This is a genomic window from Clostridium sp. B9 (assembly GCF_050509515.1).
In the GTDB taxonomy this organism is placed as follows: Bacteria; Bacillota; Clostridia; order Clostridiales; family Clostridiaceae; genus Sarcina.
Genome location: NZ_JBNWKA010000003.1, coordinates 2,414,358 through 2,529,700, shown reverse-complemented (window position 1 = coordinate 2,529,700; position 115,343 = coordinate 2,414,358). Strand labels below are relative to the sequence as shown.

At 29.6% G+C, this 115,343-nt stretch carries 72 protein-coding genes and 1 pseudogene (2 of these 73 cut by a window edge); 63 read left to right on the top strand and 10 right to left on the bottom strand.

Annotation, left to right across the window (positions count from 1 at the left end):
• The 13 genes from ACQZHJ_RS11125 to ACQZHJ_RS11065 form a co-directional block, all read left to right on the top strand.
• Positions 1–2,752 carry the 3' portion of a DUF7507 domain-containing protein gene (locus ACQZHJ_RS11125; protein WP_430485626.1) on the top strand. 512 nt of this gene lie to the left of the window's left edge, so the window shows 2,752 of its 3,264 coding nt (coding positions 513–3,264); its start codon lies beyond the left edge, outside the window; the stop codon is at positions 2,750–2,752.
• A 35-nt stretch (positions 2,753–2,787) separates the two neighbouring features.
• Positions 2,788–3,387 carry a hypothetical protein gene (locus ACQZHJ_RS11120; protein WP_430485625.1) on the top strand — a complete coding sequence of 200 codons (600 nt, stop codon included), beginning with the start codon at positions 2,788–2,790 and terminating at the stop codon, positions 3,385–3,387.
• A 103-nt stretch (positions 3,388–3,490) separates the two neighbouring features.
• Entirely contained in the window at positions 3,491–7,156 is a 3,666-nt protein-coding gene (locus ACQZHJ_RS11115) for a DUF7507 domain-containing protein (protein WP_430485624.1), read from the top strand.
• A gap of 58 nt (positions 7,157–7,214) precedes the next feature.
• A complete protein-coding gene (locus ACQZHJ_RS11110; RefSeq protein ID WP_430485623.1) occupies positions 7,215–11,093 on the top strand; it encodes a DUF7507 domain-containing protein in 3,879 nt (1,292 codons plus the stop codon).
• A gap of 93 nt (positions 11,094–11,186) precedes the next feature.
• On the top strand, positions 11,187–17,960 hold the full coding sequence (locus ACQZHJ_RS11105; protein WP_430485622.1) for a DUF7507 domain-containing protein: 6,774 nt from the start codon (positions 11,187–11,189) through the stop codon (positions 17,958–17,960).
• 24 nt (positions 17,961–17,984) lie between these two features.
• Positions 17,985–23,216 (top strand): DUF7507 domain-containing protein, encoded by a 5,232-nt coding sequence (locus ACQZHJ_RS11100; protein ID WP_430485621.1) that lies wholly within the window; start codon positions 17,985–17,987, stop codon positions 23,214–23,216.
• A 195-nt stretch (positions 23,217–23,411) separates the two neighbouring features.
• Positions 23,412–25,517 (top strand): SdrD B-like domain-containing protein, encoded by a 2,106-nt coding sequence (locus ACQZHJ_RS11095; RefSeq protein WP_430485620.1) that lies wholly within the window; start codon positions 23,412–23,414, stop codon positions 25,515–25,517.
• A gap of 118 nt (positions 25,518–25,635) precedes the next feature.
• Positions 25,636–26,838 carry a hypothetical protein gene (locus ACQZHJ_RS11090; RefSeq protein ID WP_430485619.1) on the top strand — a complete coding sequence of 401 codons (1,203 nt, stop codon included), beginning with the start codon at positions 25,636–25,638 and terminating at the stop codon, positions 26,836–26,838.
• A 2-nt stretch (positions 26,839–26,840) separates the two neighbouring features.
• The gene (locus ACQZHJ_RS11085; protein ID WP_430485617.1) at positions 26,841–33,461 is read left to right on the top strand and encodes a DUF7507 domain-containing protein; all 6,621 of its coding nucleotides are present in this window, start codon (positions 26,841–26,843) and stop codon (positions 33,459–33,461) included.
• A 157-nt stretch (positions 33,462–33,618) separates the two neighbouring features.
• Positions 33,619–34,524, top strand: coding sequence for an HD domain-containing protein (locus ACQZHJ_RS11080; protein ID WP_430485616.1), 906 nt, complete (start codon positions 33,619–33,621; stop codon positions 34,522–34,524).
• A gap of 245 nt (positions 34,525–34,769) precedes the next feature.
• Entirely contained in the window at positions 34,770–35,132 is a 363-nt protein-coding gene (locus ACQZHJ_RS11075; protein WP_430485615.1) for a hypothetical protein, read from the top strand.
• Positions 35,133–35,350: 218 nt separating this feature from the next.
• The gene (locus tag ACQZHJ_RS11070; protein ID WP_430485614.1) at positions 35,351–35,755 is read left to right on the top strand and encodes a hypothetical protein; all 405 of its coding nucleotides are present in this window, start codon (positions 35,351–35,353) and stop codon (positions 35,753–35,755) included.
• A gap of 172 nt (positions 35,756–35,927) precedes the next feature.
• A complete protein-coding gene (locus ACQZHJ_RS11065; protein WP_430485613.1) occupies positions 35,928–36,374 on the top strand; it encodes a hypothetical protein in 447 nt (148 codons plus the stop codon).
• Positions 36,375–36,418: 44 nt separating this feature from the next.
• Here ACQZHJ_RS11065 and ACQZHJ_RS11060 read toward each other — a convergent pair whose 3' ends face one another.
• Entirely contained in the window at positions 36,419–37,312 is an 894-nt protein-coding gene (locus tag ACQZHJ_RS11060) for a carboxypeptidase-like regulatory domain-containing protein (RefSeq protein WP_430485612.1), read from the bottom strand.
• Positions 37,313–37,429: 117 nt separating this feature from the next.
• Complete coding sequence (locus ACQZHJ_RS11055; protein ID WP_430485611.1) at positions 37,430–39,379, bottom strand: FAD-binding protein; 1,950 nt, start codon at positions 39,377–39,379, stop codon at positions 37,430–37,432.
• Positions 39,380–39,578: 199 nt separating this feature from the next.
• Between ACQZHJ_RS11055 and ACQZHJ_RS11050 the strand changes: the two genes are divergently transcribed.
• The 9 genes from ACQZHJ_RS11050 to ACQZHJ_RS11010 all read left to right on the top strand — a co-directional run bounded on the left by ACQZHJ_RS11050 (position 39,579) and on the right by ACQZHJ_RS11010 (position 52,071).
• Positions 39,579–40,772, top strand: coding sequence for an HNH endonuclease (locus ACQZHJ_RS11050; protein WP_430485610.1), 1,194 nt, complete (start codon positions 39,579–39,581; stop codon positions 40,770–40,772).
• A 131-nt stretch (positions 40,773–40,903) separates the two neighbouring features.
• Positions 40,904–41,527 (top strand): hypothetical protein, encoded by a 624-nt coding sequence (locus tag ACQZHJ_RS11045; RefSeq protein ID WP_430485609.1) that lies wholly within the window; start codon positions 40,904–40,906, stop codon positions 41,525–41,527.
• A 420-nt stretch (positions 41,528–41,947) separates the two neighbouring features.
• Positions 41,948–43,273 (top strand): beta-propeller fold lactonase family protein, encoded by a 1,326-nt coding sequence (locus ACQZHJ_RS11040; RefSeq protein WP_430485608.1) that lies wholly within the window; start codon positions 41,948–41,950, stop codon positions 43,271–43,273.
• An 83-nt stretch (positions 43,274–43,356) separates the two neighbouring features.
• Entirely contained in the window at positions 43,357–43,632 is a 276-nt protein-coding gene (locus tag ACQZHJ_RS11035; RefSeq protein ID WP_430485607.1) for a hypothetical protein, read from the top strand.
• Between the two features lie 191 nt (positions 43,633–43,823).
• A complete protein-coding gene (locus tag ACQZHJ_RS11030; RefSeq protein ID WP_430485606.1) occupies positions 43,824–46,568 on the top strand; it encodes an endo-beta-N-acetylglucosaminidase in 2,745 nt (914 codons plus the stop codon).
• Between the two features lie 184 nt (positions 46,569–46,752).
• Positions 46,753–47,610 (top strand): hypothetical protein, encoded by an 858-nt coding sequence (locus ACQZHJ_RS11025; RefSeq protein ID WP_430485605.1) that lies wholly within the window; start codon positions 46,753–46,755, stop codon positions 47,608–47,610.
• A gap of 682 nt (positions 47,611–48,292) precedes the next feature.
• Positions 48,293–50,023 carry an ABC transporter ATP-binding protein gene (locus ACQZHJ_RS11020; RefSeq protein ID WP_430485604.1) on the top strand — a complete coding sequence of 577 codons (1,731 nt, stop codon included), beginning with the start codon at positions 48,293–48,295 and terminating at the stop codon, positions 50,021–50,023.
• Positions 50,024–50,065: 42 nt separating this feature from the next.
• Positions 50,066–51,835, top strand: coding sequence for an ABC transporter ATP-binding protein (locus ACQZHJ_RS11015; RefSeq protein WP_430485603.1), 1,770 nt, complete (start codon positions 50,066–50,068; stop codon positions 51,833–51,835).
• 71 nt (positions 51,836–51,906) lie between these two features.
• On the top strand, positions 51,907–52,071 hold the full coding sequence (locus ACQZHJ_RS11010) for a hypothetical protein (protein WP_430485602.1): 165 nt from the start codon (positions 51,907–51,909) through the stop codon (positions 52,069–52,071).
• A gap of 104 nt (positions 52,072–52,175) precedes the next feature.
• On the opposite strand, the gene ACQZHJ_RS11005 is transcribed toward ACQZHJ_RS11010, so the two are convergent.
• Positions 52,176–52,559, bottom strand: a complete 384-nt coding sequence (locus ACQZHJ_RS11005) for a hypothetical protein (RefSeq protein WP_430485601.1) — start codon at positions 52,557–52,559, stop codon at positions 52,176–52,178.
• Positions 52,560–52,579: 20 nt separating this feature from the next.
• Positions 52,580–53,038: a helix-turn-helix domain-containing protein gene (locus tag ACQZHJ_RS11000; protein WP_430485600.1), complete on the bottom strand. Its 459-nt coding sequence runs from the start codon at positions 53,036–53,038 to the stop codon at positions 52,580–52,582.
• A 359-nt stretch (positions 53,039–53,397) separates the two neighbouring features.
• Between ACQZHJ_RS11000 and ACQZHJ_RS10995 the strand changes: the two genes are divergently transcribed.
• The 4 genes from ACQZHJ_RS10995 (at position 53,398) to ACQZHJ_RS10980 (ending at position 61,760) form a co-directional block, all read left to right on the top strand.
• A complete protein-coding gene (locus ACQZHJ_RS10995) occupies positions 53,398–56,775 on the top strand; it encodes a beta-N-acetylglucosaminidase domain-containing protein (protein WP_430485599.1) in 3,378 nt (1,125 codons plus the stop codon).
• A gap of 464 nt (positions 56,776–57,239) precedes the next feature.
• A complete protein-coding gene (locus tag ACQZHJ_RS10990) occupies positions 57,240–60,608 on the top strand; it encodes a beta-N-acetylglucosaminidase domain-containing protein (protein WP_430485598.1) in 3,369 nt (1,122 codons plus the stop codon).
• Positions 60,609–60,777: 169 nt separating this feature from the next.
• Positions 60,778–61,320, top strand: coding sequence for a hypothetical protein (locus tag ACQZHJ_RS10985; protein WP_430485597.1), 543 nt, complete (start codon positions 60,778–60,780; stop codon positions 61,318–61,320).
• A gap of 65 nt (positions 61,321–61,385) precedes the next feature.
• Positions 61,386–61,760, top strand: coding sequence for a hypothetical protein (locus tag ACQZHJ_RS10980; RefSeq protein ID WP_430485596.1), 375 nt, complete (start codon positions 61,386–61,388; stop codon positions 61,758–61,760).
• Between the two features lie 112 nt (positions 61,761–61,872).
• Here ACQZHJ_RS10980 and ACQZHJ_RS10975 read toward each other — a convergent pair whose 3' ends face one another.
• Complete coding sequence (locus ACQZHJ_RS10975; RefSeq protein WP_430485595.1) at positions 61,873–62,898, bottom strand: branched-chain amino acid aminotransferase; 1,026 nt, start codon at positions 62,896–62,898, stop codon at positions 61,873–61,875.
• A 234-nt stretch (positions 62,899–63,132) separates the two neighbouring features.
• On the opposite strand from ACQZHJ_RS10975, the gene ACQZHJ_RS10970 reads away from it, so the two are divergent.
• The 16 genes from ACQZHJ_RS10970 to ACQZHJ_RS10895 all read left to right on the top strand — a co-directional run bounded on the left by ACQZHJ_RS10970 (position 63,133) and on the right by ACQZHJ_RS10895 (position 90,821).
• Positions 63,133–63,627 (top strand): hypothetical protein, encoded by a 495-nt coding sequence (locus ACQZHJ_RS10970; RefSeq protein WP_430485594.1) that lies wholly within the window; start codon positions 63,133–63,135, stop codon positions 63,625–63,627.
• Positions 63,628–63,782: 155 nt separating this feature from the next.
• Complete coding sequence (locus ACQZHJ_RS10965; protein WP_430485593.1) at positions 63,783–66,083, top strand: putative bifunctional diguanylate cyclase/phosphodiesterase; 2,301 nt, start codon at positions 63,783–63,785, stop codon at positions 66,081–66,083.
• An 11-nt stretch (positions 66,084–66,094) separates the two neighbouring features.
• Complete coding sequence (locus tag ACQZHJ_RS10960; RefSeq protein WP_430485592.1) at positions 66,095–68,356, top strand: putative bifunctional diguanylate cyclase/phosphodiesterase; 2,262 nt, start codon at positions 66,095–66,097, stop codon at positions 68,354–68,356.
• A 182-nt stretch (positions 68,357–68,538) separates the two neighbouring features.
• Entirely contained in the window at positions 68,539–69,885 is a 1,347-nt protein-coding gene (gene gdhA / locus ACQZHJ_RS10955; protein ID WP_430485591.1) for an NADP-specific glutamate dehydrogenase, read from the top strand.
• A 262-nt stretch (positions 69,886–70,147) separates the two neighbouring features.
• A complete protein-coding gene (locus ACQZHJ_RS10950) occupies positions 70,148–70,459 on the top strand; it encodes a hypothetical protein (RefSeq protein WP_430485590.1) in 312 nt (103 codons plus the stop codon).
• Between the two features lie 52 nt (positions 70,460–70,511).
• Entirely contained in the window at positions 70,512–71,750 is a 1,239-nt protein-coding gene (locus ACQZHJ_RS10945; RefSeq protein ID WP_430485589.1) for a DEAD/DEAH box helicase, read from the top strand.
• 309 nt (positions 71,751–72,059) lie between these two features.
• On the top strand, positions 72,060–72,560 hold the full coding sequence (locus ACQZHJ_RS10940) for a DUF4358 domain-containing protein (protein ID WP_430485588.1): 501 nt from the start codon (positions 72,060–72,062) through the stop codon (positions 72,558–72,560).
• Positions 72,561–72,694: 134 nt separating this feature from the next.
• On the top strand, positions 72,695–74,059 hold the full coding sequence (locus ACQZHJ_RS10935; RefSeq protein WP_430485587.1) for an MBOAT family O-acyltransferase: 1,365 nt from the start codon (positions 72,695–72,697) through the stop codon (positions 74,057–74,059).
• A 19-nt stretch (positions 74,060–74,078) separates the two neighbouring features.
• Entirely contained in the window at positions 74,079–75,179 is a 1,101-nt protein-coding gene (locus ACQZHJ_RS10930; RefSeq protein WP_430485586.1) for a DHHW family protein, read from the top strand.
• A gap of 80 nt (positions 75,180–75,259) precedes the next feature.
• Complete coding sequence (locus ACQZHJ_RS10925; RefSeq protein ID WP_430485585.1) at positions 75,260–78,547, top strand: two-component regulator propeller domain-containing protein; 3,288 nt, start codon at positions 75,260–75,262, stop codon at positions 78,545–78,547.
• A 361-nt stretch (positions 78,548–78,908) separates the two neighbouring features.
• Positions 78,909–79,301, top strand: coding sequence for a hypothetical protein (locus ACQZHJ_RS10920; protein ID WP_430485584.1), 393 nt, complete (start codon positions 78,909–78,911; stop codon positions 79,299–79,301).
• Between the two features lie 143 nt (positions 79,302–79,444).
• Positions 79,445–79,876, top strand: coding sequence for a PH domain-containing protein (locus ACQZHJ_RS10915; protein ID WP_430485583.1), 432 nt, complete (start codon positions 79,445–79,447; stop codon positions 79,874–79,876).
• 9 nt (positions 79,877–79,885) lie between these two features.
• Positions 79,886–81,304 (top strand): PH domain-containing protein, encoded by a 1,419-nt coding sequence (locus tag ACQZHJ_RS10910; protein WP_430485582.1) that lies wholly within the window; start codon positions 79,886–79,888, stop codon positions 81,302–81,304.
• A gap of 189 nt (positions 81,305–81,493) precedes the next feature.
• Positions 81,494–83,677, top strand: coding sequence for a DNA topoisomerase III (locus tag ACQZHJ_RS10905; RefSeq protein ID WP_430485581.1), 2,184 nt, complete (start codon positions 81,494–81,496; stop codon positions 83,675–83,677).
• 381 nt (positions 83,678–84,058) lie between these two features.
• Positions 84,059–89,560, top strand: a complete 5,502-nt coding sequence (locus ACQZHJ_RS10900; RefSeq protein ID WP_430485580.1) for a glycoside hydrolase domain-containing protein — start codon at positions 84,059–84,061, stop codon at positions 89,558–89,560.
• A 253-nt stretch (positions 89,561–89,813) separates the two neighbouring features.
• Entirely contained in the window at positions 89,814–90,821 is a 1,008-nt protein-coding gene (locus tag ACQZHJ_RS10895) for a polysaccharide deacetylase family protein (RefSeq protein ID WP_430485579.1), read from the top strand.
• Between the two features lie 56 nt (positions 90,822–90,877).
• Here the strand turns inward: ACQZHJ_RS10895 and ACQZHJ_RS10890 are convergent, their stop codons facing one another.
• A complete protein-coding gene (locus ACQZHJ_RS10890; RefSeq protein WP_430485578.1) occupies positions 90,878–92,461 on the bottom strand; it encodes an ABC-F family ATP-binding cassette domain-containing protein in 1,584 nt (527 codons plus the stop codon).
• A gap of 188 nt (positions 92,462–92,649) precedes the next feature.
• Here ACQZHJ_RS10890 and uraA point away from each other — a divergent pair, with 188 nt between their 5' ends.
• From uraA to ACQZHJ_RS10855, 7 genes are all read left to right on the top strand, one after another.
• Positions 92,650–93,951: a uracil permease gene (uraA, locus tag ACQZHJ_RS10885; protein WP_430485577.1), complete on the top strand. Its 1,302-nt coding sequence runs from the start codon at positions 92,650–92,652 to the stop codon at positions 93,949–93,951.
• Positions 93,952–94,350: 399 nt separating this feature from the next.
• The gene (locus tag ACQZHJ_RS10880; RefSeq protein WP_430485576.1) at positions 94,351–95,364 is read left to right on the top strand and encodes a 3D domain-containing protein; all 1,014 of its coding nucleotides are present in this window, start codon (positions 94,351–94,353) and stop codon (positions 95,362–95,364) included.
• Positions 95,365–95,654: 290 nt separating this feature from the next.
• Complete coding sequence (locus ACQZHJ_RS10875; RefSeq protein WP_430485575.1) at positions 95,655–96,686, top strand: N-acetylmuramoyl-L-alanine amidase; 1,032 nt, start codon at positions 95,655–95,657, stop codon at positions 96,684–96,686.
• Positions 96,687–96,831: 145 nt separating this feature from the next.
• Complete coding sequence (locus ACQZHJ_RS10870; RefSeq protein ID WP_430485574.1) at positions 96,832–97,542, top strand: LytR/AlgR family response regulator transcription factor; 711 nt, start codon at positions 96,832–96,834, stop codon at positions 97,540–97,542.
• Positions 97,536–98,849, top strand: coding sequence for a GHKL domain-containing protein (locus tag ACQZHJ_RS10865; protein WP_430485573.1), 1,314 nt, complete (start codon positions 97,536–97,538; stop codon positions 98,847–98,849). Before ACQZHJ_RS10870 ends, ACQZHJ_RS10865 begins: the two co-directional genes overlap by 7 nt.
• A gap of 283 nt (positions 98,850–99,132) precedes the next feature.
• Positions 99,133–100,005, top strand: a complete 873-nt coding sequence (locus ACQZHJ_RS10860) for a ComEC/Rec2 family competence protein (RefSeq protein ID WP_430485572.1) — start codon at positions 99,133–99,135, stop codon at positions 100,003–100,005.
• A 356-nt stretch (positions 100,006–100,361) separates the two neighbouring features.
• The gene (locus ACQZHJ_RS10855) at positions 100,362–100,865 is read left to right on the top strand and encodes a QueT transporter family protein (protein WP_430485571.1); all 504 of its coding nucleotides are present in this window, start codon (positions 100,362–100,364) and stop codon (positions 100,863–100,865) included.
• Positions 100,866–101,052: 187 nt separating this feature from the next.
• Here the strand turns inward: ACQZHJ_RS10855 and ACQZHJ_RS10850 are convergent, their stop codons facing one another.
• Positions 101,053–102,405, bottom strand: coding sequence for a PFL family protein (locus ACQZHJ_RS10850; RefSeq protein WP_430485570.1), 1,353 nt, complete (start codon positions 102,403–102,405; stop codon positions 101,053–101,055).
• Between the two features lie 17 nt (positions 102,406–102,422).
• Positions 102,423–102,692, bottom strand: coding sequence for an ACT domain-containing protein (locus ACQZHJ_RS10845; protein WP_430485569.1), 270 nt, complete (start codon positions 102,690–102,692; stop codon positions 102,423–102,425).
• 195 nt (positions 102,693–102,887) lie between these two features.
• Between ACQZHJ_RS10845 and ACQZHJ_RS10840 the strand changes: the two are divergent.
• From ACQZHJ_RS10840 to ACQZHJ_RS10830, 3 genes and pseudogenes are all read left to right on the top strand, one after another.
• Positions 102,888–103,751: pseudogene (locus tag ACQZHJ_RS10840) on the top strand (tRNA 2-thiocytidine biosynthesis TtcA family protein); the annotation flags it as partial.
• A gap of 378 nt (positions 103,752–104,129) precedes the next feature.
• A complete protein-coding gene (locus ACQZHJ_RS10835; protein ID WP_430485568.1) occupies positions 104,130–104,627 on the top strand; it encodes a DedA family protein in 498 nt (165 codons plus the stop codon).
• Positions 104,628–104,700: 73 nt separating this feature from the next.
• Complete coding sequence (locus ACQZHJ_RS10830; RefSeq protein WP_430485567.1) at positions 104,701–105,201, top strand: DedA family protein; 501 nt, start codon at positions 104,701–104,703, stop codon at positions 105,199–105,201.
• A gap of 53 nt (positions 105,202–105,254) precedes the next feature.
• On the opposite strand, the gene ACQZHJ_RS10825 is transcribed toward ACQZHJ_RS10830, so the two are convergent.
• Positions 105,255–105,674, bottom strand: coding sequence for a hypothetical protein (locus ACQZHJ_RS10825; protein ID WP_430485566.1), 420 nt, complete (start codon positions 105,672–105,674; stop codon positions 105,255–105,257).
• A 143-nt stretch (positions 105,675–105,817) separates the two neighbouring features.
• On the opposite strand from ACQZHJ_RS10825, the gene ACQZHJ_RS10820 reads away from it, so the two are divergent.
• The 11 genes from ACQZHJ_RS10820 to ACQZHJ_RS10770 all read left to right on the top strand — a co-directional run bounded on the left by ACQZHJ_RS10820 (position 105,818) and on the right by ACQZHJ_RS10770 (position 113,940).
• Positions 105,818–106,594 carry a sulfite exporter TauE/SafE family protein gene (locus ACQZHJ_RS10820; RefSeq protein WP_430485565.1) on the top strand — a complete coding sequence of 259 codons (777 nt, stop codon included), beginning with the start codon at positions 105,818–105,820 and terminating at the stop codon, positions 106,592–106,594.
• Positions 106,595–106,719: 125 nt separating this feature from the next.
• Complete coding sequence (locus ACQZHJ_RS10815) at positions 106,720–107,577, top strand: hypothetical protein (RefSeq protein ID WP_430485564.1); 858 nt, start codon at positions 106,720–106,722, stop codon at positions 107,575–107,577.
• A 207-nt stretch (positions 107,578–107,784) separates the two neighbouring features.
• Positions 107,785–107,982 (top strand): hypothetical protein, encoded by a 198-nt coding sequence (locus tag ACQZHJ_RS10810; protein ID WP_430485563.1) that lies wholly within the window; start codon positions 107,785–107,787, stop codon positions 107,980–107,982.
• Between the two features lie 77 nt (positions 107,983–108,059).
• The gene (locus ACQZHJ_RS10805; protein ID WP_430485562.1) at positions 108,060–108,245 is read left to right on the top strand and encodes a hypothetical protein; all 186 of its coding nucleotides are present in this window, start codon (positions 108,060–108,062) and stop codon (positions 108,243–108,245) included.
• A gap of 248 nt (positions 108,246–108,493) precedes the next feature.
• Positions 108,494–109,495, top strand: a complete 1,002-nt coding sequence (locus ACQZHJ_RS10800; RefSeq protein ID WP_430485561.1) for an ABC transporter substrate-binding protein — start codon at positions 108,494–108,496, stop codon at positions 109,493–109,495.
• Positions 109,470–110,225 (top strand): ABC transporter permease, encoded by a 756-nt coding sequence (locus tag ACQZHJ_RS10795; protein ID WP_430485560.1) that lies wholly within the window; start codon positions 109,470–109,472, stop codon positions 110,223–110,225. The genes ACQZHJ_RS10800 and ACQZHJ_RS10795 overlap by 26 nt, the downstream gene beginning before the upstream one ends.
• A 1-nt stretch (position 110,226) precedes the next feature.
• Positions 110,227–110,916 carry an ABC transporter ATP-binding protein gene (locus tag ACQZHJ_RS10790; RefSeq protein ID WP_430485559.1) on the top strand — a complete coding sequence of 230 codons (690 nt, stop codon included), beginning with the start codon at positions 110,227–110,229 and terminating at the stop codon, positions 110,914–110,916.
• A 13-nt stretch (positions 110,917–110,929) separates the two neighbouring features.
• Positions 110,930–112,252: an MATE family efflux transporter gene (locus tag ACQZHJ_RS10785; protein ID WP_430485558.1), complete on the top strand. Its 1,323-nt coding sequence runs from the start codon at positions 110,930–110,932 to the stop codon at positions 112,250–112,252.
• Positions 112,253–112,509: 257 nt separating this feature from the next.
• Positions 112,510–112,704, top strand: coding sequence for a DUF4250 domain-containing protein (locus tag ACQZHJ_RS10780; protein WP_430485557.1), 195 nt, complete (start codon positions 112,510–112,512; stop codon positions 112,702–112,704).
• Between the two features lie 36 nt (positions 112,705–112,740).
• Positions 112,741–113,706, top strand: coding sequence for a carbohydrate kinase family protein (locus ACQZHJ_RS10775; RefSeq protein ID WP_430485556.1), 966 nt, complete (start codon positions 112,741–112,743; stop codon positions 113,704–113,706).
• A gap of 81 nt (positions 113,707–113,787) precedes the next feature.
• Positions 113,788–113,940: a hypothetical protein gene (locus tag ACQZHJ_RS10770; RefSeq protein WP_430485555.1), complete on the top strand. Its 153-nt coding sequence runs from the start codon at positions 113,788–113,790 to the stop codon at positions 113,938–113,940.
• A gap of 108 nt (positions 113,941–114,048) precedes the next feature.
• Here ACQZHJ_RS10770 and ACQZHJ_RS10765 read toward each other — a convergent pair whose 3' ends face one another.
• Positions 114,049–115,343 carry the 3' portion of a SulP family inorganic anion transporter gene (locus ACQZHJ_RS10765; protein WP_430485554.1) on the bottom strand. Its footprint extends 358 nt past the window's final position, so 1,295 of the gene's 1,653 nt are visible here — the last part of the coding sequence; the start codon falls outside the window, past its right edge; its stop codon occupies positions 114,049–114,051.

The following is a 115,343-nucleotide window of genomic DNA, read 5'->3' as shown; positions in this document are numbered from 1 at the left end:
TCCAGCGTTAAGTATACAAAATATGAGTATATATGCTGGAATAGAACCTGTAACTGCTGGGGGTGAACCAGTAGATTTTATTATATCTGGTTTTTTGTCTCCTCCAACAGGACCAGTTGATGCGAGAATATTGGTATCAGCGATGGAAGGAGATTTGAGTGCATCTGGAGATCAATTGCTTTTTGGACCAGATTCGGGAAGTTTATTACCATTATCAGGACCTAATAATCTTGTAAATAATTTCTTCGAGTCTTATATAAATGATGGAGATTCTGAAAGTCCAACAGTCGGACAGCTAGATACTAGTGGAACCTTTGGAAATCTAAACTTACCTATATCCCCAGCAAGATATGGTTGGGATATAACTAATGTTGGATCAACAAATTTTTTAAATAGTCAGACATCAGCAACGGTAAGAGCAACTACTATAGGTGATGGATATTCAATTGGTTTTTTTGGAGTTCAACTTAATGCTGTTTTGATAGATTATGGAGATGCACCAGATACTAGTGCGGGAAATGGGGCTAATAATTATAGTACGTTATTAGCTAATAATGGGCCTAGGCATGGTATTGTAAATAATTTAACCTTGGGAACACAGGTTACTGGAGAAGATGATGCATATCAGAATGCAACAGCAACAGGAGATGATATATCACAGGGAATACAAGATGATGGACCAACGTTTCCAATAACTAATATAGCATTGAATGCTACAACCTATACATTCCCAGTTGATATTTTAAATGATACAGGATCACCTGCCAATGTATATGCATGGGTAGATTTTAATAAAGATGGGATTTTTCAAACAAATGAGGGATTTGTTACAGTAGTAGCAAGTAATCCAGCAGTTCAGAGTGTTAATTTGAATTTTACAGTTCCAGGAGCAACAACTTTAACTGTAGGTTCTACATTTGCAAGAGTACGGGTTACAACAGACTTATTAACAAATACTGGTGGTGCAACAGGTGAAGATACGAGAAGTTTAGGGCTTGCAAGTGATGGAGAGGTTGAAGATTATGAAGTAACCATAGAAGATACTATGATAAATAGTGTGAAAAGTGTTGATCCAGCTTTTGCTGACATTGGTGATGTTATAACATATACAGTTGAACTAACTAATCCAGGTACATTGCCAATAAGTGATGTTCTTTTTCAAGATTCTACTCCTACAGGAACAACTTATAATAATAATCTTTCAGTGAGTACAGCTTTTACAGGTACAAATCCTCAAAGTGGATTAACAATAACAAATATAAATCCAGGAGAAACAGTTACAATTTCGTGGGAAGTACTTGTTGATAACGCAATTCCAACACCAAATCCTATATCTAATACTGGAAATATAACAATACCTAATTTGCCACCAACGACTACTAATAGGGTTGAAACTCAGATTAACACGGCTATTTTAACACCAGTAAAAACAACAGACAAGGACTTTGCCGATATAGGAGATGAAATACTTCATACAATAACTTTTACTAATACAGGAAATGTGGATGCTGAAAATATTGTTATAACTGATCCTTTACCAAATGGAACAAGTTTAGTTCCTAATTCATTAAATGTGAATGTTCCTTATACTGGTGATTTAGAAAATGGAGTACTGCTAACTAATCCAGTAGCACCAGGTGGAACTGTAATAATAAGTTATAGACTTTTAGTAGATGAAATACCAAATCCAAATCCAATACCAAATACAGCAACAGTAGATTATGAATATCTAGTAGATCCAGCTGGTCCGCCGGTAACACAAACAGTAGATTCCAATACAGTTACAACTCAGGTTAACAATGCCACATTAACTCCACAGAAAACAAGTGATACTGAATATGCTGATATAGGAGATGAAATATTTCATACAATAACCTTTACAAACACAGGAAATGTAGATGCAGAAAATGTTGTTATAACTGACCCAATACCAAATGGAACAAGTTTAGTTCCAGGTTCTTTAAGTGTCAATGTTCCTTATAGTGGTGATTTAGATAACGGTATAGTGCTAACTAACCCAGTAGCACCAGGTGAAGCTATAATAATAAGTTATAGACTTTTAATAGAAGATATACCAAATCCAAATCCAATACCGAATACAGCAACAGTAGATTATGAATATACAGTAGATCCGGCAGAGCCACCGGTAACTAAAACTACAGATTCTAATACAACAACAACGGAAGTTAATCATGCTCAAATAGATCCACCGGTTAAAACGGGAAATCCTTCAGATATTGTGCAAGTTGGAGATACAATAGATTATTCAATAACATTTACCAATACAGGAAATGTAGATGCAGAAAATGTTGTTATAACAGATCCAATTAGAAATGGAACAAGCTTAGTTGATGGAAGTTTAACTGTAAATGTTCCTTTTACTGGAGACTTAGATAATGGGATAATCTTAACAAATCCAGTGGCACCAGGTGAAACAATAGTAGTAAATTATACATTGTTAGTGGAAGAAATACCGAATCCTAACCCAATAGTAAATACAGCAACTGTTGATTATGGGTATAGAGTAGATCCAAATGAACCACTAGTTACAAAATCAGTAGATTCAAATACTGTAAGTATATTAGTTAATCCAGTATCTATAACTAAAACATGCACACCATCAGAGGCTTCGTTGACAGAAACTATAACTTATAATTTTACCATAACTAACACAAGCACAGTTGATATAACTAATGTAACCTTCTTTGATATTTTACCAAGTGGGGTAACATTTGTTGAGGATCCTTTGTAGGGTCAACTAATCCAAATGTTATAGCTGATGATTTAATGATTGGAGTTCCATTAGGAACAATAGTAGCTGGAGGTAATGCAAAGTCATCATTTCAAGTAAGGGTTACCAATATACCATGTCCGCAAGAATTTCCTAATATTGCAACAATAACTTATGATGCTGAATTTGAAACTGGAGTTACTAGCACAGTAACTTCAACTAGTAATACATGCACAGTTGAATATAAAACACTAAGTTTTCTCCAATGTTTTAAAGATGGAATACTTGAGATACCATCTCAAAAACCAGATATAGAAAGTATAGTTTCACTTGATATAAATCTATTATTTCAAGATTATGAAATAATAGACTCACCAGTAGGAACATCAAGTTCAAAGCAGAATTTAACAGGAAAGAAGTTATTAATACACTTTAAACTTTGCATTATGGTGACATATATAGCTACAGATAGTGAGCAAAGTGTTCATAGCGCAGAGTATGAACTAGGAAAATGTGAATATATAGTTCTTCCCAATGTAGATAATTATGATTGCTTAATAAATTTAACACATGAGGTTGAAGATGTTTTTTATAGTCAATTGAATAGTAGAAATGTTTTTTACAATATAACGTATATTATAGAAAGTGGCATTTGAAAGTAAAAACTATATAAAGTTAATAGGTGGTTTTTGAAGTAATGATTTAATTTGAAATTATAGAATATAAATCAATTTTATCAGAGTAGAAAGGAGAAATATTATGCCATTTCAATGTGATCCAACCTTTTATCAGTTTGCTGGTAGTCCAAGTAATGTATATGAAATAAATCTTGTAACTGGTGAGGTAACTTTAATAACAACTCTAGCAATAGAGTTAAATGCAATTGGTTATAATCCTATAGATAATCTTATTTATGGAGTTCGTAGTAATGGTGAAGTTTATACTGTTGAATCAGATTTTTCAACTACATTGCTTCCAACACCTATTGGCTTACCAGCCGAACCATTTAATTCAGGGACCTTTGATGAAAATGGATACTATTATATTTTAAGATCTAATCAAACAGTACTTTATGTAATAGACTATAATCCAGGAAGCCCTACATTTGGAAAGTTAGTTGATCCTACAAATGGATATTCAGAACAATTAGGTCCAACTTATGGCGTTCCAATAGCTACTCCTGGAGGGAGTGCGTTAGGAACAGCTGATATCGCTTGGGATGTTGTTACAGGAAATCTTTATGGAGCTATATCGATTGGAGGCTCTGGAGTAATTAGGTGCATAGATGTTATTAATGGTATAGCTACAGATTTACCGACTACTGGTGTGCCTTCAGCTCAATATGGAGCAGCTGGATCCTTTATCGATGGAGAAATGTATTTTCCTACTAATAATACTTTTCAAGTAATTAAGGTAACAACTGATGGGGTAACTGCAACAGGTGAAGTTTTTTCAAATACTCCCGTTACATTTTCAGTAAATGATGGTACAACCTGTATAAATGCAAGGTTAGAAATTGATTTTGGAGATGCACCAGATACGGATACTTCAACTCAAGGGACTGGAAATTATAGAACTCTTTTAGCTAGTGATGGACCAAGACATGGTATTGTAAATACATTGACCCTTGGAACACAAGTTACATCAGAGAGCGATGCATATCAAAATGCAACAGCAACAGGGGATGATATATCACAAGGAATACAGGACGATGGGCCAACATTTCCAATAACTAATATTGCATTAAATGCAACAGATTATACATTATCAGTAGATGTTCTAAATGATACTGGAGTTACTGCAAATGTATATGCATGGATAGACTTTAATAAAGATGGAATTTTTCAAACTGATGAAGGGTTTACAACTACAGTTCTAAGCAATCCATTGCCTCAAAATATAGACTTAGATTTTACGGTTCCAGGTGTAACTACTTTAACTGCTGGATCGACTTTTGCAAGAGTTAGGGTTACTACAGATACATTGACAAATACAGGTGGGGCTACTGGTGAGGATACAAGAAGTTTTGGACCAGCTTCAGATGGAGAGGTTGAGGATTATGAAATAACAATAGAAGATACTATGATAAATAGTGTTAAAAGTGTTAATCCAGCATTTGCTGATTTAGGCGACGTTATAACATATACAGTTGAGCTAACCAATCCAGGAACCTTACCAATAAGCGATGTTTTTTTTCAAGATTCACCACCTTCAGGAACAATTTATAATAACAATCTTTCAGTAAGTACAGCTTTTACAGGTATAGACCCTGATAGTGGACTAACAATAACTAATATAAATCCAGGGGAGATAGTTACAATTTCGTGGGAAGTACTTGTTGATAATGCTATTCCAACACCAAATCCTATAGAAAATACAGGTAATATAACCATACCAAACTTACCACCAACAACGACTAACACTGTTGAAACACAAATTAATACAGCTACCATAACGCCACAAAAAACAGCAGATAAAGCCTTTGCTGATATAGGAGATGAAATATTTCAGACAATAACATTTACTAATACGGGAAACGTAGATGCAGAGAATATTGTTATAACTGATCCTATACCAAATGGAACAAGTTTAGTACCAGGATCGTTAAATATCAATGTTCCTTATACTGGTGATTTGAGTAGTGGAATAGTTTTGACTAACCCATTAGCACCAGGAGAAACTGTAATTATAAGTTATAGACTATTAGTTGAAGATATACCGAATCCAAACCCAATACAAAATACAGCCACAGTAGATTATGAATATACAGTAGACCCAGTAAATCCACCAGTCACGCAAACAGTAGATTCAAATACAACCACAACTGAAGTTAATAATGCTACATTAACTCCACAGAAGACAACTGATAGGGAGTATGCTGATATAGGAGATGAAATATTTAATACAATAACATTTACTAATACAGGAAATGTAGATGCAGAAAATGTTGTTATAACGGATCCTATACCAAATGGAACAAGTCTAGTTCCTGGTTCATTAAGCGTTAATGTTCCTTATACCGGTGATTTGGATAATGGAATAGCGTTAACTAACCCAGTGGCACCAAGTGAAGGAATAATAATAACTTATAGACTTTTAGTAGAATCAATACCAAATCCAAATCCAATCCCCAACACGGCAACAGTAGATTATGAATATACAGTAGATCCAGCAGAGCCTCCTGTAACTCAAACTACAAATTCAAATACAACAACAACAGAGGTTAATCATGCTCAAATAGACCCACCTGTTAAAACTGGGGATCCTTCAGATATTGTACAAGTTGGAGATACAATAGATTATTCAATAACATTTACTAACACTGGAAATGTGGATGCAGAAAATGTTGTTATAACAGATCCAATTAGAAACGGAACAAGTTTAGTTCCAGGGTCATTAAGTGTAAATGTTCCTTTTATAGGTAATTTAAATAGTGGAATAGTTCTAACAAATCCAGTGGGACCAGGGGAAACCATAGTAATAGATTACACATTGCTAGTAGAAGAAATACCAAATCCGAATCCTATAGAAAATACAGCAACTGTTGATTATGGTTATAGAGTTGATCCAAATGAACCTCTAGTTACTGAATCAGTAGATTCAAATACCGTAAGTATATTAGTTAATCCAGTTTCTATAGTAAAAACATGTACTCCATCTAAAGCTGCATTAACAGAAACTATAACTTATCATTTCACAATAACCAATACAAGTGCAGTAGATATAACTAATGTAACATTCTTTGATATTTTGCCAAGTGGAGTAACATTTGTTGATGGATCATTTGTTGGTTCAACTAATCCTAATGTTAAAGCAATAAATTTGGTTAATGGGGTTCCGTTAGGAACAATAGCTGCTGGAGAAACAGCAAGTCCATCATTTCAGGTAACAGTAACTAATATACCATGCCCACAAGAATTTCCTAATATTGCAACAATAACCTATAATGCTGAGTTTCAAACTGGAGTAACTAGTACAGTAACTTCAACTAGTAATACATGTACCGTTGAATATAGAACACTAAGTTTTCTACAATGTTTTAAGGATGGAATACTTGAAATACCATCTCAAAAACCAGATATAGAAAGCCTAATTTCTGTAGATGTAAATCTATTGTTCCAAGATTATGAAGTAATAGACTCACCAGTAGGAACCTCAAATTCAAAACAAAATTTGACAGGTAAAAAATTATTAGTGCATTTTAAACTCTGTATTATAGTGACATATATAGCAGCAGATTCTGAACAAAGTGTCCATAGTGCAGAATATGAATTAGGAAAATGTGAGTATATAGTTCTTCCTAATATAGATGACTATAATTGTTTAATAAGCTTAACTTATGAGGTTGAAGATATTTTTTATAGCCAATTGAATAATAGAAATGTTTTTTATAATATAACTTATATTATTGAAAGTGGTATTTAGAATCTATAAATTTATTTGAAACATCTTACATTAAAATACTTAATTAGGAGTTGGTTTTATGACTTTGATAAATAGGTATACTACAACTAGAAACGGTTCTATGATATTTACAGGAAATACATTGGGACTTAGTAATAACAATTCAGATATAGGGGCATTTATAACTTTAGATAATACAAGTCAAGTTCCAGGATTTCCAGCTGGCACAACACTCCTTTGGCAAGAGAATGGCTCGGAAGCACAATTTAGTTTGCCAGCAGGTAGTACTGTTTTATATGCAGAGCTGCAATGGGGTGGAAATTATAATAGTGGTATTATAAATGATTTAGATACTCCAATAACATTTAACTCACCATCTTCAACATACACAATTTCACCTGACCCAATTACATCACAAGCTGGTCCTATATTTTATTCGCGTAGTCAAAATGTTACTTCTATAATTCAAAGTGATGGAAATGGGGTTTATTCGGTAGAAGGAGTTCCTTCACAAATAAACTCTGGAGTGGCTTCAGCAGGATGGACACTTGGAATAATATATGAAAATCCAGGATTGCCAATTCAAAATATGACTATTTTTTCTGGAGTAGAAGAAATTGGTGCTGGAGCTCCACCTGTTGATTTTAATTTAAGTGGATTTTTAACACCATCTACAGGAAGCATAAATGGAAGAGTATTAATTTCTGCTATGGAGGGAGATTTAGGGCTTGGGGGAGATCAACTTTTTTTTGGACCGGATACAGGAAGTTTAGTAGCCTTAAGTGGACCTAATAATATTATTAATAATTTTTTTGCTTCGCAAATAAATGATGGAGATTCGGAAAGTGCTAATGTAGGGCAGTTAGATACTAGTGGAACATTTGGTACAATAAATGTTCCAACAGATAATCCAGCTAGATATGGGTGGGATATAACAAATGTATTTTCAAATAATTTTGTTAATAATCAGAGTGAGGCTATTGTTAGAATTACATCAACTGGAGATGGATATGCAGTACCACTATTTGGTGTACAGTTAGATTCAGTATTTTTAGATTATGGAGATGCACCAGATACTAGTGCGGGAAATGGGGCTAATAATTATAGTACGTTATTAGCTAATAATGGGCCTAGGCATGGTATTGTAAATAATTTAACCTTGGGAACACAGGTTACTGGAGAAGATGATGCATATCAGAATGCAACAGCAACAGGAGATGATATATCACAGGGAATACAAGATGATGGACCAACATTTCCAATAACTAATATAGCATTGAATGCTACAACCTATACATTCCCAGTTGATATTTTAAATGATACAGGATCACCTGCAAATGTATATGCATGGGTAGATTTTAATAAAGATGGGATTTTTCAAACAAATGAAGGATTTGTTACAGTAGTGGCAAGTAATCCAGCAGTTCAGAGTGTTAATTTGAATTTTACAGTTCCAGGAGCAACAACTTTAACTGTAGGTTCTACATTTGCAAGAGTACGGGTTACAACAGACTTATTAGCAAATACTGGTGGCGCAACAGGTGAAGATACGAGAAGTTTAGGGCTTGCAAGTGATGGAGAGGTTGAAGATTATGAAGTAACCATAGAAGATACTATGATAAATAGTGTGAAAAGTGTTGATCCAGCTTTTGCTGACATTGGTGATGTTATAACATATACAGTTGAACTAACTAATCCAGGTACATTGCCAATAAGTGATGTTCTTTTTCAAGATTCTACTCCTACAGGAACAACTTATAATAATAATCTTTCAGTGAGTACAGCTTTTACAGGTACAAATCCTCAAAGTGGATTAACAATAACAAATATAGATCCAGGAGAAACAGTTACAATTTCGTGGGAAGTACTTGTTGATAACGCAATTCCAACACCAAATCCTATATCTAATACTGGAAATATAACAATACCTAATTTACCACCAACGACTACTAATAGGGTTGAAACTCAGATTAACACGGCTATTTTAACACCAGTAAAAACAACAGACAAGGACTTTGCAGATATAGGAGATGAAATACTTCATACAATAACTTTTACTAATACAGGAAATGTGGATGCTGAAAATATTGTTATAACTGATCCTTTACCAAATGGAACAAGTTTAGTTCCTAATTCATTAAATGTGAATGTTCCTTATAGTGGTGATTTAGAAAATGGGGTAGTGCTAACTAATCCAGTAGCACTAGGTGGAACTGTAATAATAAGTTATAGACTTTTAGTAGAGGAAATACCAAATCCAAATCCAATACCAAATACAGCAACAGTAGATTATGAATATCTAGTAGATCCAGCTGGTCCGCCAGTAACACAAACAGTAGATTCCAATACAGTTACAACTCAGGTTAACAATGCCACATTAACTCCGCAGAAAACAAGTGATACTGAATATGCTGATATAGGAGATGAAATATTTCATACAATAACCTTTACAAACACAGGAAATGTAGATGCAGAAAATGTTGTTATAACTGACCCAATACCAAATGGAACAAGTTTAATTCCAGGTTCCGTAAGTGTCAATGTTCCTTATAGTGGTGATTTAGATAACGGTATAGTGCTAACTAACCCAGTAGCATCAGGTGAAGCTATAATAATAAGTTATAGACTTTTAATAGAAGATATACCAAATCCAAATCCAATACCGAATACAGCAACAGTAGATTATGAATATACAGTAGATCCGGCAGAGCCACCGGTAACTAAAACTACAGATTCTAATACAACAACAACGGAAGTTAATCATGCTCAAATAGATCCACCGGTTAAAACGGGAAATCCTTCAGATATTGTGCAAGTTGGAGATACAATAGATTATTCAATAACATTTACCAATACAGGAAATGTAGATGCAGAAAATGTTGTTATAACAGATCCAATTAGAAATGGAACAAGCTTAGTTGATGGAAGTTTAACTGTAAATGTTCCTTTTACTGGAGACTTAGATAATGGGATAATCTTAACAAATCCAGTGGTGCCAGGTGAAACAATAGTAGTAAATTATACATTGTTAGTGGAAGAAATACCGAATCCTAACCCAATAGTAAATACAGCAACTGTTGATTATGGGTATAGAGTAGATCCAAATGAACCACTAGTTACAAAATCAGTAGATTCAAATACTGTAAGTATATTAGTTAATCCAGTATCTATAACTAAAACATGCACACCATCAGAGGCTTCGTTGACAGAGACTATAACCTATAATTTTACCATAACTAATACGAGTACAGTTGATATAACCAACGTAACTTTCTTTGATATATTACCAAGTGGAGTAACATTTGTTGAGGGATCCTTTGTAGGGTCAACAAATCCCAATGTTACAGCAGATGATTTAGTTAATGGAGTTCCATTAGGAACAATAGTAGCAGGTGGGAATGCAAGTCCATCATTTCAAGTAACAGTAACTAATATACCATGTCCACAAGAATTTCCTAATATTGCAACAATAACTTACGATGCTGAATTTGAAACAGGAGTAACTAGTACAGTAACTTCAACTAGTAATACATGCACAGTTGAATATAGAACACTAAGTTTTCTTCAATGTTTTAAAGATGGAATACTTGAGATACCATCTCAAAAACCAGATATAGAAAGTATAGTTTCACTTGATATAAATCTATTATTTCAAGATTATGAAATAATAGACTCACCAGTAGGAACATCAAGTTCAAAGCAGAATTTAACAGGAAAGAAGTTATTAATACACTTTAAACTTTGCATTATGGTGACATATATAGCTACAGATAGTGAGCAAAGTGTTCATAGCGCAGAGTATGAACTAGGAAAATGTGAATATATAGTTCTTCCCAATGTAGATAATTATGATTGCTTAATAAATTTAACACATGAGGTTGAAGATGTTTTTTATAGTCAATTAAATAGTAGAAATGTTTTCTATAATATAACTTATATTATAGAAAGTGGTATTTAATGGTTGGATGAAAAGTTAAAGTAAACATTAGAATCTAACTATGCAAATTTATATTATATAGTTAATTAAATTGGAAAGAAGGGAGGCAAACAAGTGACAATTATAAACAGATTTGCAACAACCCAAAGGGGAGCGATGTTGATCACAGGAAATACACTTGGATTAAGTATTAACAATGCAGATGCTGGGGCTTTCATAACTTTGGATACATCTCAACAAGTAGCTGGATTCCCAGCGGGAAGTACTTTGCTATGGCAAAATAATAGTTCATCTGCTCAGGTTAATATACCTGCAGGAAGTACGGTTTTGTATGCCGAACTTCAATGGGGCGGAACATCTATAGATAGTAATGGGGATAATGTAACAGCTTTTCTCAATAATTCGATTACATTCACTACTCCATTAGGAAATAACACAATATCACCAGATCCAGCAACTGCACAAGAAGCAAATGCAGGTGCAGTTCAATTTTATTCAAGAAGTCAAGATGTAACATCTTTAATTCAAGCGGCTGGTAACGGAACTTATACGGTGGCTGGGGTTCCAGCATCAATAAATGGTGGAAATAGCTCAGTTGGGTGGTCGTTAGGAATAATTTATGGAAATCCAACATTTAGCATACAAAATATGAGTATTTACTCTGGTATTGAGGGAATAACAGCAGGTAGCCCACCTGTGGATTTCACAGTAAGTGGTTTTTTAGCACCTTCATCTGGCCCAGTAAGTGCTAGAATACTTGTATCTGCGATGGAAGGAGATCTTGGGAATGCAGGGGATCAAATGCTATTTGGTCCTAATACTGCAAGTTTAGTTAATTTATCAGGACCAAATAACCCATCTAATAACTTTTTTAAGTCTGCAATAAATGATGGAAGTTCAGTAAGTCCTACTGTGGGACAAGTTGATACTAGTGGAACTTTTGGGACGTTAAATCTTCCTGCATTACCAGCTAGATATGGATGGGATATAACCAATGTTCAGTCTACTAATTTTGTTAACAATCAAACTTCCGCTGTTGTAAGAATAACAACTGTAGGAGATGGTTATGCAGCAGGATTTTTTGGAGTGCAATTAGATGCAGTTGAAATAGATTATGGAGATGCACCTGATACAAATTCAGCCACACAAAGTCCAGGAAACTATAGAACAACACTAGCATCAGATGGTCCACGACATGGAATAGGTAATTCTTTGAGACTTGGATCTCAAATAACTGGTGAAGATGATGCATACCAAAATAGAACAGCTGATGGAGATGATCAAGCTAAAGGAATCCAAGATGATGGAACTACATTTCCACTAACGCCATTAGGATATAACGATAACACATATTCACTAGATGTTGTAGTTAATAATAACTTAGGAGAAGATGCTAATCTTTATGCATGGTTAGATTTTAATCAAGATGGTATATTTCAAAGTAATGAGGGAGTGGAATTAATAGTTCCATCTAATCCAGCTCCGCAGACGGTAACATTAAATTTTAATAGACCTGCTAACTCATATAGACCAATAGGTAATACTTATGTAAGAGTTAGAGTAACAACTGAAGATTTAGTTAATAGTGGTATATCAACTGCGGAGGACACACGAAGTTTTGGTTTAGCTAATGATGGTGAGGTGGAAGATTATTTTTTACCAATAACCAATGTACCTTTTACTTGCGGGCCAATAGCTTATAGGGTGGCTACTGTAGGAACTCAAAATCAACTTACAGAAGTAAATTTAATAACTGGAGATATAACAGTTGTTAATCCGAATTTTGGAGCAGCAATAAATTCAATAGGCTATAACACTTTAGATAATTTAATTTATGGAACTTTAAATTCAGATCATAGCATAGTGGTTTTAGATGCAAATGGAAATTTAGGTGTAATAGGACAGGTGCCAAATCTTCCTAATAATGGTTTTAATACTGGGGCTTTTGATGATGCTGGTCATTTATATATATATCAAAGAAATCAAGCTAGATTTTATGTAGTAGATCTAGATCAAACGTCACCTACCTATATGCAATTAGTTGACCCAACTGCTGGATTTGTTTTAGATACAGCTCCATATGGAACAGCAGTTTCTGCACCTTTAGATATAAGTGATTGGGCGTTTAGTTTGGTAGATGGAAATTTATATGGAGTTGCTGCTAGTGGTACAATTCAATGTTTAGATCCAACTACAGGGAATGTTGTGAATTTAGTTACATCAGGAGTACCAGCTGGAATATATGGTTCAATTTATAGTTATGCTAATGGAGAATTGTATGTAACAAGAAATTCAGATGGTAATATATATAGAGTTGATATAAATCCACCAAATGCAACTGGAGAGTTTTTTTCACAAGAAATTGCTAGTGGAAATAATGATGGAGCTTCATGTGTTAATGCTGATATATTAATAGATTTTGGAGACGCTCCAGATACTGGTGCTGGAAATGGACCAGGGAATTACAGTACATTGTTAGCTAATAATGGGCCAAGACATGGAATAGTAAATAATTTAACTATTGGAACACAAGTTACGGCAGAAGATGATGCTTATCAAAATGCAACAGCAACAGGAGATGATATTTCTCAAGGAATTCAAGATGATGGTCCAACTTTTCCTTTGACTAATATGGCATTAAACGCCACCAGTTATACATTGCCTATAGATGTTGTAAATGATACGGGTGAAATAGCTAATTTATATGCTTGGATAGATTTCAATAAGGATGGAATATTTCAAACTGACGAAGGCTTTATAACAACTGTTCCAAGTAGTCCTGCTACTCAAAATATAAATTTGAACTTTAATGTCCCAGCAGGAACAATATTAACTCCAGGTCAGACCTTTGTAAGAGTTAGATTAACAACAGATGATCTAATAAATACAGGAGGAGTTACAGAGGAAGATACAAGAAGTTTAGGTGCAGCTAGTGATGGAGAAGTTGAAGATTATGAATTAATAATAGAGGATACAAGATTAAATATAGCAAAAAGTGTAGATGAGAATTTTTCAGATATTGATGATGTTTTAACTTACACAGTAACAATAACAAATCCAGGAACACTTCCGATTGATGATGTATTTTTCCAAGATTCTATTCCACCAGGAACAGTATATAATAATAATCTTTTTGTAGATACTGCTTTTACTGGCTTAGACCCTCAGACGGGATTAACTATAACTACAATAAATCCAGGACAAACTGTTACAATTTCTTGGGAAGTACAAGTGGATAATGCGATTCCAGCACCTAATCCAATATTAAATACAGGAGAAGTTACAATACCAGGATTACCAACCGAAGAAACTAATACAGTTCAAACTCAGGTTAATTTCGTAGAACTCACACCAGTTAAATATGTAGATAAGAATTTTGCAGACGTTGGTGATGAATTAACTTATACAATAACATTTACACCAGAAGGAAATGTAGATGCAGAAAATGTTGTTATAACAGATACAATACCAAATGATACCACATATGTGCCAGGTTCTATAAATAGTAATGTAGCTTTTACCGGAGATCCAACAAGTCAGATAAATTTAATAAATCCAGTAGCACCAGGAGAAACTGTAACAGTAACTTTTAGAGTTTCTGTAGATGCTGTACCAATTCCAAATCCAATACCAAATACAGCTACAGTAGATTATGAATATGTAGTAGACCCAGCTGATCCTTTGGTAAGTGTAAATATAGATTCTAATACTGTAACAACTCAGATCAATCATGCCGAGCTAAATCCATTAAAATCTGTAAGTGATGTATTTGCTGATGTTGGTGATGTAATAACATATACAATAACATTTACCAATACAGGTAATGTAGATGCAGAAAATGTTTTTATTGTAGATCCAATACCAAATGATACAACCTATGTACCAGCTTCAATTTCAGTTAATGTACCTTTTACAGGAGATCCAACAACACAAATTGACCTAACCAATCCAGTAGCACCAGGAGAAACAGTAACAATAACCTTTGATGTAACTATAGATAGAATACCAAATCCAAATCCAATACCAAATACAGCAACTGTAAATTATGAACACATAGTTGACCCTGCAGATCCACCAAATGTGGAAAGTAAAGATACAAATACTGTTACAACATTGGTTAATCATGGAGAATTAGTAGCAACAAAGGCTGTTGATAAAGAGTTTGCTCAAGTAGGAGAAGAAGTAGTATATACAATAACTTTTACTAACATAGGAAATGTAGCTGTTGATAATGTGATTGTAACAGATTCAATACCAAATGGAACAAGCTATGTACCTGGTTCTATAAGTAGTAATGTGGCATTTACAGGAAATCCAACAAGTCAGATAAATATAATAAATTCAATTGCTCCAGCTGAAACTGTAGTAATATCTTATAGTGTTTTAATAAATGAAATACCAAATCCAAATCCAATACCAAATAAAGCAACAATAGATTATGAGTATATAGTAGATCCAACAGAGCCACCAGTAACAGCTACTATAGATACAAACACAGTAACAACACAGGTTAATTCTGCAATAATAAATCCAATAAAAGCTGTTAATAAGGAATTTGCTGAAGTAGGGGATGAGATAACTTATACTATAAGCTTTACTAATACAGGAAATGTAGATGCTGAAAATATCATAGTAACAGATCCAATACCAAATGGAACAAGCTATGTACCTGGTTCTATAAGTAGTAATGTGGCATTTACAGGAAATCCAACAAGTCAAATAAATATAACAAGTCCTCTTGGACCAGGAGAAACTGTAACTATTATATTTAACGTATTAATAGATGAAATACCAAATCCAAATCCAATACCAAATAAAGCTACAGTGGATTATGAATATGTGGTAGATCCTGCTGAAACACCAGTAACAGCTACTATAGATACAAATACAGTAACCACATTGGTTAATTTTTCAGAACTAAATCCTATAAAGTCTGTAGATAAGGAATATGCAAAGGTTGGAGATGAAATAAGTTATACGATAAGCTTTATCAACACTGGGAATGTAGATGCTGAAAATATCATAGTAACAGATTCAGTACCAAATGGAACAAGCTATGTAGCAGGTTCTATAACATCTAATGTAGCATTTACAGGAGACCCAACAAGTCAAATAAATATAACTAATTCACTTGCACCGGGAGAAAATGTAATAATAACATTTAGAGTATTAATAGAAGAAATTCCTAGTCCCAATCCAATACCGAATACAGCTACAATAAATTATGAATATGTAGTAGATCCAGCAGAACCATTAGTACCAGGTAGTGAAATTACTAATACAGTAACAACTGAAGTAAGAGAGGCCTTAATTAATCCATTAAAAAGTGTAGACAAGGAATATGCTGATATTGGAGATGAAATAACATACACTATAACTTTTACTAATACTGGTAATGTTGATTTGGAAAATGTTGAGGTGGTAGATCCAATACCTAATGATACAACTTATGTAAGTGGTTCAATTACAGCTAATGTTTCATTTACAGGAAATCCAACAACATCAGTTCACTTAACTAATACAGTAAGTGTTGGGGAAACAGTAGTAATAGTATTTAAAGTCATAGTTGATAATATACCTAACCCCAATCCTATTCCTAATACAGCAACAATAAATTATAGTTACGAATTGGTTCCAGGAGAACCATTAGTGGATGAGAGTATAGACACAAATACAGTTTATACTGAGGTTAGAAATGCAGATCTTGGTCCAGTTGAAAAAAGTGCTGATAAAGATTTTGTACAAGTAGGAGATACTATAAATTATAGTATTACTTTTACCAACACAGGGAATGTGGCAGCAGAAAATGTTTCTATAGTTGATGGGCTACGAAATGGGACAACACTAGTTCCAGGAACTTTATTTGTAAATGTTCCTTATACGGGTGATTTAAACACAGGATTATTACTTACAAATCCAGTTGAGCCAGGAGAAACAATAGTAATAAACTATACTTTATTAGTTAACGAAGTTCCAAACCCTAATCCTATAGAAAATACAGCAAAAGTAACCTATGAGTATACAGTTGATCCAAATAAACCACCAAAAGAAAAGGAAATTGATTCTAATACAGTAGATGTATTTGTAAATCCAGTGGAGATTATAAAAACTTGTTCTCCTAAAGAAGTAGCATTAGGAGGAGTTATAACGTACAACTTTACCATAATAAACTCCTCAGAGGTTGAAATTACAAATGTAATCTTTTTTGATAAGTTACCTAGTGGTGTTGAGTTTATAGAAGGGTCTTTTAAGGGAGCAATAAGTAATAATGTTATAGCAAGTGACTTGATAAGTGGAGTTCCTTTAGGTGATATAAATTCGAAGGAATTAAAGCTAATTTCCTTTAAGGTTAGGGTGAATAATGTTCCTTGTCCAGCAGAATTCCCTAATGTAGCTAGCTTAGACTATAGAGCTGAATTCACAACTGGAGAAATAAGCAATATAACATCACTTAGTAATGAATGTACTGTGGATTTGAAGAAACTCGGATTTAAACAAGAGTTTATAAGTGATGTACTTGAAATACCAGTAGAAAAGCCTGATATTGAGAGGATTTTATCCTTTGAAGTTAATGTAGTATTTGATGGATATGAAATTATAGAATCACCTGTAGGAATAGCTTTATCTAAAAAAAATTTAACAGGCAAAAAGGTAGTGGTAAATTACAAAATATGTGCAAAGGTAGTTTATGTAGCCAATAATGATGAGCAAAGTGTTCATAGTGCACATTATGAGATTTCTATATGTAATTATATCGTATTACCAACCAATATTGAGTTAAATTGTGTTTTGAATTTTTACTACGTAGAAGAGGATATTTATTATAATAAGTTAAATGAAAGGAAGTTTTTTTATGCTATAACTTATTTAATTGAAAGTGGAGTTTAAAAATTAAATAGAAAGGAGAAAGATATGCCTTTTCAATGTAATTCTATATTTTATCAATTTGCAGGAAGTCCTAGTACTGTTTATGAAATAAATTTAATTACAGGTGCTGTGACTCCTGTTGCTACATTAGGAGTAACTTTAAATGGAATAGGATATAATCCTATAGATAATTTGATTTATGGAAGTGCATCAGGTGGTGGAATTTATACTGTAGATTCAGATTTTTCAACAACACTGTTACCTACGCCTACAGGATTACCACCAACTACTCAATTTAACTCTGGGACCTTTGATCAAAATGGATATTATTATTTACTATCATCAGGTGGAACAACAGTATATGTAATAGATTATAATCCTGCAAGAGCAACCTATGGAAAGCTTGTTAATCCTACTACAGGTTATACTGAACAGCTTGGTCCAACCTATGGAATAACAATAACTACTCCTGGGGGAAGTGCTTTAGGAGTACCGGATGTAACATGGGATACGAGTACTAATAAGCTTTGTGGTGTTTTGAATACAGGTCAACTTAGATGTATAGATGTTGTTAATGCTATAGCTAATGACATTCCAACTACTGGTGCGCCAGCAGCATCATATGGAGCAGCTGGTTCTTTTATAGATGGGGAAATGTATTTTCCAACTAATAATACACTTCAAGTAATTAAAATAACAACAGATGGAGTAACAGCAACTGGAGAAGTATTTTCAACTACAACGAATACTTTTAGTACTAATGATGGTGCAACTTGTATTAATGCTAGTATAGAGATAGATTTTGGTGATGCACCGGACACTAATACTTCAACACAAGGTCCAGGAAACTATAGAACATTATTAGCTAGTAATGGGCCAAGACATGGATTAATAAATAACCTAACATTAGGGTTTAAGGTTACAAGTGAAAGTGATGCATACCAAAATGCTACTGCAACAGGGGATGATCTAAGTCAAGGGATACAGGATGATGCACCAACATTTCCGATTCCTAATATGAATACAATAAGCACAACATATACTTTGCCAATAACTGTAGTAAATGATAGTGGAACAACTGCCAATTTATATGCATGGGTAGATTTTAATAAGGATGGAATTTTTCAAACCAATGAAAGTTTTTCAACGACAGTTCCAAATAATATTTTAGAGCAGGTAGTTAATTTAACATTTACTGTTCCTGGAACAACAACATTAACAGCAGGTCAAACTTTTATAAGAACTAGAATAACAACAGATACACTAACTAATACGGGAGGAGCTACTGCAGAGGACACAAGAAGTTTTGGACCAGCTGGTGATGGAGAGGTAGAGGATTATGAATTAACAATAGAAGATACTATAATAACAGCTAATAAAAGAGTAGATAAAAGTTTTGTTGATATAGATGGAATTATAACCTATACAGTTGAGCTTACTAATATTGGAACTGTAGCCATCGATGATGTTTTATTTCAAGATACTATTCCAACAGGTACTATATATGCTAATAACTTAACTGTAAATGCACCTTTTACAGGAACTAATCCGCAGACAGGATTAACAATTACAAGTATTGCTGGAGGACAAACAGTAGTAATATCATGGCAAGTTCAAGTTAATAATGCAATTCCAACTCCTAATCCTATTGAAAATACAGGACAAGTAACAATACCTACGTTACCAACATTTGTAACCAATACAGTTCAGACACAGGTTAATCATGTTGAAATGACTCCAATAAAATATGTAGATTTAGCTTATGCAGATATAGGAGATGAGTTAATATATACAATAACATTTACTAATACAGGGAGTACTGATGCAGATAATGTTTTTGTAGTTGACCCGATTCCTAATGGTACATCATATATAGGGGGATCAATTGTAGCAAATGTACCTATTACAGGAGATCCAACAAGTCAGATTAATTTAATAAATCCAGTAGCACCTGGAGAAACAATAGTAATAAGTTATAGAGTTTCGGTAGACTCTATTCCATTACCCAATCCAATACCTAATACAGCAATATTGAATTATGAATATACAGTAGACCCTACTGACCCCCCAATAGCTATTACAGATATTGATTCTAATACAGTATTTACTCAAGTAAACAATGCTACTTTAAATCCCGTTAAATTTGTAAATGAAGATTATGAAGATGTTGGAGCAACATTAACATATACAATAAGTTTTACTAATATAGGAAATGTTGATGCTCAAAATGTAGTCATAACGGATCCAATACCTAATGATACTAGCTATGTTATAGGTAGTGTTAATGCTAATGTACCATTTACAGGTGATCCAACTACAACGATAAATTTAATAAATTCAGTAGCACCAGGAGAAAGTGTAATATTAAGTTTTGATGTAACAATAGACACTATACCAAACCCCAATCCAATACCAAATACAGCAGCTATAGATTATGATTATGAAGTTGATCCAGCTAATCCTTTGGTTCAAGGAAGTGAAAATACAAATACAGTGTTTACTCAAGTTAATAATGCTTTATTAAACCCATTAAAAAATGTTGATAAGGATTTTGCTGATATTGGAGAAGAGATAAATTATACTATTACATTTACTAACACGGGAAATGTTGACGCACAAAATGTATATATTGTAGATACGGTGCCTAATGGAACATCATATGTACCAGGTTCAATTAGTAGTAATGTAGCATTTACAGGAAACCCAACAAGTCAGATAGATTTAATAAATCCAGTAGCACCAGGAGAAACTGTACAAGTTACTTTTAATGTTCTAATAATAGGGGTTCCAGGAGAAAATCCAATACCAAATACAGCAACTGTTAATTATGAACATGTAGGAGATCAAACTGAACCATTAGTATCAGAAAGTGAGGATACCAATACTGTTTTCACTCAAGTTAATTTTGTGGATTTAAATCCTAGTAAAACTGTTAATTATGATTTTGCTGAAGTAGGAGATGTATTAAACTATGCTATAGCTTTTACAAATACAGGAAATGTAGATGCGGAAAATGTAGTAATAACAGATATTATACCTAATGATACAACCTATGTTCCTTTATCAGTAACAGCAAATGTAGCATTTACAGGAAATCCAACAAGTCAGATAAATTTAACAAATCCAATAGCATCAGGAGAAACTATTGTAATAAACTTTGATGTAACAATAGATGCTATACCAAATCCAAATCCAATACCAAATACAGCAACCGTAGACTATGAATATACTGTAAATCCAGCTGAACCATCTAGAGTTGGTAGCGAAAATACCAATACTGTTTTAACACAGGTTAATATTGCAGATTTAAATCCAGTTAAATTTGTAGATAAGGATTTTGCAGATGTTGGAGATGTTATAACTTATACAATAAGTTTTTTAAATGATGGAAATGTAGATGCAGAGAATGTAGTAATAACAGATATAGTTCCTAATGACACAACATATGTACCAAATTCTATAAATGTAAATGTTCCTTATACAGGAAATCCACCTAGTCAAATAAATTTAACAAATCCAGTAGCGCCTAATGAAACAATAACTATTAGTTTTAGTGTAACAATAGATGATATACCCAATCCAAACCCAATACCAAATACAGCAACAATTGACTATGAATATATAGTAGATCCAACTGAACAATTAAGGAGTGCGAGCAGAGATACTAATACTGTAACTACTTTGGTAAATAGTGTTTTATTAAATCCATTAAAAAGCGTAGACAAGGGATATGCCGATGTTGGAGAAGAAATAACTTATACTCTAAGCTTTACTAATACGGGAAATGCAGATGCGGAAAATGTGGTTATAACAGATGAGATACCAAATGGAACAAGCTATGTGGCAGGTTCTATAAATCTAAATGTACCTTTTACAGGAAATCCAACAACTCAGATAAGCTTAACAAATTCTATAGCACCAGGAGAAACTGTTATAGTGACATTTAGAGTGTTAGTTGAAGAAGTGCCTACACCTAATCCAATTCCGAACACAGGAAATATAGCATATGAATTTATTCTTGATCCAACAGAACCAAGTGAAAATAGAAATATTAATACAAATACAGTTTTCACAGAAGTTAGGAGTGCAGAACTTGGGCCAATTGTAAAAAGTGCAAATAAAGATTTTGTACAAGTTGGAGATGAAATTGAATATACAATAACATTCACTAATAGTGGAAATGTAAATGCAGAAAATGTTGGTATTAGTGATGTATTACCTAATGGAACTAGTTTTGTAGATGGTTCATTGGAGGTAAATGTTCCGTATACAGGAGATTTAATCAGTGGGTTAAGCTTAACAAATCCTGTGGAACCCGGGGAAACAATAATAATAATCTATAGGCTTTTAGTTTATGAATTTCCAAATCCAAATCCATTAAGAAATACAGCTACTGTTAATTATAACTATATAGTTAATCCTAATAAACCACCAGTAGGTAAGGAATCAGAGTCTAATGAAGTTGAAGTTTTGGTGAATCCAATTACTATTAGTAAAACATGTACTCCAAATTTAGTCGGAATTGGAGATGTTATAACATATAATTTTTTAATTGATAATACTTCTAATGTGGAAATAACTAACGTTATTTTCTTTGATGATTTACCAGAGGGTGTTGAATTTATAGAAGGATCATTTAATGGAGCAATTATTAGTAGTGTAACATCAGCAGATTTAGAAAGTGGAGTTCCAATCGGAATTGTATCACCAAGAGAAAAGAGGAGAATAAGCTTTGATGTTAGAGTCACAGCTGTACCTTGTCCATTAACATTCTTAAATTCAGCAAGAATAACTTTCCAAGGAGAATTTGTTCAAGGGACAGTAATGGATATAGAAACAACAAGTAATGAATGTGAGGTAGAATTTAGAATGATTGCTTTTAAACAAGATTATCTAAGTGGAACTTTGGAAATACCAGATGAAAAACCAGATATAGAGAGCTTGAGTGATTTAGATATAAACATTGTTTTTAGTGGATATGAGGTGTTTGATTCGCCAGTGGGAGTTTCAAATAGTAAGCAGAGTTTAAGTGGTAAAAAAATGAGTGTTAGTGGAAAGGTATGTTTAAAAATTATATATGTTGCTAATGAGGAGGCACAGAGCGTTCATAGTGCTCATTATGAAATGCCTATATGTTCTTATATTGTACTACCTGAATTAGAAGATTATGATTGTTCTATAAATTTAAGTTATGAAATAGAAGATTTTTATTTTAAGAAAATTAGTGACAGAAAATTCTTCTATTCAATAACTTATATTGTAGAAAGTGGATTATAAAAAATGATTTTAAGCTATATTTTAAATTAAGTATTGAATTATTAATCTATGCTTGATTTAGATATAGCTTATTTTAATTAATTTATTAAATTATCATTTATATAACTAAAATTAAGAAATTTCATATTATATATTATTAAGCAGTCGATGTAATGTTGAAATTAATTGTTTAAATATATAAGAAGGAGTGAGATTATGCCTTTTGATTGTTCGACTTTAGCATATCAGTTTTCGGGAAGGCCTAGTAATATATATGAAGTAAATTTGATAACTGGAGATACTACGCAAGTCGCGAGTTTAGATATTGCATTAAATGCAGTTGGATATAATACTTTAGATAATTATATATATGGTATTAGAATTGTTGGAGGGGGAGCATCAAAACTATATAGAGTTGACTCTGATTTTAGTTATGTACAATTGCCTAATCCAGTGGGGCTTCCATTAGACCCTTTTAATGTAGGGGCATTTGATGATTTAGGTTACTACTATGTAAATTCTTCGGGTTCAAATGTTTTTTATGTTATTGATTTGGGACCTAATAGGGCTACTTATGGAAAGTTAGTTGATCCTACAAATGGATATACTGAAATAACAGCACCTCCTTATGGGATAACTATAGGGAATATAGGGGCTACAGGAATGTCAGATTGGGCTTGGGATAGTGAGACAAGGCAGTTATGTGGTATGTTAAATGGAATTGGTACATTTAGATGTGTAGATCCGGTTACTGCATTAGCTACTGATTTGCCAACCATTGGCGCAGTTCCAGCTGAATATGGAGCAGCTATATCTTTTATACCAGGAGTATTTTTCTTTCCTACAAATAATACTTTTCAAATTATGAGAGTACTAATAAGTGGTGGGAATGCTGTTGTAGAAGAATTTTCCAAAACTAATGTATCTTTCATAGACAATGATGCTACAAATTGCCTAAGAGAAATATTTATAGATTTTGGAGATGCACCGGATACTAGTTCTGGAAATGGCACTGGAGATTATACGACTTTACTAGTGAATAATGGTCCAAGACATGGTATAGTCAATGAATTATTTTTAGGTGTAACAGCAACACATGAAAATGATGCCTATGAAAATCCAACTGCTACTGGTGATGATTTGATAGAAGGAATTCAAGATGATGGAGTTATAACACCGGTTAATTCAATAATATTAGGAGAAAATAAGTATTCTGTTCAGGTTTCATATGTAAATAATACTGGAGAAAATGCTGTTTTATATGGATGGGTTGATTTTAATCAAAATGGAATATTTGAATTAGAAGAAGCAATAGATTTGAAAATAATTCCTTCAACAGGTCCAACACCTCAATTTATGAATATAGAATTTGATGTTCCAAGTGGATTTTCATTATTGCCTGGTGATGAGACCTTTATGAGACTTAGATTAACTACCTATGATTTGATTAATAGAAATATACTTCCAAGTGAGGAGGATACAAGAAGCATCGGACCAGCAGCTGATGGGGAAGTTGAGGACTATTTAATAAGAGTAGTTACTTTAGAGATTAATGGTGTTGTTTGGTATGATGAAAATTGTAATGGGATAAGAGAAGGGGGAGAATTGCCAGTAGAGGGTGCAAATGTAGCTCTTTATAATTCTGATACAGATGAATTAGTAGCAACCACTACAACAGATGTAAATGGTGCTTATTCATTTACACAAATTCCTAGTGGGAATTATTATGTTTTAATAGAGTTACCTAATGGGTATCAGGAATTTACACTTCCCAATGTTGGAGGAAATGATTCTGTAGATTCGGATGTTAATCAAAGTACTGGAAAAAGTGATGAGTTTAATCTTTCAGAAGAAAATCCATTAGTAACAGTAGATGCTGGACTTTGTAAGTGTTTCAAAATATCTGGTCAAGCCTTTTATGACTGTAATAAAAATGGGATTCTAGATAATGGAGAGCCTTTTATATATGGAGTTAGTGTGATTTTATTTAATGATTTAGGGGTACAAATAGACAGTACATTTACTGACTGTGATGGATACTATGAGTTTCCATGTTTGAAACCAGGAGATTACACAGTTCAATTTATAGCTCCACCTAGTATGAATTTCTCACCACAGGTTTTAGGGCAGGATTATGGTTCAAAACCAGACTCTATAACAGGTATAGCAACAGTTATTATAACAACTGAAGATATAACTAATATATATGCAGGGTTTACAGGGAATTTAGGTATGAATATGAAGTATTGCAATAAGTGTAATAATAGTTTTGGTAGTGGATGTCCTATGAATAATTATGTTAAGGGTAGTAGTTGCTATTAAGTATTATAGTAGTTTATAAGTTTTTAATAAAGTAGATAATTATTTTATTAAAAGCTTATATTTTATTTAAAGAGATTTAATTGTTTTTTCATAAAAGGATAGTATTAGGGGGGAGATTATGAGTATTGTAAATAGGTTCTCTATTACTGCTAGGGGAGCAATAATTTTTACTGGAAATACATTAGGACTTAGTAATAATAATTCTGATGTTGGAGTGTTTACAACATTAGATTTAACAATTCAAGAAAAGGGATTTCCTAAAGGGACAACATATGATTGGAGAGAAAATAGTTCTTCAGCTCAATTAAATATTCCAGCAGGTAGTACTATACTCTATGCTGAATTACAGTGGGGTGGATCAGCATTTAGTGGTGGAGATAGTGTTAGAGAATTTATAGATAATCCTATAATATTTAATACTCCATTAGGAAGCAATAGTATAGTTTCAGATTCTTTAACATCACAGGAATTTATAAGTAGTTCTACTGAATTTTATTCTAGAAGTCAAGATGTAACAGACTTAATATCTGGAAGCGGAACTTATTCAGTTGAAGGTGTGCCGGCTACTATAAAAGGACCTAACAATACGATTGGCTGGACATTAGGAGTTATTTATGAAAATCAATCATTGCCTATAAGAAGTATGAATATTTACGCTGGTATAGAAGCTGTCAGTGCTAGCTTAGGTGATGCTGATATAAATTTAGGTGGATTTTTAGCAAATCCAATTGGAAGTATTAATGCGAGAGTATTAATAAGTGCCATGGAGGGTGAAGAGCAAATAGGTAGTGACCAAGTTTTAATAGGACCCAATAATTTTTCATTGGTAGCATTAAGTGGGCCAAATAATTTAGTAAATAATTTTTTTAGGTCCTTTATAAATGATGGGAATTCAGAAAGCTCTACAGTTGGAAATTTGGATAAAAGCGGGAGCTTTGGGGAGATGAATCCACCAGATAAACCAGCTAGATATGGATGGGATATAACAAACGTAGGAGCAAATAACTTTGTTAATAATCAAAGCTTTGCAGTTATGAGATTAAAAACTCAAGGAGATAGATATGCAGTTACATTGATAGGATTGCAATTAGATACAGTATTTGTTGATTTCGGGGATGCTCCAGATACAGATATAGCAACTCAAGGACCTAGAAATTATAGGACGTTATTTTTGAGTAATGGACCAAGACATTCATTAATAAATCAACTTATTATAGGAAATAAAGTTACTGGAGAGAATGATGCTTATGAAAACTATGATGCAACTGGGGATGATATAAAAAAGGTATACAAGATGATGGCACATCTCTTCCACTTATAAATATGGCTCTAAACGCTATAGAATATACTATTCCATTGAGTGTTTTAAACAATACAGGTTTAACTGCTAATTTGTATGCTTGGTTAGATTTTAATAGAAATGGTGTTTTTCAAACAAATGAGGGAATTACACAATTAGTATTACCTTCACCTGTAAGTCAAATTTTAAATTTGAAATTTAATCTTCCAACGGGAGTATCTTTAAATGCAGGTCCAACAATTATAAGAGCAAGATTAACTACTGAAAACTTAATTAATACAGGTGGAATAACTGCAGAAGATACAAGAAGTTTTGGGGTTGCAAATGATGGAGAAGTAGAAGATTATCAATTAATTATAGAAGATACTAGGATTAATGGAATTAAGAGCGTTGATAAAGCATTTATAGATTTAAATGGAATACTAACTTATAATGTAAGCTTAATTAATACAGGAACTTTACCAATAGATAATTTCATTTTTAAAGATCAAGTTCCAGTTGGAACAACATATGCAAATGCCTTATTTGTAAGTACTACTTATACTGGTACAAATCCTCAAAGTGGACTAACAATAACTAGAATAAATCCAGGTGAGATAGTAACTATATCTTGGCAGGTTCAAGTTGGAAGTGTAATACCTACACCTAATCCAATTTCAAATACAGGAGAGATATTAATAAATAGATTACCAGTAATTAATACTAATACGGTACGTACAAGAGTAAATAATATAGAATTAACTCCAGTAAAATCTGTAGATAAAATAATAGCTGATATTGGAGATGAGTTGTTATATACAGTAACAATAAATGCGGTAGGAAGTGTACCGGCTGATAATGTGGTTATCATTGATAACATCTCTACCGATGTAACTTATATAGTAGGTTCATTAACTTCTAATGTACCTATAACAGGCAACCCTATAGATGATATTATACTTGTAAATCCGGTCAATAATGGAGAAACTATTATTATAAACTATAAAGTTAGGGTAGATAGTTTACCTATAAGTAGATTTATAGATAATATAGCCAATATCACTTATGAGTATATACTTGAAATAACAGAGCCGCCAGTTTTAGCTACTAGAGATAGTAATGTTGTTTCAACTAGAATAAATGTTGCAGAATTTATTGGAGAAAAGAGTGTTGATAAAGCTTTTGCGCAAATTGGTGAAGAATTACTTTATACTATAAAATTCATAAATAGTGGGAATGTTGGTGCGCAAAATGTTGTTATAGTTGATTTTATACAGAATGGAACAAGTTATGTTGGGGGTTCAATAAGTGGAACTATTCCTTTCACAGGAGATCCAACTACTAAAATATATTTAATAAATCCAGTTTTGGCTGGTGAGACAGTTGAAATAAGTTATAGAGTAGTAATTGATTTTATTCCAAGTATTAATCCTATAAAGAATGTAGCAACAATAAATTATAATCATATTGTTGAGCCTACAGATCCACCAGTATCAGAAAGCAAAGATACCAACACTGTCTCCACTCAAGTTAATGATCCGCTAATACAAGTATCAAAAAGCGTTGACAAGAACTTTATAGAAACTAATGAGATTATTGAATACACAATAGATATTACCAATAATGGGGATGTAGATGCATCTAATATAGTTATAAGAGATCAATTTCCTAGTGGATTAAGTTATAATGTAGTAGATATAAATAGCAATGTATCATTCAGTGGAAATCCATCAACTCAAGTGAATATAGTTAATTCAGTCCTACCAGGTGAATCAATATTTATAAAATATAGAGTTTTAGTTGATTCACTGCCTTTAGTAAATCCAATATCAAATATTGCAAATATAGATTTTGAGTATATAGTTGATCCTTCAAGTCCTCCAAGAGTAGCTACAGAAGTAACAAATACCGTTTTTACACAGGTGAATACTGCAGCGTTAAATTCTACAAAATCTGTAGATAAATTTTTAGTCAATATAGGTGATACTATAACTTACACAATAGATATAACTAATACAGGAGATGTAGATGGACAAAATATTGAAATATTAGATACATTACCAATTGGAACAAGTTATATTCCAGGTTCAATAAGTGGAACAGTACCATTTACAGGGAATCCAACTAGTACAATAAATTTAACTAATCCTATTAGTCCAGGAAGTACAGCAAGTATAAGCTTTGATTTATTAATAGGTGCAACTGCACCGAGTGAAATTTCTAATATTGCAACTATAGATTTTGAATATTTAGTAGATCCAACAGAGCCTTTAAGAAGTGGAACAACTAATACAAATGTTGTAAGAACTCAAGTTAATATTTCTGGGGATACCACAATAAAAGGTGTTAATAAAGCTTTTGCTACAATTGGAGAAGAAATAGATTATACAATAATATTCACTAATATAAATGGGGCAAATGCAGAAAATGTGGTAATAACAGATTCGATAGAATTTGGGACTAGCTATGTAGTAGGATCAATAAGTGGAAATGTACCATTTACAGGAGACCCAACTACTCAAATATCTTTAACAAATCCAGTATTACAAAATGAAGTGGTGAGTGTAAGTTATTCTATATTAGTAAATAGTTTACCTTTGGTAGACCCCCTTCCTAATAGTGCAGATATTGATTATGATATACCACCAACTAGTATTAATGAAACAACTAATACTGTTACTACAAAAATTAATTATGCAGATTTAAGTCCAGTTATGAGTGTGGATAAGAGCTTTGTTGAGCTTAAAGGAGTGTTACTTTATACGGTAACCTTTACTAACTTAGGGAATGTTGATGCTTTAAATGTAATAATGAAAGAGTTTGTACCTAAGTACACTGAATATTTAGAGGGAACAGTAAATATAAATGTGCCTTTTACTGGATCCCCTAATACATCAATAATATTAAGCAATCCAGTATTACAAGGAGAAAGTATTTTTATAACTTATGAGGTTGAGGTAAAAGAAATACCACCTACAGATGATATAGTAAACAATATGACTATATACTATGCCCATATTGTTGATCCTTTAGATACATTCAAAAATAGAAGTAGAGTAAGCAATACAGTTGTTACAAGGGTTAATAGTGTAGAATTAGAAGTTATAAAGAATGTTGATAAAGCTTTTGCAGAAGTTTTAGAAGAAATAACTTATACGATTAATATAACTAACTTAGGAAATGTAGAGGGAAATAATGTTGAAATATTAGATCAACCACCAAATGGAACAAGTTATGTTTTAGGAACAATAACAAGCAACGTTCTTTTTAGTGGAGATCCAAATAGCACAATAACTTTAACTAATCCTATATTACCAGGAGAAAATATATTTGTTAGATATAAGGTTAGAGTAGATACGATACCAATAAGTAATCCAATAAGCAACACTGCCACTATTCAATTTGAAGAAATTGTTGATTCAATTAATCCACCTATAAGCAAGAATATAGTTACCAATACAGTACTTACTCAAATAAATAGTGCTAATTTAAATATATTAAAAGAGGTTGATAAAGCTTTTGAAGAAATAGGAGAAGAGTTAACTTATACAATAACATTTACTAATACAGGAGATGTAGTTCTTCAAAATATAGTTGTAACAGATAATATTCCAAATGGAACAAGATATATTCCTGGAACCGTGTGGAGCAATGTAGTTTTTTCAGGTAATCCAAGAACAAGTATAAATCTTTTAAATCCAGTAGGAGTAGGGGAAAGAGTGATAATAAAATTTATGGTTGTAATAGACTTTATACCATCTATAAATCCTATAGAAAATATAGGGAATATAGCATATAAGTATTTAGTTGATCCAAGTGAAGCAATTAGAAGTGGAAATAGGGATACGAATTCTGTTTTTACAAAGATTAATTCAGTTAATTTAATTGGGAGTAAATTTGTAGATAAGGGATTTGCAGAAGTGGGAGAAAACTTAAATTATACATTGATTTTTACTAACAATGGTGATGTCAATATAAGTAATATGGTTATAACAGATATTGTTCCAGAGGGGGTTTCTTATTTAGATGGTTCAATAAATAGTAATGTACCATTTACAGGAAATCCATTAACCTCAATAAATTTATTAAATTCAATAATACCTAATGAGCAGGTTATTATAAAATTTATATTTATAGTTGAAAGCATACCAATTTCAAATCCAGTTATAAATATTGCAAGTGCAACTTTTGATTATATAGTAGATCCTTCAGAGCCAATTAGAAGTAGAACATGTACTACTAATAGGGTTTTTACTAAAATCAATAGCCCAGCTATTGATACTATAAAGACTGTTGATAAAGCCTATGCTGAAGTAGGAGAAGAAATAGAATATAAAATAAAAATAACTAATAAAGGGAATATTTCACTAAGAAATGTGTTTTTATCTGATCAGATACCAGTAGGAGCAGAATATGTTTTATTTTCACTAAAAAGCACAGTACCTATAAATGTAGATAGAGAAAATTTCACAGCTACATTAATAAATCCAATCTTACCTGGAGAAGAGATTATTATTACCTATAAAGTTAGAGTTGAATTTTTTCCACCTGTAAATCCTATGCCAAATACTGTGAATATAAACTATTACTATGTTGTTGATATATCAAAGCCGCTTAGAAGTGGAACTAAAAATACAAATATAGCATTTACTCAAATAAATTTTGCATTAATAGAACCAATAGCTATAGTAGATAAGTCTTTCGTAGAACCTGGAGGAGAAGTAGAATATATATTAACATTTAAAAATATTGGGAATGCGAATGCTAATAATATATTTGTAACGAATATAATTCCGCCAGAATTAAGTTATATAAATAATACAGTTAGTGCTAATGTGAATTTTACTGGAGACCCGGTTAGTGGTATGAGTTTAGTTAATTCAGTAGTTCAAAATGAAAGAATAGAAATACGGTTTAAGGTATTATCATCAAAAATAAGTGGCTTTAGAAGTTTGAATATTATTCCACATGCTACAACGACTTTAATTATGAGTTCAGCTGTTAAATATAATTATTTTGTAGATCCGCTTGGGATTCCAAGAAATGGTGTTGTTGATTCAAATCTTGTTTTTATAACTATAAAATCAGTAGATGTTAACTTTGTAAAAGAAAGTGATAAAAGTATAGTAGGGGTTGGAGAAGAGGTTACGTATACATTAAGATTTAGAAATGATGGGGATGGAGAATTATTTAATGTAGTAATTAAAGATATTATACAAAGTGAAACAACATATATAGATAATTCATTAAGTTCAAATGTTTTATTCATGGGAAGCTACCCTTATGAAATAACCTTAATAGATTCTTTAAATCAAGGTAAGGAGGCTATAATTTATTTTAGTGTTACTGTAGATAGCATACCAGATGGAAATATAATAAACAACACTGCAAATGTTGAATATACCTTTTTCTTAGATCCAGAAGAACCTAAAATAACAGAAAATATTGATAGTAATATTGTGAGTATTACTGTAGAATCAGCCATAATTGATACAGGTGGTGGGGAAGAAAATACACCTATCCTTGAAGTTGGGGGTAAATTTTGTTTTATAGGTGAATTTGTAAATATAGGGAATGTAGATGCAGAGAATGTTGTTATAAGAGCTATAATTCCAGAGGGATTTACCTATGTGGAAGGAAGTTTAGAGGTTAATGTTGAATTTACTGGAGATCCTATTAACGGGATTTTTATAATTAATCCTGTTTCACCTGGAGAGCGTGTTGAATTTACTTTTTGTTTAGTAATAGAAGAGATACCAAATCCAAATCCAGCCGAGGTTACTTATATTGTGGAATATGAATATAGAATACTCTCTCAAGAAAATCCTATTAAAGTAGAAATTGAGGGAAATAAATTAAATGTTTTTGTTAATCCAGTAGCTTTAATAAAAGAATGTATACCAAGCGAAGTCATTATTGGAGACTCGATAATTTATAGTTTTCTTATAAGAAATACATCTGATGCAGATGTAACTGATATTTTGTTTTATGATGATTTACCAAAAGGAATTGAATTTATTGAAGGTTCTTTTAATGGAGTGGATGGTGAAAAAATAACAGGGAAAAGTTTTAATTTAGGAATTAAGATAGAAAATATACCAGCTAACACAAGTAAAAGAATTTCATTTAAAGTGCGAGTTATAGGTGTTCCTTGTTTTGAAGAATTTAAAAATATAGGTCGTGTTAAATTTCAAGTTGAATTTCAAGGGGGAATCAAGAATTTAGAAACTTTGAGTAACTTATGCATAGTTTCATATAATAAAATTGCTTTTAAACAAGATTATTTAGATGGAATTATTAGCTTAGATAGTTCTATGCCTAGTATTAAAGAAATAATAGATTTTAATGTTGATTTTATTTTAAATTCTGATAACATTGAAAGTTTGAATGAACTTACAACATTAAATAATGGAACGGTTATTGGTAAGTTACTAAACTTAAATGGAAAAGTTATTATGTCAATTACCTATATATCTAAAAATACTATAAGTGCTCATAACTTTAGTAAGGAGTTTATTTTATGTTCTCAGATTAAAATACCAGTATTAAATGAGTGCGAAAGTTATATCAATATAAATATGAGTATAGAGGATTTGTATTATAAAAATTTAGATGACAGAAGAATATTTTTTAATATTACTTACATTTTAGAAAGTGGAATTTAAATAAATATAATGTGTAGAAAAGTATATTGGGAGTATAAAATTTTATATTTTATTTAAAGAGATAACATTTATTTGTTATCTCTTTTTGAATTTAATCAATAATATATGCAAATAATATTTTTTGATAGATTATAATTTTAGAATTGGAGTTGTATTTATGAGTAAGAAAAAGCTTTTTTTAGAAGAAATTAAGTCAGGAGAAACAGTAAAGATAAGTTTAATGGTGATGAAAATACTTTTTAGAGATAGCATAAAAACTGTTTGTATATTGGCTGATAAAACAGGTGATATTAAAGCAACAATATCATTAAAAGAAAATGAGATTATAAAAGAAGGAAATGTCTTAAAAATAGAGGGACATAGAGATGGTAATCTTGAGGTTAAAAAATTTAAGATATTAAGTGAATATAATGAATCAGATTATCTTCCTCAGGTATCTAGGGATATAGATGAAATAATGCAGGATATAGAAGAATTAACTGATAAATATGTAATTTCTAATGAAGGAAAAGCATTAAATGATTATTTTTTTAAGAATGAAGAATTCCTAAAGAAGTTTAGAAGAGGTATTGGTGGGGTATCTATGCATCATAATTACATAGGCGGTTTAGCAGAACATACTTTAAATGTAATGTATTTATCATCAGTACTTTGTGAGCAATACAATTGTAGAAGGAAGGAAACTACTATTTTGGCTGCAAAGTTGCATGATATTGGGAAAATATATGAGTTATATTATGATGGACCTTTTAAATATACTTTGAGAGGGGAAATGGAAGGGCATATAGTTATTGGGGTTCAAATGATTGATGAAGCAATAAGAAGTAATCCTAATATTTATAGTGAAGACTTTATAGAAAGAATAAAAGGATGTATAACTCAACATCATGGAAAATTAGAGTATGGATCTCCAAGAGAAATGCGAACAGAAGAAGCATATATAGTAAACTATGCTGATGGAGTAGATGCAACAATGAATAAAATTACTATGTTAAAAGAAAAAACAGAAGAAAATACATGGTCAGAATATGACAGAAGGCTAGAAAGTAAATTATATTTATAAATTTTATCAATAAAAGGCTAATTAATTATATAAATAACAAGAGTAAGTAGGTGTATTAAAATTTATTTTAATATATACCTTTGCTTTATATTATCATTAGTAAGCAATGGATGCAGATTAATTTATTAATAAATCTAAGGAGAGTTATTGGAAAAAAATAAGTGGAATGATATAATTATAAATGTGTGAAACGATTTCACAAGGTAGGATTGGTCAGTAATTTAATAAAAGGGGGTAGAGTATATATGGCAGGATTTTTATCAGCAATGATCTTTTTAGTAGTACAAATAGGAATTGTATCATATTTGATATACAATCTTTACTCACAAAAAGAAGAAAATTATAAAGATATAGGAGAAAATGATATTAAAGCGGCTTTTAATTTGAGAAAGATGGTTGTTTTAGAGAATTCAGCATCTTTAATACTTTATGGGGTTCTAATAAGCAATAGAGAGATATTACACTTTGGACGAGGGGAGATACTAACAGTAAGTCTTCTTATATCAATTGGATTGATGATGGCTTATTTATATATGTTTGATAACTTTATGGAAAAGTTAAAGAAATTTCAAGAGCATAATCATAATAAAGAAAATGTAACTGTTTAGTTGAATTATAAAGTATAAAGAATTTTAAAAGTTCATTTAAAATAAATTTAAAAATAAGATGATAGAAAATATTGTAATAAGTTAAGGATGAATGTTAGAATTTATATAATGATTTTAAATGATTATTAAAAATAAATCAGTAAATTTTTTTACAAATATATAGATTCAAAAAGTATTTATATTATATTTATTTTATTTTTATTTTAAGGAGAAAGTGAATGAGAAATTTTGAGAGAAAACAGAAGTTAGCAGAAGAAGCCTTAAAACTTATTATGGAGTTTAGAGAAGAATCTAAAATATTTGGAGAAACTAGTTTCAAAAGTATTAAAATAAGTGAAGATTATAATAGTATAATTGTTGAAGACTTTTGTGATGGGAAATTTAGATTTGATTTAAGAGAAGTCACCAATATTTTCAAAGATGATATAGAGAAAAAAGGCCCTTATGGAATACATTTCTATAATGCTCTTGATGAAATACGAGAGGAGGCCACTAATAGGTTTGATAAACTAGACAAGCAGGCTTTTATGGAATGCATAGGAAGTACTTATTATGTTCAACGTAGATGTGAAGATATATATGATAGATTGAAAAATATAGAAAATGAATTTAGTGAATTATAATAAAGAGAATACCTCGATTTTTTGAGGTATTCTTTTTTGTAAATGAAAATACCTCTAGTTACAATAATGATATTAAGGAATAGTATAATAGTGATGACTATAATTAAAAGGACATATTTCGTATATTGAGTGAGGTAATTAGATTATGAGAGAGGAAGTTATTATAAATGTAATGACGAGTACTAGAAGACCTATTTATAATTGTGATGTTTTAATTACTAATGGAAAGTATTTTTATAAGGTTTTTAGTGATTTTTCTGGTTTAGCTAAATTATCTATTCCTTGGGGGAAGTATTGGATAAAAATTTCTAATCCTGGTTATAAGAGTGTTTATAATGAAGTATTAATTTGTAGTAGATTAAGCTTTAATGAGTTTATATTAGAAAAAAAACAAATAATAAATTATAAGCGAACAGAAGAAGAAAAAGAGTTTGGAACTGTTGTAGGAAAAATAATTGCTAGAGATGACGGGGATTTAATAGGTGCTAAAGTAATATTATTTAGAGTTAATAATGATAATAGCTTAGATCCTGTAGATTATATATATACAGATAAATATGGTAACTATGATTTTTCAAGAGTTAAGAGTGGAAAATATGTAATAAAGGTTATGAAATAGTTTATTTCATAACCTTATTTATATTAAAATGATTCTAAATATTTTTAGATAGTTTCGTTATTTGTTGCTTTAACATAGTAAGTTTTAGCTGGGTCAGCCTTTGGAACTACAAAGCTATAATAACCAAGGCTATTAGCTTTGGTATATGCAACTGCTATTCCATTAGGAGAAGTTCCCTCATAAAGAATGACTACTGTGTTAGGTGATATTGTAGAACCATCAGAGGTTGTTGTACCTTGAATTAAGCTAGAAGTAGTAGCTATAATAGGTGTTGCAGTAAGATTTATGATTGTAAATATTCCAGCACCGAAGGTAACTGCCGATTCAGCTAAGTTATGAGCTGTTGAACCAGCAACTACTTTTAAATTAGTAGCAGTAGGATTTATACCTATAAATGCATATTCTCCGGCAGCGTTAGTGGCTGTTAATCCTAGTGTAATTGGAGAATTTGGTGTTGTTATATCATAAAGTGTTACTATAGCATTTTCTATAGCAGCTGAACCATCACTTGTTACTTTACCTAAAATAGCTTTTTTAGAGCTTTGAAGTTCAGCATCAGCTGTTAAAGCAATTTCTCTAGAAATATATTTACTGTCTACAATGTTTATAGAGTCTTCAGTGTAAGTTGTAAATCCATCAGCTAATACATTAAGCTGATAATCAGTGTTAGCCGGCACGTTAATAGCAAAACTTCCATTTGAGTCTGTTTGTACCATATAAACTATAGAGCCACTTGAGGGCTTTAATGCTACGTAGGCATTAGAAATTGACACACTTATAGAATCTTTTACATTGCCATAAACTCCTTGGAAGTTTGAAATTGTATATGGCGTAGCTAACTGTAGGTCTGCAAATTTTAAAAGTGCATTCTCTGTGGTTTCTAATGTTCCTTCAGCACTACTTTTCAAAGGATAAACTTTTTTATTTATATAAGGCATATGAAATCTCCTCATAAAATTACTTTTACTATATAATATGAAAATTTTAAGATATGAACTATAATTAATCTATTGTAACTAAAAAAATTTATAGTTTTAATTTTTATATAAGTCATATTAATATGGAGTAGCTTTTTTTATTGGTATAATTTTAAAAGTAAGTTCTACGATTATTCCAAGCACTTCTCTACCTTCTTTTATTGCAAAAAAAATGTCAGAATTGTAATTAGTATTTGCCATTATTAGAGTACCAGTATTGTCTATTAGCTTTATGGAAGTTAAGTTATCATAAGGTAATCCATAAATTGGGTAGTGAGATTCGGAATTATATTCAGATAACTGTATATTTATTTTAGGCATAGTAGAGTTTCTTTCAATAAATTGATAGCCGTTTATATAAAGTTTTTCACAAATTTCATTATAGGTTATTCCAGGACCTATAGTGATGGTATTATAATAAAGATTTAATTTAAAACTATTAAGGTTTGACATATCTAATAGTAGTGAATAGTTTTCGTTACTAAACCCTTCATACTGATAAACTTCATCTTTTATTCTTATACTTACGTAGTTGTTTTTAGCAAAAAGAACTGCATTTTTTACATCATCAAAGTTGGAGGCATATACTATAACTATAGGATAATATTCATAAAAGTGAAGTTTATATAGAGTCCTTACCTCATCGTAATTAGTGGAATCAGGAGTTATTATATATCCGGTTAATTTAGAAAAATCATATTTAAGTGGTTGAATTGATTGATAAAATTTAAAGAAGTTTTTTGGATCGTATTTGCTTTTAATTTCTCTTAATATATTATAATTATATCCAAAGTACTGAAATTGCCAGTTACATATATTAAAATCAGTAAATCCTCTATAAGTTCCAACTCCAACTGTATCTAAATAATGTTTGAAAGTATTTGTCCAATGTTGATTCAAAGTTGCATTATGAGGTGGTTCCCATATACATTTTATTTGTAGAAGATAGTGCGCTTCTCTATGAGGGAATACGGCAGTATTATTAGGAAATGACAATACTTTTCCACCGAGAGAGCGCATTTCTATACTATGAAGGTAGCCCTTAGGAGATTTCTTTATAAAGTTTAGGATATTATCTATTGCATCTCTGTTTAAGTTTTCATAAAGAAATGATCCGCTATTTTTAAATCTATTTGAAGGAATACACTCTTTATTCCAAATTTCAAGAATATTTGCATAAGGAACAGTGTCAATGATTAGAGATTTAGGTCTAGCGATGTTAAAAAGTGGTAATATTAAAGCTTCAAGTTCAGTCTTAGATCCGAAAAATTGACCATTTATGCTAAGCTCTATAGATTCATTACATTCTTTAGAAAGAGTTAAACTCATTGTAAGTCTTTCATCAATCATAAAAGCAAAGTTTTGAAAGGTATCAATAAGCTCTATAGCATTATCTAGATACCAAGTGCTTTTAAAGTAAGAAACATTAGATACCTTGTGTATTTTAAATTTAATTTCACTGACTACACCAAAACTAGATGGCTGAGCGCCTTTGATTGCCCAAAATAAATCCCAATTAGTATTAGAATTAATAATTATTTTTTCTAAGTTTGAATCTATTAAAGTTATTTCTACAATATTATCTAGAGTTAGACCTAGATATCTTGTAGCATAACCAATACCGGCTGATGTAGCCAGAGAAGTAGCACCAATATCTGAACATGTACCTCCAGGAGTAGTAAATCCTTTGATTATTAAATTGTCATATATATCACCTAAAGTAGCGCCTCCACCAACAGTAGCAATTTCTTCGGTTTCATCTACATTAACATAGTTTATTTTGCTCAAATCTATAACAAGTCCACAATTCAGATTACTGTTAGCTTCAAAATCATGTCTATGACTTCTTATTCTAAAATCTAAATTATGATCTTTAGCAAATTTAAGCGATTTTATAATATCATATTCATTACAACAAAGGGCAATTCCAGAAGGATAATTATCTATAGCTAAATTATAATTTTTTCTACACTTATTATAAGAAGAATCATTAGGTCTTATTATATTAAATTTGCATTTGGGACTCATCAGTAAACTCCTTTTTATATATTTATTATCCATAATATGTTAAATTGAGAGCTGATGTGTTGGTATGCCATTATAGAATAGTAAAGATTAGATATTTAAAGTAACAAATTAGTAAATTCTTTAATAAATTATAGAAGGGAAAATAGCCTGTAAGTATTTGAAAGTAGTTATAATTATGAATTTATGGATGGTGAATTAAGTGAGAAATAATGGTGTTGAGAAAATAAGTTCATGGGAAAAAATAAATATTGATGACATAAAGTATATTGGAAGAAAAAATGCTGATTATAGTATTTTTAATGGTTTCAGAATAAATATTCCTTTAAGTTATCAAGTTAAGTTTTTAAATAATATATATATGGATCAAACTATAAGAGAAAAATTAAAAGTAAAAATATTATGTAATAATGAAGTTTTTAATGCAGTATTACTTTTACCTAGTAGAGTATCTGGAAATAAAGTAGTGTCTTTAATTTATGATAAGGATTTACAAAATCTTTTTAAAGAAAAATTATCTAAAAGTTATAATTATACAACAGAGTACTATAATAAGTTTAATAAAAAATTATTTAATATACCAAGAAAGTATGCCGAACATATTGATTTTTATGTAGGAGATAGTAGCAATACATTTTTATTAAGACTTATTAGTAGAGAGAAAATCGACTTAGAAGAAAAACAAAAGAGATTAAGCACTCTGAATAATCTTAAAGAAAAGTTGGATTTTAAAGATAAGTCAATAGATAAAACTAGAGAAGAATCTAGTTTTAAGAATAGAATGAAAAAAGAAGCAGATAGTTATACAGGCAAAGAAAGTGAAGAAGAAATAAGGTGGAGATTAGGTTTTAAAGGAGATAATGACTTTAAAAATATAAAATATAATTATGATAGAAATAACGAGATAGCAATTGGAGAAGATCTTATTAGAGAAGAGCAGGGTGAAAAATGTGATTTTAGAAAGCTTATAAGCAATGTTAATAAAGTAGCAAATTCATTAAAAGAGGTTTATGCTAAAGAACTATGTGAACATATATTTAGTATTAAAAATTTAAATGAGGAAATGGCATATAAGGAGTTAGAAAAAGAACTTTTAAATATGAGAACTAAAAAGTATGAGAGAGATATAAATGCGAGAGAAGAGTGCTTAAGCAAACATGGAAGTTATTGTTTATGCTGTGGAACTAACTTGGAAAATATATATGGAAAAGATAGTAATGAAAGTTTAGAAGTACATTATATTAAAGAAAATTTAGATATGGAAGATGGTCATACACTAAATCCATATGAAGATTTAAGACCTGTCTGTCCTAATTGTCATAGCATAATTCATAGTAAAATACCAACATACACTATAGAGGAAGTTAGAGAAAAAATTAGAGAAAATAAATTATAGTTTTATGTTTTGAAACATTTTGTTTTGACTTATGTATAAAATTATAACCTAGGTAAAACTTATATTAATATGCGGTAAAGTTTCTAATTAAAAAGGGATTGCATAGTATAATAGCTTCGAGGTGATACAAAATGTTTTTCACAATTAATGCTTATAAAACTTTTTTAGTGACAAACAATAGTTATAGACTAAAGAAAAATGGAGAGTGGGCTTTTAAGGATAACTTCAAAAATGTTGATTTAGAAGAGGACATGATATTCAAAACTCATGAAGAAGCAGAAAGATGGCTTAAGGAACATAGAAGAGTTATTATTAACTCAGAGAAAGTAAGAATAAAATCAGGGAGTCTTAGTATGTTAGGAAATTTTGATTTTTCTTTTAAAATACTTGTTCATAGGGAAGAAAAGCCTCACTATTTTAAGAAAGAAGAACTTAAATCTTTATTATGTAATAATGAAGATGATGAAAATGCCTTGATAATAAACTTTGATGGGAAATTAGAGCTTATAAGTAAAGATTCTAATAGGCTAAGAGAGTATGAAGATTTTGCTGTTAAAAATGAAGAATATAAAACTTATATAAATAGCAAAGCTATAAGCAATCTTGAAGCATTAGAAGAAATCTATCTAAATATGCTTGAAGGCTGGATGTTTCATTTAGAATCAGGGGTAAGTATAAAAGTAGATTTTTATAGAACTTTGGATGAAGAATATATAATAACTGAATTAAATAGGCTTTATAAAGAACTAAGTTAATAGTATTTTATTAAGATGCAATAGAAATAATATTTCTTATGCATCTATTTTTTTTGTAATATGAATAAAAAAGAAGCTGTTCTAGTTGTACAGACTAGAACAGCTTAAAATTTTACCAAAAATAAAAGTTAACTAACTTCGGTAGGCTTTTTGGACTACTAATAAGCTTACATAAGAGAGGCGAAATTAAGCATTAAAATTAATCTTAATATATATTATGTAAACATTAAGCTTTTTGATAGAGTTTTTTCGAAATTTATAAAAATATTTAAAATAGTTCTATTTAAGTCAGTATGAGTTTATATGAAGAACGTTTTTATTTATTATGTAATATTATATTATATATTGAATTATTCAATATATACAAATTCAAATGAATTATATTAATTTGAAGTGTAAATTTACACTGAGGAGGAAGTTATGACAATAGGTGGATATAATGCATATGTTGCTAATAGAGTTTCTAATACAGTTTCAGTAATAAGTACAGCTACAAATACCGTTATAAAAACACTAGTGGTTGGAAAAGAGCCAAGAGCATTGGCAGTTACACCAGATAAAACTAAGATGTATGTAGTTAACAGTTATGGAAACAGTTTATCAGTAGTTGATTTAACAACTAATACAGTTGTTAATACAATTGCAGTTGGAAACCAACCTTATGGAATGACAATAAGTCCTGATGGAACTAAAGGATATGTTCCAAATCATTTCTTTGCAGGAAGTATATCTGTTATAGATATTGCTACAGATACTGTTTCAGCTACCATACCTGTTGGGACAACACCTTTGCAAGTTGTTGTTTCTAGTGATAACTTAACAGCATATGCAATAAATGAAGGTTCAAATCAAGTATCAGTTATAGATACGGCGACTAACACTGTTATTCATACAATAGGAACACCAAATTCACCAACAAATGGTGAGTTATTACCTGATGATAGTAAACTTTATGTAGGTTCTAGTTATACAGGAAAACTAACAAGTATTGATACAGCTACAAATCTAGTTCTAAAAGTACTAAATCTTGCCGGAAATGCTGGATTTATAAAAATATCACCAGATGGTTCAAAAGTATATGTACCAATAAGAACAACTACGGATTTAAATGTATTTAGTACAGCTACAGATACCTTAACAAATACAGTTATGGTGGGCACAGATCCTACTAAAATTGTTTTAAGGCCTGATGGAGTAGTAGGATATGTATTAAATAAACAAAGTAATAATATATCAGTTTTAAATTTAGCTACAGAGATAGTTGGAGCTACAGTTCCTGTAGGAAATTATCCTATAGATATGGCTATATCACCAGATAATTTATGTGGTTATGTAAGTAATTATTATGATAATACAGTTTCGGTTATAGACTTAACTACAAATTCTGTAATAGCTATAATACCAGTAGGTATAAATCCGAATTCAATAGTGGTGTTAGGAGCAGGATTACCACCAAAAGATCCAATAAAAGATATGATTCTTGATTTAATTCAAAAGATTATTGATTATGTTGATTCAGGTGATATAACATGTGGAGATGTTGCACTTATAAATATTTTAAATTTAGCAATCGAAATACTTTGTAATGAGGAAGTAGATTTTGCTACTAGAATTTTATTGGTAAAACAGCAATTAGAAATATTTAAAGAGCAAGTAACTTTATATGTTGGACAAGGTTGTATTACAATAGCTGCTGGTGCAGATTTGATAATAAGTGCTCAAAATATAATAGATAGTATATCTTAATTAAATTTTTAAAAGAGCATAAATTGTAATTATGCTCTTTTAATAAATATGTTATGTATTAAATGTTATAAAGGAGAAAAACAATGATAGATGCTCTAATAGTTAAAATAGCTGCATTTGTAATATCAGGTGATATTACCTGTGGAGAAGATGAACTTACTAAAATATTAGAATTAGCTAAAGAAATATTATCAAATATGACTATTTCGGAAGTGATGAGAGATAACTTAACAATAGAACAATTAGAAATTTTTAAAGAAAGAGTTTCAATACTTGTTGGAGATGAATGTATAACAGAAATAGCTGGAGAGGAGCTTATACAAGATGCACAAACTATAATAGATAGTATTGAATTATAATGATTAAATTAAAAGTCATCATTAAAGATGGCTTTTAATTTGTAATTACAAATATTAAAAAAGATTGTAAGTTATTACAAAAACAACTTAAAAACATTACAATTCATTGACAACGTTTACTCTTGAAATTATACTAAGTTTAACAATAGTGATTACATATTGTGGTAAAGAATATAAGGGGGGCAAATAATATGAGAAGAATGAGAGAAAGAATAGCTATTATAGCAGCTACTGTATGTGTAGTTACTTCTTCATTAGCTATGACAACAAAGGCGGGAGTTTCACTTCCACCAACAGGTGAGGCAGCAAAAGGAGCTAATCAACCATTCCAGCATGGATATAGATCTATTGATATTGAAAATTGGAATCCAGAAGAGGATCCATATGCAGAGATGCTAAGAGCACATATACCACTTCAAGAAAGAATTGAGCCATTTGCAGATACTCAAGCTAATCCGAATTTAAGTCCAGAAACATCACTTACTAACTTAAATGGAGATTATGGTAACTACTTCTTTGATAGTACAGCATATACTAATGATTTTAGTCAATATGCTTATAACTTCTGGCAGTACACTGATTATTATGGTGGATGGCATGGAATGGCAGTAGATGGAGTTCCAATAAAATTATATGCAGGTGGAGAAGATACAAATTTTGAGTTTGGTATATTAAACTTACCTAACCCAGCTTACACAAATGCTGCTCATAAAAATGGAACTAAGTCTATAGGGTGTTTATTTATTCCAAGAACAGGACAACCTTATGATGCTTTATTAAAGCAAGATGAAAATGGAGAATATGTAGTAGCTAAAAAGTTAATTGAAATAAAAGAATATTTTGGCTTTGATGGATACTTCATAAACCAAGAAACAAGCATATCACCAGATCATATAGTTCCATACAAAGAGTTTACTAAAACATTGGTTGATGCTGGAGTTTACACTCAGTGGTATGACTGTGTAGATGATGTAAATGGTAAATTAACTTATAAGCCATCATTACTTCCTTCACATAGTTCATTCGTTCAAGACCAAAATCTTGGAAGAGTTAATGATTCAATTTTCATGAACTATAACTGGAACTCACCAGATGGATGGAATAATGGGGATAGTACAGATCCAAGATATATAGATGCCAGTGTTGCTGAGGCTAAAAGAATAGGCATAAATCCTTTAGATTCAGTTCTTATGGGTGTTGAGGTTGCTATGGGTAAATTTGATGGTTCTCATAACTCAACAAGAAACATGGATGTTATTTTAGACGAAAATGGAAACCCTAAGACTGGTATAGCATTATTTACTCCTGACTATGTAAAATCAGGATTAGATAGTGATTTAGGAGATCCTAATCAGAATAGAAGAGGAGAAGCTGATTATCAGTGGATGGTTGCAGAGCGTGAGAGGATGTTCTATACAGGAGTAACTATAGATCCATTAGATAGTGGAGAGAAAAAAGGATATTCAAGACCAGACGTTGGTGTTAAAGATGCTAGCGAATGGGGTGGAGTATCTAGATATATAACAGAGCGTTCAGTTATAGATGGAACAACATTTACAACAAACTTCAATACTGGACATGGTGTTCATTATTACATGGATGGAGCAATATCAAATGAAGAAGAATGGGCAAATATGAACATTCAAGATATACTTCCAACATGGCAGTGGTGGATTGATACAGAAGGAACTAAGCTTCAACCAGACTTCGATTATGGTCCAAATGTAGAAAAGGGTGATAAGTTCACATATGAGCAAGTTGGAGCATATGAGGGAGGTAGTTCATTAGTTGTTAATGGAGATTTAGATGCTGATAACTATTTACGTCTATTCAAAACGGATTTAGATGTTGTTAAGAAGTCTAAAGCAACTGTAACTTACAACAAAGTTTCTGGTGAAAATGCTGAAGAAATGTCTTTAGGATTAATATTTAAAGATAGTCCAGATAAAGTTGAATATGTAAAGATTCCAGGTTCAGATAAGGATTCTGATGGATGGGTGACTAAAACTGTAGATCTTAGTCAGTTTGCTGGAAGAGAGATTGCGGTAATGGGACTTGCTTTCTCACCAGAAGAAGGAGAAGTTTCAACAGGATATCAAATGAACATTGGTGAAATAAAGATAACTGATAGTAAGAATTATACTCCAGAAATGCCAGAAGATTTTGAAATAGAAGAGTATTTAAATACAAATGAAGTTTATGTTGAGTGGGATTTAGAGAATTATGAAGATGTTAAGCAATATAACCTTTATGCTAAAGGGGCTAAAGGGGAAATAACTTATTTAGGTGGAAACTATGATGAAGTTTACTATATTAAAGATTTACCAGTTGATACTAAAGAGATATTATTAACAGCTGAAGGTGAAGATGGAAGTGAAAGTAAACCAGCTAGAATTAAGTTCTCACAAGATTATAAAGTTCAAGATTTAAAAGTTACAGAAACAGCTGAAGGATTAGAAATAAATTGGAACAAACCAAGTAAAGCTGTTAAGGAAATAGAGGTAGAGGTATCTTTAATTAATGGAGATGATGAGAATGAAGTATTCTCAAAAGAGTTAAAGGGAAATGCAACTTCAATTAAAGTGCCATTAAATAAAGGTGAGGGAATAAAATATAAAGTGGAAGTTTCTACTGACTCCAAAAATGATAGAGAAGATTCTGTGGTGGCTAGAGGAGTAACTAAAGACTTTTATGCTGAGCCTTACAGCGGAAGCTATAAAGTAGTAAACGGTAAATTTGTATTTGAGACTCCAAAAAATAAAGATTGGTGGAAAATGTACATTACTGTAGATGGAACTGAGTACTCATACTTAAGGGGAAAAGATGGATTTGATAATATAGTAGCACCACAGGAAGCTAGTGAAATTTCAGTTATATTAATGGATTATGAAGGAAATCTTTCTGAAAAGACAATACTTCAATACAATCCAAAGTAATATTGATTAAATATATTTTAAATTTAATAGTATAAAATAAGAAGATTCAAGGAATATATTTTAAAATATACCTTGAATCTTTTTTATTTTAAAATGTAATGTCAAAATTAAAGTTTTAGAATAATTATATAATGTATAGTATTCTTTGGAGTGTGAAAAAGCTAAGGAGAAGCTTAGTAAGTGTATGATTAATCAAAGAATTTTTCTGAATATATTAGATGATGAACAAAGGCCTATACCAGGATGTAGGGTTAAAATTGAAAATAGGAAAGATAAATTTGAGGCTGATACTGATTATTCTGGTATAGTTGAATTTTTAGTACCATTAGGAGTATATGCTTTAACTTTAGAACATCCTAATTTTAAGAAAAAGATATATAGAATGACTTTAAGAGATGGATTTAGTTTTACAAGAATTATTCTCCAAAAAAATAGTTATTCTATTAAACAAGAAGAGGTTAAAAATAGAGAGCATATGATGAATTTTAATGAGAATAGGCAGAAAGATAGAAACTTAAATGCTAATAATGATTATTTATCAAAGGAAGCTACTTTCAATAATGACTTAGGAAACATAGAGTATCCTACCCAAAAAGTGAAGGATGAACAAAGTGAATTACAAGAAAATTTACAGGGAGAACATAGTATAGAAGAAGATAATAAAAATATACTAAATAACTTTATAAAAACAGAAAGTTTTGATGGAAATGGTATGTTTGGAGCTATGGGAAATTTTGATGGAATGACTGGTACAACCTTTGAAGATATTTTAAATGGAGCAAAGGCTATGTTGCAGGAGATTATGGAATTTGCAGAAAACATAGATTTGAATAATCAGGAATATAAAGGACAGGGTAATTTATATAATGATGAAGAAAATGGAACTGTTAATATGCATGAAGAAAATGAATTTGAAGGGGAATGGCAGCCAGAAAGAATAAATACTGAAAACCTAAAGTCTAATTATGATGATAAAACTTATGATGTTTATGAATATGAGGAAGAGTTCTATGAGCCAATGTCGGGTTCTCAGGGGCAATAGAAATTTTTATTTCTACAATATAGATAGTTTTAATGATAAAGCTATTTTATTGATAAAAACGTAAAATATAGAAAAAAATGGTTGAAATGTATGTGAAATAAAGTATAATAATTATAAGATTAAGTTTATGAAAGGAGGAGCATTGATGAAAACTTTAGATAATGAATATGTGGATAGAATGTATTTATTATTAAATATAAAAAAAACATATTTACTCAGTCAATGACTCCTTTTATGGAATTAATCTAATACTTTCCATAAAACTTTTATCAAAATCTTTTCTTTAAGATTTAAGAGCATGGCTGGGATAAGCTATGCTTTTTTAGTGAAATAAAATAAAAGTATAATGAGGGATAACTATATTTAAGGAATTTAATTTAATCTTGTGCTGTACATTTAATACTCTTTTTAACACACAATTAATTAAAAATACAAAACCCTGTTAGTTTACCAAATTAAAATATCTTCTAAATAAGTTAGATATGGTTCTTTAATTATACTTTTAATTTATATATGCCTGTATCACTGAAGCATTGTTTAGGTGATATAGGTATTTTTTTATAGTCTTTTACTTTCATAGAGGGGGGATATTACATGAATATAGGTGATGTCATTTTAGAAAGGTTTTAAATCATTGATAATTTAAATGTAGAGATTTTAGCAAAGCAAAGGGGGCAGTAATATGGAGATTTTTAAGAATTATATTGCTAAAAGACTTTTATTTTTAATACTACCTATAATAGCTATGATAGTTGTTTTAGGAATTGATAGTTTCTTTCCATATCTTCAAAAGATATTTGTGGATGATATTTTAATAGGACAAGATTCAAGTAGATTAGTAGAATTCTTTGGTGTATTTTTAGGATTAGCTCTTTGTAGAGGGTTTTTAGGATATATAAAGGAATTTATGTTTGATAAATTTTCATTGAATGTAAGTAGAGAGATTAGGAAAGATTTATTTGAAAAGATTCAAAGCTTTGAGTTTTCATTTTTTGATAGTACAAATACTGGGGAGCTTATGTCAAGAATAGGTGAAGATGTTGATATAGTTTGGGAAACTATTTCTTATGGACTAAGACTTTTTATAGAGGGAATAATATTATTTATAATTTCCGTAGCTATAATGATGGATATGAGTCCATCATTAACAATAACATGTTTAGTAATTCTATTACCAGTTGGATTTTTAGCGGTTTTGGTAAATAGAAAGTTTCATAGAAATTATTCAAAGATAAGTGATAAAGTAGCAGATATTAATCTTATGGCTCAGCAAGATATCGCAGGAATAAGACTTGTTAAGGCTTTTGCTAGAGAAAAATATGAGACAGAAAAATTTTTGAAGGTAAATGGAGAATATTATGATCTCAATATTAAACAAGCTAAGATTTTAAGTAGTTTCTTACCAGCTATAGATTTATTAACTAACTTAGCTCCAGTAGCTATGATAATTTATGGAGGCTATTTAGCTATTCAAGGAGATATAACTATGGGAACATTATTAGCTTTCAGTAGTTATATACTTAACCTTTCTTTCTGTGTAAGAAATTTAGGGTGGCTTGTAAATATGATGTCTCAGAATAGAGCATCTATGGATAAAATTATGAAAATACTTAAGAGAAAATCTCAAATAACTTCAAAGGAGAATGCTTATAGTCCAGAAGAGGTGAGAGGAGAGATTGAATTTAAGAATGTTTCATTTAAATATAATGAAGAGGAAGTTCTTAGAAACATAAACCTTAAAATACCAGCAGGAAGTACTGTTGCTATAATGGGTGAAACAGGGTGTGGAAAGAGCTCAATACTTTCTCTTATAGGAAGACATTATGATACTGCAGAAGGCCGTGTTTTAGTTGATGGAGTTGATGTTAAGGATTGGGATTTAGATAAGCTTAGAAGTAATATGGCAGTTGTTTTCCAAGATACATTTCTATTTTCAGACTCAATAAAAGATAATATAGACTTTGGTGGAATGAGAAGTACTGAGGAATTAATAGAAGCTTCAGAAGATAGTTGTGCTCTAAACTTCATAGAGGAAATGCCAGATGGGTTTGAAACTCAAGTTGGAGAAAGAGGACTAGGTCTTTCAGGAGGACAAAAGCAAAGATTGGCTATAGCAAGAGCTTTGGTTAGAAAGACACCAATATTAGTATTAGATGATGCTACGTCAGCTCTTGATATGGAGACAGAATTTAAGGTGCTTAAAAACCTATCTAAAAAGCAGGATAAAGCGACTACATTTATAATAGCTCATAGAATATCTGGAGTTAAGGATGCTGATATTATAATATTCATGAAAGATGGAGAGATTGTAGAAATGGGAAATCATGCTTCACTTTTAGAAAAAGAGGGATATTATTATGGAATTTACAAGCACCAATTCCAAGACTTTGAACTGATACATGAAGCTATGTAGCTTATTATATTAGGATATTTTGTTTATAAGGGGGAAATAGGAATGGAAGAGATGAATGAGAAAAAAACTCATAAGTGGAAAACCATTAAGAGGCTTTTGAAATATGTAGAGCCATATAAGTGGAAAACTATTGGAATAATTTTGATGCTTTTAGTAATAATGAGTTGTAATACATTAAATCCATATTTAATGAAGGTTTCAATAGATAAATTTGTTTCAGTAGGAAATGTTAATGGATTATTAGGAATTGGATTAGTTCTAGTTCTTTTAAATTTAGTAGCTATGGTTTTATCTAAGGTCAGAATGATAGCTATGAGTAAGATAACTAATCAGATTTTAGTTAATATAAGGCATGAATTGTATACACATATTCAAACTTTAAGTTTTTCATTTTTTGACAATAGACCAGTTGGAAAGATTTTATCAAGGGTAGTAGGTGATGTTAATGCATTAAACAATCTTTTAAATCATAGCATAGTAAACCTAATACCAAATCTTTTCACAATAATATTGGTTATATTTATGATGCTTATAATGAATCCAACATTAACTTTAATTTGTCTTATAGTTTTACCATTTTTATTTGTAGGAATGTTTTTTATTGAGATAAAAGCAAATAAAAGATGGAGTGTATTTAGAGAAAATAGATCAGCTTTACTCGGATATACTCATGAGGCTTTTTCTGGAATGAAGGTTGTTCAGGGGTTTAGTAAAGAAGAATATGCAGGAGATAAGTTTGAAAAGCATTTAGGTGGACATGCGGATAGCTTTTTACATGCTGTAAGGCTTCAAGATTATTTTTGGCCAACAGTTGATATCTGTAGAGGATTTGGAATAGCAATAGTATTATTTGCTGGATATAAATTGACAGAGGGAGGACATTTGTCACTAGGAACTTTAATGGCATTTATAATGTATATTGAAATGCTTTGGAGACCTATAATGAACCTTTCAGCTTTTTATAATGCTTTTGTTACAAATCTTTCAGCTGCTGAGAGAATATTTGATATTATGGATACAAAAAATGATATGGTTGTTAATGCTACAGATGAAAAGCTTCCTAAGATTAAAGGAGAAGTGCATTTTGATGATGTAACATTCTCTTATGATGATGAAGGTAATCATGCTTTAAAAGATGTTACATTCACATTAAATCCAGGAGAAAAAATAGCTCTTGTAGGAGAAACTGGAGCAGGAAAAACAACTATTACTAATCTTATCAGTAGATTCTATGATCCAACCAAAGGGAGAGTTCTTATAGATGGAATAGATATAAGTAAGGTCGATGTAGAAAGTTTAAGAAGTCAAATGGGAATTATGCTTCAGGATTCATTTTTATTTGCTTCTTCTATAAAAGAGAATATAAGATATGGAAAGTTAGATGCTACAGATGAGGAGATAATAGAAGCTTGTAAGGCTGTAAATGCTCATAGTTTCATAGAAAAATTAGAAGAGGGATATGAAACTAATGTTAATGAAAGAGGGTCAAGACTTTCATTAGGTCAAAGACAACTTATTGCCTTTGCAAGAGCCTTAATTGCAGATCCACGAATATTAATTTTAGATGAAGCAACAGCTAATATTGATACAGAGACAGAGAGATTAGTGCAAGAGGGTATTAAAAAACTTATGGATGGAAGAACATCTATAGTAATAGCTCATAGACTTTCAACAATTAGAGATTGTGATAAGATATTTGTTCTTTCTCATGGAAAGATTGTAGAAGAAGGAAGCCATGAAGAATTACTAAGAAATAAAGGCTATTACTATAATCTTTATTGTGCTCAATATAGTTTCTTAAAAGAAGCTTAGGGATTAAAGGAATTGAGAGAAGTTGCGTATCTATTGGAATATTAAAATTTATATATTGAGAGGGTGTAATCTTGGAAGATAAAAAGAATAAAGGTAATGGAGTAGCATATGGATTGATTTTTGGATTACTTGCTGGATCTATATTAGGTAGTATAAATGGCAATCAAAACTTAGGAATAGTTTTAGGTTTAGGAGCTGGTATTATAATAGGCTCCATTTATGAATCGAAACATTAAGAAATAATAGGCTATATCAGAGTAGATTTCTTTTGAAAACTTATTCTGATATAGCTAATTTTATTTCTTCATTAAAATCCTCCTTTTTAGCTTGGTAAAAAATACTAAGCTGTTTTAAATTTAAATATTTTAAAGCTTAAAATAAATGCTTGTACTAAAAATATAAGGCATAAAATAACTCCAGATATAATTGTAAAACTACTTAAACTTCCATCTACAAAAAGTGGAATGGTGATTCCAACACCAGTATAAAAGGGAAACCATAAATAGTATTTAGGCAATTTAAGCTTTATATTAAGTAAACTTGTAAGTAATCCAGTTAATAGAATTAATGGAGAACTAACTAATATTATTATTAAAAATTGAGTTCCACAATTATCATAAAGGGGACTCATTGGGCTTTTAGATGTATATGTTAGTAAAGCAAGCAAAAGAGCACATATAATAATTAGCTGTAAAAATATAGAGGTTAGTTTCTTGATGTTCATTTGAAAATCTCCTTTGTATATTAGTTTTTACTTTTTGTAAGTTCATTAAATCGAGTTTTTATATAGTCAATATCAAATGAAGAGCAAATTCTCTTATCTTCAGAGTTAAGAATTCTATAGTGGTTTGATACTTGATTTTTTTGAATTTTAAAGTAGGTATTTTCATCAACAGTATTCCACCAAAGCTTACCGCCCATAGTTTGGGTGTAGTTATTCTCAGTATGACCGAATGCAATAGAGGAAATAATATCACTTATATCTTCACCAATAGTCATCTTAAGAATTTCACTATCTTTAAATAAAGAACATACAACTACAGATCCACTCCAGCCCAAAGAACCTCTTCCTTTTTCAATTTGAACTAAGGTTTTTTTTGACATACCAAGTATTTCTGCCATTCTATCCTGAGTAAAATTTCTTTCATTTCTTATAAGTTTTAATTTAGAATCTATTTTTTTTATTAATTCTTCTTTAGTCAATTTAATCACCTCTTAAATATATTAGTGTAAATAGTGTTTTAAATAAGATTAAATACAATATTAGTGTAATTTTACACTAATATTGTATTTGTGTCTATAATATAAGGGCTTTTTAATGTTAAATATAATTGGATTTAAGGTTTATTTAAGAGTTGAATTTATATTTAAGTAAAAATGATTTTTTATATAGATAATAATTATTTAAAACAGAAAAGAATTAAAATATATAGTATTTAAAAATAATAGTTTAATTTGTCAACTAATTTTTATCATATAAGTTAACATAATATCATATATTTATATACTGGAATATAAAATTTACTAAAGTAAAATTTATAATATATGAGAGGGGTTATTAGATGAATAAGAAGAAAATTAAAAAAATTATAAAAGGTGCTTTAGCTACAACCTGTGCTATGAGTATTGTAGCATCTACTTCTATTACAGCTTTTGCTAGCTATAACGGGGATGGAGAGAAGGAAACATATTCTAATGTAGAAGCTGAAATTTATCCTGTTCCTCAAATTATGGAACATTCATCTATGGAAGGAATGAAATTAGAAGGAGAGGTTAATGTAGTTTATCATGGGGAGCAAGAACCAGCTACATCAGTTAGGCTAGAAAAGGCTTTAAGTGATAGTGGAATTTCTTTTTCAGTTTCAGAAAATGTTGATGATAATAAAGCAAATATAATAGTTTCTTCAAATGGAGAGCATTGTGAAGAATGTATAGATGGAAAATTAGAAGGAAGTGAAGTATTAAGTAAAAAAGAGGGGTATGTTTTAAAAACAAGTAATGATGAGAATTCAAAGGGAAATATATCTATAGTTGGATCAGATAAGGATGGAGCTTATTATGGAGTTTTAACACTAAGTCAAATATTAGAACAATCAACTTCTGAGGATAAATTTGCTGAGGTTGTTGTAGCTGATTATCCAGAAATTGAGTTTAGAGGATTTATAGAGGGATTCTATGGAACTCCATGGAGCCATGAAGATAGAATGGATCTTATGCAATCAACAAGCGAATATAAAATGAACACTTATATTTATGCGCCAAAAGATGATCCATATCACAGAAATAATTGGAAGGATTTATATCCAGAAAAAGAGGCTCAGCAAATAGCAGAGCTTGCAGAGGCCGGTACTGAAAACAACTTTAATTTCTGTTGGACAATACATCCAGGAGCAACACTTCAGTTTACGGATGAAGATTTTGATGCTCTTATAAATAAATTTGAGCAGTTATATGACTTAGGTGTTCGTCAGTTTGGAGTATTATTTGATGATACAGATGATTGGTGGAGTGGACAAAGACAAGCAGAGTGGATTAATAGAATTGATACAGAATTTGTTAAGGATAAAGGTGATGTAGCTCCTATGATAGTTATTTCAGCAAGATATAACTCAGCATGGGGACCAAGTATGAATGGATATTTTAAACCATTTATGCAAACATTACATGATGATATACAAGTAATGTGGACTGGACATGCTACTATGTCTAATGTTTCAAAAGAAGTTTTTGAATGGCCAAAGATTCAAACTGGTGTAGATAAAGATATGGCCGTTTGGTGGAACTATCCTGTAAATGATTATTGCGATAGTAGAATATTAATGGCACCAATGCACAACTTAAATCAAGATCTTGATAATGTTAGTGCATTTTATTCAAATCCAATGAATCAAGCACAAGCTTCTAAGGTAGCGTTATATAGCATAGCTGATTATAGCTGGAATACAGATAGTTTTGATTATATGGCAAGTTGGGAAAAGTCTATAGAAGAATTGGTACCAGAGGTTCATGAAGAATTTAAGAGATTTGCTTCAAATATTTGTTATCTAAAAGATGATGGAGGAGCTAGTGGTCCTTTTGAATATGATGAGTCATGGTATTTAGCTAATAAGATAGATGCATTAAAAAATGCAGTTAAGAATGGAGAGTCAATTTTAGAAGTTGCTAATAATTTAATTCCAGAATTTGAACTTATAGTATCAGATTTTGAAAATATAACTGCTAGTCTTAATAATGAGAAGCTATTAAAGGAAGTAGAGCAACATTTAAAGGCATATAAAGCTTTAGGAGAAGCAGGTGTAGCTGCTATGAATGCTTTAATAGCTGCAGAAGAAGGTAATGTTGAAGTCTGGTTGAATAATAGTAATTTAGCAGAAGAGAAACTTGAGCTTATGAATAGTTATAAGATTATAAGTGAAGAAGGTGAAGGAGAGAAAGAAAATGTAGTTTCTGTTGGAGAAAAGAGACTAAAGCCTATAGTAGCAGAAAGTGTTGAATGGGCTAAGAATATGGTTAGTAATTCTATCTTACCTTCATCAGATGCAGAATTTAGTTCTTCAGTAGAAGGATTAGAAAATGTTGAAGTAGCTTTTGAACAAGGGAATTATAGCATATCTAATATTGATGGAGTAACATTAGGGGTAAATGATTATTTGGAAATAGAGCTTCCAAAGGCATTAAAATTAAGAGGAGTAAATTTAGATGCAAGTAATTATGAGGGATTAGAAATTCAATATTCTTTAAATGGAGTTGCTTGGACAACTGCTAACTTTGTAGTAGAAAATGGAGTATTAGTTGTTGAGGAGATTATAGATGCTACATTTGTAAGAGTAGCAAATACTTCAGGAGAGAATAAGACAGTAGATTTAAATAAGTTAGAGTTATTACCAGTTTATAAAGCAAAACCAACAATTAGTGAAAATATTGGTCATTATCAAAATAATACAATAGACAAGGCTATTGATGGTGATATGAATACTAAGTTCTGGTCTGATAAAGCTAGTGGAGATGGTCATTATGTACAAGTTGATTTAGGTAACTCAATTCCTCTTTATGATATAAGAACTCACTTTGCTCAGACTGATTATATGAGAAATTCTGAATATTTAATATCAGAAGATGGAATCAACTGGACTTCATTAGGTGAATTACAATATGTTGAAGAAGGTGGCAAAAAGGTTGCAGTTGCAAATGCAGAAGGGAAAGCAGCAAGATATATTAGAATTGAGGCTAATGGAGAAAATAGTGGATATTGGGTTCAAATATATGAGATGGAATTTAATAAAACTGTACCAGATATGGGAGATAGTACTGTTCAATTAGTAAGTGGAAGTCCATTAGGAAACTTTGAACATCTATATGATAGTGATTTATCAACAGCTTATGAGGCAGAAAGTATTTCAGAGGGAGATCATTTAATTTACAAACTTACTAAAACTACTAATATTGAAGAGTTAATGATATTACAAGATGCTGAAAGAATTTCGGAAGCAAAAATAAGTGTTAAAGACTTAAAAGGAAATTGGAGAGAAGTTGGAGTTTTAGATGGACAATTAAATAGTCTTTCTGTTCAAGATGTTATTACAGAAGTTAAAATTGAGTTTGATTCATCAAAACCAGCGCCAAAGATATATGAGATTATAGCTAGTGAAAGAGAAGTTTCTGAAGAAGTAATAGTTAATCCTGTTAAGAACTTTGTAAAGGGAGAAGTTAATAAGAAAGATGCAACTGTATCTTGGGAAGCACCAGAGCATACTGTTGGACTAGAAAGCTATATTCTTTATAAGGATGGTAAGAAAGTTGGAGAGATTCCAGTAGAGGAAACAAGCTATACATTTAAAGGGTTAAATAGACATACTATTTATAACTTTAAAGTAGCAGCAAAATTCTCCAATGGAGAGATTTCAACTAAGGAATCTATAACATTAAGAACAGCTAGATAATAAAATTTAGAGGTTGTATCAAAATTAAATAAAACTTGAAAGATATTTGAAGAGAGTATTGAAATTAAATCAAAAAATTTCTTCATTATATTTATAAGTTTTATTAAAAAGTTTATTTTGATACAGCCTCATTTTATATCAATTTAGAGAGTTGCATATCGGATTTCAAAAAATAACTATAAATAAATATACATAACGTTAATGAGAATTTAAGAATTGTTTATGAATAATGTTAAAAGGTTTTTAAGTAAAAATTCAAGGAAAAGTGGATAAAATTAACTTAAAAAGTCTAAAAAAGAATAACCAGAAAATATATGAATAAATATATAATGACGAGAATTATTTTACAAAAATAGATTTGATATAAACATAATTATTAATAGGAAAGTATGTTTGTGCTATTGTGCAAATGTTTTCTCGAGATTTAGCTATAAATAGCTATTGGATAAGGAGAGGAGATTTATATGAATAAGAAAAAGATTGAAAAAATTATTAAGAATAGTTTAGCTGCTTTATGTGCTATGAGTATTATAGCATCTACTTCAGTAACAGCTTTTGCTAGTTATGTAAGAGAAGATGAGAAAGTTGCATATTCAAATATTGAGGCTGAAATTTATCCAGTACCTCAGACACTAGAGCATTCTTCTTTAGAGGGGATGACATTAGAGGGAGAAGTAAATGTAGTTTATCATGGAGAGCAAGAACCGGCTACTTCAACTAGATTAGAAAAGGCTTTAAATGAAAGTGGTATCAGTTTTACTATTTCAGATGAAGTTATAGAGGGAAAAGCCAATATTATTATTTCATCTAATGGTGAACATTGTTCAGAATGTGAAGAGGGACAACTTTTAGATAGTGATGTGTTAACTAGAAAAGAAGGGTATGTTCTTAAAACAAGTAATGATGAGAATTCAAAAGGAAATATATCTATAATAGGAACTGATAAAGACGGCGCTTATTATGGAGTTTTAACATTAAGTCAGATACTAGAACAATCAACTGAAGATAATAAATTTGCAGAAGTTATTGTGACTGATTATCCAGAAATAGAATTTAGAGGATTTATAGAAGGATTCTATGGCACACCGTGGAGTCATGAAGATAGAATGAGTCTTATGAAAGATACTAGTGAATATAAGATGAATACTTATATCTATGCACCAAAAGATGATCCATATCACAGATTAGATTGGAAGGAATTATATCCAGAGAAAGAAGCTAAGCAAATAGCAGAACTTGCACAAGCAGGAGCAGAAAATAACTTTAATTTTTGTTGGACAATCCATCCAGGAGCAACGCTTCAATTTACTGATGAGGATTTTGATGCTCTTATAAATAAATTTGAGCAGCTATATGATTTAGGGGTTCGTCAGTTTGGAGTATTATTTGATGATACTGATGATTGGAGAAATGGACAAAAACAAGCCGAGTGGATTAATAAAATAGATACTGAATTTGTTAAGGCTAAGGGTGATGTGGCACCTATGATAGTTATTTCAGCAAGATATAACTCAGCGTGGGGTCCTAATATAGATAGATACTTTAAGCCATTTATGCAAACATTACATGATGATATACAAGTAATGTGGACAGGACATGCTACTATGTCTAACGTTTCAAAAGAAGTATTTGAATGGCCAAAGGTTCAGACAGGAGTAGATAAAGAGGTAGCAGTTTGGTGGAACTATCCTGTAAATGATTATTGCGATAGTAGAATATTAATGGCACCAATGCATAACTTAAATCAAGATCTTGATAATGTTACTGGATTCTTCTCAAATCCTATGAATCAGGCAGAAGCTTCAAAAGTAGCTTTATATAGTATTGCTGATTACACTTGGAATACCAATGAATTTGATTATATGGCTAGTTGGGAAAAATCTATAGAGGAGTTTGTTCCAGAAGTTCATGAAGAATTTAAGAGATTTGCCTCTAATATATGTTTTTTAAAAGATGATGGAGGAGCAAGTGGTCCATTTGTATTTGATGAATCTTGGTATTTAACTGAGAAGATAGATGAGCTTAAAGCTGCTATGGAAAATGGAGAATCAGTAGCTTTACTAGCAAATGAATTAAGAGATGAATTTAGTTTAATAGTGTCAGATTATGAAAGTATTACTACTAAACTTGAAAATGCTAATCTTTTAGATGAAATTAAAGAACATCTAAATGCATATAAAGCTTTAGGTGAAGCAGGAGTAGCGGCAATGGATGCTTTAATTTCTTCTGAGGAAGGAAATTTAGAACTTTGGATGAATAGTAATTCTATAGCTCAGGAAAAATTAGAATTAATGGATACATTTACTGTGGGCAGTTTAGAAGGTGATGGAGAAAAACAAAATATAGTTGCAGTTGGATCTAAGCGTCTTAAGCCAATTGTAAGTGAAACTATGGAATTTGCTAAAAAGAAAATTGGGGAAAATATATTACCACAATTTGAGCCTAAATTTGATACTAATATTTCCGAGGTTGGAGAAGTGGAAGTTTCATATGAGGAAGAGGGTAGCTATTCAATCAGAGATTTAGGAAGTCTTGCATTAAAAAAAGATTCTTATATAGAAATGGAATTGCCTAGAGCTATTAAAATTAACGAAATAAGCTTTAAAGCAGACCAATATGAAAATATAGAAATTCAATATTCATTAAATGGAATAGAGTGGAATAAAGCTGAAACTATTTTAGAAGATGGTACATTAAAAGCTAAGAATGCAGTTGATGGTACATTTGTTAGAATAGTAAATAAGGACAAAGCTAAGGCTATAGTTGTAGAAAGCTTAGAGGTTTTACCAGCTTATAAGGCTATTCCTTCTATAACAGAAAATATAGGTACTCATGAAGAAAACTTCATAGCTAATGCTATAGATGGAAACATGGATACTAGATACTGTTCAAATAGAGAGAGCCAAGCTGGCGATAAGATTGAACTTGATTTAGGTGCAGTAAAACCAGTTCATGATATAGCAACTTATTTCCATCCAAATGATTTCATAAGACATTCTGAATATATGATTTCTGAGGATGGAGTTAACTGGACATCTCTTGGAGAATTACAATATACATCTAAAGATGGTAAAATGGTTGCTGAGGCTAATGCTGAAGGACAAAGAGCTAGATATATTAAAATAGAATCAAGTGGTCACAACTATGGATGTTGGGTACAGATATATGAAATTGAAGTAAATAAAACTGTAGAAGAAGTTGATGAAAGTGCAGTTCAATTAGTAGAAGGAACTTTAAAAGGGGATTTTACTAAGTTATATGATGAAGATTTATCAACTGCATATGAAGTAGAAAATGTAGTAGCAGGAGATTCATTAACTTATAAATTAAGTAAGACAACTGATGTTTCAGAACTTGAAATATTACAAGATAAAGAAAATATATCAAATGCCCAAGTAAGTGTTAAGGACTTAAATGGAGTTTGGACAAAAGTTGGGGCATTAGATGGACAAATAAATAAATTACCTGTAAATAATAAAGTTACAGAAGTTAAATTTGATTTTGATTCAGAGGTTGCTAATCTTAAGCTATATGAAATTATAGCAAGAGAATCTACTGAGGTTGTTTCAAATCCAATAAGAGAACTTATTTCAAATGAGATAGATAATAAGTCAGTATCAGTTTCTTGGAAGACTCCAGAGAAGACGATTGGTTTAGAGAGCTATATACTATATAAAGATGGAAAGAAAGTAGCAGAAATTCCGGTAAGTGAAACAAGCTATACATTTAAAGGGTTAAATAGACATACTATTTATAACTTTAAAGTAGCAGCAAAATTCTCCAATGGAGAGATTTCAACTAAGCAATCTATAACATTAAGAACTACTAGGTAATCAGAAGTTTATTAAATATAATTAAGCCTAATAAAATAAATCTTTATTAGGCTTCTTTATTTTATTAGTATTTTAATGTATAAATATATTAAGTTAAGAATAGAGATTTATATGTTTATGGAATTATTATATTAAGTAAGGATAGAATTGTTTTAATTGGAGGATAAATATGAATGATATACTAAAATCTATAACAGAAGAAGAGTTTAAAGAGGAAATAAGCATAAGATTTAATAATATACTAACTGGGTTTGATAATTATTCAAATGCTCTCCTTGTACATAAAAATCAAGAGAAACCCTTTGATGAAAAAGAGGGTGATTTTATAAATTATTTTAGAGATTTACTAACTATTGAAGAGGCTGTTATAGTTGATTTTTACATAAAGAACTTAGATTCAGAAAGTAAAGAGAGATTAATAGAAAAATTGGAGGGTAATGATAAAGAAATAATTTTAAGGCATATTAATGATGAGGAAATAAAAAGTGTTTACTTTAAACTAGAAACTGAAAGGCTTATGGATTTTATAACTAGATTAAATACGAGAGAGCAGTTCTTTTGTTCTATATATTTAAGAAAGAATTCTATGACAATATGGGGAAATTATAATTTAAGCTTTCCTATGTTTTTTAAGGATGAAAATATTTTAAAAGTTTATGAAGAGTTAGCTAATAAGAATAACTTAACTTTAAGAGACGTAAGTATAAAGTAAGAATATTTTAAGGGATATGATAGAGTTTGATTTTGGAATTTAGAAGAATAGCTTTTAGGGTTTTTATGTTATTTTCGTTAGTATTTATAATTAGTTTATTTATGCCTATAAAGTTTAAATATGTTTTAAATAACAATGATTTTAATGAGGCTAAGCTTTGTTTTGCAGGAGTTAATACTGAGGGAAAGCCAATAGTTGAAAATTTAGATATTGATGAAGAGAATATAAATGCTTTGTTTGATAGATTAGAAGAAATAAAAGTTACGAGTAGTCTTAAAAATATAGAAAGTATTAATTCTTATACATTCTATATTCCAAGTGAAGAAAAATTTATATCTATTTCAGATGAGTATATAGATTTAAATGGAAGTACACTTAGAGTTATTGATGAAATTGAGTATTCAAACATTATTAAATCATTTTTAGATAAACTAGAATAAAAAAATAAAAATGGCGTTGTATCAAAATACAATAATAAGATTTGCAAAGTGAATTTCTAGAATTACTTTAGTCTTATTAAGAATTTATTTTGATACAGCTCCATTTTTTATATTATTTTACTTCAAATATCCATCCTTCAGGAGCTTCTACATCTCCAAATTGCATTCCGTATAATAAGTTATAAAGCTTTTTAGTCACAGGACCCACTTCAGTTTCACTATAGAATACATGAAGTTTATCTTTATACTCAATTCCACCAATAGGTGTTATAACAGCAGCAGTACCACAAGCACCTGCTTCAGAGAATTCATCTAAATTGTCTATTAAAACATCTCTTTCAGATACAGGCAGCTTTAAATAATCTTTTGCTATTTGCATTAAAGAGTATTTTGTTATACTTGGCAGTATTGATTCTGAGTATGGAGTAACAAATTCACCCTTTTTTGTTATCCCAAAGAAGTTAGCGGCTCCAACTTCCTCTATCTTAGTATGAGTTGCTGGGTCTAAGTATATACAGTCAGCATATCCTTTTTTTGCAGCTATTTCATGAGCTTGTAAGCTTGCTGCATAGTTTCCACCAACTTTAGCAGCACCAGTACCTTTAGGGGCTGCTCTATCATAATCTGCAATCATAAAGTTAACAGGTTTTAATCCACCTTTGAAGTATGCACCTACTGGTACACAGAATACTGAGAATATAAACTCGGGAGCAGTTTTTACACCAAGGTTATCGCCAACACCTATCATGAAAGGTCTTATGTATAGAGTTGCACCAGTTCCATATGGTGGTACAAATCTTTCATTAGCCTTAACTACTTGCATACAAGCATCTATAAATTTTGCAACAGGTATCTCTGGCATTAAAAGTTTATCGTTTGATCTATTCATTCTTTTAGCATTTTCATCAACTCTAAAAAGTTGTATTTTCCCATCTTTTCTTCTGTAGGCTTTTAAACCTTCAAAGCATTGTTGACCATAATGTAAAGCTGTTGAAGCCTCACTTATGCTTAATTTGTTGTCTTCAACTAATTTTCCTTCATCCCATTTACCATCTTTATAGTGAGAAATATAACGGTAATCAGTTTTCATATAAGCAAAACCTAGATTATTCCAATCAATAGCTATATTTTTATCCATAGTTTAACACTCCTATCAAAGTTTAATACTTTTTTATTTTACCATTTTATTTCAAAGAATGAAAGATTAAAAAATAAAAATTGCAAAATAAAATTATTTTAATGATATTAGAATATGATGATAAAGATATAAATAATACAAAAAATTAATATTAATTACAAGTTTATTTGATTAATAGTAGGAAATTTTTATGATATAATGTAGTTAAACAACAATTAGAAGAGGGAGAAGGGTATGGAGAAATTTTACGAATTAAGTATTAGAAGCGAAGAATCAACACTACATAAAATAATAGCACCAGCAATGATTTTATCACTATTTATAGCAGCAGGTATTTTCATGTTTGTTAATTTCATATTTGCAGCTATATTTTTAATAGTTATATGTTTACCACTTTTTATATTAAAAAGATTATCAATGGTTGAGTATGATTATGAGTTTACAGATGGTGAACTTGAAATAAGTGCTATATATGAAAGAGTTAGAAGAAAAGTAAAGGGTAACATAAATTTAAAAGATATTGAAATTGCAGCACCAATTGGACATGCTGAGTTAAATAGATATTCAAATGCAAAGGTTAAGAAGTGCTACAATGTTCCGCAAGATGGGAAGAAAGTCTATGTTATTGTAGTTAGATGGGAAACAAAAATGGTAGCATATCAATTATTAATAGATCAAAAAATGTTGGATTTATTCTTTTTCTCAAATCCACAAAAAGTTATAAGATAAGCTTAAAAGTTAATAAAAAAGAAGTTAAAAGTATAGAATTTTTTAAATTCTATACTTTTTTTGTTTAATGAAAACCACTTAAACATAATTATTCTATTATATGAGAAATATAGTATTGTCAGAATTTTAAATAATTGTTTTAGCAAGGAGTAAAAATGCAAAAGATTAGTAAAATTTTAAAGAAGGCTATAGTGATTAATATAATTATAATAATATTATTATCAGTATTAAGTTATATTGGTTCAGCAGTAATTTTAAATTCCATTGATGAAACGGTATATAATTCATATATTGATAATATTGTTAATGATTTAGAGATAAATTTAGAGGGATTAAAAGAATCAGCAATAAATATTTCTCAGAATCAAGATGTTATAAATATATTAAATTCTAATAATATTAATGAGGTTAAGAATAAGGAGATTGAAGAAGAAGTCAAAATAGCAAAAAGCATATTAATGGTTACGAGTTTTTCAAATAACATAATTATAATTGATTCTAAAAATAGTGTTATATTTGATGGGAAAAATGTTTATGATGGTTATTTAGTTGAGGAAAGACCTTGGTATAAAAATATAGTTAATTATTATAAAACTAAAAGTGATAGAAATGCAGAACTAACAGTTGCACATAAGGATTTTCTAACAGGAAAGACATGTATTGCTATAGTTTCAGATATAAAATATGAGAATGATATTATAGGATTTGTAATGGTAAATATTTATTTAGATGAGCTTGTCAACTATATTGAAAGCTCATATAAAAATGGAATCGTTAAAGTTTATGTAGATTTAAAAAATGGAAAATATTACGATCCAAAATTAGGAGTAGTAGAAAATTTGAAGTTAGAGGACAAGGATAATTTTATTAAAAAAGAAGACTATTTTGTTTTTGAATTTAATATAGAATCTAGTCTATTTAATAAAGGAATTAGTACAATAAATAAAATAAATGGAATCATAACTATTATAATGATAGCAATAATAATTCTATTAATAGGATATTTGAAAAAAGAGATATTTAAACCTATATTAATTAATTTAGAAAATTTGAAAAAAATTTTAAAGCAATTAAATAAATATAATTTTGACTTAGAAGATAAAAAAGAAGTAGAGCAATTAGAAGAAATGGTTAATATATTTAATAATGTAATAGATGAGTCGGCAAGAAAATTTATATATTATGATCCTTTAACTAAACTGCCAAATAGAAATGAGTTAAATAGAATTTGTGATAATTTAATAAAAAATAGAGAACCATTTTCAATAATATTCATAGATATAAACAAGTTGAAGTATATAAATGATGCTTATGGACATAACATAGGAGATAAATTTTTAGTGGAGTTTTCTAATATATTATCACAATCTATAGGAGATAGAGCAATACTAATAAGACTATCGGGAGATGAATTTATAATTTTATATAAAGACTATACTTCTAATGAGGATTTGAGTGGATTTTTTGAAGAGCGTATTGTAAAACCTTTTAAAGACAAACGTATAGTTTATGATAAATTTGAGGTAGCATTTTCATCAGGGGTAGCTACGTATCCAAAGGATGGAGAAACTTTATATGAATTACTTAAAAAAAGTGATTATACAATGTACATAAATAAGAAAAAGTTAATTGTAAATAAATTATCATTCTTTGAAAATGAGGTGTATAAAGAACTAGAAAGAAGAGAAACCATAGCCCTTAAACTTAAAGAAGGGATAAGGAATGATGAATTTTATATTTTTTATCAACCTATAGTAGATAAAGACAAAAAAATTAAAAAATTAGAAGCTTTAATTAGATGGAACAATAAGGAACTTGGTTTTGTATCACCAGCAGAGTTTATAGAGATAGCTGAAAAAAGCAGGGATATTATAAATATAGGTTATTGGTGCATAAGAAGAGTTTGTAGAGATATTAGAAGATTTAAAGAAATTTATAGTATAGATAATATGAAATTGAATATAAATGTTTCACCAATACAATTAACACAAAAAGATTTTGCTTCAAAAATGAAAAGTATATTGCAAGAGTATGAGATAGATTTTAATAAAATAAATATAGAAATAACTGAATCAGTTATACTGGATGAGGATAAAATTGCTTTTGAAAATTTAGATGAATTAGATAAAGTAGGAGTTAAGTTATCCTTAGATGATTTTGGAACAGGATATACTTCCTTTTCATATTTAAAAAAGTTTAATGGAGATTCGTTAAAGATTGATAAAAAGCTAATAGATAATGCTACAGATAAAGAATATAGGATAGTAAAAAGTATAAAAGAAATAGGGCATGAATTAGGATTGAAGATAGTTGTAGAAGGAGTTGAACATAAAGAGCAATTCGAAAAATTAAAAGAAATAGGTTGTGACTTTTTTCAAGGATATTATATTGCAAAACCAATGTCGTTTGAGAATTTAAAAAAAATATTTGAGGAAGAACGAAGTAAAGATATATAAAGAGGTATTTTATGGTAAAAACTAATAAGATTATAAAGAAAATGATTATATTTAATACTATAATATTATTAATTTTATACTTAATAAGTTATTGGTGGGTAAATATTATCGTGAAAAAAGCAAATAAATTTATCTTGGAAAATTATGCTGCAGAAATAGTTAATATAGGAGAAAATATTTTAAATGGATTAGGTAATTCTGTAGATAATATAGCTAAAAATAAATATTTACAAGATATTTTAAAAAAAGATTATTTAAATAGTATAGAAGTTAGTAGACTTCAAGAAGAGATAAAAATTGTAGAGAGTGCTCTTTCGGTGGCAAAGTTAACAGATTATATATCTATATATGATTTTTCAAGCAAGACATTGTATACAGCAGATATATTTCAAGAAAATTATAATGTTTATGAAATGGTTTGGTTTGATGAATTACTAAGAAAATATAACGAAGATAAAAATACCATAGGATTAGTATATGAAGAAGAAACTAGAAATGAAAAGGTTGTGATTGCTAACTTCATAGAGGTAAATAAAGAGTTGGTTGGCATAGTTATGATCAATATGTATTTAGATGATTTTTTGGATTTTATGGAGGATATTTATGTTAAGGGAGATTTAGACATATTAATAAGAATAGATGATGATAATTTTTATAGTAAGGATTTAGGTATTATAGATAGTGACAAATTAAATGAATTAAAAGGTTTTAAGATCCAAGATGAAAGTTTCATATTTATGTTTGATGAAAATATGAATATGTTTAGTAGTTTAATATTGGATGTAAATATATTACATACTATAATTTTAGTTGTTATCATTACATTAAGTACAATTATGTTTAAATATATGAAAACTGTTATATTTAAACCATTAGTAAATCATATTGATAAATTTAAAAATGTACTTAAACTATTAAATAAATATGATGAAGATATAGATGAAAAGGATGATGAAGAACAATTAGAAATATTATTAAATTCATTAAATAAGAGTATAGATGAAAATTTGAGAAGACAAGTTTACTACGATGATTTAACAAATCTACTAAACAGAAAAGGGCTTAAAAGAGAGTTTATAAATTTAAAAAATAAGGGTAAACGTTTTGCTGTTATATTTATAGATATAAATAAGTTTAAAGAAATTAATGATACATATGGACACTTAGCTGGAGATAAATTTTTAAAAGAGTTTTCAGAGATATTAAGTAGATGTTTAGAGGGGAAAGGAATATTGACAAGGCTTGCAGGAGATGAGTTTATAGTATTGTATGAAAACTATGAATCGGAAGATGAGTTACTTGAGTTTTATAAAACTGTATTAAAAACATTTGAAAAGGTAAGAGTTGCTGATGGATTATTAGAGGTTAATTTTTCAGCAGGTGTAGCTATTTACCCTGATGATGGAGAGAGTTTTGAAGAGCTTATAAGAAAAAGTGATCATATGATGTACTCAGATAAAAATAATTCAAATGATAATATTAAAATAAGATTTTTTGATGACAAAGTTTATAATGAATTAAATAGAGTGGATTTAATAAAAAGTGAAATAAGATATGCTTTATGTAAAGGTGAACTAAGTTTAGTGTATCAGCCAATATTAGATAGAGATAAACAAATAAAAAAAGTAGAGGCGCTATTAAGATGGAGAAATAATAAGCTAGGAGAAGTTTCACCAGAAGAATTTATAAGATATTTAGAAGAGGATAGGCTTATAATTCCAGTAGGATATTGGTGTATAGAAGTTATTTGCAAAGATTATTTGCGATTAATAGAGAATGATGATGAGTACAAAGATATAAATATAAGCATAAATGTGTCTCCACTACAACTTATGGAAAAGAATTTTTTTCTCAATTTTAAAAAGATATTAGACAAATATAAGCTATGTTATTCGAATATAAGTATAGAAATAACTGAATCTATACTTATGGAGGATAATGATAATATTTTAAAGAATTTATCTAATATAGATAAATTGGGTGTAATTATATCTTTAGATGATTTTGGAACAGGATATACCTCTTTTGCATACTTAAGAAAGTTTAAATTTAAATGTCTTAAAATAGACAAAGTTTTATTAAATAAAGCCGATAAGAGAGGATATGAAATAATTAGTTCTATAATTGATATAGCACATAAATTAGAAATGAAGGTTATCATGGAAGGGGTAGAAAGTGATGAACAGTTTAATAGATTGATTAAAATAGGTTGTGATTTTTTTCAGGGATATTATTTGGGTAAGTTTATTGAATTAGATAATTTAAAAAAATAATAAATAGCATTTTCATTAATAGTTTTTATAATAATAAAGTTATTTCTAATGTTAAATTTGATTAAATGTTATGATTATAATGCTAAAAATGACATAATACTAAATATTTGTAATTAATATTTAATAAATGGTATTTTGTGCTATAATAGAAAAAAAGCAATAAGAAACAAGGGGGCATTAAAATGAAAGTAAGACAATACGTAGACAATTTAATGGAAGATTTAAAGAAGAATAACCCTGGGGAAATGGAGTTCTTAGCAGCTTCAGAAGAGGTTCTATATTCTTTAATACCTGTTCTTGAGAAAAATCCAAAATATATTGAAGAAGGAATACTGGAAAGAATGGTTGAGCCTGAAAGGGTTATAATGTTTAGAGTTCCTTGGGTAGATGATAAAGGAAATGTAAAAGTTAATAGAGGGTATAGAGTACAGTTTAATAGTGCAATAGGACCTTATAAGGGTGGATTGAGATTCCATCCATCAGTTAATTTAAGCATAATAAAATTTTTGGGATTTGAGCAAATATTTAAAAATTCATTAACTACACTTCCTATTGGTGGGGGAAAAGGAGGATCTAACTTTGATCCTAAAGGCAAATCTGATAGAGAGATAATGAGATTCTGTCAAAGTTTTATGAGTGAACTTTATAGACATATAGGACCCAATACTGATGTTCCAGCTGGGGATATAGGTGTTGGTGGAAGAGAAATCGGATATATGTTTGGTCAATATAAAAAACTTAAAAATTCAGTTGATTCAGGAGTTTTAACTGGTAAGGGATTAACTTATGGTGGAAGTTTAGCTAGAAAAGAAGCAACTGGATATGGGTTAGTCTATTTCGTAGATGAAATGCTAAAAGATAATGGATATAGTTTAGAAGGTAAAAAAGTGGTTATTTCAGGTTCTGGTAATGTTGCAATTTATGCTACTGAGAAGGTTCAGGAACTTGGGGGTAAGGTTGTTGCTTTATCAGATTCATCAGGATATGTATATGATGAAAATGGAATAGACTTAGCTGTAGTTAAGGAAATTAAAGAGGTTAAAAGAGGAAGGATTTCAGAGTATGTAAACTATGTTAAAGAAGCTAAGTTTACTGAAGGCTGTAATGGTATTTGGACAATAAAATGTGATATAGCACTTCCTTGTGCTACTCAAAATGAAATAGATGAAAATAGTGCTAAAGTTTTAATAGACAATGGAGTAATAGCGGTTGGAGAAGGAGCAAATATGCCTTCAACATTAGGAGCACAAAAATTATTTGTAGATAATAAAATATTATTTGCGCCAGCTAAGGCAGCTAATGCAGGTGGTGTTGCAACTTCTGCTTTAGAAATGAGTCAAAATAGTTTAAGAATGTCTTGGACTTTTGAAGAAGTTGATGCAAAGCTTAATCATATTATGAAAAATATATACATGAATTCTAGAGATGCAGCAGCAGACTACGGCCATGCAGGAAACCTAATTATAGGAGCCAATATTGCAGGGTTTAAAAAGGTTGCAGATGCAATGCTAGACCATGGAATAGTATAAAATAAAAAGAACTGTTATTGTTAATCTATAGGTTTAGTAAGAGATGATTCAATGTTTTATATGTAATCATTTCGTACTAAAACTTATAGATTTTTTTATTTGTTGTATTTTTTTCATTTCTTATGATATATTAAATGATGTTATTTATTTTTTATTAGAATTTAAATTAATAGGTTTAAAAATGAGGTTATTTATTAATAGATAGGTCAAGATTAATATATGGGTAAATTTATGAGGAGCAAATTAAGAAAGGAATTTTGAAATGGCAAAAATAACTAGTAGAAATAATGATTTTTTAAAAACACATAGAAACTCAACTTCTCCTAAGGTATATTCTTTATTAATAGAACTTATTAATAGGGATAGAGAAGACTTAGCAAATGAAGTTGTAAAGGTAGACTATTTAGTAGACTATTTTAACACTTGCATTAAGAAGAGAGATAAGAGAGAAGGAAAAGAAACATTAGAGAGAATAAATGCTAGACTTTCTAAGCTTAAAAAAGAAGATGTTGATACGTCACATTTTGAAGGACTTTGTGAAAGTATATTAAAAAATAATAAGTTTAAGCTTTAGTAAATATTAATTAAACTTTTAGATAAATAAAAATAAAGAGGATGGGATGCTAATGGATAAATTTTTAAATTTAGGATTAAGCGAAAAAGTAGCTAAATCTTTAGAAGGATTAGGTATAAATGAGCCTACTGATATACAAGAGAAGGCTATACCAGAAATTTTAGAAGGAAAAAATGTAATAGGAAAAGCTGAAACAGGTACGGGAAAAACTTTAGCTTATTTATTACCTATAATAGAAAATATAGATGATTCAAAAAATGAAATGCAAGCAATAATTCTTTCACCAACTCATGAGTTAGGAGTTCAAATAAATAATGTTTTAAATGATTTAAAAAGAGGATTAGATAAGAAAATAACTTCAACAACATTAGTTGGTAGTGGTAATATTAAAAGACAAATGGAAAAGCTTAAGAATAAGCCTCATATACTTGTTGGTACTACAGGAAGAATAATAGAGCTTATAAATAAGAAGAAAATAACAGCTAATACTATTAAAACAATAGTAATAGATGAAGGAGATAAGCTTCTAGATTTCATAAATATAAGAGATGTTAGAAGTGTTGTTAAATCATGTCCTAGAGATACTCAAAAGTTAATTTTCTCAGCTACTATGAATGAAAAAGCTTTAGAGACAGCTGATGAACTAATTGGAGAAAGTACTCTTATACAAGCTAAGGAAGCTAACAAAGTAAACTCAAACATAGAACATGGATATTTCCAAGTAGAGCTTAGGGATAAGATAGATTTCTTAAGAAAACTTATAAATGCTATTGGAGATGATAAGAAGACTATAGTATTTATAAATAATAGTTATAATGTACATAATGTAATTCAAAAATTAAAGTTTAATAAAATAAATGCAGTATCATTACATGGAAGTGATAACAAAATAGATAGAAAGAATGCACTTCAAGACTTTAGAAAAGGAAAAGCTAAAGTTTTAATAACATCAGATGTATCAGCAAGAGGATTAGATATAAAGGGTGCAACTCACATAGTGAATTTAGATGTACCTATGAATCCACAGAACTATTTGCATAGAGTTGGACGTGTTGGTAGAGCGGGAGAAGAAGGATTTGCATATACTTTAGCTGATTATAAAGAGGAAAAGATAATTGGAAAGTGTGAAAGACAACTAAAAATAAAAATTCCAAAATTATATTTATATGAAGGAAAAATCCATGAAAATGATGTTAAGAAAGCATCTAATTCTAAGTCTAATAAAGGCAAAGTATCAAAAGACTTAGGTAAGAAAAAAAGTTTTGGAAATAAATCATTCAAAAAAAGATAATAGATAGATTTGTTAAGAATTATACTAAGAATATATTAATTATTCTAATTTAAATGAACTAATTAATAGGGGAATTTAGTATAATTCTTTTTTTGTTTAGTCTATGTTTTAAGTGAGTTTGAAACTGCTTAATTTAGTATAGAGTTTCTGTTCAATATTCATAAATAATAGCTAAAGAAATAAATGGATATTAGTAAATAAAAGTTACGAAAGAATTAACAATTACTCAAAGTTATTGGAGGCAATTATCATATACGGTATAATATCGTTAACATAATAAATTATGCATATTTAGGAGTGGATTTAGGGATGAAGAAATTTTTTATAAGTGTTTTAGCAGCAGCTATGATAGGTGCTACTTTAACAGGATGTGGTGGAACTGAGGAGAATGGTGGGACTCAAGTAGAACAAAATAATGTTCAGTTATCAATAAGTGCTTCAGATATGACTAATAAGCTTGTGGAAGCTGAAATGGTTAGAATGCCTATGCCAGTTGATGATACTATAGCTAATGAAGTTTATCATTTGAACTTAGATGATGTTGAGGAATATGGTATTGCAGAGACTGGAATATCACCAGGGAATTCAGCTATAATAATCGTTAAAGCTAAAGAGGGAAAAGTTGATTCTGTTAAAGAATCAGTTGATAAGATTTTAGAAGATAAAATAGGAAAAGCTTTCTATCCAGAGGAGAAAGAAGTTGCTGAGGCTTCAGAAGTTAAGGTGAATGGCAATTATGTTTCATTGTTTGTATTACCTGCAGATCAGTTAGAAGAAGCTAACACAATATATGAAGAGGCTTTTAAATAGAAATTAATCATGAGGAAGCTATATCATAATTCAATAATAAAACTTATAAATATATTTTCTTTATATTATTTATAAGTTTTATTAGAGAGTTTAGTGATATAGCTCTTTTTATAGATTAAAGTAAGGAGAATAAAATGGTATTTAGCAGTATTGTTTTTATATTTAGATTCTTGCCAATAGCATTTATAATATACTATTTAACTCCAAGTAAATTGAAAAATTTGATTTTGCTTGGATTAAGTTTGTTTTTTTATTCCTGGGGAGAACCTAAATACTTTGTAATAATGATAGCTTCTATATTAGTTGATTATACGGTAAGTCATTTAATTGAAAAGTGTAGAGATAAGATATATATAAATAGAGGGTTATTAGGAATATCTATAATTTTTAATTTAGGCATGTTATTTCTTTTTAAGTATATAAACTTCTTTATAGAAAATATAAATTTAGCCTTTGGAACATCAATGAGCTTTATAGAACTTACACTTCCTTTAGGCATAAGTTTCTATACATTTCAAACTATGTCTTATACAATTGATGTTTATAGAGGAAGGGTTCAAGCTGAAAAAAATATAATAGACTTTGGAGCTTATGTATGTCTATTCCCTCAATTAATTGCAGGTCCAATAGTTAAGTACTCTGATATAAATAAAGAGTTAAAAAGTAGAACAATAAAAATTGATATGATTGAAGAGGGGTTAAAGGAGTTTATTATAGGGCTTGGGAAAAAGGTGTTAATAGCTAATAATATAGGTCTATTATGGAATGAAATAGAATCTTTAGGCGTAAGTAATGTGTCTACACCTTTATTATGGCTTGGAATACTAGCTTTTTCTTTTCAGATTTATTTTGATTTTAGCGGATATTCATCCATGGCTATTGGGCTAGGAAAAATGCTAGGTTTTACATTCCCAGAGAATTTTAATTTTCCTTATATATCAAGAAGTATGACTGAATTCTGGAGAAGATGGCATATGACCTTAGGCGGGTGGTTTAAAGAGTATGTTTATATTCCTTTAGGAGGTAACAGGCTAGGAAAGAGAAGAATGTTTATAAATCTTTTTATTGTATGGTTTTTAACTGGATTTTGGCATGGAGCTGAATATAACTTTATACTTTGGGGACTATACTTTTTTATACTAATTAGTTTAGAAAAAATGTTCTTACTTAAGTTTTTAGAAAAACATAAAATAATATCACATATATATGCTATCATAGCAATAATATTTGGGTGGGCAATTTTTGCATTTGTTGATTTAAATACTTTTAAATATCTTTTTGAAGCAAGGTGGTCTTTAGATTTTATTTATTATATTAGAAATTATTTAGGTATATTTATAATAGCAATATTAAGTTCAACTAAAGTTATTGATAATATTTATAAGAAAATAAAAAGAAATAAATACTCAGAGTGTTTTGTGCTTATTTTAATATTTGTACTTTCAATAGCTTATTTAGTTGATTCAACATATAATCCATTTTTATATTTTAGATTTTAAATAGGAAAGGAAATAGAATATGAAGAAAAATCCAATAGTATATGTATTTGCTTTTATACTTATATTAATCTTTCTTTTTGATATATTAGAACCAAAGAAGAGTTTTTCAGAAATAGAGAATAGAAATTTAGCTCAAAAACCAAAGCTCTCTATTAAATCTTTAGAAGATGGTTCATACACTAAAAATTTTGAAGCTTATATAAATGATAATTTCTTATTGAGAGATGATTGGATAAGTTTAAAATCAATAAGTGAGTATGTCCTTGGAAAGATTGAGAATAACAATATAATCTATGGAGAAAATGGATATATGTTTGATAAAATAGATTCGTATGATGAGAAGCGGTTTAAAAAGAATTTAGAAGCTTTAAATATGTTTATTGACAAATTTGATGGTAGAGTAACAACAATGATTGTACCAAATTCATATGTAATATATGGAGAGTATTTGCCTTTAGGAGCAAATTTGTTAAATCAGAAAAAAATAATAAATGAAATTTATAAATCTACCTCTAAAGATAAGAATATAGATTTAGTTGAGTTGTTTAGCAAACATAAAGATGAGTATATTTATTATAAGACAGATCATCATTGGACAACTAAAGGAGCCTATTTAGCTTATAGTGAATATATGAGTTCTATAGGAGAAGTACCTATAGATTTAAATGAATTTAAGAAAAATGAGGTTAATGATTTTTATGGAACATATTTTTCAAAAGCAAAGGCATTCAATGCCGAAAGTGATGTTATTACCTATTACGATATAGAAAATATAACTATGGATATACAAGGAGAAAAATACAACTCTTTATATGATTACGAAAAATTAAATGCGAGAGATAAATATTCAGTTTTTATAAGAGGGAATAATGGGCTTACTATTATAAAGAATAATGAAATTGAAAATGGTAAAAAGTTGATAGTTTTTAAAGATTCATTTGCAAATTCAATGATACCATTTTTGAGTCAAAATTTTGAAGAGATACATGTTATAGATTTAAGAAGTTTTTCTATGAAAGTAAGTGAATATGTAAAAAATACGAAAATTGAAGAGGTGTTGATACTCTATAATACGGAGTCTTTTTTGGATGAAGTTAATATAGTAAGATTGAAGTATTAGAAAACTGTGACAAGGTTTGACAATATTCTTCTTTTTTGAGAAAATTAAATTATTATTTTAGTTTCAGAGGGGTAACATAATTGAATATAAAGAAGATAATAAAAAGATACGTGTTTTTTTCGATTCTTTTAGTATTAATAGGACATAAAATTACTTTTGCCTTAGGAGAATCAGAACTTAGATTTAATAGTCTAAAAATAAATGATGGTTTATCCCAATCAACTGTAACAAGGGTGTTTCAGGATAATAGAGGGTATATGTGGTTTGCTACGTCAGATGGTCTTAATAAGTATAATGGACATGAATTTTTAATATTCAGAAACTCAGGAGAAAAGGAAAACAGCCTCAATTCTAGTTATATATCATCAATTGCAGAATATGATAAAAATAATATATTAGTAGGAACTAGTAGGGGAGTTAGTACTATAAATATTATTACTAATGAAGTTAAAAGAATGTTTGAGGATAAAGAAGGAAATAATAGATTATCTGATAGTAATACATGGGATATAATAAAACATACAGATGGAAGTATATGGATAGCTACAGAGTATGGATTAAATATATATAATCCTAAAACAGATAAGCTTAAAAGTATGTTCATAAATAGTGATGAGCCTAATGGGTTAAAAAGCAATTTTATAACAGCATTATGTGAAGATAAATATGGTAATGTATGGATAGGAACTAAGGATGGAATTAGTTTATATAATGTTAAATCTAAAAAGTTTCAAGAAATAAATGATTCTTTAAATAAGGAAAAGTTACATGTTTCTACTATATATAGAGATAGAGAAGATAATATATGGATAGTTACAGATGAACATACAATAATGGTTAGTAGTAACTATAATCAAGTTATAACTTTAGATGAAGAGTTAAAGAAAAATGGAATATCTAGTAGTAATGTTAATAGTATTTATGAAGATACTTACGGAAATATATGGATTGCTACTCAAAAAGGGGTATTACAATACGATAAAGAAAGTAAAAAATATCATCTTTTTGAAAATAGATATTATGACGATTCAAGTTTAGTTAACAATAATGTATTAACAACTTATGAGGATAGAAGTGGATTATTATGGTTTGGTACATATAATGGCATAAGTGTGCTTAATCCTAATCAACCTTTTAAACAATATAAAAAGGAACCTATAAATGAAAATACATTAAGTTCAAATAGTATGAGTGGTATATATAAAGATTCAGATGGAGTTTTATGGCTAGGAACTAATTCAGCTGGACTTAATGCGTTAGATACCAAAACAGGAAGTGTTAGGAATTTTTATAGTGATGTAAATAATCCTAACACTTTAAGTAGTAATGTGGTATGGCAAATATGTGAAGCTGATAAAGATAATCTTTGGGTAGCTACTCAAGGAGGACTTAATAAAATAAATAAATATAGCGGAGATGTTGAGAGAATAGAGTATCCAATTAATATGCAAGAACGAGATAAAAAGGATGCGAGAAATGTTTTCGTTGATAGTGATGGCCTTTTATGGGTTGGAACAAGAGGAGGACTGCAATCTTATAACGATAAAACTGGAGAATTTAAAGATTATTCAGATATGTTTGAGGCTGTAGGAATAGTTGAAACAGCCATAACTAGTATATATGAAGATGTAGATGGAAGTCTATGGGTAACTATTGGTATTGATGGTGGAGTAGTAAAGTTTGATAAGGAAAAAGGTGTTCTTAAAAGCTATGTGAATAACGTTTTTAATAATAATAGTTTAATAGATAATGGTGCACGTTGTTTAGCTAAAGATTCTAAAGGTAACTTTTGGATTGGAACTGATGCAGGGCTTAGTGAATTAAATCCTAAGACCGGTAATTTTACAAACTATACAATTGAAGATGGACTAGCTAACAATTTCATATATGGAATACTTATAGATAGCGAAGATAATTTATGGATTAGTACTAATGGAGGATTATCTAAGCTTAATACTAAGACTAATAAATTTGTAAATTACACTGTTATGGATGGATTACAGAGCAATGAGTTTAATGGTAGATCATATTTTAAAAGTAAAGATGGGGAAATGTTCTTTGGAGGAATAAATGGAATAACTGCTTTTTACCCAAAGGAAGTTCTTAAATTTTCTAGTGGAAATAATAAAACAAAAGTTGTTATAGACGAAGTACATATAAACAATAAGCAATATCCTTATTATGGTGGAGTTTTAGATTTAAAGTATAATGAAAATAACATATCGATAGATTTTTTCTTGCCAGATTATTTAAATACAACTAAGACAACTTATGAGTATAAGCTAGAAGGTATAGATGAAGAATGGGTTTTTGCTAATAAAAGGAATAACGCTAATTATGCAACTTTAGATTCTGGAAATTATAAGCTTTTAATTAGAGCTAGAGATAATCATGGTGACTTAACACCTATAACAACATTAAATATAAGAATAGCTCCACCACCATGGAGAACTCCAACTGCATATTTGATTTATTTTTTAGCGGCATTAATAATAATATTTTTAATGTGGAGTTATGTTACTGCTTTAGAGAAGACTGTTAAAAGGAGAGCGGAGCAGTTAAAGAAAGAAGCTAAAGAAAATGAAAAATTATACTTGGAAAAAGAAAATCTTCTTAAAAAAGCAAATGAATTAAAGGATGAAATGATTAAGAAACAGCAATTTAAGAATGATTATTTTGTAAATCTTTCTCATGAACTTAGAACACCTTTAAATGTTATTTTAGCAACTGTTCAACTTATAAAGCTTAAAAATAAAGAAAATACATTAGGAAAATTTCAGGTAGAAGATTATAGTAATACTCTTAAAAATAATGCAGATCATCTTTTAAAAATAATAAATGATATTATAGATTCATCAAAAATAGAGTCGGGAACATATAAACTTAACTTTAAAGAACATGATATAGTCTCACTCGTTGAAGATACTGCATTAGGAATGAAAAGTTATATTGAAGATAATAATCTTGAACTTATAGTTGATCCTGAATTGGAAGAATTACAGGTTGAATGTGATGCAAATGAAATAGAAAGATGTATAATAAACTTATTATCTAATGCTATAAAATATACTCAAGATGGTGGGAAAATAGAAGTTTTTGTTAATGAACCTAAAGATGGCTTTGTAGATATATTAATAAAAGATAATGGAGTTGGAATTTCAATAGAACAACAAGGAATTATCTTTGATAGATTTGGACAAGCTGATAATGTTGCTAAGAAAAAATATAGAAGTAGTGGTATTGGATTAACTCTAGTAAAAAGTATAATAGAATTGCACAACGGTACTATAAGAGTTGAAAGCGAAATAAACAAAGGTAGTAGTTTTATAATAAGTCTGCCTATATACCAAGAAAAGAATAAAATATAAGTAATTTTATATAGGGTTCTGTTTTAAACCAGTATTAATTTTAGCTAGCTATTTAGACCTACTTAATTTGGCAGGGAGTTTTATTACTATTATAAAATAATAAAACTCTAAACTGCTTATTAAGATAGTTTTACATTTCTATCTAAAATCAACACTTATTTAAATCAGAGCCTTATATCTTTATCTTAATAATTAACTATGAAGTTATATAAAATAAACCTAGATTATAAATTAATAGATATATCAAAAAGCAATTTTATAATAGAATACATGAATAAAGTTACATGAAATTGAAGATATTAGTAATTAAGAAAAATCTATTTACATAGACTTTATGGAAGAATTATTAAGGGGGACTCTTATGTTCGATTTGAAAAGGTGCGCAATAAGGATGGCTTCTAATATAAAAATAACTGAAAGTAAAAGAGGAAAAGTATTTTTAAAAAATGATTTGATTTTAAGAGGAATAATTAGAAATTCAGATTATGAAGAGATTATAAGAAAATCTATACTAATAATGAATGGAATAAAAAAGGTAGAATTCAATTATGATGATTTAAGAGTTATAATATCTTATGATTATAATAGACTATCAGAAAAGAAAGTTGTCAGTTGGATAAAATTAATTATAGAAGTTATTGTAGATAATTATGAGGAGAGTAAAAAGTATATAGAAAACAACAATAAAGAAGCTTTAATAAGACTAATAGAACCACAGCTTAAAAATGAAGTTAAATTTATAAATGGTAGATAGATTAAGGTGGAAGATGTTATTTGAATAAAAAAGATAATATGGTAAAATGTTATATGCTGAGGTAATCTTTAGTTTTGTAGCAAAATCAAGTGCCTATAAGATTTTTCTTGTAGGTTTTTTTATATTTGTAAAAGGAGGTCTATATGAAATATAAGTTAAGTAAATTGTTTGTTATTAAAGAATTTATATGGAGAACATTAATTTTCATAGTTCTATATTTTCTTTTAGATTTTGGCATAAGAAGGTATAATTTAGGCTTCTTGGAGTGGGCAAGAGTTCTCTTAGCTATACTATACATTATATTAGGAACAATATCTCCATTGATAGAATATTTCTTTTGGTCATACTTTATATTTGATGATTTTATAGAGATAAAATGTGGTATTTTTTATAAAAGATATATATGTATAAAAATAGATAAAATAAAGTACATAAATATATGTGAGGATCCTATATCAGCTTTATTAAAGTTAAAGAGTGTAAGTATATATACAGCAGGTGGAAGAGTTGTTATACCAGCTTTAAATAGAGAAAATGCAAATATATTTTATGATATTGTAAAAAGAAATGTTTAGAGGTGGAATATGAATTTTTATAAGAAAAACCACTGGTATAATATATTAATAACTTTATTAAAATTATTAAAAAGTGCATGGCCAATAATGATTTTTTTGGCATTAAAATTTAATGAGAATATTATTGAGACTATGATACTATTTATAGCGTTGCTCATGGCATTTTCTGTTCTTAAGTGGATAAATACTGAAATTGCAGTGGAAGAAAATTTTCTAGTATATAAAGAAGGGGCGATATTTAAGGAGAAGCTTGTGGTACCATTAAAAAGTGTATCTTTAATAGAACTTGAAAGAAATATAATTTATAGAATATTTAGATTAAGAAAAATAAAAATTGATAGTGTATATCCATCTGCTAAAAGAAGTGCAGAAGTGGTAATGGTTTTAAAGAAAAAAGACTTAGATTTTTTATATGATAACTTAAGTGATAGAATAAAAAATCTTATTCATGAAGAAAAAGAAATAAATGAAACATTAGTTTATAATATATCGGCTGTTCATCTGATATTATTATCAATGCTTAGAAATAATATTCTTTTAGGAATAGGAGCACTTTATTCTAGCATCCATTTTATGAGTAAAATATACAAGGGGTTAAATGAAGAATTAATAAGTTTTTTTAAAAATGTTATTGAAGAAAATGTTATATCTAGAGATACCATATTAGCTATCTTTTTATCGGGACTTTTTTTATTTACTATATTATTAATTATTATATTAGCATTTTCAGTATCAGCCATATTATCTAAATATTATAAATTCACTATATATAGAAATAATAACTATTTGAAGGTTGAATATGGACTTATAACAAGGAGAAGTTATTCGATACCTACCGATAATATACATGCATTAAAAATAGAGCAAAATATAATAAATCAAATATTTAATTTCTACACAATAAAGTGTTGTGTAGTTGGTTATGGAAATAGCTTTAAAGAGGATGAGCTTATATTTCCACTGTGCAATAAAGTTGGGTTTTTAGATATATTAAAAAACTTAGTGCCTGAATTTGAATTTCATGGAACGGTATATAAGCCTGATAAAAAAGTTATGAGAAGATTTTATACAGTGCCAGTTCAAATAGCTGTTTATACTAGTGTTTTAATATTTTTTTTAACAGGAGAAAAATGGGTTGTTTTAGTTAGTGTTCCTTTAGTTATTTTGGAAAGAACATTATTATATAGGAATACTAAGTTAGGTTTTGGAGAAGATTTATATTATATTAGTTATAAAGCATTTAATAAGAGAGAATTTATAATAAGAAAATCTAGTATGGAAGAAATAAAGGTAACTTCTAATCCATTCCAAGTAAGAAAAGGAATAGGAAATTTTAAATTTAAATTTTATTCTCAAAAAAGGATTGACTGGATAAAGCTTAAGAATCTGAAAATAGAGATATATGATAAAATAAAGGAATGGACTTAAATTGAATTTTTTTATAGAGAAGGGGTATCGGTATTTGATATCCCTTTTTATTATTAATTTGTTAAGTTATGAAATTTAATGTACTATAGTAATATATATTTAGATAAAATTTATTTATATAAATTAGAAAAGATTATTAAGGTATTTATATAAGAAACGTGTGAATGTTACTTTGAAAGGATGATTTTATTGAAAAAATTAGTATTAGCAGAAAAGCCAAGTGTTGGTAGAGAGATTGCTAAGGTTTTAAAATGTAATAATAATAAAGGAAGTTATATAGAAGGAAAAGATTATGTAATAACTTGGGCTTTAGGTCATTTAGTGGAGTTACAATCACCAGAAGACTATGATAATAAATTTAAAACTTGGTCAATGGATACTCTTCCAATGTTGCCTAAACATATGAAACTTAAGCCTATAAAAAAGGGAACTAAGCAATTTTATGAAGTTAAAAAACAAATGGAGAGAAAAGATATAGATGAGATAATTATAGCTACAGATGCTGGAAGAGAGGGTGAACTTGTAGCTAGATGGATCATCGAAAAAGCACATGTTAAAAAGCCGCTAAAAAGACTTTGGATATCATCTCAAACAAGTAAGGCTATATTAGATGGATTCAAAAACTTAAAACCAGGAGAAAAGTATAATGATTTATATAGAGCAGCACAATGTAGAGCGGAAGCAGATTGGTTAGTTGGATTAAATGTAACTAGAGCATTAACTTGTAAATATAATGCTCAGCTTTCAGCAGGAAGAGTTCAATCACCTACTTTAGCTATGATAGTTCAAAGAGAAGAGGAGATAAAGAACTTTAAACCTAAAGCTTATAGTACAGTTTTATTAGATACAGATAAATGTTCATTTACATGGGTTAATAAAGATAATAATTCAAGAATATTTAATAGTGAGTTTAAAGATAAATTATTAAGTAAGCTAAAGGGAAGTAATGGAGTAATCAAGAGCATAAATGAGAGTAGTAAAAAGAAATATGCACCTCAACTATATGATTTAACTGAGCTTCAAAGAGATTGTAATAAGATATTTGGATATTCAGCAAAGCAGACTTTAAATATAATGCAAAGGCTTTATGAAAATCATAAACTTTTAACATATCCAAGGACAGATTCAAGATATATATCAAAAGATATAGTTGGAACTATAAAAGACAGATTAAAGGCTGTTGCTACAGGTGAGTTTAGAGTAGTGGCAAATGAACTTTTAAAGGGTGATATAAAAGCAAATAAGAGTTTTGTAGATGATAATAAGGTTTCAGATCACCATGCTATAATTCCAACAGAGGAAAGAGGAAACTTAGCTAACTTAAGTTCAGATGAAAGAAGAGTTTATGAGCTTGTAGTTAAGAGATTTTTAAGTGTATTAATGCCACCATTTGAATATATACAAACAACTTTAGTTGGAGATGTTAATGGAGAAAAGCTTATTGCCAAAGGTAAGGTTGTTAAATCTAAAGGGTGGAAAAAACTTTATGATAGAGATATAGATGATGATATAGAGGATGATATAAAAGAGCAAGAGCTTCCTAAATTAAATGAAGGCGACTCTTTCAAAGTTCTTAAGGTTATAGAGAAAAAGGGAGAAACTAAACCACCAGCAAGATTTAATGAAGGTACATTGTTATCAGCTATGGAAAATCCTCAAAAGTATATTGCATTAGATAAGAGTTCAGCAAAAACATTGGGAGAAACTGGTGGACTTGGAACAGTTGCAACTAGAGCCGATATTATAGAAAAATTATTTAACTCTTTTGTAATTGAAAAGAGAGGAAAAGAAATAATACCAACATCAAAGGGAAAACAGCTTATAGATTTAGTTCCTAAGGATTTAAAGTCACCTCTGTTAACAGCTTCATGGGAAGAGATGCTTGAAAAGATAAGCAAGGGAAAAGGTGATTCTAAGAAATTTATTAAGGATATAAGAAATTATGCTGTAGCTTTAGTTGAAGATGTTAAGCTTGCAGAGAGTAAATTTAAGCATGATAATCTGACAGGTAAGAAGTGCCCTGAGTGTGGAAAGTATATGCTTGAAGTTAAAGGCAAGAATGGAACTATGAATGTTTGTCAGGACAGAGAGTGCGGTCATAGAGAAAATGTAGCTAGAATAACTAATGTTAGATGTCCTGAATGTAAAAAGAAATTAGAATTAAGAGGGCATGGAGAAGGAAAAATATATGTGTGTCCTGGAGTTAATTGTAACTTTAGAGAAAAAGAATCAGTGTTTAAGAAGAGATTTGAAAAGAATAATAAAACAAATAAAAGAGAAGTAAATAAAATTATGCAGAAAATGAAAAAAGAAGCAAATGAGGATGTAAATAATCCATTTGCAGATCTTTTAAGTGGATTAAAATTTGACTAATTAAATAATATGTAAGAAAGAATTGTATTAAAGGTTATTTTGATATAATTCCTTCTTTATTTTTAGTCTCTGTTTTAAGTGAGTGTTGATTTTTAGTTATATTTAGAAAGTGATGTTGGTTTAAAAAAGAGTCTATTTTTGAAACTAAAATTTAAACTTTAATTAAATATAAAGATTTAATGTTAAAAAAGTGAAAATAATTTTAATGCTTAGAATTATATTAATTGAAGAGTGATTTTGATATGTAAAAGATATCATAGAAGAATTCTTTTAGGAGTATACATATTGGGGGTGTATGCTTTGTTCTATTTATAACAAGGATTGTTTAAGAAGGGAGGAATATTAATTTTTGTAACTTAATTTTATTATAGGAGGAAAGAAATGGGGTTAAGAAAAAAATTAAAAAAAGTAAGTAAGTGTTTAGGAATTATGTTCGCGGTTAATTTATTCTCAACTAGTGTTTTAGCAGCCCCTATAGAATATAAAGAAAATAATGTTAAGAGTTCGAAAAGTATAAAAGAGGACTATATTTTAAGTTATTCTGTAAAGGAAAATTTTATAAGTAAGAATAATGAATATGTAGATATAACAAAAGATATTAGTAAGGTTGCAAATCTTAAGGAGATGACGGTAATAGTAAAGTTTAGAACAAACTCTAATAGTGGAGCAAAAACTTTATTTAGTATCTCAGATTCAAAGGATCATTCAAGTGAACTAGCTTTAACTTTAACTGGGGGAAGTTTAAATGCACATATAAGAGAAAATAATAATTTCTTATGTAACATAAAATCTACAGAACAATACGGGGATAATTCTTGGCATGTAGGAATTATGACCTTAGGTAACTCAGGTGTTAAACTCTATGTTGATGGTGAAGAAGTTGCAAATTTAGATGAAGCAGTTAATGTTGATATGGTAACAGAGTTAAATGCTATGAATATAGGAAAAAACTTAGATAATGCTTCTTCTGGGGAATGGTATTTTGATGGAGATATAGATTACCTAGATATTTATGACAGAATAATAAGTGGGGATGAAGTAAAAGAACTTAGTAATCAAGAAGTTACTATAGGATATGACATTCCTTATGTAGATTTATCTAAGGATACAGAAAGACAAGTCTTAGTAGATAAAGAAGAAAACGTTTATTTAGGGCACCCTTCAACAGTTTTAATGGATGATAAGGAAACTATGTATGTAGTTTATCCTAAAGGACATGGTGTTGGGCCAGTAGTTTTAAAGAAAAGTGAAGATGCAGGATTAACATGGAGTGAGAGGTTAGAAACTCCAATAAGTTGGAATGATAGTGAAGAGACCCCTGTAATATATAAAATAAAGAAACCTGATGGAACTACAAGAATTCAAATGATATCAGGAGTTCCAAGAAGTCCTGAAGGTGGATTTAGAACAGCATATTCTGATGATAAAGGAGCTACATGGAGTGAGTTTGAACACCATTTTCCAACAGGTGATTATGCAGGGATAGTAGCTCATGCAAGCTTAACTCAACTTAAGGATGAAAATGGAGAGATGGATAATAAGTGGATGGGAATATTCCATGACTTTGGATATAATAACTGGAAAACTTATTTGAGCTTTGATGAAAATGGAAAAGAAGTTTGGACAGAGCCAGTTAGACTTCTAGAAGAGCATAATTCAATAGAAAAATCAGCTCAGCTTTGTGAAATAGAAGTTTTAAGATCACCAGATGGAGAACAATTAGCTTTAATTGCAAGATCTCAAGCTAAGAGGAATAATTCTATGATAGCCTTTTCGAATGATGAAGGTGAAACTTGGACAGAGCCAGTAGAACTTCAAGGAGCTTTAATGGGTGAGAGACATAAGGCTACTTATGATCCTATATCAGGAAGACTTTTAATAACTTTTAGAGAGATTATAAGAGATCCTAATGGAACTGGAAACTCTAATGATTGGGTAGCTGGAGATTGGGTTGCTTGGGTAGGTACTTATGATGACTTAGTTCATAATAGAGAAGGAGAATATAGAATAAGACTTATGGAAGACTTTACTCCATCTGTTAAATCAGGAGACTGTGGATATGCAGGAAATGAGGTTTTAGATGATGGAACTTATGTTTTAACTTCATATGGATATTGGGAAGAAGGGTACAATAAGCCTTATATTAAGAGTTTAAGACTTACTTTAGACGAAATAGATAAGATAGTTGCTAGTAGGGTAGCACCAAAAGTTACAGGTGTTTCTGCTTTAACTAAAGATGGAACTTATGGCGCAGGTGATCACATAGATTTTGAAGTTCAATTTGATAAGGCAGTTTTTGTGAAAGGAAACCCTCAAATTGCTTTAAATATTGGCGAAGATAAGGAAGGTTTTGCTGATTATTTAAGAGGAAGTGGAAGTGATAAATTAGTATTTAGATATGTTGTTTCACTAGGTGATGAAAGCTTAGATTTAGATAACTTAGCAAATATAAGATTAAATGGTGGAAAGATATTTGATGCTGAAGGAACAGGTTGTGACATTACATTATCAGAAGGATTGTTAGCAAATAGTTCAAATATAGTACTAGATCCTAGCAAACTTCAAAGTGTTTATGAGTTTTCAAAAGCATTCTCAACAATTCAAGGAATTAATGGTTGGTACTATAAAGAATTCTCTAATGGAGAGTATAGAGATATGACATACCATGCTGACTTAGATGGAGGCATATGGAAAGGAACTCATGAGTGGAGTAGAATTTATAGACCATCATCTATGCATCCAGGAACAGATCAAAATGCTGTTATAGCGTTTAAAGCTCCAAGAGATGGTGAAATTATAGTAAATGGTAATGTTAAAAAATTATTATCGGGTGGAAATGGAGTAGATATTAAGGTTATTCATAATAATACTAAAGTTTGGCCAGAAAGCAGTGAATGGCAAAGATTAAATGCTACTGATACTAGTGGATATAATTTAGATTTGATGCTTACAGTAACTGAAGGTGATTATATTTACTTTGAAGTTAATGGAGTAGGTGGAAATATAGGACAAGATAACACTTATTGGAATCCTGTAATAACTTATGTTGATTCAGAAATTGAGAGAGTATTAGATGGATTTGTAGGTAGTAAGGATAAGCATTATTTTAAAGAAGATTATGAAAATATAGTAACTGAAAGTAGAAATAAAGATTTAAATATTGTTTCTTGGAAAGGTGAAAAGTTAAATTCACAATTAGTTTTATATACAGAGCTTGCTGAAATAGAAGATGTAAGGTTAGAGATTTCTGATTTTACTGATGAGAATGGGAATGTGATTTCTTCTTCTAATGGGGAAATGAACTTTGTTGAATATGTAAGAGCTGATAATAAGCTTATACCAGATATATTAGATATAAATGAAACAGAGCTTATAGAAAGAAGAAGTGTACAACCTTTATGGTTTACATTAAATATTCCAAAGGAAACAGTACCAGGAAATTATGCTGGAACAATAAAGGCAATTTCAACTGGGGGAGAAGAAGTGGAATTTAATGTTAATTTAGAAGTTTTAGATATGACATTAACTTCACCAGAAGAATGGACATTTCATTTGGATATGTGGCAAAATCCATACTCTGTAGCAAGATACTTTGATGTTCCACTATGGTCTGAGGAACATATAAATTATCTTAAGCCTCATTTAACAAGGCTAAAGGATGCTGGTCAAAAGGTAATAACAACTACTATTGTTAAGGATCCATGGAATGGTCAAACACATGATCCATATGGCTCAATGGTAGAGTGGACAAAGAAAACTGATGGAACCTTTGAATTTGATTTTGATGATTTTGATAAATATGTAGAGCTTTGTATGGAAATAGGAATTGATGACCAAATAAACTGTTATAGTATGGTTCCATGGGCTAATAGAGTTTCTTATTTTGATGAGATTCAAGGAAAAGAGGTATTTGAAATTTTAACTCCAGGAAGTTCAACTTGGAATTCATATTGGGGTCAATTTATAGATGCCTTTGTAGCTCACCTTGACTTAAAAGGATGGGAAGACATAACTTATATAGCTATGGATGAAAGACCAGCATATGTTATGAATCCTGTTTTTGAACTTTTAAAAGATACTCCTCTTAAAATTTCTGGTGCTATGAACTATGGTAGTGTTAACCAAATATCAGATAAGGTTATGGATATGTCAGTAGCAGTTAGAGAAGTTCATGATGAAGAAGAGTTTGCTAAGTTCTCACAAGAAAGAAGATCAAAAGGACAAAACACAACGCTATATTTAGCTACAGGAGATTATCCAAACTTTTTCACCTATTCAAATCCAGCAGAGAGTGCATGGGTTGGTTGGTATTCGGCAAAAACTGATATAGATGGCTTCTTAAGATGGTCTTTTGATAACTGGGTTGAAAATCCTTTGGAAACAACAGATCACACTAGATTTGAGTCAGGAGATTGTTTTATAGTTTATCCAGAAAGAAGCTCTATAAGATTTGAAAGATTTAGAGAAGGTATTCAAGATAATGAAAAGATGAGACAATTATTATATAAACACCCAGAGTGGAAGTTAGAAGTTGATAAGATATTAGATAATTTAGATAGAGGACATAGTTTAGGTGATGGTGTTGACTTTGGATATGAAGTAAGTGAAGCTAAATCTGCCTTAGAAGATATTGTAAGAAAGATATTAAATGGTGAAGAACCTACAAAACCTAATACTAGTATAGCATCAAGTGTTAAAGAAGTAGTTCAAATTGAAGAGGAATTTGATTATGTTTTCATAGTAAATGAAGTTTTAGGATTAAATAAAGTTGAGTTAGTAGTAAATTACGATTCAGAATTATTAAATCTTATTGGAGAACCAAAAGGATTAAATGGGTTTGAAGTTATTTCAGTAGAAGAATTAAATCTAGGTGAACTAAGATTAATCCTTGAAACTAAGGAAGGGGAAGATAAGCTTAATGGAGATGGTGAAGTATTAAAAATGACATTTACTTCAAATAAAAAAGCTGAGTCTACAGAAATTTTAGCAAACGGTATAAAGCTTGAAACAGAGCTATATGGAGAAGAAAACTTTGAAGATATTTCTTCTACTATAAAGGTTGTTGGAAAAAATTTAGCTTTAAATAAGCCAGCAACTTCAAGTTCATCAGAAAGTGGAAGAGAGGCATCAAAGGGAAATGATGGTGATGAAACTTCAAGATGGTGTGCAGCAGATGGAAGTGTAAATCATTGGTGGCAAGTAGACTTAGAAGAGATTTATGATATAGATGGATTAAATATAACGTGGGAGAAAGCTTCCTCATATGGATTCTCAATATTAGTTTCTGAAGATGGAGAAGAATGGAGAGAAGCATTTAATAATACTGATAACTTAGTTTCAGAAAAAGTTAGTGAAATAAGCTTAAATGAAAGTAATGTTAGATACATTAAAATTCAAATGAATAGCCTCCCATCAAGTAGTGTTTGGGCATCCTTCTTTGAATTAAAAGTTTTTGGAGATGAATCTGGAATAGATCCTTCAAAAGAAGAATTAAAAGATTTAATAGAGGATGTGAAAGAAACTTTAATAAATTCAGTAGAAGGAATAGATGTAGGACAATATCATGAAGGAAGTAAGGTAGAGCTTACAATAGCTTTAGAGAATGCTGAGGAAGTTTATAATAATGGATCTTCAGAAGAAATAAATAATTCAATAGCTATGCTAAGAGAAACTTTAGATTTATTCTTAAATAGAGTAATTGATGAAACTACTGGAGATATTAATGAAGATGGTAAAAAGGATATAGGTGATTTAGCTTTAGCTTCAAAGTATCAAGGAGATATAGATTTTGAAAATTCATTAAGTGTAAACTCAGATTTAAATTTAGATGGAGAAATAAATGAATATGAAGTTAAATTCATATCAAAAATAATATTAAAATAGGTTGAAAATTTAATTTTACTCTATTAGAGAATTTTTTATATATTCTCTAGTAGAGTTTTAATTTTTTTAATATATAAATTGGTGAATATGAATATACTATAAATATAATTTGTATTTTAAAATAAAAAATTAAACTAATGATAAATTAATAGAATGTACACAGAATTAGGATGCTCTGTAATTAAATATTTACTATTTGTAACATGAAAAATATGTATAATTATAGAGAATTAAGTTGTGTTTTGGAGGTAATATGAGTAAGGAGATTTTTAGCAAAAGAAGAAGAAGAAAGTTAAAGGCTAAATATATTAGAAGAAGAATAGGTATGGCTTCTATTTTAATAGTTGCTTTAGTTTTTGGTGGAATGAAAATTGTATTAAGTGGAAAGAGTGCAGTTGTAAAGGGAAATACAGAAAGCAAAGTAGAGAGTAATGTTGATATTAATAAAAATAAAGATGGAATATTAAGTAATGAAGAAGTTAATAACGTAGAGGAGATGACAGTAGAGCTACCTAAATATGAGGCTAATGATATAGTGCCAGGCAGTAATGTTACCTTTGAAGGGAAAGCTCATGTAGTAAGTGTACAAGATGTAAAGAATATGGTTGATGGAAGTTATGATGGAGATGAAAAGTATGTTTTTCTCACCTTTGATGACGGTCCAAGCCCACTAACAAATCAAGTTTTAGATATATTGAATGAAAATGAAGCAAAGGCAACTTTCTTTGTTTTAGGTTCAATGTTAGAAAATGGACAAACGCCAAAAGATACATTGAAAAGAACTATAATGGAGGGGCATGCCCTGGCTAATCATAGTTATAGTCATAATTTTAAAAGTCTTTATCCAGGAAATGTAACGGATATAGATTACTTTATGAAGGAATTTGCTAAAACAAATAATATAATGAAGGAAATTTTAGGAGTAGAGTTTGATACTAATGTACTAAGAATGCCTGGAGGATATAACAGCAGAGTTTATTACAAGGATAGCAATTTAGAAAATTTAAATTCTACTCTAAAGGAAAACAATATAGTAAGTATTGACTGGAATGCATTAAATGGTGATGCTGAGGGAAAACAATATAGTAATGAACAGATGATAGATTATGTTAAGAGAACATCAAATGGAAAAAATCAAGTTGTTTTATTAATGCATGATGCTTATGGTAAAGAGAAGACAGTTAACATATTACCAGAAGTAATAAAATATTATAAAGAGCAAGGATATGAATTTAAGACAATAAGTGATGCTAATTTATAAAGTAAGATTATTTATTAAGTATATAAAAAAGCACTAGAAAAACCTAGTGCTTTTTATTATTTGCTTTCTAAATACTCATCGTATGTACAAACTTTATCGAATTTAATTCCTTCTGGAGTTAATTCTATTATTCTGTTTGCGATAGTTTCAACGAATTGATGGTCGTGACATGAGAATAATAAAACACTCTTGTAGTCAGCTAAACCATTGTTTACTGCTGTTATTGACTCAAGGTCTAAGTGGTTAGTAGGCTGATCTAGAGTTAAAACGTTCGCTGAACTAAGCATTAACTTAGAAAGCATACATCTAACCTTTTCTCCTCCTGATAATACAGAAGCTTGTTTTAATGCTTCTTCACCTGAGAATAACATTCTACCTAAGAATCCTCTTAAGTAAGATTCAGATTTTTCATCAGAGAATTGTCTTAACCAATCAACTAAGCTTAAATCGCAGCCGTCGAAGAATTCAGTGTTATCTTTTGGGAAGTAAGCACTTGAAATAGTTACACCCCATTTGTAGTCTCCTGAATCAGGTTCCATTTCTCCATTGATTATTTTAAATAATGTAGTTATTGATCTTTCATTTCCAACAAAAGCAATCTTATCATCTTTGTTAATTCTAAAGCTTACGTTGTCTAAAAGTTTAACGCCATCAACAGTTTTTGATATTCCGTTAACTTCTAAGATATCATTTCCAACTTCTCTTTCAGGTTTAAATCCAACGAATGGATACTTTCTGCTTGAAGGTTGAATATCATCTAATGTTATCTTATCTAATAACTTCTTACGTGAAGTTGCTTGCTTAGATTTAGATGCGTTAGCACTGAATCTAGCGATGAAGTTTTGAAGTTCTTTAATCTTCTCTTCTTTTTTCTTGTTTTGATCCTTAGCCATTTGAAGAGCAAGTTGGCTTGACTCGTACCAGAAGTCATAGTTACCAACGTATAACTTGATTTTACCAAAGTCAACGTCACATATTTGTGTACAAACCATGTTTAAGAAGTGTCTATCATGAGATACAACTATAACTGTTCCTTCAAAGTTTCCTAAGAAGTTTTCAAGCCAAGTTATAGCTTTTATGTCTAAGTGGTTTGTAGGCTCGTCAAGTATAAGTACATCTGGCTTACCGAATAAAGCTTGAGCTAAAAGAACTTTAACCTTCTCATCACCCTTAAGTTCACCAACAGTATTGTAGTGAAGTTCAGTGCCTATTCCTAAACCTTGTAATAATGATGAAGCTTCTGATTCAGCTTCCCATCCATCTAAATCTGCAAATTCTGCTTCAAGTTCAGCAGCTTTAATTCCGTCTTCATCAGAAAAATCAGGCTTTGCATATAAAGCATCTTTTTCTTCCATTATTTCGAATAATCTTGGATTTCCCATTATAACTGTTTTTAAAACTTCACAGTCATCATATTGATAGTGATCCTGTTTTAAAACAGAAACTCTAGTTTTAGCAGGGATTGAAACTTCACCTGTATTAGGTTCTATTTCTCCAGATAATATTTTTAAGAATGTAGATTTACCAGCACCATTTGCACCGATAACTCCATAGCAATTTCCAGGAGTAAACTTTAAGTTAACATCTTCAAAAAGTTTTCTTCCACCAAATCTTAAGCTTACATTGTTTACTGTAATCATTAAGTTCTGTCCTTTCTTTTTTCGTATTTTAATAATTTGTTAATGCAAAAAAATAGTTTTATGCACATGAATACTTATTATAACACAAAATGAGACAAAAAAATATTGAATTATTATGAACGGTATGCTATATTTTATATAAACTTTTAATTTAGACCAGAGAGTCTAGAAAAGGGAGGAGAAATAACATGGCTCAAGTTACAAAAAATCAAGAGGTAGAGCTTCTAGAAGTTATAGGAGTAGAGGATAAAGTACCTCTAAAAAAAGCAATTCCTTTAAGTATCCAACATTTATTTGCAATGTTTGGATCATCAGTATTAGTACCAATTCTTTTAAACATTGATCCAGCTACGGTTTTATTCTTCAATGGAATAGGAACTTTATTATATGCATTCATAACTAAGAGAAAAATTCCAGCATATTTAGGGTCAAGCTTTGCATTTATATCACCAGTATTATTATTAATGGGACAAGGATACTCTTTCCCGGAAGTACAAAGTGGATTTGTAGTATCAGGATTACTATTTGCAACAATAGCAATAATAGTAGGTTTTGTAGGAACTGGTTGGATTAGAAAATTATTTCCACCAGCATCTATGGGCGCTATAGTAACAATCATAGGATTAGAATTAGCACCAACAGCAGCTGATATGGCAGGATTTCCTGTGGGGTTATCTAATTCACAAACTTTAAACCCAACATGGGTATTAGTTTCAATGATTACATTATTAACTGTTATTTTATCATCAGTATTATTAAGAGGATTCTTAAAAGTAATTCCAATATTAATAGGAATAGTAACAGGATATGTAGTAAGCTGTTTCTTTGGATTGGTTGATTTTACTCCAGTAAGAGAAGCTAGCATTTTTGTAGTACCACAGATACATATAGCAAAACCAAGCTTAAATGCAATACTAACAATTTTACCAGCAACTTTTGTTGTAGTAGCTGAACACGTTGGACACTTGGTAGTAACTAGTAGTATAGTTGGTAAAGATTTATCAAAAGATCCAGGACTTAATAAATCACTTCTAGGAGATGGTTTGTCAACAATGATTTCAGGATTCTTTGGTTCAGTACCAACAACAACTTATGGTGAAAATATAGGAGTTATGGCTTTAACAAAAGTATATAGCTCATATGTAATATGCGGAGCAGGAATACTTTCAGTGGTATTGGGTTTTTCAGGAACTTTATCAGCACTTATAAGAAGTATTCCAACACCAGTAATAGGAGGCGTAAGTTTACTTTTATTTGGTACAATAGCAACATCAGGTCTTAGAACATTTATAGAAGAGAAAGTAGATTATTCTAAGTCTAGAAACTTAATATTAACATCAGTAGTAATGATAGTTGGATTAAGTGATATTGCTGTGAGATTTGGAGCTATAGAGATTAAAGGGATGGGACTAGCTACTATAGTAGCAATGATTTTAAGCATATCATTCATGTTATTTGACAAATTAGGATTAATGAATGAAAAAGAATAATTTGTAGAAAAAAGAAAAAAGCTAGGGTTTATAAACTCTAGCTTTTTTCTTTTTATTTTAATAATATTAAAGGAAGTTTTGTCAAAATATAAAAGTTAGAAAATAATGAATTATCAGAATTTTTTATAAATAGCATAAATATATGCGTATTTAAGAGTAGCAAGAAGGATAGGTGAGTATTTATGGTATTATATTGTTTTTTTGCTTTATTAAGCTATGAATTTATAGAAATAGCAGAAATAGTGCTTAAATAGTGAGTTTGATTAATTATTACAAATAAGTTACAATTAAAAAGGTATTTTACTTAATAAAGTGTAAAATCCCTTCTGACATACAGAAAAAGCGTAAAACTTTCGCATGGAAGCGTATAACTTTTACTTGCCAGAAGGAGGAGATAATATGGTAAATATTAAAAAGTTGTTTTCAAAGGAAAATAGAAATAAAACTTTAGCTATAGGACTAACTGGGTTGGTATTAGCTGGAGGAATAGTAATGTTTTCAATGAGAAAAACTCTTAACGTAGTAGTTAATGGAGAGAAAACGGAGATTGTTACCTACAAAGGAACAGTACAAGGGGCTTTACACGATAATGGAATAACAGTAGCACCTAAAGACAAAGTAATACCTTCATTAGGAAGTAAAATATCAAAAAATGAGACAATCACTATAAATAAGGCTGTCAATTTAAAGGTGAAGACAGCTGATGGAGAAAAAGAGATTGTCAGTGCGGAAGATAATGTAGAGAATATGCTAAAATCAGAAGGAATAGCTTTTGATGATAATGATAAGATATTGCCAGGAAGAGATGAAAAGCTAAAGTCTGGTATGGATGTTGAATTAGTAAAGGTTGATGTTAAGAAGGTAAAAGAAGTACAACCTATAGAATATACTACTGAGGTTAAGAAAGATAACTCTAAGCCACAAACATACACAGAGGTATTAAAATCAGGACAAGACGGTGAGAAAGAAGTAACTCGTGAACTTGTTTATGAAAATGGAAAAGAAGTAAGTAATAATGTTGTACAAGAGTTAGTTGTTAAGGAACCAGTTAATAAAGAAGTTCTTAAAGGAACTCAAGAATACCAAAGCTTAAGCAGAGGTGGGGAAAATATTAACTTTAAGAAGAAATTAACAGTTAAATCAACAGCATATACTCATGAAAAAGGTTCATCACAATCTTATACAGCTTCTGGTATGCATGTTGTAAGAAATCCTAATGGATACAGTACAATAGCTGTTGATCCTAATGTAATACCTTTAGGAACTAAGCTATATGTAGATGGATACGGATATGCAATAGCAGCTGATACAGGTGGTGCTATCAAAGGAAATAAAATAGATCTTTATTTTGATACAGAAGAAGAAGTATCAAACTGGGGATTAAGAAATTTAGATATTTATATATTAAATTAACTACGATAAAAGGACAGGCTCTATGAAGCCTGTCCTTTTATTGTAATAAAATGATTTTAAAAATATATAATTTGCATCATAAAGATTCTATTTTAGAAATAATAATAAATTTTATATTATGTATTTTGGTTGGTTATGAAAAATATTGAGTTAATAATAGAGAAAAGAGAAAAAAATATAGAAAATTGATATAATAAAAAGAATTTTTGATAATTGGGAACTGAAACTCCTCTAAAAAAATATTTATATAGTGAGGAAAAAATTATAAATATTTTTAGGAGGTAATTTTTATGAAAATAGCTATAAGAGGTGGTCATAACTTTCAAGCTAAAGGAGCTATTGGAATAATTGATGAAACAGTTGAAAATAGAAATGTATATAAGGCTGTTATAAAATATTTACAAAATGCTGGTCATACTGTTATAGATGTAACTCCAGGAAATTGTGATGTTAATACTGATTTATATTTAGGTGTACAAAAGGCTGAAGAAAATAATGTTGATTTATTTATTTCAATACATTTCGATAAAGCATATAGCACTTATAATGGAGCATTAGGTACAGGGACATGGATTGTTGGACTAGGGGGGGATGCAGAAAAATATGCAAGAAGAATAGTCGATAAAGTTGCAGAGGGAACAGGACTTAAGAATAGAGGTGTTAAGGTCAATTCTAGTTTATATGAATTAAGAAAGACATCTATGCCAGCTGTCATTGTTGAAGTATGTTTCTGTGAGGCTACTGAGGACGTTAGAATCTATAGAGAAAAAGGGCCAGATTTTATAGGGAAACTAATAGCTGAGGGAATAGCAAATAAAGATATAAGTAATGACAATGGAGAATATATACCACCTACAGAAAAGCCTGAAGTTAGTGGTGAAAAAGATGAGTTTTTAAAAATTACAAATGCTAAAGCATTAGTTGCTTTAGATCCAAGGGATAAACCAAGTAATAATTATAAGGATTTAGGTGAAATTTATGAAGGAGAAAGAATAAAGATTTTACCGGAAATTTGTGATGAAAGAGATTATATTCCAGTAACTTATTGGAAAGATACTGAAAATCTTGAATCTTCTAAGGTTTGGGTAAACTCTAATCAGAAATATTTAAACATTGATACAAATGCTAGAGTTATAAATGTAGTAACTGAATTGGATGCAAGATACACTCCTTCTCCAGATTCTAAAAGAATGGGTTATGCTAATAATAATGAAAGGCTTTATGTTCATAAGATTGAGGGCGGATATGCCTTAGCAACTTATTTTGCGGGGTCAGGATATAAAACTGCTTGGTTTACTGCTAAATATATTAAATTAGATTAATTATTAAAGATTCAGAGAGTAAATCTCTGAATCTTACAATTATTATCTAATATTTATTTTAATTTTCAAAATAAAATATGATAAAATACTATAAATATGATAAAATTACATACAGTAAATAATTAATTAAAGGAGATTATTATACATGTTTAATGTTGCATTATGTGAAGATAATTCCTTACAGAGAAAAGAGTTAAAAGAAAATATAGGGAAAATATTAAGTGAATTAGGATTGGAACACAATATTATTACTTTTGAAACTGGGGAAGATCTACTAAAAGATTATCCAGATAAGTTGGACATGCTATTTTTAGATATACAGATGGGTGAGCTAACTGGAATGGAAACGGCAAGAAAAGTTAGGGAATATGATAATAAAGTTGAAATAATATTTATAACTGCTTTATGGGATTATGTACAAAAAGGCTATGAAGTTAGAGCATTTAGATATTTAATAAAACCTGTGAATTTTGAAGATTTGAGGGAACAAGTTATTGCTTGTACTGATAGTGTTTTAGAGAAGAGAGATACATACATAACAATAAAAGATAAGGGTAATGTTTTGAAATTGAGAACTGAGGACATAGTTTTTCTTGAGACTTTTGATAGAAAAGTCATAATCCATACAGATACAGAAGAACATACAGTGAAGGCAAGTATGAATAAGTTAGAAAAAGAACTTGTGAATTTAGGTTTTTTCAGATGTCATACAAGTTATATAGTAAATTTATCAAAGATTGAAGAGCTACAAAAAGACTCTTTAACTATAGATAAATATACTTTGCCTGTTAGTAAGCATAGAATGAAAAATTTAAAATTAAAATTAACAAGTGTTTTAGGTGATATGATATGCTAGCAAGCAATGTGTTTTGGGATGGCTTAGAGAATATATCACTTTTAATAGAGTGGCTTAGTTTTTATATTATTATAGATGAATTTAGTGAAAAGAAAAATGATAAAGCTACAATTTTAAGCTCGTTCTTACTATTAATAATAGTATCTATTATATTAAAGGGATTAAATGTTACTCCAAATGAAAGAATAGTAATTTGCTTTATAATTGGATTGATTTTTTATAAGTTTAATTTTAAATGCAATAACATAAAATGTATTATGATTTCACTGATGTTTTGGCTTTTCATGCTTACCATAGAAGCATTATCTATAAGTTTTGTAGTTAAGATTAATGGATTAAGTAGTGTATCTGAGCTTTTGAATCAAAATATGTATAGATTAGAAACTATAATTTTGTCTAAAGTTATTTTAATTTCTCTTATTATTGTTGTTAAGTGCTTAAAACTACATATAGATATTGGAAAAGGGGAGTTTATATATATGATTACTCCCGTTGTAACAAATATAATAATGATTCTTGTTATTTTTGGATATGCATTTAGTGATTATAGGGGAGGTATAGAGAATAATGTTTCTATATTTTTCGTTTCAATAATGCTTTTATTATCTAATATGTCGCTTATGTTTATAGTTAGTAAAATAATAAAGAATAATAAGTTGAAACTTGAAAATGAGTTTATAAAAAATAAACTTGAGATGGATTATAAATATTATTCAGATTTACAAGTTAGTCAGGAGAGAGTTAAAAGACTTTATCATGATATGAAAAATCATATTGTATGTATAGAAGAATCAACTAATAGTGAATATGGAGTAAGAAAAGAATATTTAAATAGTATAAATAAAGAGATAGATAAGCTTAATATTGGATTTAATACTGGAAACGAGGTTTTAGATGTAATATTGAATAATAAGAGAGAGCTTAGTATAAAGAATAATATAGATTTTCAAGTTATTATGGATTTTTCAAAAATTGAATTTATAGAATATTTTGATATATGTACAATATTTTCTAATAGTCTTGACAATGCCATAGAGGCCTGTAAGAAAGTTGATAAAGAAAAAAGAAAATTTATTTCTCTTAAGGGTACTTATGTGAAAAATTTTTATATAATAAAATTAGAAAATTCAAGGGTAAATAAAATAAAGTATTTAAATGGAGAGTTTTTAACTGATAAAAGGGATAAATTCTTGCATGGAATTGGTCTTAAGAATATTAGATCAGCTGTAGAAAAATATGATGGAGAAATGATTGTAGAAACAAGTAATGATAAATTCACCTTAAAGATATTAATACCTATAAAGTAAAGTTAGGTTAAAAGACAAAGAAGCTTAGAAATAGAATATTTCTAAGCTTCTTTTTATTTATATATTTATGTTTGACTATAGCTTAATTATATTATATTTTTATTAAATTTAGAAGGGGATATTCTACAAAATATAATAATAACTTTTTAAAATTTAAATTGTATTATATAATAATTATTAAATATTAATGAAAAGTATATATTGTGTACAAAAATTATATAAATTTAAAAATGTGTACAATTATTATGCTTTATTGAATAAATTTAGAAGTGAGGGATAAAAGTTGAAAAAGATTTTAACTATATTAAGTTTAGTTACAGTAATAAGTTTAGTAGGATGTTCTGCCAGTGGAGCTTCAAGTAAGGAAAATTTAGCAGGTGAAACCGTTAAAGGAGAAATGAATGTTACATATTTAAATGTTGGACAAGGAGATAGTGAGTTAATACAAGTCAATGGTAAAAATATGCTTATAGATGCAGGAACTAATGCAGGAGCAGATGAACTAGTTAAAGACTTAAAAGATAGAGGAATAAAAACTATTGATATAGCCATTGCTACACATCCTCATGAGGATCATATTGGTGGTATGGATGAGGTATTAGAAAATTTTGATGTTAAATCTTTTTATGCACCAAAGGTTGCTCATACTACAAAAACATATGAAAACATGCTTAAAGCTGTTAAAAATGAAGGATTAAAGCTTAAGCAAATAAAAGAAGGAACTGATATTGATTTAGGGGTAAATACTGATGTTGAGGTATATACACCAACTAAAACAAGTTATGATGATTTAAATAATTATTCACCTATAATGAAAATTACTTATGGAGAGAATGCCTTCATGTTTACAGGAGATGCTGAAGAAATTTCTGAAAAGGAAGCCTTAAAAGAGCACAAGGATTTAAAGGCTGATGTTTTAAAGTTAGGACATCATGGTTCTCATTCATCAACAAGTGAACCATTCTTAAAAGCTGTCGATCCAAGCATTGCAATAGTTTCATGTGGGAAAAATAATAAATATGGACATCCACATAAGGAAACTATGGATAAGCTTAAGCAAGCTAATGTTAAAGTTTATGAGACATTCAGAGATGGAGATATAACAATAACATCTAATGGGCAAAAATTAAATGTTAAATTACATACTGAAAAATAGAATTAAAAACTAAATTGGGTGTGTTGATTTTTTGAAATATATATTATATAATTACCTAGAAAATAAGATATAGACAGTTCGGAAGCCTCCTGTCTTTAAATAAAACTACGGTGTTTTAAGTGTAATTATATAAGTATTTATATAATTTTAGTTTGTATGCTTTAAACCGTAGAATTTTCTACGGTTTTATTTATTTTTAGCATATTTATTAATATAGCTTCTTTAAATAGAAGGTTAATTTGATTATGATATTTTGTCAGATTTATTTTAATTTTCAAAAGATTAGCTATGTATTTATCTTCTTAAAGCATCATAGTTAGGAGTATTCCATAGGAACTGATTTTTAGGAGGATATTATGACAGATAAAAAGATTAAGAATTTAGTGATATCAGCATTAATAGCCGCTTTATACGCTGCATTAACATTAGGTCTAGCACCTATAAGTTATTCTGGAGTTCAATTTAGAGTAGCAGAAATAATGGTGTTATTAGCTTTTTATAAATCAGAATACATAGTTGGATTAACATTAGGCTGTTTTATTGCTAATATACTAGGACCTAATGGAACAATAGATGTTGTTTTAGGAACATTTGCAACATTTATAAGTGTATGGGCAATATATTTAACAGGAAAGTATGTAAAAGGTAATAAAGCTTTATGGATAGCTTCAATATGGCCTACAATATTTAATGGACTTATAATTGGATGGATGCTTAATTTTTTATATGGATTGCCTCTAGTTTTAACTATGGGACAAGTTGCGCTAGGAGAGTTTGTAGTTATAACTATAGTTGGGGTTCCTTTATTTAAATTTATAGGTAAAAAGTATGAAGATAAATTAAGTTTAATACTTAGATAATAAGTAAATAGGAATTGAGTTATTTTAGAAAGAATTTAAATATGTGAATTAAAAAAGAAGACCTTAGTTTAGAATTTTAAACTAAAGTCTTCTTTTTATTAACTTTTATTATAAGTTGTTTTATAATAGAGATTAAAAATATAAAGCTTTTTAGCAAAATGCAGACTTAAACATAATATTTAATCTTTTAATTTTTTAATGAGTGAAGTGGTGCGGGGATTCTTCCACCACGCTCTACAAAAAGATCACAGTTTCCAAGAGAAGTTGACATTATAGGAGCTGATCCAAGAAGTCCACCAAACTCAACCATATCACCAACATCTTTACCAGGAACAGGTATTATTCTAACAGCTGTAGTCTTATTGTTTATCATTCCTATAGCAGCTTCATCAGCTATTATTCCAGAAATGGTAGAAGCTGATGTTTTACCAGGAATAGCTATCATATCTAATCCTACTGAACAAACACATGTCATAGCTTCTAATTTTTCAAGAGTTAGGAATCCATTTTTTGCTTGTTCTATCATACACTCATCTTCAGATACTGGTATAAAAGCTCCGCTAAGTCCTCCTACATAGGAAGAAGCCATTAATCCACCTTTTTTTACTGCATCGTTTAATAGGGCTAAGGCAGCTGTAGTTCCATGAGTTCCACAGTTTGAAAGACCTATTTCTTCTAAAACTCTTCCTACTGAATCACCTACAGCTGGAGTAGGAGCAAGTGAAAGGTCTACTATTCCAAATGGTATATCTAATATCTTTGAAGCTTCTTTGGCAACTAGTTGACCCATTCTAGTTACTTTGAATGAGGTTTTCTTTATAGTTTCGGCAACTTCTTCAAAGCTTTTTCCTTTAACTTCTTCTAAAGCTTTTTTTACAACTCCAGGTCCGCTAACACCTACATTTATGACTTTTTCAGCTTCTCCAACCCCATGAAAAGCGCCAGCCATAAATGGATTATCTTCTACAGCATTACAAAATACTACGAGCTTAGCACAACCAAAGCCATCAGGAGTTATGTTAGCTATATCTTTAATTCTTTCTCCCATAAGCTTTACAGCATCCATATTGATTCCATATCTTGTTGAGCCAACATTAACAGAAGAACAAACAATATCAGTAGAAGCCAATGCTTCTGGAAGAGAGTTTATAAGTTTTAAATCACTATCTGTAAATCCTTTATGTACTAGAGCAGAGAAACCACCTATGAAGTTAACCCCAACTTCCTTTGCAGCTCTATCCATGGCTTTGGCAATTTTTACATATGAATCACACTTAGCAGAAGCACCAACTATAGATATCGGGGTAACAGAAATTCTCTTGTTTATTATTGGTATACCAAATCTTTTTTCAATGCTTTCACCAGTTTTAACTAAATTTTCAGCGGTTTTAGTAATTTTATCATATATATTATTACTAAGTATTTTTATGTCAGATGAAGAGCAATCCATTAGAGAAAGTCCTAAAGTTATGGTTCTAACATCTAAGTTTTGTTCTTTTATCATGCTGACAGTTTCTAAAATTTCATTATCTCTTAACATACCCATATCTCCTAAATTTAAATTCTATGCATTGATTTAAAAACATCTTCATGTTGAACAGAAACATCTAAAGAATTAGCTTCAGAAAATTTCTTAAAAACCTCTTTTAAAGATGCAATATCTTTTTTTGAATTTGACACATCAGTTAGCATAATCATTGTGAAATAACCATCCATGATTGTTTGACTTATATCAAGTATATTTACATTATTATCTTGTAAAATACCAGAAACACCATGAATTATTCCAACTTTATCTTTTCCGACTACAGTTATAACAGCTTTCATAATAAAAACCTCCATAAATTAAAATTTTAGAATATATTTTATACTTATTATAATCTATTACGAGTTAAAATTTAACAAAAATGTTTTTATTTATTGATAAAAATAGATTTTTATAAGATTGAAATTATTTATTAAAGACAAAAAGAAATAAAATTGTTATAATAACAAAAGAGTTTTAATTGTGAGGTGATTTAAATGAGTGGTGTAGCAGGAGAAGGATGCGAGATTTTAGTACCATTTAATGAGAGAAGACCTTTAGCTGAAATTGAGAGAAGTTTAGTTAAGACATATAGAAAAAAGGTATGGTCAAAATTTATAAAAGCTATAAAGGATTATAAATTAGTTGAAGAAGGAGATAAGATAGCAATAGCTATTTCTGGAGGAAAAGATTCATTAATAATGGCGAAGCTTTTCCAAGAACTTAAAAAGCATGGTCAAATAAATTTTGAACTTGTTTTTTTAGCAATGGATCCAGGATATCATCCTCAAATAAGAGAGTTACTTGAGGACAATTGTAAGTATCTAGACATACCAGTACATATATATGATTCAGGAATATTCCAGGTTGTAGATAAGATAGCTAAGGATTACCCATGCTATATGTGCGCCAGAATGAGAAGAGGATCATTATACGGAAAAGCTAAAGAACTTGGATGTAATAAACTTGCTTTAGGACATCATTTTAATGATGTTATTGAAACAACAATGCTTAATGTTTTATATGCAGGTAACTTTAAAACAATGCTTCCTAAACTTAAAGCAGCAAATTTTGAAGGTATAGAGCTTATAAGACCTCTATATTACATTGAAGAAAAATACATAAAGAGATGGATACAAAGAGCAGGTATTTGGCCTCTAAACTGCGCTTGTATGGTCGCTGCAAAGAAAATAGGTAATAAGCGTTTTGAGATTAAAGATATGATAGAAGAATTTAAAGAGAAATTCGACGGTGTTGATAAATCAATATTTAGAGCTGCGCAAAATGTAAGTGTAGATTCTATATTAGGATGGGATATTGACGAAAAGCACTATTCATATTTAGATTTTTATGATGAAGATTCATTATTAAAATCAACTGCAGATTTAAAGCAAGAAGGCTTAGTTAATGAAGCTGTAGCTTATGAAAGACAAAATATAGCTAGAAATCTTATAGGTCTTCTAGATGATGAAGTAATAGCTGAAAAAACAGGCCTTTCATTAAAAGAGATAAAGGCTATGCAAATAGAAAATTAGATTATAAAGAGAGTTGTATTTAATTAGAATCTAGAACTTATAAAGAAAATCAAAAGTTTTAAAAGTTGTATTTCTAAAAATGCAACTTTTTTTATGTTTTTATATAAATTTAAATACTAACACAAAATTTTTATTAATAAAATATATGATATAATATTTTATACAAAAGTTAATAATAATATTAAAGAAAGAATGGTGGATATTATGACCATGCAAGATATTTTAGGTTATATACATACATATGGTTTTATAGTATTGTTTTTAGTTGTTGTAGGGGAATATTGTATACCTGCAATTCCAACAGGAATAGTTATGCCAGCTGCCGGAATTGTAGCTGGACAAGCGCATGATGGACTTTTTGAGGTCATGTTAATATCACTTGTTGCTGGTATAGTAGGAAGTGTAATATTGTATTCAGTAGGATATTTTGTTGGCACTAAAGTTTTAGATAAACTTAAGATTAAACATCCAAAACTGGAGGAAGCTATGGAAAAAACCCAAAAAATATTACAGGATCATAGTTTAATAGGAATATTTGTATGTAGAATGATTCCTGTTGTAAGAACTTATGTGTCATTACTTTGTGGAAGTGTAAAAGTTAATTTTATGAAGTTTATGATTTTCTCTATACCAGGAATTTTTTGTTGGAATTTTACTGGTATTGTAGTAGGATACTTTTTTGGCGGAAATTTAAAACTTTAAAATTAAATTATAATGTTACAACAATAAGAAATCTATAATATGGCTAGCTTGAGAGGAGAATAAGAGTTTTTTTATGAGTATTGATGCTGTTTTAAATTATTTTGCAACATATGGATTAACCTTGTTATTTATAATAGTATTTTTAGAATATTTAAATTTACCAGGATTACCAGCTGGAATCATAATGCCAGCTGCAGGACTATTAGCATCTAAAAATAATGAAAGTTTAATATTAATAGTATTTATTTCTGTAGTAGCTGGAGTTTTAGGTAGTATAGTTTTATACTTTATAGGATATTATGGAGGAGCATTAGTTTTAGATAAGTTAGAAAGTAAATTTCCTAAGACAAGTACAACAGTAGACAAGACTAGAGAAATATTAAATGAAAGAGGAGTATTTGGTGTTTTCTTATGTAGATTATTACCTGTTTTAAGAACCATTGTTTCAATAATAGCAGGAGCTGTAAGAATGAATTTCTTTAAGTTTATAATATATTCTACTCCGGGTATATTTTTATGGAATTTATGTTTTATTTTTTCTGGATATTTCTTTGGCGATATATTATTTAAATAGAAAAAAAGCTGTATAAAAGGAATTTTGCAAGTTCTTTTTATACAGCTTTTTCTTTATTCAAAGAATTGAGCAAGTGTTGAATTAGGGTTATGTTTTTTTATGTTTCTAGCTAGATTAGAACAAATTTCATAAGTTAATAAGGGCTTTTCTAAAGTTCCAAATAAAAGTAGCCATTCCATGTATTTTACTGAGTTATCAATGTCAAAAGCTTTTTTTGCATGAAAAAATGATATTTCTTCGTAGTTAAGTGGTGTCATTACTATAAATAAATAGTATGAAATAAGATAATTACAATAAGCAAATTCTTTACTCTTAGATGAATCGAGAGAAATAAGTTTATTGTAAAGATAAAAATAAAAATTATTTTGAGTATAGAAATCCTCTGTTTTTAAAAGTATTAAATGTTCTTCATTTATATCAAATATTTTTGCCTTTTTTAAATCAATTCCTAATAAATCATTAAGTGTTTCCATAATTAAAACTCCTTAGCCATATATTTATAATTTAAGACTACTACATAAATAAACTTGTGTAAACAATTAATAAAAGGTGTTGTTAAAAATAATTTAATGTAATATATTGGAATAAAAACTAGGAGGTATTTTAAGGGGGATATATGTTTATAATTTATTTTGGAGTAGCACTATTATCAACCATAGCAGGTTCTATGGCTGGATTGGGTGGAGGAGTTATTATAAAACCAGTTTTAGATTTCCTAGGTGATTACAATATATCAACTATAGGATTATTATCATCTTTTACTGTTTTTTCAATGGCATTTGTATCAATAATTAAGCAAATAATGTATAAGAGTAAAATTGATATAAAGAATACAGGAGCCTTAGCAATTGGTTCGGTTTTAGGGGGACTAATAGGGCAATATTGGTTAACGGTAGTTTTGAATAATGTTTCCTCTAATATAGTTTCTGTTGTACAAAGTTCAATATTAGCTTTGCTTTTAACTTTTGTATACATATATATGAACAATAAAGGGAGATTTAAGAGTTATAATGTTGATAATTTTCTATTTAGCATAATACTTGGACTTATACTTGGATTTATTGCGGCTTTTTTAGGGATAGGTGGAGGACCTATTAATGTTGCTTTTCTAACAATCTTCTTTTCTATGGAAGCAAAAAATGCTGCTAGAGATTCTGTCATAATAATTTTATTTTCACAAGGATCAAAAATTCTATCTGTTGCTTTAGGAAGTGGTTTTGCTTCATATGATTTGTCGATGTTAGGGTATATGGTTATTGGTGGTATTTTAGGAGGATTAATAGGCTCTAAGTTTAATAGGAAATTTAGCAATGAAGTTATAATAAAGGTCTTTAATACAGTAGTTGCTATGATTATAGCACTAAATATATATAATATAATTACAGTACTATAAACCATTTATAAAATTATAGATAAGTTTTTTATCTTTTGACACACATATGAAATATATATTGTCAAAATATGATATAATATGAACAAAAGAAGATATTCTCTGACGAAGTGAAGGTGATGTAAAGTATGGGAAGAATGAACATAAGTTATGGAGCGAAAGATATATTATATAAATTAATGGGGCAATTATATAAAGGGAGACCATTAGAAGTTTTAGGTGTTAATGATATGCCTAAAATAATGGACAGGCTACCAAGAAACTTCTTTGAAAGTGATGTGATAAATGGTGGACCTAATGAAATATTTATATTAGAAGATGGATCCATACTATTATTTGGATATGAAGATAATAAAAATATAGATGAAAATATGTTTATTTACTTAGAAGTAGCCGTTAAAGTTATAAAAAGATATTATAAACATAGAGGAAGTTTTCCGAAGGTTAGAATGGCGATAGTCTACAATTCTATAGTTAAAGAAGCAAGGAATACTTTAAGCTTTGGAGATATACTTATTTGTTCAGAAAGTATATTCATGTCAGAATTAAACGCAGAAAAAGTTCTTAGAGATCTTAAGGCTAAGGTTCTTGAAGGAGATTTAAGCCAAGCAGATAAAATAAAGTTTACTATGCTTCCAATTATGAAAAAGGAAGATGAAAACTTAAATATGATAAGAGAAAGTGTACAACTTGCGAAATCAATAAAAGTAGAAAGAGATGAAGCTATAGTTCTAAATGGTATTATAGAGGCTACTGATAAGTTTATTGATGAAGAACAAGCAAAAGAACTTAAGGAGTTGTTAGAGATGACAAAAATAGATAGATTATATAAAGAAGAAAGAGAATTAGCTGTAAAGCATGCTAAGAAAGAAGAGCAGTTGAGAATTGCTAAAAATCTTGTTGGTATATTATCAGCAGAGTTAATATCTGAAAAGTTAGGAATTACTATTGAAGAGATATATGAACTTCAAAATGCAGAGGGCTAATATATTCTATATAAAGCTTATAGCTTAATCTTATAAATTTAAGAGTAAGCTATAAGCTTTAATTTTTATACGTTTTAATAAATATTGCTTTAAAATATAGCCTTGTTTAAAATAGAGAAATTTAAAAAAATAATAAACAAATTCCTTGAATTTATATTAGAATAATAGTAAATAATTTTAGTATAAGAAGTATTGGAGGTATTTATTATGAGTAAATTTGACAATAGTATGTTTAAAACTTGGCAGCATATGTTAAATGTTGAAGGCGACAATAATTCAACCAAAAGGGATAATGAAAGTTTAATTAGAGAAGATGAAAGAAAAATAATAGCTAAGAAACTTTTAGAATTAGGTGTTGAAAGTGAGATTATATTTAGTGCTACAGGTGTAAGTGTTTATGAATAAAGTGTTCATAAATAAGAAATATATGCTATAATAAGAAAATATATAACATTATAAATAGTGGAGAGGAGTAGCAAAAAATGGAACTTTCAATATATGTTAAAGGAAAAAGAGATCCTTTTGTTTATAGTGGAGATAGAATAGATGTATTGGATTTTGAAATGAATGGAGTAAAATACAAGCAAATAAGATACTTTAGAAAAGGTTTTTCAAAATCAGAGCTTGTACAAGCTGATTTAATAAAAAGAATTCAAGAGAAAAAATAGATTTTCTTATATGAATAAAATAGTTATTTCCTCATAAAATAAAATTGACTTAAATGAGGAGGTGAATTTTATGGCTAAGCAAAATCAACAATCATCTTGGAATTCTAAGAGATTCAAAACTCCTAAGAAAAATATTGAGCCACCAGTACCTGAAATTCAAGGTAAAGAAAAGAATAAATAGATATTGAAAAAGGGGTAAATAAGTGGCAAAATAAAACATGGAAAATTTATTACATGGAGGTATAGGGTTGAGAAAGTTAAATAAATTTATAGCACTGCTATCAATGGTTATCTTTTCAACATTCTTTTTCATGGGATGTAAATCTTCTAAAACAGAAGAATCTACACCTACAGAAAAAACTACTGTTAATATAGTTGTACCAGATGGGTTACCGGCTATAAGTATTGTAAAAATGATTAAAGAAAAACCAGAGATAAGCAAAAATTTAGAAATAAATTATTCAATAATAAAGGGTTCAGATGCATTAGTTTCTAAGGTGTTAAAAGGGGATGGAGATATTTTTATCGTACCATCCAATGTAGCAGCGATTGCTTATAATAAAGATGTAGGATACAAGCTTGCAGGAACTGTAGGTTTTGGTTCTCTTTATGTGATATCAAGTGATGATGCTGTTAATACTTTAGAGGATTTGAAAGGGAAGGATGTATATAATGTAGGTCAAGGGTTAACTCCAGATTTAATATTTAAAATTCTTCTTGAAAATGCAGGTATAAATCCAGAAAAAGATTTAACTTTAAGTTATGTTAATGCAGCCTCAGAATTAGCACCTTTATTCATAGAAGGAAAAGCTAAGTATGCAGTTGTACCAGAGCCAATGTTAACTCAGATAATGAGCAAAAAGCCAGATACTAAAATAGTAGCGTCTTTAAATGATTTGTGGAAAGGCATTAATGATACTAATATGGGATATCCACAGTCAAGCGTTATAGTTAAGGATGAATTAGTAAACAATAATTTCGATGATGTTAAAAAAATATTAAATGAAATTAATATAAGTACTAAATGGGCTAATGACAATAAAGAAGAGGCAGGAGCTTATGCTGAAGAAGTTGGCATAACAGGTAAAAAAGATATAATAGAAAAATCGCTAGAAAGAGCTAACTTAGGTTATGTTAGTGCACTTGATAGTGAAAGTATTTACATTGGATACTACAACAAGATTTACAGTTTAGAGCCTAAGGCTATAGGAGGCAAGAAGGTTAATGAAGAGATTTTCTTACAAGAATAAGAAACTAATTTTATTATCTTCAATAATGCTTTTTATTATATGGCAAATAGCTAGTATGATTATAGGGAGCGAGGTAATTTTACCTTCTCCCTATTTAACTTTTAAAGGGTTAGTGGAAATAATAAAATCAGAGAATTTCTTTAAAATAGTTGGATATACTTTAGGAAGGACTGGAGTTAGTTTCTTTTTAGCTCTAATTTTAGCGTTTATATTAGGTGTTGCCAGCACTTTAAACAAATATATTTATAATTTTATGATTCCTATATTAAATATAATGAGATCTTTGCCTACTATTGGCTTTATAATACTAGCCTTAATATGGTTAAGTCAGGGAAGTGCGCCTATATTAGTTGGATTTGTTATGAGCTTTCCTATATTTTATGATGCAATAATAGGTGCAATTTTAAATATAGATAGTAAGGTTTTGGAAATGGCGAAGATATATAGAATAGGAACTTGGGATTTAGTAAAGGATATATATTTTCCAAGTATAAATTTTGCTATATGCAGGATTTTATCATCTACATTTTCTCTTACAATGAAATTAGTTGTAGGAGGGGAAGTGATAGGACAACCTAACTTTGGTATAGGTACAGCATTGTTTGTTGAAAAGAATTATCTTAATACAAATTTAGTTTTTTCATGGATAATCATAGTAATTATAATAGGAATAATTTTTTCTTTAATACAAAAAACTATTAATAATAGGATATTTAAGTGGATGAGGTAATATGGGAATAAAGTTAGAAAAAATAGAAAAAAGTTTTAGGGGAAATAGATTATACAAAGACTTCTCCATTGAGTTTGAAGATGGAAAAATAAATTGTATATTAGGAGAATCTGGCTGTGGAAAAACTACATTATTAAATATAATAAGTGGACTTGAAGACTTTGATTATGGAAAGGTATTTGGCATAGAATCAAGAATATCATATGTATTTCAAGAGGATAGACTTATTGAATGGAAGAATGTTTATGAAAATATGGAGATACCTTTAAGAAAAATATACAATAAAGAGATTAGGGATAAGAAAATAAAGAAGATACTTGAAAGAATGGGACTTATTAAAAATATAAAGAGCTTTCCAAAAGAATTAAGTGGAGGAATGAGACAAAGGGTTAATATAGCAAGAGCATTGCTTTATGAAGATAGATTGCTTTTAATGGATGAACCTTTTAAATCTTTAGATGAAAAGAGTAAGGAATCAGTCATAGAAGTATTTAAGGAAGTTCAAGTAAAGAAGAAAGCAACTACAATTATTGTTACTCATGACATAAAAGAGGCTATAAGTTTAGGGGATAATCTATTTATTTTAGGAGATAGACCAGTTAATGTGTTAGAGAGTTTTAAGGATATAAAGAAGTTAGATGAAAAAAGCATAGGAGAAAAAATATTATGTATTTTGAAGAATAAAGATTAAAGGAGAGGGTACTTTGAGTAAAGATTTGGATTTACTGCATGATAAAGAAAGTGCGTTGCTTAGAAAGTATATGATACCTTCTGTAACAGGTATGTTAGGGCTCTCAGTATGTATCTTGTTTGACACTATGTTTATAGGGCATAAACTTGGAGACCTAGGTCTAGCAGCATTAAACATAGCATTACCTACTTATAATCTATATAATGCCATAGGTTTAGCAATAGGTGTTGGTGGAGCCACAACCTTGTCCATTGCTATGGGGCAGAAAAAGTTTCATAAGGTCAATAGGATATTTACTTCAGCAATTTTCGCAGGAATAGTATTTTGTATAATAATAAATTTATTAGAATTATTTTTCTTAGACAAAATAGTCTATATGCTAGGAGCATCAGAAGCAACTTTCCCTCTGGCAAGAGATTATCTTAAAGTAATATTAAGTTTCAACTCGGCCTTTATATTTGCATCGGCTTTTATAGTGTTCGTTAGAAATGATAGAGAACCAAAGCTTGCTATGTATGCTGTAATAGCATCTAATACTACGAATATAGTTTTAGATTACGTATTTATTTATATTTTTAATTGGGGAATGTTTGGAGCTGCTTTAGCAACATCTATTGGTCAGTTAATGGCACTTGGGGTTTTATCAATACATTTTATAAGAAAAAATAACTCTATGCACTTAGAGATAGGCGGAATAAATTTAGAAAATATAGGTAGAGTTTTAAAAAATGGAGTTCCTAGTTTTTTAACTGAACTTTCAGCAGGATTTGTAATATTTATATTTAATATTGTTATATTCAAGTTTGAAGGTGATTTAGGAGTTTCAGCATATGGCATAATAACTAATATAGTTCTTATATTTATAGCTGTATTTAATGGGGTTTCGCAAGGAGTACAGCCACTTATAAGTGTTAATTATGGTGCAGGAAAAGATGATAGGGTAAAAGAGTTTTTGAGATTGACAAGAAGAATTGCATTTATATTAGGAGTGATTTTCCTAGGATTAGGATTCCTATTCCCAGATCAAATGATAGGAATATTCACTAGTGATAGAGGAAAACTTTTAGAGATTACAGTAAAAGGAATTTATCTGTATTTTATAGCTTTCTTATTTAATGGAGTAAATATGGTTAATGTAGCTTATTTACAGGCTGTAGAGAAATCAAAGGAATCTTCATTGTTATCAAGTGCAAGAGGGTTAATTTTCATAATATTATTCATAAGCACATTACCAAGGTTTTTAGGAATAGATGGTGTATGGTTAACTATTCCTTGTGCAGAATTTGCAACACTTTTATTATTTATTTTATTTGAGTTTAGAGTAAAAAGAAAATAGATTAAATTAATAAAAACCGTTGAAATTCAACGGTTTTTACTGTAAATGCAAAGAAATAAAACTAATGTAGTAAAAGTTATAGTGATTTTGTAAATAGAGGTTAAGTTCTTATAAGTGAGGTATTGACTTATAATTAACCTAATAACATAGTATGCGATTTTATTAAAATGTGACAATAAATTAAATAAAAAATTGTAGAACTCAAATAAGTTGTATATAATAATATTAAAGCTTTATTTAAAGGAGAGATTTTTATAATGGACATTGGAAATTATAAGGGAATGGATCCATACATGCTTCTTAGCATTGTGAATTTAAAATTAAGAGATTATTATAGTAATTTAGATTCTATGTGTGATGATTTATCAGTTGATAAAGAAATTATTGTACAAAGACTAAAAGACTGTGGATATATATATAATAGTTCAACTAATCAGTTTGTTGCTGAATAATAATTTATGTTTTTTAAAATAGGGAGGATTAATTAAATGAACTTAAGAAAAGAACCATATTTATTGGTATTTGGAGCTTCAGTAGTAGATGTATTTGGATTTAGTAAGGCATCATACAGACCATATAACTCAACACCAGGACATGTAAAAATATCTTTTGGAGGTGTTTGTAGAAACATAGCTGAAAATATGGCTAGAGTAGGAGTTAATACAAACTTCATGTCAATATTAGGTGATGATGAGCATGGTAAAAGCATATTAGAACACTCAAAGAGAATAGGATACTACATGGAAGATTCGATGGTTATAGAAGGTGGAACAACACCTACATATTTAGCTATACTAGATGAGAATGGAGAAATGGTTTCTGCCATAGCAGATATGAAGAGTATAGGAGCTATGAACACTGAATTTATAGATTCTAAAAAAGAAATCTTTGAAAATGCAGAGTACACAGTATTGGATTCAGATAATCCAGAAATAATGGAGTACCTATTAACAAACTTTAAAGATAAAACAAACTTTATATTAGATCCAGTTTCAGCAGAAAAAGCTAGTTGGGTAAAACATTTAATAAAGGATTTTCATACTATAAAGCCAAATAGACACGAAGCAGAAATACTAGCAGGTTTCCCTATAACAGATACAGAGGATTTAATAAAAGCAAGTAACTATTTCTTAGGTTTAGGAATAAAGAAAGTATTCATAAGCTTAGATGCTGACGGTATCTTCTATAATGATGGAATTAGTTGTGGTAAAATAAAGGCAACAGAGGTTGAGGTTAAGAATGTTACTGGTGCAGGAGATTCATTCGTAGCAGGATTAGGACATGGATATATGAATAACTTATCTATTGAAGAAACAGTTAAGTTTGCAATAACTATGTCAAATATAACCATAGCTCATGAAGAGACTATTCACCCAGATATGGCATTAGAAACTGTTTTAGCTAAATTAGAAAAAACTACTTGGAAAGAAGAAAAGTATGATTTGAATAAATAGTTTGAATAAAACTATTTATTTTTGACTATATTTTTAGGTAGAGAATTTACATAAACATTATTGATATGATGAGGTGAGATTATGGGTAAAAAAATTAAAAAAGGAAAACTTGCTTTGTTAGCTGTAGCTGGAAGTGCCTTTGTGGCATCTTTACTATATGACAAAAATCAAAAGAATAAAAAAGAAATGGAAAAGTTAGAAGCAGATTTAGAAAATCAAAATTTAGAGCTTTAATCCATAAATAAAAAAAACACCAGATAATCTGGTGTTTTTTTATTTAGTTCTGTTTTAAGTAAAAGTTGCCTTTAAACAGAGCCTTTTATATATTAATTTAATAATATTTTATTTAACAAGTGAGTTTGCCTTAACTAGTGCTTCATTAAATGTACTAGCAAAGTGATCTTCACCTAGCTTGTTTATGAATCCCATAAGTCTCATAACCTTTTTAGGTTGTTCTTGAACTTCAGATAATATTAGCTTTATATTATGTGCTTTACAACTTAAAGCTATATTTTTAATTTGTTTATATCCAGTTACATCAAGTGTTTTAGTATGTCTCATTCTTAAAACAAGAACTTGTGCTTCTCTGTCAATTTCTTTCATTGTATTCATAAATGAATCAACAGCACCGAAGAATAAGTGTCCTCTTATGTCATAGACTAATACATTTTCACCAACTTTTAGGTTTTCCATATCGGTATCAACTCTGTCTGAACAGTCATCTTCACTAAATTCATTAACTTCTATTGAAGTAGCAACTCTTCTCATGAATAGACACATAGAAACTAACATACCAATTCCAATAGCTATTACTAAATCGAAGAATACAGTTAAGAAGAAAGTAGTTAATAAGATTGTTATATCACTCTTAGGAGCTTTTAATATAGCTTTAAAACTTCTCCATTCACTCATATTATATGAAACAACCATTAAGATTGCTGCAAGAGTAGTTAATGGTATAAATTTAGCAAGTGGCATAAACACAAGCATTATAAGTAATAATGTAATAGAGTGAACAATACCAGCTATAGGTGTTCTACCACCATTTTTTACGTTAGCTGCTGTTCTAGCTATAGCACCAGTTGCAGGGATTCCTCCAAATAAAGAAGAACCTATGTTAGCAAAACCTTGAGCTATAAGTTCAGCATTTGAATTATGCTTGTCTCCTATCATACCATCAGAAACAACAGCTGATAATAATGATTCTATTCCGCCTAAAAGTGCAATAGTAAATGCTGGTCCAATTAATGCCTTAAATGTTCCAAGATTTAAAGCTGGAATATGTGGCATTGGAATAGCTGAACTTATTTTACCAAATTGGCTACCTATAGTAGCTACTGGTAGATTAAAGAAGTAAACTACAAGAGTAGTAACTATTAAAGCTATTAGTGAACCAGGTATTTTCTTGCAGAAATTTGGCCAGAAAATAAGTATTGCTAAAGCCAAAATTCCAATAGCTAAAGTATAATAATTAGTAGTATTCATGTGAGAAATATATGCTTCCCACTTTGGTACGAATTCAGATGGAGTTTGAGCCATTTGAAGTCCTAAGAAATCCTTAACCTGTGTAGAAAAAAGTGTTACTGCTATACCAGATGTAAATCCTACAGTTATAGGGTAAGGTATGTATTTTATTA

Bases quoted from the DNA above. Each gene is read 5' to 3' on its own strand.
- ACQZHJ_RS10895 (WP_430485579.1), top strand. From the start codon at position 89,814: ATGAGTAAGGAGATTTTTAGCAAAAGAAGAAGAAGAAAGTTAAAGGCT.
- ACQZHJ_RS10830 (WP_430485567.1), top strand. From the start codon at position 104,701: ATGAGTATTGATGCTGTTTTAAATTATTTTGCAACATATGGATTAACC.
- ACQZHJ_RS11095 (WP_430485620.1), top strand. From the start codon at position 23,412: ATGCCTTTTGATTGTTCGACTTTAGCATATCAGTTTTCGGGAAGGCCT.
- ACQZHJ_RS10835 (WP_430485568.1), top strand. From the start codon at position 104,130: ATGACCATGCAAGATATTTTAGGTTATATACATACATATGGTTTTATA.
- ACQZHJ_RS10945 (WP_430485589.1), top strand. From the start codon at position 70,512: ATGGATAAATTTTTAAATTTAGGATTAAGCGAAAAAGTAGCTAAATCT.
- ACQZHJ_RS10890 (WP_430485578.1), bottom strand. From the start codon at position 92,461: ATGATTACAGTAAACAATGTAAGCTTAAGATTTGGTGGAAGAAAACTT.
- ACQZHJ_RS11040 (WP_430485608.1), top strand. From the start codon at position 41,948: ATGACAATAGGTGGATATAATGCATATGTTGCTAATAGAGTTTCTAAT.
- ACQZHJ_RS10915 (WP_430485583.1), top strand. From the start codon at position 79,445: ATGAAATATAAGTTAAGTAAATTGTTTGTTATTAAAGAATTTATATGG.
- ACQZHJ_RS11120 (WP_430485625.1), top strand. From the start codon at position 2,788: ATGATTGGAGTTCCATTAGGAACAATAGTAGCTGGAGGTAATGCAAAG.
- ACQZHJ_RS10980 (WP_430485596.1), top strand. From the start codon at position 61,386: ATGTTATTTTCGTTAGTATTTATAATTAGTTTATTTATGCCTATAAAG.
- ACQZHJ_RS10940 (WP_430485588.1), top strand. From the start codon at position 72,060: ATGAAGAAATTTTTTATAAGTGTTTTAGCAGCAGCTATGATAGGTGCT.
- ACQZHJ_RS10880 (WP_430485576.1), top strand. From the start codon at position 94,351: ATGGTAAATATTAAAAAGTTGTTTTCAAAGGAAAATAGAAATAAAACT.
- ACQZHJ_RS10825 (WP_430485566.1), bottom strand. From the start codon at position 105,674: ATGGAAACACTTAATGATTTATTAGGAATTGATTTAAAAAAGGCAAAA.
- ACQZHJ_RS10780 (WP_430485557.1), top strand. From the start codon at position 112,510: ATGGACATTGGAAATTATAAGGGAATGGATCCATACATGCTTCTTAGC.
- ACQZHJ_RS10865 (WP_430485573.1), top strand. From the start codon at position 97,536: ATGCTAGCAAGCAATGTGTTTTGGGATGGCTTAGAGAATATATCACTT.
- ACQZHJ_RS11060 (WP_430485612.1), bottom strand. From the start codon at position 37,312: ATGCCTTATATAAATAAAAAAGTTTATCCTTTGAAAAGTAGTGCTGAA.
- ACQZHJ_RS11025 (WP_430485605.1), top strand. From the start codon at position 46,753: ATGATTAATCAAAGAATTTTTCTGAATATATTAGATGATGAACAAAGG.
- ACQZHJ_RS11045 (WP_430485609.1), top strand. From the start codon at position 40,904: ATGTTTTTCACAATTAATGCTTATAAAACTTTTTTAGTGACAAACAAT.
- ACQZHJ_RS11015 (WP_430485603.1), top strand. From the start codon at position 50,066: ATGGAAGAGATGAATGAGAAAAAAACTCATAAGTGGAAAACCATTAAG.
- ACQZHJ_RS10810 (WP_430485563.1), top strand. From the start codon at position 107,785: ATGAGTAAATTTGACAATAGTATGTTTAAAACTTGGCAGCATATGTTA.
- ACQZHJ_RS10845 (WP_430485569.1), bottom strand. From the start codon at position 102,692: ATGAAAGCTGTTATAACTGTAGTCGGAAAAGATAAAGTTGGAATAATT.
- ACQZHJ_RS11020 (WP_430485604.1), top strand. From the start codon at position 48,293: ATGGAGATTTTTAAGAATTATATTGCTAAAAGACTTTTATTTTTAATA.
- ACQZHJ_RS10985 (WP_430485597.1), top strand. From the start codon at position 60,778: ATGAATGATATACTAAAATCTATAACAGAAGAAGAGTTTAAAGAGGAA.
- ACQZHJ_RS11090 (WP_430485619.1), top strand. From the start codon at position 25,636: ATGAGTATTGTAAATAGGTTCTCTATTACTGCTAGGGGAGCAATAATT.
- ACQZHJ_RS10795 (WP_430485560.1), top strand. From the start codon at position 109,470: ATGAAGAGATTTTCTTACAAGAATAAGAAACTAATTTTATTATCTTCA.
- ACQZHJ_RS10995 (WP_430485599.1), top strand. From the start codon at position 53,398: ATGAATAAGAAGAAAATTAAAAAAATTATAAAAGGTGCTTTAGCTACA.
- uraA (WP_430485577.1), top strand. From the start codon at position 92,650: ATGGCTCAAGTTACAAAAAATCAAGAGGTAGAGCTTCTAGAAGTTATA.
- ACQZHJ_RS10965 (WP_430485593.1), top strand. From the start codon at position 63,783: ATGCAAAAGATTAGTAAAATTTTAAAGAAGGCTATAGTGATTAATATA.
- ACQZHJ_RS11115 (WP_430485624.1), top strand. From the start codon at position 3,491: ATGCCATTTCAATGTGATCCAACCTTTTATCAGTTTGCTGGTAGTCCA.
- ACQZHJ_RS10950 (WP_430485590.1), top strand. From the start codon at position 70,148: ATGGCAAAAATAACTAGTAGAAATAATGATTTTTTAAAAACACATAGA.
- ACQZHJ_RS10920 (WP_430485584.1), top strand. From the start codon at position 78,909: ATGTTCGATTTGAAAAGGTGCGCAATAAGGATGGCTTCTAATATAAAA.
- ACQZHJ_RS11085 (WP_430485617.1), top strand. From the start codon at position 26,841: ATGGCTCTAAACGCTATAGAATATACTATTCCATTGAGTGTTTTAAAC.
- ACQZHJ_RS10870 (WP_430485574.1), top strand. From the start codon at position 96,832: ATGTTTAATGTTGCATTATGTGAAGATAATTCCTTACAGAGAAAAGAG.
- ACQZHJ_RS10990 (WP_430485598.1), top strand. From the start codon at position 57,240: ATGAATAAGAAAAAGATTGAAAAAATTATTAAGAATAGTTTAGCTGCT.
- ACQZHJ_RS10820 (WP_430485565.1), top strand. From the start codon at position 105,818: ATGTTTATAATTTATTTTGGAGTAGCACTATTATCAACCATAGCAGGT.
- ACQZHJ_RS10805 (WP_430485562.1), top strand. From the start codon at position 108,060: ATGGAACTTTCAATATATGTTAAAGGAAAAAGAGATCCTTTTGTTTAT.
- ACQZHJ_RS10930 (WP_430485586.1), top strand. From the start codon at position 74,079: ATGAAGAAAAATCCAATAGTATATGTATTTGCTTTTATACTTATATTA.
- ACQZHJ_RS10770 (WP_430485555.1), top strand. From the start codon at position 113,788: ATGGGTAAAAAAATTAAAAAAGGAAAACTTGCTTTGTTAGCTGTAGCT.
- ACQZHJ_RS10975 (WP_430485595.1), bottom strand. From the start codon at position 62,898: ATGGATAAAAATATAGCTATTGATTGGAATAATCTAGGTTTTGCTTAT.
- ACQZHJ_RS11075 (WP_430485615.1), top strand. From the start codon at position 34,770: ATGGCAGGATTTTTATCAGCAATGATCTTTTTAGTAGTACAAATAGGA.
- ACQZHJ_RS10850 (WP_430485570.1), bottom strand. From the start codon at position 102,405: ATGTTAAGAGATAATGAAATTTTAGAAACTGTCAGCATGATAAAAGAA.
- ACQZHJ_RS10900 (WP_430485580.1), top strand. From the start codon at position 84,059: ATGGGGTTAAGAAAAAAATTAAAAAAAGTAAGTAAGTGTTTAGGAATT.
- ACQZHJ_RS10775 (WP_430485556.1), top strand. From the start codon at position 112,741: ATGAACTTAAGAAAAGAACCATATTTATTGGTATTTGGAGCTTCAGTA.
- ACQZHJ_RS10910 (WP_430485582.1), top strand. From the start codon at position 79,886: ATGAATTTTTATAAGAAAAACCACTGGTATAATATATTAATAACTTTA.
- ACQZHJ_RS10855 (WP_430485571.1), top strand. From the start codon at position 100,362: ATGACAGATAAAAAGATTAAGAATTTAGTGATATCAGCATTAATAGCC.
- ACQZHJ_RS11070 (WP_430485614.1), top strand. From the start codon at position 35,351: ATGAGAAATTTTGAGAGAAAACAGAAGTTAGCAGAAGAAGCCTTAAAA.
- ACQZHJ_RS11110 (WP_430485623.1), top strand. From the start codon at position 7,215: ATGACTTTGATAAATAGGTATACTACAACTAGAAACGGTTCTATGATA.
- ACQZHJ_RS10935 (WP_430485587.1), top strand. From the start codon at position 72,695: ATGGTATTTAGCAGTATTGTTTTTATATTTAGATTCTTGCCAATAGCA.
- ACQZHJ_RS11005 (WP_430485601.1), bottom strand. From the start codon at position 52,559: ATGAACATCAAGAAACTAACCTCTATATTTTTACAGCTAATTATTATA.
- ACQZHJ_RS10790 (WP_430485559.1), top strand. From the start codon at position 110,227: ATGGGAATAAAGTTAGAAAAAATAGAAAAAAGTTTTAGGGGAAATAGA.
- ACQZHJ_RS10875 (WP_430485575.1), top strand. From the start codon at position 95,655: ATGAAAATAGCTATAAGAGGTGGTCATAACTTTCAAGCTAAAGGAGCT.
- ACQZHJ_RS10815 (WP_430485564.1), top strand. From the start codon at position 106,720: ATGGGAAGAATGAACATAAGTTATGGAGCGAAAGATATATTATATAAA.
- gdhA (WP_430485591.1), top strand. From the start codon at position 68,539: ATGAAAGTAAGACAATACGTAGACAATTTAATGGAAGATTTAAAGAAG.
- ACQZHJ_RS10960 (WP_430485592.1), top strand. From the start codon at position 66,095: ATGGTAAAAACTAATAAGATTATAAAGAAAATGATTATATTTAATACT.
- ACQZHJ_RS11055 (WP_430485611.1), bottom strand. From the start codon at position 39,379: ATGAGTCCCAAATGCAAATTTAATATAATAAGACCTAATGATTCTTCT.
- ACQZHJ_RS10970 (WP_430485594.1), top strand. From the start codon at position 63,133: ATGGAGAAATTTTACGAATTAAGTATTAGAAGCGAAGAATCAACACTA.
- ACQZHJ_RS11065 (WP_430485613.1), top strand. From the start codon at position 35,928: ATGACGAGTACTAGAAGACCTATTTATAATTGTGATGTTTTAATTACT.
- ACQZHJ_RS11030 (WP_430485606.1), top strand. From the start codon at position 43,824: ATGAGAAGAATGAGAGAAAGAATAGCTATTATAGCAGCTACTGTATGT.
- ACQZHJ_RS11100 (WP_430485621.1), top strand. From the start codon at position 17,985: ATGCCTTTTCAATGTAATTCTATATTTTATCAATTTGCAGGAAGTCCT.
- ACQZHJ_RS11035 (WP_430485607.1), top strand. From the start codon at position 43,357: ATGATAGATGCTCTAATAGTTAAAATAGCTGCATTTGTAATATCAGGT.
- ACQZHJ_RS11080 (WP_430485616.1), top strand. From the start codon at position 33,619: ATGAGTAAGAAAAAGCTTTTTTTAGAAGAAATTAAGTCAGGAGAAACA.